We start from the raw sequence: 112,423 nt of genomic DNA, 5'->3' as shown, positions 1-112,423 counted from the left end.
GATTGAAACCAACTGCTCACGAGACAGAGGCATGGCTCACCTGGATAGCCGGCCGAAGTGTCAGGATGAGCCGGGGCGAAGGGGTGACAGCAGGCCCGCGTGGGCCAGACGCTCGGAGACCTCGCGGGCGAGTTCCACGTGGGTGGGGTTGGCGAGGGTAAAGCGCTCGGGGGTGAGGAGGACCAGGGTGCCGAGATCTTCCACGGACTCGAGTTGAACGGAGGGTGGCAGCGCAGGCAGGGCGCCCCGGCGGTGGGAGAAGTAGGTGAGCCAACCCACGAAGGTGCCCGCCTCGCCGGACTCCGTCACTGAGTCGCGATGCTCGTGGGAGGTGGCGATGCCCCACTCGGGCTCCCAGGCCAGGACCATGGCGCGGAGGATGGAGGCGAGTGGGTGGGCGCGCAGCAATCTCTCGGCCACGGGGGGTTCTTCTGGTGGATACAGCAGGCAGGAGTTGGGAAGTCGGGGAGAGGCGTCACCGCAATGAATGGAGAGTCCACTCGCGGTCCCGTCAGGTTGTCCATTCCAGAGATGGGCGGTCCACCCACTCGTCTCCCGCCGCCCGTCCTCCTGGCTCTGTTGATTGAAGAAGGTGGCGATACCGCCCGCATCGCTTGCGAAGCGATGTTCGAGTGCCGCCTCACGAGTCCTGCCTTTCTTGAACCATTGAGAGAACGTCGGATCGCAGTGGGAGAGCAGTCCGAGAAATCGCTCGAACCGCGGAGCACAGGCACTCGCGGACTCCTTCCGTGCCAGCCAGTAGGCCCCTACGTAGTATGTCTCCTCCATTGGAATGATCTCTCAGCGACTCGGGGGGGTAGCTACCTCGCGTTCCGCGAAGTGCCATTGGAGAGGAACACCGCTGGCCGCCTCGAATTGTCTCTTGGCCTGGGCGACCATCTCATCGAGTCCGTCGAACCATTTCTTGCCATACATCTTCTGGAAGAGCTCCTGGTAACCAGGACCCTTGACTTCCAGGAGCACGCCGTCGCGAAAGCCATCGAAGTCCACGAAGTCCTTGGGGCCTGAGCCGGTGCGTACGCGGTACACCCAGCCATCAGGCGCGCCCGTTACCTGTGACTGATATTGCTGGGCCTCGGTCGACATGCTCTCGGATTTTTGTATCCATTGTCCGGGCCCACCCGTGGGAGGCGTCCACGCAACGCCGCCCCCCGGAGGCATTCCCTGGGCCATGAAGACGAGGGTGGCGGAAGTGGCTCCCGTGCCCAAGGCCGAGGTGAGGACGCCAGATGGCACGGACACCACACGCACCATCAGCTCGCCTTGGGACGAGAGCGTGAGCACCGGCAGGCGCGCGGCAGCCGACAGCCGAGCGCCTTGCGAGACGAGGCCTCCCTGGAGCGTCAACACGTGGGTGGCCAGCCGCGAGGCCTCACGCACCTGGTCGTCCAGGTTCATGGCGCCGTAACGGGCGAAGTACTCGGGAGAGGAGGAGATGAGTCCCGCGAGGGCCGAGGGCAACTGGCGCAGGCTGTCCAGCGAGCGCACCGGTTGGGTCAACAGCGCCGCGAGAGCATGGGCCATCTGTTCCAAGGCATCCTGGGCGCCCAGGAGGGTGGCGGTGGCGGGGTCGCGTCCCAAGGGCAACTCTCCGAGTGGCAATCCTTGGGGTCGCAGTGCATCGTCCACGGCGAAGAAGACACCGGCCCGGTCGAAGTAGAAGGCGCCCACGCGCAGGCGCTGCACGTGGAGTTGGTCTTCGTACAGGGAGGGCCGTCCAAGCGACGCCAGGGGCGCGCCCGTGAGCGCGACGGTGGCGTAGCCATCCGGACGCACCACCACCAGGGGGCGAAAGCGCTCGGCGGTGACGAGCAGCGAGACATAGGACACGGTGCTCCCCGTGGTGAGGACGTCTCTGAGCAAGTGGGCGAGCACGGTGCGGGGGGCGAAGGAGCGCGCCGTGGGCGTGCTGTCGAGCAGGCCGCGCCAGAGCATTTGGGCCCGCTCCGGGGTGAGTGACATTCCCGGCGTCAGGTGCACGCGCGCGGACAGGCCCGAGTGCTCTAGCACTCGTTGCACATCGTCCGCGGGGGCGGCCAACGCCCCTGACGCAACGAGCAGGAACACGAGCGCCAGTCGTGCCGTGCGAAGTGGAAGTCTCACGTCACTCGCCTAGGTGATTCACCTGAGGGTGTCAAAGTGTGCCATGAGTTCGCGGCGCGAAGAGTTGCGGACGGCGGAATGGATGGGGGGGGACGACTCCGAGCAGCCGCCTCAGCGGCGGGCCTCCACGGGTGTGTTGGGTCTTGGAGGTGGCCGGTGGCCGATCCGCACCGTCGCGGTCCTCCCGGCGACCAACTTGCGGCCCAGGGCCTGCCATGAGAGTGGGAGGGTCCGCACCGCTCGGAGCCCTGCTTGGAGGACCAAGGGGGCGGGCTGAAAATCTCCAGCGGAACCAGATCCGGGGAAGCGGAGCGGGGCCGGTGGGGAATGGCCGCTCGGGCGGGCTCAACTTCAAGAGCGCGGAAGGGGGCCGAGGCGTAGATAGTGGCGCAAGAAAGGATTCCCCATGACTTCCCTCGACGAGCTCTTTCCCTCCGAAGAACAGATTCCCGCCAGCGTGCGGCTGCCCGCGTATCTGGAGCAGCGCGAGTACCTCATCGGGGGCGAGCTGCGCATGTGGGGGGGAGAGCTCAACCCGGTGCGCAGCCCGGTCTTCGTGAAGACGGCCAAGGGCGTGGAGCAGAAGGTGATTGGCGCCACGCCGCTGCTCACCTCCCAGGAGTCGCTCGAGGCGCTGCGGGCGGCGGTGAAGGCCTATGACCATGGCCGGGGCGCGTGGCCGACCATGCGCGTGGCCGAGCGCATCGAGCACGTCGAGCGCTTCCTCGTGGCCATGCGCGCCCAGCGCACCGCGGTGGTGAACCTCCTGATGTGGGAGATCGGCAAGACGCAGGGCGACTCGGAGAAGGAGTTCGACCGGACGATCGATCTCATCGTCGAGACGATCCGCGCGCTCAAGGAGTTGGATCGGACCTCGTCGCGCTTCGTGCAGGAGCAGGGCATCATGGCGCAGATCCGCCGGGCGCCCATTGGCGTGGCGCTGTGCATGGGGCCGTACAACTACCCGCTGAACGAGACCTTCAGCACGCTGTTTCCCGCGCTGCTGATGGGCAACGCGGTCATCTTCAAGCCGGCGAAGTTCGGCGTGCTGCTGGTGCGTCCGCTGCTCGAGGCGTTCCGCGACTGCTTCCCGCCGGGCGTCATCAACATCATCTACGGCCGGGGCCGCGAGACGGTGGGCGCGCTGATGGAGAGCGGGCAGGTGGACCTGTTCGCCTTCATCGGGACGAACAAGGGCGCCAGCGAGCTCAAGCGCATGCACCCGCGGCCGCACCGCCTCAAGTCGGTGCTCGGACTGGACGCGAAGAACCCGGCGATCATCCTCGACGACGCGGACCTCGACAACACGGTGAAGGAGTGCATCACGGGCACGCTGTCCTTCAACGGGCAGCGGTGCACGGCGCTCAAGGTGCTGCTGGTGCAGCGCAAGGTGATCAAACCCTTCCTCGAGCGCTTCAGCGCGGCGGTGGACAAGCTCAAGCCGGGAATGCCGTGGACGCCGGGGGTGGCGCTCACGCCGCTGCCCGAGCCGGGGAAGACGGACTACCTGCGCGGTCTGGTGGACGACGCGGTGGGCAAGGGGGCGAAGGTGGTGAACGAGCGGGGGGGGCAGGTGAACCAGTCCTTCTTCTTCCCGGCGGTGGTGTACCCGGTGACGCGCGACATGCGGCTGGCGACGGAGGAGCAGTTCGGCCCGGTGATTCCGGTGATGGTGTTCGACGAGGACGAGGAGGCGGTGCGCTACGTGGTCGAGTCGCAGTTCGGCCAGCAGTTGAGCCTGTTCGGACAGGACTCGGCGCGGATCGGGCGGTTCATCGACGCGTTCGCCAACCAGGTGGGCCGCATCAACCTCAACTGCCAGTGCCAGCGCGGGCCGGACACGTTCCCCTTCAACGGGCGCAAGGACTCGGCGGAAGGGACGCTGTCGGTGGCGGACGCGCTGCGCGTGTTCTCCATCCGCACGCTCGTGGCGGCGAAGACGACGAAGGAGAACACCACGCTCGTGCAGTCCATCCTCACGCGGCGCGAGTCGGACTTCCTCACCACCGACTTCCTCTTCTAGGCGCGGCCTTCGCGAAGCGCCCCGCCTCCCGTGCTCGACAAGCCGGGAGGCGCGGGGTGGACGTGCAGGAGTGTGGAAGGGGGCACGGGTCCTGGCGCTTGAAGCGCAGATGACCTCCATGGTAGGGCCGAGGCCATGACCACGGTCCCGTCCCCGGTGCTCGAGTTCCCCGCGATGCTCCATGGCACTATTGGCGCCGTCCGCCGCCAGGTGAGCATCGAGGGCCGCAGGTGGGCCCGGGAGTACCTCGAGACGGGTGGCTTCAACCCGCCCCGGCGGATGCTCCAGGTTCCGCCCGGCGAGCTTCTGGAGGTGCACTCGGGAGCCGTGTTCGACGTCACCTCCCGCCCACGCTGGCGGATTCACATGTTCGTCGACGTCTTCATGCACCTGAACGAAGGCGTGCCGGAAGAGGTGTACCCGCGCACGCGGGAGGCCTTCGAGTCCTTCTGCCTGCGCACGCCGTGGGGCGCGCTCTACCATGCCGTGTCTCCTCCCCCGCCGCGCAGCGCTCAGCGCATGGCCGAGCGGTTCGCGGCGCTGTTGCGCTTCTGGGACGTGCTCCAGGGCCCGCGCTACGCGTCTAGGGCGCCCGACACCCACCACACGCTCGATGAGCTCATCGCGTACATCTACGGGGTGACGCTGGAGGCGTGGTGCCCCGGAGGCCCTGCCTCGGTGCGCGAGCACCTGACGCTGACGGTGGAGCGCATGGCGCGCGCCACCCGGGAGGAGTGCACGGAGGCTGTGCTCCGGGTGATTCCCAGCGTGGTGCGGATGGACATCGACCTCCAGCACCGCGAGGAGTTCAACGACCCGGACTTCCTGCGCGAGCGCCTCGGCGCGCTCCGCCCAGAGGAGTTCGAGTCTCTTTCCAGTGCCTACCGCTACTCGGTGAATGGACAGCTGTTCGCGTGGGACCGGGCGCTGAGGCGGCACTGAGCGCCGCCGCGCCCGGTGTCATTGTCCTCGGGATGTCAGCCCTTTCTGGTTCCCTCCGAATGCAGACACCAAGACGGGAGATGTGGGGTGGACAAGAAGGAGCATGGAAGCAGGCGTCGGTATGGCTGGAGTCTGGCGGGTTTGCTCCTGGTGCTCCTGGTCGCCCTCGGCGCCCAGGCGGAGCCTCCTTCCTTCAAACTCCCGGGCCGCAAGCCAGACTCCCGGGAGCCCTGGGACGCTTTTCTTGGCAAGGCCGCGCACCTTGCTATTGGCAAGCAGTACCTCGTGCAGTACCCCTCCAGAACCGTCTTCCTCGACCCCAACAATCTCTCCACCATTGTGGAGCACGGAGAGTTGGGCAATCCCAAGCGTCTCTCGAAGTTCGTCAGGCTCCTGCGCCCGGACATCACCGATACGAGCGCCCTCGTACTCTTCGAGATAAAGCCAGACAATGAGGAAGGGCGCGAGGAAGGCAGAGAACAGGCGGGGCGCTACCTGGCGGCTCTGAACGAGGCCGTCAAACCCGACAAGAAACTCAAGGGAGGCACTGGCTTCGACGGCTCACTCTTCCTCGAATTCGAGAACGGAGGAGCACTCTGGCAGTTGTCCTGGCGCACGCCCGAGCCCGGAGTGACGCTGTATCGCTGGAGCTATCGGCGCGAGAAACCCCAGGCTTCCTGGAAGGAGCGGGCGGCCCAGAAGGAAGAAGCGTTGCCCAGGGAAGAGGCGGAGAAGCGCGGCGAGATGGCCGAGCAGGCGATCCGGGCTGCTTATGAAAAGGGCGAATGGCCCAGCGGCTTCCATGGCCAGGTCTACCTGCCCGTGGACTGCCACTGAGCGGGCGGCGTCTGGCCCCCTCGAAGCGAGCGCGGGTCCTGGTGCTTGAGGCTCACGTGACCGCTATGGTAGGGCCGGGACCATGACCGTGTCTCAGTCCCCGGTGCTCGAGTTTCCCGCGATGCTCCACGGCCTTACCGGCGACATCCTCCGCAAGGTGAGCACCAAGGGTAAGGAGTGGGCTCGGGAGTACCTAAAGACCGGTGCCTTTACCCAGCCCCGGAGGATGCGCCAGGTGCCGCCCGGCGAGGTGCTGATCGTGGACTCAGGGGGCGACTCCAACATCATCCCCCACCCCCGCTGGCGGGTGCACCTGTTCTCCGATGTCTTCATGCACTTGAATGACGGCGTCCCGAAAAAGGAACGCCAGCGAATGGAGGAGGCCTTCGAGTCCTTCTGCCTGAGCACCCCGTGGGGCGCTCTCTTCCAGGCCGTGTCTCCCTACCCGCTGCGCAGCTCGCGGCGCATGGCCGAGCGACTCGCCGCGCTGCTGCACTTCTGGGACGTGCTCCGGGGTCCGCGCTACGCGTTCTGGTTCGATCGCGAGTACACGCTGGAGGAACTGGTGGAGGACATCTACGGCATGACGCTGGAGGCATGGTGTCCCGGAAGCCCCGCCTCGACGCGCGAGCGCCTGGTGCTGACGGTGGAGCGCATGGCCCGCGCGACCCGGGAGGAGTGCATGGAGGCCGTGCTCCGGGTGCTTCCCGTCCTGGTGCGCGCCAACGCCGATCTCCAACACCGCGAGCAGCTCAGCGACCCGGACTTCCTGCGCGAGCGCCTCGACGCGCTCCGCCCGGATGACTGGGAGGACATCTCCAGTGCCTACCGCTTCACGGTGAACGGGGTGCTGTACGCGTGGGACCGGGAGCTGGGGCGGCAGTGAGCGCCGTGGCCCACGCCCTCAGTCGGCCACGGGCAGGGTGAAGAAGAAGGTGCTGCCCGCGCCGAGCTGCGACTCGACCCAGACCGTTCCGCCGTGCGCCTCCACCAGCGTCTTCACGATGTTCAACCCCAGCCCCGTCCCCCGCTCGGACGCGCTGGCCGAGCGCCAGAAGCGCTCGAAGAGGTGCGGCACGTCCGCGGGGGAAATGCCCGGCCCGTTGTCCTTCACCGAGAAGCGCACCAGCCCGTCCACCGGCTTGGCCCTCAAGGTGATGGTTCCCCCCGGGGGCGTGAACTTCAGCGCGTTGCCCACCAGGTTGGTGAGCACCTGGTGCACGCGCTCCCGGTCTGCCTTCACCGGCCTCACCTCGGGGCTCACCGCCACCCGCAGCTTCAGCGCCCGGCTCACCGCGAGCGGCTGGAGCACCGGGAGCACCTGCTCGATGAGCTCCTTCACCGGCAGCGGCTCGAGCGCGAGCGGCAGCGGCCCTCCCTGCAGCCGCGAGCGATCCAACAGCCCCGCGATCAAATCCCTCATGTGGTCCGCCGAGTGGAGGATGGACTCCATCAGCCGCTCCTGGCGCGGGTGCGGCGTGGCCTCGTGGGCGGCCTTGAGGAGGATCTCCGCGTTGAGCTTCACCACGAGCAGCGGCGTCTTGATGTCGTGGGAGACGACGGCGAGCAGCTCGTCGCGCCAGCGCACCGCCTCCTGGGCCTGCTCGTAGAGGTGCGCGGTGTCCACCGCCGCCGCGATGCGCTGCACGAGCGCCTCGAAGAGCGCGACGTCGGCGGCGTCATGGCGCCCGGGCCTGGCGGCGATGAGGCTCACCACCCCGAGCGTGCGGCCGCGCACCTGGATGCGCAGGCGCAGGTTGGAGGGAAACCCGGCCCACTCGGCCCGCTCCACCGCCGAGCTCTGCTCCGTCAGGCGCTCGGGGCTGGGCTGCAAGGCCACCCAGGGGTGGTCCGTGAAGGCCCGGGTGACGAAGGACGTGCCCGCCGGGGCCGGCCCGGGCGGCTCGGTGACCACCAGGGCGACGCGCTCGGTGCCGCACGAGTCCTTGGTGTCACAGGAGAACAGGTCGATGACGCAGCAGTCGGCCCACGTGGGCACCAGCAGGCGCGCCACCGCGGACAGCGACGCGCGGTAGTCGAGGGATTGGGTCAGCAGCGCGCCCGCCTCGGCGAGGAAGCTCTGGCGCCGGTGGGCCTTCTCCAGCTCCCGGCGCGCCTGCTGCTCGCGCTCCAGCAGTTCGCGCTGGGCGCGCTCGCTCGCCTCCGCCCGCTCGCGCAGGCACACCTCGCGGCGCAGCGCGTGGGCGCGGTCCAGGGCCGTGGCGAGCTGGTTGGTCACCGCGTCGATGAACGCGAGCCCCTCCTCGGCCAGCACCCCCGTCACCTCCATCTGGAGCGTGCCGAAAGCGCGGCCCTTGGCCACCAGCGGAAGGCTGACGAGCGTCGGGGTCGCGCCGCGGGGCGCGAGCGCCAGGACGTCCCCGGCCCCCGGTGCCCCCGCCGTGACGACCTGGGGCCGCACCCCGGTGGCTCCCACCAGGTAGGAATAGCTGGTGGTGGCCTGCTCCATGGCGCGGATCCACTGCGCGTCCGGCACATCGGCCGCCCGCCAGGCCGTCAACCGGGGGCGCTCCAGGCAGGCCTCCCCATGGGCATCCACGCCCTCGAACAGCAGGGCGGTGCGCACGGGCAGCACCTGGGTGGCCAGCGCCATCAACCGGGGGAGCGTGTGCTCCACGGTGTCGAAGCCGCTGAGCAGCTTGCTGATTTCGTAGAGGTAGCCCAGGTGCCGCCAGGCGTGCTCCAGCTCGCGGAAGAGCGCGGGCGTGCCGGGCCGGGGTGCCCTCCAGGCCGTCTCGGGGGAGTCGCCAGATGAAAGCGGGGGGGGTGGGCTCGATTCCACCATGGGGTGACTCCTGCCAGGGCTGCTGGCGTGCGGACCCTACTTGGGGCGTCTCCACTTGATGCCCAGGTGACGCTTCCTCTTCTGCTGCCCTGAAAATGGCAGCGGCACCTCGATCTGGCCACCCAGCTTGAAGCCGCCCGGCCCGATGAGGATGCGGTGGCTGGCGCGGACATGGGCACTGCCCCGGGTCTTCACCACCGTGAGCACCGGCACCAGCCCTCCCTCCTCCTGGAGGTAGCGCAGCATGAAGATGTTGTCGGCCAGCGGCGACAGGCCGCGCTCGCTGATGGTGTCGGCGATGAAGAGCGAGCGGGCCTCCACGGTGAAGAGGCACGTCACCCCGAGCGTGCGCAGGCGCAGCACGAGCCCGTAGAGCAGCCGCCGCAATTCCTCGGAGATGAACCCGAGCACCTCGATGTCGCTCGCGCTGTCGAGCACCAGCCGGGTGGGCCGCAGGTCATGGATTCTCTGCTCCACCATGCTCAGGAAGCGCGAGGCGTGCAGGTGCTCGCGCGGCAGGTAGAGGATGTCCACCTTCCCGGAGGTGACGGCCTCGCGCAGGGGCAGCCCCAGGGACTCGGCGCCCAGGACGAGCTGATGGGGGCCTTCCTCGAGGGTGATGTAGAGCGCGCGCTCCTGGCTGCGCGCCGCCTCGAGCACGAACTGGATGCCGAGGGTGCTCTTGCCGGTGCCGGGGCTGCCCGACAAGAGGGTGACGCTGCCGTCCAGCAGCCCGCCGCCGAGCAGCGCGTCGAGCTGCGGCACCCCCGTGGACACGCGATCCTTGCGTGGCGAGAAGGGCACGGGGGGCGCCATGCGGGGCACCTCGTCCAGGCGCGGGAAGACCTGGATGCCCCCGGGGCCGATGGTGATGGAGTGCCGGCCGGAGGCGTGCGCGGTGTTGCGCAGCTTGTTCACCTCCAGGTAGCGATGGCGCTCGAGCCCCTGGGCCTCCGACCACAGGAGGACGAGCCCGTCCATCACCGTCTCCTCCACCCCGAAGCGGCTGTGCTGCTGCGTGCCCGCGGGCAGATCGTTGGCGAAGAGGCCCACCGCGTCCTGGTTCTGGATGATGTTGGTCAGCCAGAACACCTTGTCCCGGATGAGGCTGCGGTGCTCGAGCTTGTGGAGGAAGACGGACATGGAGTCGACCACCACGCGCTGGGCGCCGAACGTCTCCACGCGCCGCTGCAGCTCCAGCAGGTCCCGGTCCACGAGGATGTCGGGCTGGGGGATGAAGACGATCTGCAGCATGCCCCGGTCGATCTCCCGCTCCAGCTCCCAGCCCAGCCCCCGGGCGGTGTCGTGCAGGCGCGCCGCGGTCTCCTCGAAGGAGAAGAAGAGGCCCTTCTGGTTGAACTCCCGGGCGCCCCGGTAGAGGAACTCCAGCCCCAGCACCGTCTTGCCGGTGCCCGACACGCCCGACACGATGATGCTCGAGCCCAGCGGAATGCCCTCGCCCAGGAGCGCATCGAGCTTGGAGATGCCCGTCTTCATCCGCTGGACGCCCGCCACGCCCGACGCGGCCTTGTTCGCGCGCCGCAGGGTGATGCTCGGCGCGTACACCTCGACACCCGCCGAGGTGATGACGAAGGGGTGCTCCTCGTGGCTGTGCGAGGTGCCGCGCATCTTGACGATCTGCAGCAGCCGCTGCCGCTCGCCCGAGCGCTGCTCCTGCTTCACGGTGATGATGCCGTCGATGGCGGAGTAGGCCGGGTGCTCGAAGTGCTCGGAGCTGTACTCGCCGAGCAGGAAGGTGGTGCACTCCCAGGCCATCAGCCGCACGGTGAGCTCGTAGGTGAACTTGCGCAGCTCCTCGGACGAGCGGGCCAGGTCATCGAAGACCTTGAAGCTGTCGATGACCACCATGGTGGGCTTGAACAGCTTGAGCTGTTCGATGAGCAGGTTGGTCGTGAGCTCCAGCCCCTTGGTGCGCAGGCTCAGGCCGAGGTCGATGAAGCGGATGCGCTCGTCGAGCAGCTTGGGGTTGAAGAAGGTGAAGGGCCGCAGGTAGAGCAGCGTCTTGGCGGTGGGCTCGGAGAGGGTGTTGAAGTAGAGGACGCGGCCGCCCTGGGCGGCGTGGTGGAAGCACATCTGCTGGACGAGGGTCGTCTTGCCCGAGCCCGGGGGACCGGCGATGACGGAGATGACGCCCCTGGGCATGCCGCCGTGGAAGATGGCATCCAGGTTGGGAATGCCCGTCTCCAGCCGGAGTAGCGAAAAGGGTTCTGCGGGCCCGCTCATGGCTTTCCTCCCTGCGACGCCACCGACGACACCCGTACCTTGTGCAACTCCGCGTGGAGGCCCGGTGTGAGGATCTCCCCCGTGAGCGAGCCGAACACCCGCAGCAGCTCGTACACCAGGAACACGAGCGACTCCTCGAGCAGCACGCGATCGAGCTCCTGGACGGAATGTCGCAGCTCGCCGAAGTGCACGCCGCTCGTCTCGACCTTGAGCTGCGCGAGGTGGGGGTACTGCTCGCCGCCCTGGTGGATCACCCGATCCACGATGGCCATCAGGGTCATCTCGCCCAAGCTCATGTGCGCGCGGTGCCAGAGCGCATCCAGGGCGCGCTCGAAGAGGTCCAATAACGCGGGTTGCGCCAGGGTCCCCGTCCAGCCCGCGCGCCATGCCGTGACGGCTTCTTGGTGGATGTTCCGCTCGGGCATGGGGCTCAGGGCAGGGGGCTGACGCAACCGCACCTCTGGCTTACCTGGGGGGGCGAGGCGATGTCCACCTCGGGGAACAGCTCGTGTCGCATATCCTGGTGGGTGGGGCCGGGAGGCGCCCGGGTCCCAGGGCGCGGACGGGGGCCGGGCCATGATAGACCTCCGGCTCATGCTCATTTCGTCCTGGCGAGGCCTGGCACACGCGGGTGTGTCGATGGGCCTGTCCATCCTGTGTTGCGCGGCCGCTCCCTCCGAACCTTCCCCCGAGACCCCGGCCCGGCGGGTGAGTCCCTCGGGAGGACGCTTCAGCATCGAGTTCCCCTCCGAGCCCACGTGCGACACGAACGCCGAGCAGCCCGACTGCCGCTATGAGGACCCCACGGACGAGTGGATCCTGCGCGTGTCGTACGGGAAGGCGGACGTGGAGGGCACGCCCTCCGCGTACCTCCAAGGCTATCTGGGCCGGAACGCGGAGGAGGGGGGCTTCGAGATCAAGCGCCAGGAGCCGCTGCTCGTGGGGTCCTTCCCCGCGCTCGACTACCGGTTCGAGTCCATTGATGGCTCGGCCTATCAATCCGCGGGGCGGCTGGTGCTCGTCGGCGCGCAGCTCGTGGACGTCGAGGCGGGCGGCGAGAAGCTTCCCCCCGAGGCGGTGATCCAGCGCTTCGTGAACTCCTTGCGCGTGGATGAGCCGTCCGCGCCGCCCGTGGCGCCTCCGCCCGCCGTGGCCACGAGCCCCGCTGTCGCGAGCCCCGCCGCGAGCCCCTCCGCCGCGAGCCCCTCCCAGTCCGTGCCCTCGCTCGCCACGCTGCTCCAGGCGTCGCTGCTCAAGCCGGGAGCGCTCCAGTACCAGAGTGTCCAGCAGAAGCCGTTCGGAGGAGGGGGGCCCTGGAGCTTCACGGTGGGCACCACCCAGCGCAAGACCCTGCGCAAGCGCGACAAGAAGCGCGACGCGTTCGTCATCACCGACACGGGCCGCACCCCGGCGGGCAAGGTGGAGAACAGCTACTGGGTGGACGCGAAGACGCTGCTGCCCTACCGGTGGACGGGCCGCTCTCCCGGCGGGGGCTCGATGCGCCTGGAGCTCGTGGACGGAGCGCTGCGCGGCGAGCGCAAGGGCGTCTCCCCGGTGAAGTTCGAGCAGCTCGTGGGCGACAAGCCGCTGCTGTTTCCGGGTGCTCCGCTGGAGCTCGCCCTGGCCACGCTGCCCCTGGGGCAGGGGTTCACCGGAAGCCTCGAGGTGCTCGAGCCGGAGGGACTGGCCTCGGGCAGGCCGTTCTCCACCTGGCAGCTTTCGGTCCCCTTCGCGGGCCCGGTCGCGGGTCTGGGCGCCCTGAAGAAGGAGGTTCCCTGCTTCAAGGTCGAGCTGACCGAGCGCACCGAGGGCAAGGCGCCGCGGAAGATCAACCTGTGGATCGAGAACGCCAAGGTGCGCCGCGTGCTGCAGATGGAAGTGCTGGCCGCGGTGGAGCAGGGCGAGGACAGGACCGTTCAAATGATCCAGGCCCGGCGTTGAGCCGCGGGGCCGCGTGAATCGGGCCCGTGGGGGCGGGCCCGAGTGTCAGACGTGCTCTGTATGTTTCGTCTTGCCGCCGCTGACCTCTCCTTCCAGAGACGCGAGATGAAACCCCGAATGATCCGCCGCCTGTCGTGGTGTGCCGCTGGTGTGTCCTGCCTGGGAGTCCTCGGACTGGGACTCCTTGGCGCGGGGGGCATGCGCCGGGCGGTGTCCGCTCCGGGCGCCGAGCACCCCGCCGAGGTGAGCATCATCTGGCCGGAGGACGGGGCGGTGCTCGGGGGGAACGTGCATGTGTTCGTCCCCGCCCGCGACGAGCGCCGCATCGCCCGGGTGGACGTGCTGCTCGATGACACGCGGATCATCGGCTCGCTGCCCGGGGGGGTCTATTCGCTCACCTGGAACACCCGGGACATCGCCCGGGGCGCGCACACGCTGACGGCCCGGGCGTATGACACCTCGGGACGCACGAGCACCTCGGCGCCGGTGAAGGTGACCGTGGGCGAGCCGCTCGCGGTGAGCGTGTCCTCGTCCGGGGTGGGCTCCCCGCTGTCGGCGACGCTGTCGCTCTCGGCCACCGTCGAGCACGCGCGGGGAGGCGCCTGGGTGCAGTTCCTCACCGAGGAGCGCTACCTGTGCGACGCGCACGAGCCCCCCTACACCTGTGACGTGTCCACGGCGTCGCTCCCGGACGGCCCCCTGGAGGTGCGCGCCGAGGTCTATGACGACGTGGGCAACCACGCCCTCTCCGAGTGGGTGCGCATTCCCCTGGACGACGCGCGCGCCGCGTCCACCGTGAGCCTCACCCTGCCCACAGGGCGCGTCCCGGTGCGCTGAGCGCGGCGGGCCCGCTGGCCGCCGCTGCCCATTCGAGCAGTGGTGCACTTTTGCCCTCCGCGCGGACGGGTGGCGTGCCATGCCTCGCGCTATGTTGAGCTCCATGCATCCTGGCTCGCGCGTCTGGCGGCTCGTGCTTCCCCTGTCCCTGTCCCTCGTCGGGTGCCGCAGCCCGGTGGAGCGGGAGATCGACAATGGGGACGAGGCGAGGCTCGCCCAGGCGCTCGCGTCCCCGGAGGTCCAGGAGAAGCTGGCCACGCGGGGGGATCAGTGGTTGCTGCGCGCGGTGCAGGCGGGGCAGGCCGAGTCCGTGGAGGCCCTGCTGAGCGCCGGAGTCGCGCGGGGCGAGGCGGATCTGGATGGGCGCGCGCTGCTGTCCCAGGCGATGACCATCGAGGATGCCCGGGCCGCCGCCGCGGTCATCCGCGTGCTGGTGCGGCACGGCGCGCGGCCCACGAGCCGGGATGCCCAGGGCCGCACCGCCCTGCACGAGGCCCTGGAGCTGCGCCGCCCGCGCCTGGTGGCCGAGCTGCTGGAGCTGGCGCCGGATCTCGAGGACTTCGACGTGTTGCCGGAGCGGCTGCTCGTGAGGGCCGCCCAGTTGGGGGACGCCGAGAGCGTCCAGGTGCTCGTGCGCGCGGGGGTGCCGCTGGAGGATCCGGCCCTGCTGTCCTCCCCGCTGCCCCCGGAGATCCTCCGGTCGTTGCGCGCGGCCCACCTGCATTTCCTCCTGGAGCGTGCCGCCGAGAAGGGGGACCGGGCGGCGCTCGAGGAGCTGGTTTCCGGCACCACTCCCGAGGTGTGGGCCGCGCTGCGCATCAGCCCCGCCCACCTGGCGGTGCTCACCAATGATCGCAAGCGGCTCGCGGCGGTGCTCAAGGAGGATCCGGGGCTGAGGGACGCGGTGGATGACCGGGGCCTGGGGCTCTTGCACTACGCCGCCCTCTCCGCCGAGCCCCGGATGGCCACCGCGCTCGTCAAGGCGGGGGTGGATCTGGAGGCCCGCACGCCGATGAGCCGCACCGCGCTCATGCTGGCCGCCCAGAAGGGCCGCGTGGAGATGGTGCGGGAGTTGATCAGCCAGGGCGCGGAGGTGAACACCGAGGGCGCGGCGGGCCACTGCGCGCTCTCGCTCGCGGCGCGCGGAGGGCATGCCGCCACGGTCGACGCGCTCGTGTCCTCGGGCGCGCTGCTCGTGCGCGAGCGCTTCATCGCGCGCACCACCTCCGAGCCCATGAAGGAGGCCCTGACACGGGCGCACGCGCGCTTCCTCTTGCGGTGGGCCGCGGAGACGGGGCAGCGCGCGGAGGAGGTCCGCCTGCGGCGCGAAGGGGTGTCCTTCTCCCAGTGGGAGGGGGCGTTCGACCATACCCCCTACGTGCGCGCCCTCCTGACGGAGGATCTCCCCGAGCTCGAGGCTCTGGCGGCGCGCAACCCGTCGGACTTCAAGTCCCTGCTCGGCCAGCGTGAGGCCCGCACGCTGCTGCACTGGGCGGCGCTCGGGGGCGCGGAGAAGAGCGCGGCGTGGTTGCTGGAGCGGGGGGCGGTGCTGGAGGCGGAGGAACCGGCGCGCGGGCCGTCCCGGGGCGGCACCCCGCTGCGGATGGCGCTCGAGGAGGGCCACCTCGGCGTGGCCGCGTTGTTCATCGAGCGCGGCGCGGTGTGGGGACGGGGCGAGCCGGGGGGAGTGGCCTCGCCGGAGCGGGAGGGGCTCATCGCCCGGGCCCGGAAGAATGGCGAGCTGCGCGCCGCGCTGAGGGAGGGACGGCTCGAGGCGCTGCCGGCGTTGCTGGAGGCGGGCGCGAGCGTGGACGCCGCGGCGGAGCTGCTCGCTCCCACGGCGCTCGCGTGGCGCGTCTTGAGGGGAGAGGGGCTCGAGGCCCTCTCCCGGCGGGAGCTGAACGCGCGGCCGGCGGACGCGGCGGGCCGCTCGGCGCTGCATTACGCCGCGGCGGCGGGCAACGTCGCGGCGGTGGAGAAGCTGCTGTCGCTCGGGCTCGCGGTGAGCGCGAAGGACAGGACGGGCATCACTCCGCTGGGCTACGCGGCGCGGCGCGGAGACGTGCCCACGCTGCGCCGGCTCCTGGAGGCGAGGGCCTCCGCGCTGGAGCCCGCGCGGCCGGGTGTGCCCGCGCTCGACTTCGTCCTGTGCGAGCCCCATCCGGAGGCGGCCTTGTTGCTGCTGGAGCGGGCGGGGGCGCCCCCCTCGAGCGCCGCGTGCTGGCCGAAGGCGCTGCGGCACGTGCTCGCGCGGGGCGAGGAGCGGGAGGCGCTCGCCCTGCTGGGTCACTGGAAGCCCACCGGGGAGGATTTTCCCTCCGAGTTGGCGCTGGCGGCGGCCGCGGAGGGCCGTACCGAGGTGGTGCGCTGGTTGTTCGAGAACCTGGAGCCGCTCGCCCAGGGCTGGCGGCAGGCCCTGCTGTGGAAGGCGGCCGAGGCGGGGGCTCGGGACACGGTGGCGCTGCTGATCGACCGGAGCCCGCCGGGCGAGGCGCGGGCGTTGCTGCAGGAGAGCGCGCGCATCGCCCTCGTCGCGGGGCGGCCCGCGGTGGCGATGCTCGCGGTGGACCGGGGCGCGGAGCCGTTGACGTTGTCGGCGGAGAAGGATCCCCGGAGGCTCGTGGGAGCGACGCCGGAGCACCCCCGGGCGGTGTCGCTCGTGGGCCTGGCGCTGGCGCTGGGCGAGCGGACGTTCCTCGAGCACCTGGAGCGTCAGCGGCCCGAGGTGTGGAAGCAGCTCCAGGAGGATCTGGACTACTTCCCGCTGGCGGTACGGGGAGGGCAGCTCGCGCTCGTGCGGCGCTATGTGGAGACGGGGGCGAACCTGCTGGGTGAGGACGTCACGGGCGCGCCGCTGTTGGGGACGGCGGGCAGCGTGGAGGTGGCGGCCTGGCTCTTCGAGCACGGCGCCATCCTGGAGCCGCCACCGCCGCTCGGGGAGCCCGCCGAGCCGCGGGTGGAGCCGGATCCGCCCTTCACCGTGGCCGTCTCCCGGGGGCACTTCGACGTGGCCCGGTTCTTCCTGTCGCGTGGCGCCACGGCGCGGGTGGCCCCGGTGCTCGGGTTCCTCGAGGGACGCCCGCGGGCCGGCGAGCCCCTGGAGGCGCTGGGCGCCAACACGCTCCACGCCCTGGGGGAGCTGCTGCGGCAGCCGGCGTGGACGGTGGCGCAGCGGGTGGAGGTGGTGGAGCAGCTCGCCCGGCGCTTCTGTGGCACGCCCGCGCTGCTGGAGTCCGCGCTGTCCGGGCTGTCCACCGGGGAGGTGGCGGAGCGGACCGGGCCCGTGCTCGTGCAGCTCACGCGGTGCGCGGATCCCCGGACGCTCGAGGTGCTGGTGCGGCGGGGTGCCAACCCGCACGCGGTGGATGGCGAGGGGCTGGACGTGCTCGCGCATGCGATTCGAGCGGGCAACGCCCCGGCGGCGCGGATGCTGCTGTCGCTCGGGGTGAAGCCCCTGGCGTCGGTGGGAGAGCCGTTCGCCCCGGTGCGGCTGGCCGTGGACATGAAGCTGGACGGGCTGGCGCGGGAGCTGCTCGAGCAGGGCTTGAGGGAGCGCGAGCTGGAGGGGCCGCCGCTGGACGAGGCCCTGGTGTTGGCGCTGCGGACCCACGCCTGGACGTTGGCGGCGCGGCTGTTGTCCCAAGGGGCAAGCGTCCGCGTGGAGAGCGGGGAGGGGCCCACGGCGCTCACCCTGGCGTTGAGCGAGGGCGGGCCCTGGATGGTGGAGCTGTTCCTGGCGATGGGGGCGACGGATCCCTCGGGTGAGGCGCTGGCGGTGTTGCTGGGCCGGGGACAGGGGGAGGAGGCCCGGCGGCTGCTGCATGAGGGGCGCGTGCCACCGGACATCGCGTTCGAGCGGCTGTCCACGGCGCTCGCCGCGGGGGCGGAGGCGGGGACGTCCACGCTCCTGCATGACTGGGCAATGCGCAAGTGGAGCACGCTCTCGCGGGAGAACCTCGAGTGGCTGCTGCGGCTCGCGGTGAGCCAGGATGACGAGGAGTTGGCCACGCTCTTGTTGGAGCAGGGGCGGTTGGACGTGCGGCTCGCGGATGGCGAGGGGAGGACGCTGTTGCATCGCGCGGCGGCGGGGGCGGGAGCGCGGCTGGTGGAGTACCTCGTGGGGCATGGAGCGCCACTGGACGCGGAGACGCGGGAGTGCGTGCGACCGTTGGACGTGGCGCGGGGGCGCGAGGATCGCGAGGGGCGCAAGGTGGCGAGACTGCTCGAGGAGCGGGGCGCGACGCCCGGCGGGTGCCAGGGCCCGGGTTAGCGGGGGCCTCTGAAGCGGAGCGAGAAATCGTTAGAGAGAGGCCTTCGGCTCGAATTTGGCTTAGCTCTTTGTAGAAATCGTTAGAAACAGGCCCTGTTTCCCCAAAACCGTTACGGTTCAGTGGCCGCGCGAGATGCACGCGGCGGTGCGCACGCCGCCGAGCGCCGTGGCCAGCGTGCTCTGCCCCGGGAACACCGAGTCCCCCACGAGCCACAGCCCGTCCATCACCGGCTTGGGGCCGAGCGTGCGGTAGTGGTGCAGTCCGGCGCGGCGTGGCACTCCGCCCACGGCACCGCCCTCGCGTTGGGTGAAGCGCTCGAAGGTGCGCGGCGAGGCTGGCAGCTCGTGACGCACGTGCTCCATCCACTCGGGCGCCAGCTCCCCGAGCCCCCGCCGCATCCGCTCCTGGATGGAGGCCACGAGGTGGGCCTGTTCCCCGGCGGGCCGATCCGCCAGCGAGCGCAGCGCGACGTGCGTGGACACCGTGAGGGTGCGGTGGCCCTCGGGCGCGCGGCCCGTGTCGGCCTCGCCACTGAGCGAGGCGAAGAGGTGGTTGCCCTCGATGAACGGAGCCTGTTCGTCCCGTACCAGCTCCAGGTGGTGGGGGTCCGGAGGGGCGGCCTCGGGGGCTCGCACCACGAGGTACAGCATCACCGCGCCCCAGCCCCCGGCCACGCGCCCGGCGAGCTCCCGCAGCCGCGAGGGGAGCTGCTCGGCAGGACGTCCGAGCAGGCGCATCAGCCCCTGGGGCAGCACGTTGGCCACCACGTGGCGCGCGAGTAGCTCGCCCCGGCGCGTCGACACCCGCCAGCCTCCCGGCACGGGCTCGAGCGCCTTCACCCGGTTGGCGTACAGCACCTCGCCACCCCCGGAGGAGACGGCCCCCGCGAGCGCTCGGGCGAGCTGGCCGATGCCACCGCGCACGTGTCCGGTGCCGCGCCAGTAGTAGTCCATGGCCGCGAGCGCGAAGGGCGCCTCGGCCTCGGTGGCGGGGCACTGCACGGTGATCTGACAGAGCGCGTCCACGTAGGTGCGCAGGGGCGTGAAGCGCAGCAGGCCGTGGTGCTCCAGCACGGCGCCGAGCGGCCGTCCCATCCAGCGCAACAGGGGCGTGTACCTCAGGGCCCGCGAGGCATGGTGCAGCAGGGCGCGCACGTCGAGCGGGGGCAGCAGGGTGGGGTCATCGAAGAGGGGCCACAGGGCATCGGCCACGTGGCGTTGCAGGGTGAAGAAGTCGCGCAGCGCGCGGGAGGGAGCGTCCGGGAAGGCGCACAACCGCGCGAGCAGGCGCTCGCGGTCGCGGAACACGTCCAGGCGCATGCCCGGGGTGCGCAGCTCCACGAGGGGATCCATCCAGTCCACCGTCACGTCCAGCCCGAGCTGGCGCACCCAGCGGCCGAAGAGCTGCTGCTCGCCGAGCCCAGAGAAGAGGGTGGCGCCGGCCTCGAAGGCGTAGCCGTCCCGGTGGAAGGTGCTGGCGCAGCCGCCCGGGTAGTTGAGGGTCTCGCAGAGCGCGACGCGGGCGCCCCGTTGGGTGAGCTCGAGCGCCGTGGCCAGCCCGCCGAAGCCCGCGCCCACCACCACCGCGTCGTACCAGTTCATGAGGGCTGCTTTAACATCGGGGGGGTCGCGTTGAATAAAAGGCAGCCAGGCGAGTCAGGGGACACAGGCCGTTCGCCGCCCCGAGGAAACCATGATTCGCCGCCTCCCGTTCCTGTCCGCCGCCGTGCTCACCGGAATGCTGCTCGCCGCTCCCCAGGCGGAGGCCCGCTTCGGCAAGCGCTCGTCGACGACGGAGTCCCAGGACGACTCTCGCGACACGCGGGACTCGCGCGACTCGGACTCGAGGACGCACGACGCCTCTCCGGTGAACGCTCCCGCGCCTTCTCCTTCGCCCTCGCATGGCTCCGACTCCGGGCGCGACGACCGTCCGCGCGGGCGGCCCCGCTACGAGCCCAGGCCGCGCTATTACACGCCGCCGCCTCCCGTCGTGTACGTCGAGCCGGCCCCCACCTATTACGTCGAGCCGCCCGCCTATCACTACGTGGAGCCCGCGCCGCCCGCCTCCGTGACCGCGGCGATGGACGAGTACCTGTCGCACCGCTACAAGAACTTCCTGTTCGGGCTCGATGCCTTGATCCTCCGGAAGGGTGCCGGGATGGCGCTGCACCTGGGCTTCGAGGGGGAGCGGCTCGGTCTGATGCTGCGCGCGGGCGCACTGAGCCTGCGGGCGGATGATGGCAGTGGTGACACGGACTCGCTCGGCCTGCTGTCGGGGCACCTGTCGTGGGCGGTGCTCAAGGGGGACAGCGGCCGGTTGCGGCTGGAGGGTGGGTTGTCCATGGCCCAGGCGCCCGACATCACCTTCGTGGGCCCGAGCGTGGGCGTCTCGGCCGAGTACTACCTGTCGGACTTCTTCGCCCTGGAGGGGCGGGTGCACCTGACCCCCGTGCCCTACCGTCAGCTCGACGCGGCGGGCGGGGTGGTCGTGTACTTCGGCTACAAGCTGTTCGCCTTCCGGGCCGGCATGCGGATGCTGGTGTTGAACGATGCCGGCCTGGTGGATGGTGTCGTGCACCAGGACGTCCTCCCGGGCCCGTACCTCTCGATCGGCCTGACCATCTGACGCCGGGCGCGCGTGGGTTCCTGGGGTAGCGTGAGCGCCCTGGAGACGAGGGGCACCATGCGAGCTTCGTGGAAGGCGTGCCGTGGCTGGATGTGGGTGGCGGGGCTGTGCGCCTCGTTCGAGGCGCTGGCGTTCTCGCCCTGGCTGATCCCGGCCTCATTCCCCCAGCCCGGGGATATCTACCTCAGCGGGGGGTTCCTCTTCAGCGGGACGGGGCGCCCCGGGGGAGCGGCGATAGGGCTCGGCGCGGAACTCAGCCTGCATGCCTTCTTCAAGGCGGAGCCCATCGCGGGGGTGGGGATCTTCGGCCAATGGCAGTCCATCAACGGCGAGCATCACCGCCTGTGCGCCGGTGTGCAGGCCACCACCCTCTTCTTGGGCGCCGAGCTGGGCGTGGCCCATGATCGCGCCGGAGCCGAGGGCGCGGCGACGACGAGCCTGCATCTGCAACCCTTCCTCAGCCTGGGCTTGCTGTCGGTCGGCCTGCGCATCGGGATTCCGGTGGCGACCGCGCCCGGTGACAAACCCGGTTATGGAAGCGACATCGGACTCGTCCTGTCGCTCAAGCTGCCGGTGCCGTTGAGGAAGAGTTTCGACGAAGAGGGCTGAGGGCCTCAGCGGCCCTCGTGGATGCGCTGGGCACAGTCGATGAAGCGCAGGAGGGCCCGGGAGGTGAAGCCCTCGCGCCGGCGGATGAAGACGGTGGTGACGCGCGAGCGCGAGGCGGGCAGGGCATGCACGGCGACCGAGCCCGCGTGCCAGGCCGCCTCCACCACGGCGCGCGGCAGCAGCGTGAGGCCCATGCCCGCGCTCACGCAGCCGAGGATGCCATCCAGCGTGCCGAACTCGAACGTGCGCAGCGCCTTGAGCCCGCGCGAGGCCAGGAAGTGCTCCAGGTGCTGGCGGTAGGCGCAGCCGGTGCGGAAGACGAGCACCTTGGGGCCTCCGCTCAGGCTCGGGAGATCCTCGAGGCGCACGCCGGGCGCCGTCACGAGCACCAGCTCCTCGGTGATCATGGGCTCCTCGATGAGCTCGCGGTGGCGCACCGGCCCCGCCACGAAGGCGCCTTCCAGCCGGTGCTCCAGCACGTCCGAGATGAGCCCCTGGGTGGTGCCGGTGCGCAGCGAGACATCCACCTGGGGGCACTCCCGGGTGTACGCGACGAGGATGGGCGTGAGGCGCCGGGCGGCGGTCGTCTCCAGCGAGCCCAGGCTCAACGTGCCATGCGGCTCGGGGCCGTCCGCCACGACCTGGCGGGCCTCGGCCATGAGCCGCTCGGCCTGGGTGGCGTAGGGCAGCAGCCGCTCCCCCGCGCTGGTGAGCTTCACGCCGCGGCTGTGCCGGTCGAACAGCGGCACGCCCAGCTCCTCCTCCAACCGGCGGATGCGCGCGGTGACGTTGGACTGCACCGTGTGCAGCTCCTGCGCCGCCCGGCCGATTCCCCCCGTGCGGGCCACGGCCTCGAAGACCTTGAGTTCGGCTGCGTCCATGTCGGCACCTCGCGAGGGAGCGCGGCGCGGAGGGCTCGGGGGAGCCATCGCTTCGGGCGATGACTCGCATCTGAACGATTCGCTACCGCGGATGGGCTTCCCGGCACATTGTAGAGTCGGAGTTCCCCAGGAGGAAGCATGACCCGGTCCACCCCTTGGAGTCGGCTCGCCGCGTTGCTGGGTGTCGAGCACCCCATCATCCAGGCCCCCATGTCGGGGGGCGCCACCACCCCGGAGCTGGTCGCCGCCGCGTCGAACGCGGGCGGGCTGGGCTCGTCGGCGGTCGCCTACCTCAAGCCCGAGGACATCGTGAAGCACTCGCGGCGGGTGCGCGAGCTCACCGACCGCCCCTTCGCCATCAACCTTTTCGCGCCCCTGCCGCCGCCCGCCGAGGCCGCTCCGGACCGGATGCTGGCGGTGCTCGCGGGCTACCATGCCCAACTCGGGCTCGCCCCGCCCCAGCCGCCTACCTACCCCTTGCCCCCCTTCGAGGAGCAGGTGGACGCCGTCGCGGAGAGCGGCGCGCGCGTCTTCAGCTTCACCTTCGGGGTGCCGCCCGCGGGAGTGCTCGCGCGGCTGAAGGCGAGGGGCATGGTGCTCGCCGGGACGGCCACCACCGTGCGGGAGGCGAAGCTGCTGGAGGCCGCGGGCGTGGACGCCATCATCGCTCAGGGCAGCGAGGCCGGGGGACACCGGGGCACGTTCGCGGGGCCCGTGGAGAAGGCGCTGGTGGGCACGATGGCGCTGGTGCCGCAAGTGGCCGATGCCGTGGGGCTGCCGGTGATCGCGAGCGGAGGACTCATGGATGGGCGGGGCATCCGCGCCGCGCGGGTGCTCGGGGCGGCGGGCGTGCAACTGGGCACGGCGTTCCTCACCTGCCCGGAGTCGGGCATCGCTCCCGCCTACAAGGCCGCGCTCCGGGAGGCGAAGGACGACGCGACCGTGGTGACGCGCGCCTTCACCGGCCGTCCGGCCCGGGGGCTCGCCAATGACTTCATCGAGGCCCTGGGCGATTCGCCGGACATCCTGCCCTTCCCCCTCCAGCACGCGGCCACGGTGCCGCTGCGCGCGGCCTCGGCGGCGCGAGGAGACTCCCGTTTCATCGCGCTGTGGGCGGGACAAGCCGCCGCGCTGTCGCGGGGTCTGCCCGCGGCGGAGCTGATGCGCGCGCTCATCGAGGAGTCCGAGCGCGAGCCCTGAGCGCACGGAGCTGTCGGCGAATCCCCAGTCCAGCCCCGGGCCCGGGCCGCGCTCTGTTGGCTGCGGCACGCGCGGCCCCGCCTCGCCTGGAGGGCCGGGTTCGCGCGCGCTCGGCCCCACGCTAGGAAGCGCGGACATGAACCTTCGCTCCATCTTCCTCGTGGGGGCACTCGCCCTGGGTCCAGGCTGCGCGCGGGACCTCGAGCCGTTCCTGGGCACCTATACCGGGACGGGTGAGGTGACCTTCTCCTTCGCCGGGCAGAGCAACACCCAGCCGCGCTCGGACACCGTGCGCGTCACCGAGGGCGACACCTCCGACCTCGTCCTCACGAGTGAAGGCGGGTGCGCGCTGCCCGCCGAGGTCGAGGACGCGGTGGCCACGCTCGTGCCGAACACGTCCTGCACGGAGAACGTGACGCTCCCGGACGGCACGGTGCTGGCGGCGTCCCTGGTCGTGACGAGCGGCACCGCGACGCTCGTGGACGAGGTCATCACCCTGAACTACGTGGGCACCGCGAGCGTCGTCTACGCGGGAGCGCCCTACACCGCCGGCTTCTCGAGCGCGATGACGCTGAGCCGGGCCACCGCCGCGCGAGCGATCGCCAGGCCGGAAGCTCTCCGGGCGCGCTGACGGACCACCGCAGGCCCTCCCTCCGAGGCGGAATAGGACCGTGATGAGCGTCCTTCTCTACCGGGTTCATTCGAGCCCTCCCCGTGCGGGAGCTGGGGGCGAGGAGGCAGCGGGTTGGTGACACGGCAGGTCGGCAAGTATCAGCTCATCCGCAAGCTCGCCACGGGAGACACCGCCGAGGTGTTCCTCGCCAAGGCCGCCGGGCCCGGGGGCTTCGAGAAGACGTTGGTGGTGAAGTGCCTCCTGCCGCACCTGGTCCGGGAGCCCTCCTTCGTGGAGCTGTTCCTCTCCGAGGCCCGCCTGGCCGCCCGGCTCACCCACCCGAACATCGTGCAGATCTTCGACTTCGGCGAGGCCGAGGGCTCCTCCTTCGTGGCCATGGAGTACGTCGATGGGCCGAGTCTGCGCACGCTCCTGCGGCGCGCCTCGGCCCGGCGCCTGTCCCTGCCTCCCGTGGTGTGTGCCCGGCTCATCTCCCAGGCCTGTGAGGCGCTGGCCTTCGCCCATGACTTCGTGGATCCGGACACGGGCGAGCCCCTGGGCCTCATCCACCGGGACGTGAGCCCGGATCACCTCCTGCTGTCGCTTCAGGGCACGGTGAAGGTGGTGGACTTCGGCATCGCCCGGGCGTCCGGCCGGAGCCATCGGACCCGCGGCGGCCTCGGTCCGGGAAGGCGCGCGTACATGGCGCCCGAGCAACTGCGCGCCCGGCACCTGGACCGGCGCGTGGATGTGTATGCGCTCGGGGTGGTGCTCCATGAGCTGCTCACGTTCCACAAGCCCTCCAGCGTGGCGTTGGACGCGGCGCCGACGAGCCCGGAGGTGCCCGAGGCCCTCCAACGCATCCTCGATCGGGCGCTCGCCCGGGAGCGCCACCAGCGCTACCCGGATTGTCATGCGCTCCAGGCGGAGCTGGAGGACTTCATCCTCGCGGAGGGCAGGGCCGTGACGGCGCAGCAGGTGGCCCAGCTCATCCACCGGGCCACCTCGGGCACGGGCCTGCCCGCGCAGCGGCTCTCCCGGGCCGTCGCGCCCCGCCCCGCGCGGCTCGCGCCCATCGCCCCACCCCGGGAGGTCGCGGCGGCGCGCGTCCAGGACTCGACTCCCGAGTGGCGCCCCCTCCCAGGTGGGTGGGCCGAGCCGGGATCGCTCACGGCCCTCCCCGTGGACCCTCCCATGTCCGCCCTGGCGGAGACGCTCGCGCGCACCCGCCCGCCGCTCGAGGTCTGGTCGTGGACGCGGCAGGTGCTCGTCGGAGGCCTGTTGCTCGTGGCGGGCGGGGGCGGGATGCAGTGGAAGCGGAGCACGGCCGGGGAGCACGTCGAGTCCTCGACCGTGGCGTTCGCCGGGGTCTCCTCCGTGACTCCTTCCGCCGAGCCCTTCCCGCGAGCGCTGGAGCAGGTGCCTCGGGAGCTGGCCCCGGGAGTGGAGGAAGCGGCGGCCCTCGCGGAGCCCGCTCCGCCTCCGCCCGCCCGTGAGCGCACCGCGCGCTCCGTCAAATCCAGACGTCCCTTCCCCGCCCTGGGCCGCCTGGATGTGCACGCGCACCCCCATGCCGTCCATGCCGTCGTCTCCGTGGATGGACAGCCGAGCGGAATGACACCCCTGGACAAGGCGCTGGAGCTGCCCGTGGGCACCTATACCGTGACGCTCACCAGTCCCACCCTGGCGAAGACGGTGACGCGGCGGGTGGAGGTGAAGCCCGGCATGACGACGCCCCTCACCGTCTCCTTCCTCCAGGAGGAGTGAGGGCCTGGCGGGGGCTCCACGCTCGTGGAGCGCGGGGGCGCGGGCCGCTAGTCGACATGGATGGCAGTTGATTTCCGCGGCTGCTCCACGGTCCGTTGTATTGCCATTTGAAACAGCCTTGCCCGCCAGACCGCGGCCCCAGAAGCGGAGGGCGAGAGGCAGCGCGAGCCAGTGATGAGGAGGTTTCTGCATCGGCGGCCTTCCCTCATCATTGAAATATCGGAATCTGGATTCAGTGATAATGCGGTTTCCGCATCGGCGGCCTTCCCTCATCATTGGAATATTGGAATCTGGAGTTCTGGAAACACAATCACCGCAACAACAAGCAGCGGCCCAGGTGCTATAGTTAGAGCGCGTCCCTTCGCTCTTCGACGAGGCACCTCGGCATGCGAATCAAATACACGTGGCCATTGAGTCCCTGGCGTCCATGGGTTGCAGCCCTCTGCGGTCTCTTCCTGACACAGCCTGGGGTGGCCCTCGCCGGGATGGAGTTGGTGTCCGCCGCGCGTCTGACCCGTGCTCTGTCCACCGCGGCCCTGCCAGGGCCCGCACGCGTCGTCGAAGTCTCCAGGGCGGAATCCCAGAACGCTTACAACAAGGGGGACCTGGCCCCGGACGCCCGAGGCCGGTACGCACTGGTGACGGGAGCGGGGCTGACCATTCATCGCACCGAACATCCCATCCAGGGGTTGCGCACGGTGGACCTTCCCAGCTCCTCGCTTCAGCTCTACACGTGGCAGGAGGAGCGAGCGGCGCGGCGTCCCGAGTCCTTCTATGCGTACAGCAAGCAGGGACTGACTCCCGTCGGACGTGTCCGCTCCACCACCTACCAGATTCGCCTCCAGGACAGGCAATTCGACCCACTGGTTGACTCCGCTCCGAACCAGACGCGCCTGCTGTCCGCCGATGGGGACAATCGGTTGCACCTCGTCCAGTTCCTCGCGACGCCGCTGCCTGAGTTCCGTCAAGCCATCGAGGAGTTGGGGGGCAGGGTGCTGCGCTTCCTGTCCGATCACACCTATCTGGTGGAGATGGACGCGGAGGTTCGCTCGCGTGTCTCCCGGCTGCCCTATGTGCGGTGGATGGGCGACTACCATCCCGAGTATCGGCTGGAGCCCTCGTTGAGGGACGGCCTGTTGGGTGTGGCGCCGTCCCTGCCAGACAGGCAGCGCTATTCCATCATGCTCGGCGAGCGCGGGCCCGCGCGGCAGTCCCGGTTGAGTGAGCTGATCCTCGAGCTGGGGGGGCAGGTGGACCTGGTGGAGCCCGGAGGACTGCGTCTGGAGGCCACCCTGACCCGGGAGCAGCTCTTCCAGGTCGTGCGCTCCAATGAGGTGCAGTTCATTGACCGGTGGGGCGGCCCTGGCGAGGTGGACATGGACATCGTTCGCCAGACAGGGGGCGCCAACTATCTCGAGAGACTCAAGAACTGGACCGGGCAGGGCGTGCGCGGAGAAGTCTTCGACACCGAGCTGCTCACCTCCCATCAGGAATGGGCGCTCCCCCCGCTGATTCACAGCACGGAGACCTCGAGCACGACAATGCATGGCACCAGTAGCTACAGCCACAACTTCGCCCGTGGCGTGGACCCCGCGGCGCGGGGCCTGCTGCCGAGCGGACAGGGAATCTTCTTCCTCTACAGTGAGTCGACCCAGTTCGGAGGCACCCGGTCCCGCTACACCCTCAACCAGGAGCTGACGGACCCGAAGGGGCCCTACCGCGCCGTCTTCCAGACCTCCAGCGTGGGCAGCGTGCAGACGACCTCGTACACCACCGTCTCCGCCGAGGTGGACGACTACCTCTTCACGCACCCCATCCTCAGCATCCAGTCGCAGAGCAACACCGGCCTCCGGTATTCGCGTCCGCAGGCGTGGGCGAAGAACATCGTCTCGGTGGGCGGCATGTACCATCGCAACACGCTTGCTCGCGAGGATGATTCGTGGAGCGCTGGTTCGTTCGGCGTGAGTGCCGCCAGCATCGGCCCGGCGGAGGATGGGCGCATCAAGCCAGACCTGGCCTATTACTATGACCTCGTCAGGGCGGCCTCGGGGGAGGGGGACACCCTCTACACCGAGTTCGCTGGGACCAGTTCGGCCACGCCCCAGACCGCCGGGCACTTTGGCCTTCTCTTCCAGATGTGGCACGAGGGCGTGTGGACCGGCCACGGCCGCAAGGCGGATGTCTTCGCGAGCCGGCCTCGAATGGCCACCGCCAAGGCGCTGATGATCAACAACGCCTGGCGCTACAACTGGCTGGCGGGCGGCTCCAACTCGGACCTGGACCGCAACAAGCAAGGCTGGGGGACGGCGAACCTCGAGCGTCTCCTCAAGCGCGCTCCCCGGACGAGCATCATCGACGAGACGGATGCCCTCTTCCCCATGGGGGTCAGGACGTACGACGCCCGTGTCGCCCCGGGCGAAACGGAGCTGAACGTGACAATGGTCTACACGGATCCCATGGGGACCGTGGGCGCGGCCCAGGCGCGCGTCAACGATCTGTCGCTGCGGGTGACCTCTCCGGCCGGAGAGGTGTACTGGGGCAACCATGGCCTCACCGCGAGCAACTTCTCCACGCCTGGAGGCACGTCCAACACCGTGGACACGGTGGAGAACGTCTTCATCCAGAACCCCACGCCTGGAACCTGGAGGGTGGAGGTGCTGGGCGACGAGATCGTCCAGGATGCCCACCCGGAAACCGAGGCGGTGGACGCGGTCTACGCCCTGGTGGTGAGCGGTGGGGTCTTCCCCACCCTCGCGGACCCGTGCGCGGGCGCCCGTGTGGGGACACCCTAGCGTCAGCCCTTCCTGGTGCCTGACGCGAAGGCGGCCTCGGTGGCGTTGAGCAGGGTGCGCAGCCGGGGCTGGTGCTGGAAGTCCCGGTGATAGCCCACCCAGATGTCCCGGCCGGGAGGCGGCTCGCCGAGGTCCACCCTCTCGAGGCCCGGCAGGGAATCTCCGAGCTGGCGGGGCAGCACCGCGATGCCCCCTCCCGCGGCGCACATCCTCGCCTGCACGTCGCGGCTGTTGCTGCGCCCCGAGATGCGCGCCTGGGGCAGCCGCCCCGTGAGCCAGCCCACGTCCGCCAGGTGGTTGAACGCCTGGTCCATGGTGATGAGCCCATGGCCCGCGCCGCCCGTGGACGGATGGGGGCGCCCCCGCCGCTCCAGGTAGTCGCGCGAGGCATAGGCCTCGTAGGTGATGTGCGTGAGCCGCTTCTGCACGACGTGCGCTTCCTCGAAGCGGCGGAAGCGGAAGACGAGGTCGGCCTCGCGCCGGTCGAGGTTCAACAGCCGCGTCTCCGTGATGAGCTCCACCTCCAGCCGGGGATGCTGGAGCTGGAGGCGGGCGAAGATGGGGGCCAGGACGTGGCTGGCGAACCACTCCGAGCTGGAGACGCGCATCGTCCCCTCCAGCTCGCTGTCCCGCCCCGCGAGGCGCCGCGCGAAGGCCACGGCCTCCTCCTCCATGCGCTCGGCGTGGGCGAGCACCGCCGTGCCCTCGTCGGTCGGGACGAAGCCGTCGGCGGTGCGCCGCAGCAGCTTGCAGCCCACGGCCTTCTCCAGCGCCTGGAGCCGGCGTCCCATCGTGGGTTGCGTCTGGCCGATGGCTTTCGCCGCGCCCACCAGGGAGCCCGCCCTCGCGATGGCGAGAAACACCTTGAGGTCGTCCCACTGAAGAGCGCCTACGTCCTGCACCTGCTTCGATGGCATGCGCGAACGCATACCGCGAATTCAGAACTGTCGATTTCGGAACGGGGGCGCTTCGAACACTTTCCCGCTCGCGACGGTGCTTGTGCCGTCCCTTCAAGGAGCCTTCTCCCGTGAGAACCTTTCCGCTCGTCTCGAGCCTGTTGCTGAGTGCATGTGCCCTGCCCGCTGTCTCCTCCGCGACGACCCCTTCGCTCGTCGTCGCCGCCGAGAGCGACGGGATGATCTGGAACGGCGTGGCCCTGTCCGACGAGGGCCAGGTGTTCGTCGCGGGTCCGCGCTGGACGGGTTCCACGGGGCCGGCGCTCGGGGTGCTGGACGCGCGGGGCCAGCCCCACGCCTACCCGGATGAGCGCTGGAACGCGTGGCAGCCCGGGCAGGACGCGAGCCAGGCCTTCGTGAACATCAACGCCATCCACAAGGGACCGGAGGACTCGCTGTGGGTCATCGACACGGGCTCGCCCGACTTCGGCGGGTCGCCCCTGCCGGGTGGGGCGAAGGTGGTGCGCATCAACTTGAAGAACGGCCAGGTGGCGCGGGTGTACCCGCTGGGCTCCGACATCGCGACGCCCACGAGCTATGTCGATGACATCCGCCTGAAGGGCAACCGGGGCTACCTGACGGACGCGGGCCGTCCAGGGCTCATCGTGCTCGACCTGGACACGGGCGCGGCGCGGCGGGTGCTGGACAACACCGCGCCCGTCACGGCGCCCGCGGACAGGCCCATCGTGCTGGAGGGCAAGGTGCTCGATGGGCCGGATGGCGCGCCGCTCCGGGTGCACGCGGATCCGCTGGAGCTGAGCGCGGATGGACGGTGGCTGTACTTCGCGTCCCTGCATGGGCCGTGGTCGCGCATCGAGACGCGTTGGCTGGATGATGCGAGCCTCTCGCCCGAGGCCGTGCTGTCCCACGTGGAGCCCTGGGCCGACCTGCCGCCCACGGGAGGCACGACGCTGGACGCGCATGGCAACCTGTACTTCAGCGACCTCGCCGAGGACGCGATCAAGAAGCGCACGGCGGACGGACGCATCGAGACGCTGGTCGCGGATCCCCGGCTGCACTGGGTGGACGCGCCCTTCCTCGCCGCGGACGGGTGGCTGTGGCTGCCGGTGCCGCAGATGGACCGGGTGCCCCTGTTCAACGGGGGCGTGTCGCGCACCGTGCGGCCCGTCCAGTTGCTGCGCCTGCGGGTGCGGTGAGCCTGTTCCACGGCTCGGGGGGGTTCTCCCGAGCGTGTCCCTTGCTGGCGGGCGCGGGTTCCGGAAGCTCGCCTGCCCTGGAGCAGGAGCTTCTCCAACTCCGTGATGTCCATGCGGACAGGATGGCCCGGCAGCTCTCGGGGGACGCCTCGGCCCGCCCGGTACCACTGGGTGAAGGACGGATCACACCGCGCCAGAGAGGTGCTGTATTTGATCATTTTGGTCGGCGGCAATACTTGGCGTGGTTCGTAGAAGAGAGAGTCGATGAGCTACCCACGAGTCCGAATTCCTGGATCCATCCCGTACACCTCGTCGGCCTCAGGGTCAGGTGTTGTCGAGCACTCATGGGATCGACTCGTCGTGCGGGATCTCGTGCGCATCGTCTTCTTCGTGCCCCACGACCACTTCGACATCGCAGCCGGAGTGTCTCATGCCCTCGACAGCTACCTGCGTGTCGTGGAGGGCCATCCGAGCGCGTTGTTCGAATACACCTGCGGCTACTGGGAGCCGTCCAGGCTCGGCGATAGGGGCTGGGAACTCATCCGGGACACCCTGAACCCGAAAGAGCGCAGGTATTTCGACGACTACGATGAGGACGCGGCCTTCCATCCAGAGAAGGCGGAGGCGGAGCCCTACTTCGGCATCTACGGCGAGCAGGACAGTGGTTTTTCCTTCACCTACCACGCTCGCCTTCCATGGCGTGAGACACCGCCTGGCTCTGTCAGTGTCCTCCGCGCGACCCTTCCAACGGAGTACCTCGAGGAGCGGGGGGCGGATCTCGTGCGCGAACTCGCCGTCGACATGGCTTCGCGGCTTCCCTTCGCCTCCGGGCACGTGGGGCTCGCGCTCGACATCGCGTTTTCCTGTCTGGAGCGGCTCGACGCCCTGCGCTCGCTGATCTTCCGTCACCCTGGTTTCGATATTCGTGAGGCCGGTGTTCGCGACAACCTGGGTGCTCGGGTGGACGGTGTGCACTGGATGAACTTCATCGGTCCGCCCGTGCTTGGTGAGCTGGGCGGCACCGCTGGCCTTCGCGCGAAGCTCCAGTCGCCCACCACCACCGTGCGAGAGTTGGACGGTGAGCGTGTTCTGGTGTCCCTGGGGCCAGAGCCTGAAGCGGGAGACCTGGCGCATGGTCAGCCTCTTCCCGCGTACCGCGAACTGGCGAGGGCACTGGATCCATGGCTGGAGCCCTTCCCGTGGGGCTTTCTCCGTCGTCAGGGCCATGAGCGCGATGAGGGGGAGCTGCGCCGTTGGTGGAGACGCTTCCTCGACTGACCTCACGGCCCGTAGCTTCGGTGGCTGAGGGTGCGGTGAGCCTTTCCTATGGCCCTGGGGGAGCCTCCCGCTCGTTTCACTCGTCGGCGGGCTCGGGCTCCGGAAGCTGGATGAGGCCCGCCCGGTCGAGCAGCTCGCGCACGCGGTTGGTGAAAGCCACATGCTCCGGGTTGCTCGCACTCATGGGCTCGGGAGAGAGGTGGAGGAGCCAGCCCAGCGCCCCCACCGGCTCGATGCGCACAGGCGCGGGAAGGGGCGGCAGCCTGCCCAGCCGGCGCGACAGGTAGGTCAACCAGCCCACGCGCACCTCCCATTTTCGCTTCTGGACGAGGCGGACCATCTCGGTCGAGCTGACCATGGCGAAGTCCGGGTCCCACGCGGTGGCCATGCTGGTGAGCACTTCGGCGAGCACGGGAGCGCGCAGTAGCCGCTCCCGGAGGGGGCTCTCCCGGGTCGGGTAGAGCAGGCACGAGTTGGGTCTTCCCGAGGGGGCGCAGTAGCTACCGCAAGCAAGGTGGATTTCGGTGGCCTCCTTCTTCGCGTTCCACATCATCTGGCGGAAGCCCATGTCCTCCATGACCTTCTTGCCCGCGCGGATCCTGCCCTGGAGCAGGAGCTTCTCCAACTCCGTGATGTCCGCGCGGACAGGATGGCCCGGCAGCTCTCGAGGGACGCCTCGGCCCGCCCGGTACCACTGGGTGAAGGACGGATCACACCGCGCCAGCATGTGGAGGAAGAGTTCCGCGCGCCGGGCACACTCCTGCGCGGTCTCCTGGCGAGGGCCCCAGTACGCCCCCACGTAGTACTTGTCCTGCATGCGTGCTCCTTCTCTACCACTCGGGCCGAGTATGCCGGACGGTGATGTTGTTCCACCCTTCATCCTCGAACATCTCGCGAAGGAACTTCGCGACGTTGGCATCGGCGACATGCCAGACCAGCGGTAGCCCCCAGTCTTTGGCAACCTGCGATTGCGCCTCGGCTTGCTTCATCATCTCGTTGAACTTGCCGGATTGCCTGTACCAGTACTTGGGCGTGCCATCCGCGTTGAAGAAGGAGCAATAGCCGGGGCCCTTGGCCTCCAATAATTCCTTGGCCTTGATGCCGTCGAACTCCACTTCCCCAATCTTGTACACCCACCAAGCGGGCCGTCCCGTCACCTGCTCCTGGTAGTCCAGGGCGTCCTTGGATTTGGTGGTGGGCTTCTTGTACGTCCACTTGCCGGGTCCCTTCGCCGAAGCCGTCTTGGAGGATGTCCCCGCCTTGCCGCTCGCGCCGCTGGGCTTCCCCGGGCCTCTGCCCGCCATGTGGAGGATGGAGAGGGCCTCGAGGTTCACGCCCACGGCGGTCGCGGCGCCTCCTGTCACGATGGCTCCGCCCAATACCCACTCACCCCTGGCCGTGAGTGAAAATGTCGGCAGTCCGGCCCCTAATCCACTCATTCGTCCCAGGGTGGCCTCCGCACCTCCGAGCATCATCAGGATGTGCGTGGACAGGCGCGCTGCCTCGCGAATCTGGTCTTCCCGGGACATGGCGCCATAGCGTGCGAAGTACTCGGGCGAGGAGACGATGAGGTGGGCCACCGTGGTGGGCAGTTGCGCGAGATCCTCCACGGTACGGATGGGGTGGAGGATGGAATGCGCGAGCGCCATCGCCATCTCTCCCAGCGCATCCTGGGCCCCATCCAGCGCGGCGTTGAGTGGATCTCTCCCCAATCCCAACTCGGTCAGGGGCGGACCGTTCGCCCGCCTCAGTGCTTCGGTGACCGGGTAGAAGACACCCCCGCGCGAGAAGTAGAAGTCGCCCACCACGAGGCGCCCCACCCACCACTGGCCTTCCACGAGTCGGAGCGGCCCCATGCGCTGGAGGGGCGTGCCAGTGAGCGCGGCCACGAGGTAGCCGTCCGGGCGCACCAACACCAGGAACCAGAATCGCTCGGCACGCCACTTCAAATCGGCGTACTCCACACGCTCGCCGCCCGCGAGCACCTCGCGCAGCAGCCAATACAGCACCCGGCTCGGGGCGAAGTTCTTCTGCGTTACCGGCATCTTCGCCAACCGGTTCAGAAGCTGGCGCGCCTGCTCCTGGTAGAGCGCCGCGCCCGCCGGATGCCGGGCCTCTTCTCCAAGGCCGCTGGCCTCCTGCACCACCTGGAACGCGTCCGCCATGTCTTCGGAGAGTTCGCCGGAGCCTCCCGCCGCCTCTCCGGGAGAGGGATTGGCAGCGGGCTGCCGCGGTCCAGGGTCATGGCGGAGCGAGGTGGTCCGAGAGCGGAGACCTGCACCGCTTGTCAGGCTCCCGCGCGGAGCGCCCGTGGCACACCCTTCGGATAGCACGGCCACGGCCAGGGCCATGAAGACCGCGCCGAATTGACGGTTCGGGAAACGAAGTGCCGTCGTCGCGTGAGGTCTCGCATCGGGTGCATGGCGTGTACTCCTCGCGTGTGCTGCCGGGGTCATCTCGCCCATTTGGTGCATGTCCAACTCCATTCCTCGACTGACGTCACGGCCCGTGGCTCCGGTGTCCCTGTCTTGCCGGTGACACTCAGCACACAGACGCATGGGTCGGCGGTACAGGGGCGCGGCGGATTGCATCACTCCCGCCGCTCAATTCCAGACGCTTGCGGCCCATTCGCGCGGTCTGCGACCCGAGCGTGATTGTCGCCCCTGTCGAGTCTCTCTAGGGTCCACGGCTCGTCCTTATGGCCTGGATCTTCACGCCTCGAGCGAATACCGTGGCCCGAGTAGCGGCGCTGGGCCTGTTGGCCACGCCGGTACTCGGAGTCGGCACGCTGTGGCTCTATGCCCGGAGCCCGCTCGCGCAGAACATGCGCCAGCCCGTGCCACAGCCGGTCCAGTTCGATCACCGCCACCACGCGGGCGACGAGGCCATCGACTGTCGTTATTGCCACAACACCGTCGAAGCTTCTCCGAGCGCCGGCTATCCCTCGGTGTCCACCTGTCTCAACTGCCACGCGCAGGTCTGGAACCAGAGCCCGCTCCTGGAGCCCGTGCGTCAGGCCTTCTTCGCCGACCGCCCCATTCCCTGGCGCCGGGTGCATGACCTGCCGGACTTCGTCTACTTCAACCACTCCATCCACGTGCGCAAGGGCGTGGGCTGTGTCACCTGCCACGGCCGCGTGGACTTAATGCCCTCCATCACCCAGGCCCATCCGCTCTCCATGGGCTGGTGTCTGGAGTGCCATCGCGACCCCGCCCCCCACCTGCGCCCGCTGTCGGCCCTCACCTCGATGCGCTGGGAGCGCCGCCCAGAGGACCCCTCCCCCGAGGAACTGGTGCGCCGCCTCGACGTCCACCCCCGAACGGACTGCACGACATGCCATCGCTGATCGACCGCTACGCGCTGCCCGTCCTCCAGGACTCGCCCCGGCCCCGCGCCTGGCGCAGTCTGGAAGAGCTGCACCGCTCGCCCGAGGGGGAGCGCGCCGCCTCTCGGGAGTTCCCCCCGGGCGCGACCGAGCCCCCCCAGGGACTCGAGCGGCGCCGCTTCCTCCAACTCGCGGGGACGGTGGCGGCGCTCGCGGGGCTGGCGGCGTGCAAGCGGCCGGCGGAGAAGGTGATGCCGTACACCGTGCAGCCCCCGGACGTGACGCCCGGCGTGCCCAACGCCTACGCCACCGCCTGGGCCCCCGAGGGCTACGCCGCGGGCCTCGTGGTGACGAGCTGGGAGGGCCGGCCCACCAAGGTGGAGGGCAACCCGGACCACCCGGCGAGCCTCGGCGCCACCCACCCCCACGCCCAGGCGCTGCTCGTGGACCTCTATGACCCGTCTCGCACGCGGGGCGTGACGCACCGGGGCGCGCCGAGCTCCTTCAAGGCCTACCAGGACGCGCAGACGGAGCACGCGCGCCGCCTGGAGGCGGTGGGCGGTGAGGGGCTGTGGCTGTTGCTCGAGCCCTCGGCCTCGCCCACGCGGCGCGAGCTGGTGGAGCGCATCCGCCAGCGCTTTCCCAAGGCGCGCGTGGAGACGTACCACGCGCTCTCACGGGACAACGTGTACGAGGGGGCGCGGCTGGCCTTCGGCCGCCCGGTGGAGACGCTCGTGCGCCACGACGAGGCGCGGGTGGTGTTGTCGCTGGACGCGGACTTCCTCGTGCAGGGCCCGGCGAGCCTGCGCGAGGCGCGGGAGTACGCCCGCTCGCGCACCCCCGAGCGCGGGAGCATGGGCCGGCTGTACGTGGCGGAGAGCCACTTCAGCGTGACGGGGATGAACGCGGACCACCGGCTGCGCATGAAGCCCTCGGAGGTGGAGCGCTTCGCCGTGGCGGTGCTGGGGGCGCTGGCCCAACGGCTGCCGAGGCTCGAGCGCTTCCGGGAAGGCCTCGCCCCCTGGCCGGAGCGGGCGCGCGAGGTGCGCGCGGTGGCGGAGGACCTCGTGCGAGCGGGAGAGCGCGCGGCGGTGGTGGTGGGCCCGAGGCAGCCGCCGCGGGTGCATGCGCTGGCCCACCTGCTCAACGCGCGCCTGGGCAGCGCGGGGCGGCTCGTCACCTACCAGGAGCCCGGGGTGGAGCCGGGCCCGAGTGGGCTGGATGTGCCGCGCGTGCTCACGGAAGCGGCGCTCGCGGGCCGGGTGGACACGCTGGTGGTGACGGCGTTCGACCCCGTGTCCACGGCGCCGGTGGGGGTGACGCTGGGGGCGGCGCTCGAGAAGGTGCCGAACGCGGTGGCGTGGGCGTACCGCGCGGACGCCACGGCGAAGCGGTGCGCGTGGGTGCTCCCGGCGGCGCACGTGCTGGAGTCCTGGGGTGATGCGCGGGCGGTGGATGGCACGGTGAGCATCATCCAGCCGCTCATCCAGCCGCTCTTCCAGGGGCTCACGGAGCTGGATGTGCTCGCGCCCTTCGCGGGAGTGGCGGAGCGGACGGCGTACCAGCTCGTGCGGGGCCACTGGGAGCGGGAGCGGGGAGGGCCGGGGGGGGCCTTCGACGAGGCGTGGGATCAGGCGCTGGCGGTGGGCACGGTGCCGGACACGGCGCGGCCCGCGCTCGGGGTGACGGTGGACGCGGGCGCGGTGGAGACGGCCGTACGGGCCTTCGCGGGCGCGCCGTCCGAGGGACTCGAGCTGAACCTGGTGCCGGGCTACAAGGTCCAGGACGGGCGCTTCTTCGCCAACCCCTGGCTGCAGGAGATGCCGGATCCGCTGACGATGCTGGCGTGGGGCAACGCGGCGCTGGTGAGCCCGGCCACGGCCGAGCGCCTGAAGCTTCCGCCGAGAGGCACGGTGCGGCTGGTGCTGCGAGGCCGCCAGCTGGAGGCGCCGGTGTTCGTGCTGCCGGGGCACGCGGACGACACGGTGACGCTGGAGCTGGGCTGGGGCCGCGAGGGCCCGGCGCCGGAGCACGAGGTGCTGGAAGTGGATGCCTCGCTGCTGCGGCACGTGGACGCGCCGTGGTTCACGGGGGGGCTCCAGGTGGAGCCAGGAGAGGGCGAGGGCGGGTGCGTGACGGTGCAGGAGCACTGGTCCATGGAGGGCCGGGAGGTGGCGCTCCAGGACACGCTCGGCACCTTCGAGAAGAAGAAGCCCGAGTACCTCAAGCACCTCAAGGGAGACGTGGCGAAGCTGTACGACCCGTTCAAGTACACCGAGCCCTACCAGTGGGCGATGGCGGTGGACCTGAACCGGTGCATCGGCTGTGGGGCGTGCGTGGTGGCGTGCCAGGCGGAGAACAACATCCCGGTGGTGGGGCGCGAGCAGGTGGCGCGGGGGCGGGAGATGCACTGGCTGCGGGTGGATCGCTACTTCGAGGGCTCGCCCGCCTCTCCGCGCGCCCTGCCGCAGCCGATGATGTGCCAGCACTGCGAGGCGGCGCCGTGCGAGTACGTGTGCCCGGTGAACGCCACCGTGCACTCGGACGAGGGCCTCAACCAGATGGTCTACAACCGCTGCGTCGGCACGCGGTACTGCTCCAACAACTGCCCATACAAGGTCCGCCGCTTCAACTACCTGGAGTACCGCCCGAAGGTGACGGAGGTGGAGAAGCTGGGGCTCAACCCGGACGTCACGGTGCGCTCGCGCGGCGTCATGGAGAAGTGCACGTACTGCGTGCAACGGATTGAGCGGGCCCGCATCGAGGCGCGCAAGGTGCAGAAGCCCATCGACACCCAGGCGCTCCAGTCCGCGTGCGCGCAGGTGTGCCCCACCGAGGCCATCGTCTTCGGCTCGCTGCACGAGCGGGAGTCGGAGGTGGCGCGGCGGCACCGGGACGCGCGGCACTACGCGGTGCTGCACGAGCTGGGCACCCGCCCACGCACCGCCTACCTGGCGCGCATCACCAACCCCAACCCGGAGCTGGAGCATGGCTGAGCCACCCGCCACGCCCCCGCGCGAGGTGCTCGCCCCCGCGCCGCTCATCCAGGGGAGCCAGAGCCCCGAGCGCCTCACCGAGTCCCTCCTGCGGCCCACGTATGGCACGGCGGGACGGGGCTGGTGGATGCTGCTTGGCCTAACGGGGGGAGGCACGGCGCTGTTCCTCGCGGCGATTACCGTGACGCTGGTGCAAGGGATTGGGGCGTGGGGCAACAACATCCCGGTGGCGTGGGCCTTCGGCATCATCGACTTCGTGTGGTGGATTGGCTTTGGCCACGCGGGCACGCTCATCTCCGCCATCCTGTTGCTCTTCCAGCAGAAGTGGCGCGCGTCGGTGAATCGCTTCGCCGAGGCGATGACGCTCTTCGCCGTGGTGCAGGCGGGGCTCTTCCCCCTGCTGCACCTGGGGCGGCCCTGGGTGGCCTACTGGCTCATCCCCTATCCGAGCACCATGCGCCTCTGGCCGCAGTTCAAGAGCTCGCTGCCGTGGGACGTGGTGGCCATCACCACGTACCTCACCGTGTCGGTGCTCTTCTGGTTCCTGGGCCTCCTGCCGGACCTCGCGACGGCGCGCGACCGGGCGACCACGCCGCGCCAGCAGTTCTGGTACGGGCTGTTGTCCCTCGGGTGGACGGGCTCGGCGAGGCACTGGCACCACTGGCGCACGGCGTACCTGCTGCTCGCGGGGCTGGCCACGCCGCTGGTGCTCAGCGTGCACACCATCGTCAGCTTCGACTTCGCCATCGCCCAGGTGCCCGGCTGGCACTCCACCATCTTCCCGCCCTACTTCGTGGCGGGCGCCATCTTCTCCGGACTCGCGCTGGTGCTCACGCTGCTGCTGCCCACGCGTGGCCCGCTGGGGCTCGGCCACGTCATCACCGAGCGCCACGTGGACATCCTGTGCAAGCTGCTCCTGGCCACGGGGATGATGGTGTCCTACGGCTACCTCCAGGAGAACTTCTTCGCCTGGTACAGCGGCGACGAGAAGGAGATGGCCGCCGCCGCCTTCAAGCGCTCGGGGACGTGGGCGGGCCTGTTCTGGTTCCAGATGTTCGCCAACGTGGTGCTGCCCCACGTCTTCTGGTTCCCCCGGCTGCGCCGCAACCTCGCGGTGGTGTGGCTCGTCTCGCTGGCCGTCGACGCGGGCATGTGGCTCGAGCGCTTCACCATCATCGTGCCCTCGCTCTCGCGCGACTTCCTGCCGGGCAGTTGGCACACGTACTCGCCCACGTGGGTGGACCTGTCACTGCTGGGCGGCTCCATGTGCTTCTTCGGCTTCCTCTTCCTGCTCTTCCTCAAGTTCATCCCGCCCGTGTCCATCAGCGAGGTGAAGGAGCTGCACCACGAGCTGACGGCGGAGAAGGGGGCCTGAGCCATGCGCTACTGGGTGGTGGGCGAGTTCGGCTCGGGGGCGGAGGCGAAGCGGGCCCTCACGGCGCTGCGCGAGCGCGGGTGCGCGGCGGACTCGCTGGATGCCTTCTCTCCCTACCCGGTGGAGGGATTGGACGAGGTGCTCGGGTTGAAGCCCTCGCCCCTGCGCGCCTTCGCCCTGCTGGCGGGCCTGTCCGGGGCGGTGCTGGCCTATGGGGTGCAGTGGTGGACCAACGCGGTGGACTGGCCCCTCAACGTGGGCAACCGGCCTCCGCACTCGTGGCCGGCCTTCATTCCCATCACCTTCGAGACGACGGTGCTCTTCGCCTCGCTCACGCTCTTCTTCGGGCTGATGGTGCTCTTCCGCTTTCCCCGGCCGCACCACCCGCTCTTCGAGCTGGAGTCCTTCCGCAGCGCGTCCACCGGTGGCTTCTGGGTGAGCGTCACCACGCGCGAGCATGCCCAGACAGAGGTGCTGCTCGGCCACCTGCGCGAGCTGTCGGCGCGCACCACGGCGGTGGTGGAGGAGGCGGCATGAGGCGGGCGCTCGGAGGGCTCTTGCTGGCCGGGGTGCTCGGGGGGTGCTCGGTGGACTTCCAGGGGTGGGCGGGGATGAAGGATCAGCCCAAGGGCCTGCCGTTCCGGGAGAACGCCTTCTTCGCGGACGGACGGACGATGCGTGAGCCGCCTCCGGACACGGTGCCGAGGAGCCGGCGCGGCGTCTCCCGGCGCTTCCTCACCGGCCGCGAGGCCCCGGACGCGGGCTACGTGGAGGAGATACCGCTCGCGCTCACGCGGGAGTTCGTCGAGGGCGGACAGGGCTCCTACGAGATTTACTGCGCGGCCTGCCACGGGGTGCTCGGGGACGGGGTGAGCCAGGTGGCGCGGAACATGGGGCTGCGCGAGCCGCCCTCGCTGGTGGACTTGCCCGAGTACGCGGATGGCTACGTGTACGCCGTGATCAGCGAGGGGTATGGGCTGATGCCGGGCTACGCGGAGAAGCTGACGCCCGTGCAGCGCTGGGCGGTGGTGGCCTACATGCGGGCGCTGCGCGAGAGCCAGCGGGCGAGGCTCGGGGACGTGCCGCCCGAGGCGCGGGAGCGGCTGCTCCAGGAGGGCGCGCCATGAAGGTGATGGAGCGCTTCACGGGTGGGCGAGTGCCCATGCTGGCCGCGGCGGCGGTGGGCGGGGTGGGGCTCGGGGTGACGGGTGTGGGGTGGGCGGTGGACACCCGGCGCGCGCTCTTCGCGTACCTGTTCGCCTTCGCGTACTGGGCGGGACTGGCGGTGGCCTCGCTGGTGCTGCTGGGCGCGTGGCACGCGTCGCGAGCGCGTTGGCCGGTGGTGCTGCGCCGCATGCTGGAGACGATGGCGGCCTCGCTGCCGCTCTTCGCGCTGCTCTTCGTGCCCGTGCTCGCCGGGGCGCACCTGCTCTACCCGTGGCTCGGGCCGCCGCCCGCGCTGTCCGAGGAGGACTTGAAGAAGCTCGAGCACAAGCGCCCGTGGCTCAACCTGCCCTTCTGGGGGGCGCGCGCGGTGCTGTACTTCGCGGTGTGGAGCACGGTGAGCGAGCTGCTGTTGCGCTGGTCGCGCCGGCAGGACGAGACGGGCGAGCCCCGGCTCACGCGATGGCAGTGGTGGCTGGGCGCGGGGGCGCTGCCGGGGGTGGCGCTGGCCATGTCCTTCGCGTCGCTGGACTGGCTCATGTCCCTGGAGCCGCTCTTCGTGTCCACGGTGTATGGCTTGTATTGGTTCTCCGGGGCCTTCGTGGGGGCGCTGGCGATGCTGACGCTGGCGACGGTGCTGGCGCGGGGGCCGCAGTTGTATGGCGAGCTCGTCAATGACTCGCACCGGGCGAGCCTGGGCAAGTTCCTCCTCGCCTTCAGCATCTTCTGGGCCTACATGGCCTACAGCCAGTTCTTCCTCATCTGGATCGCCGACCTGCCGCACGAGGTGCCCTGGTACGTGCTGCGCGCGACGGGGGCGTGGGAGCCGGTGGCGCTCGCGGTGGTGGGCTCGCGCTTCGTGCTGCCCTTCTTCGTGCTCCTGTCGCGGCCCTTCAAACAACACGGCCGGGCGCTGGCGGGGCTGGCGGTGTGGCTGTTGTGCGCGCACGCGGTGGACACGTGGTGGCTGGTGATTCCGGTGGTGAGCCCCGAGGGGCCGCGGCTGCACTGGGCGGACGTGTCGGCGTGGCTGGGCGTGGGAGGCGCGGCGGTGGCCTTCACCCTGTGGCGGCTGCGGGGGCACGCCACGATGCCGGTGGGGGACCCTCACCTGCTCGAGTCCCTGGGGTACGACGAATGAGCGGCGAGTCCCGGCGGGAGTGGAAGACGTCCGAGCGCGATCAGGACGCGACGAAGGGCTGGCAGGTGGGCGCGGTGCTGCTGGTGACGCTGCTCATCTTCACGGCCTTCGTGTGGGTGACGTGGAAGCAGCTCCAGGGGCGCGAGGGGCACCTCAACCCCGAGGGCCCGTCCGAGCCCGCGGCGTTGAAGCAGCCGGAGATCAACCTGGTGAACACGGCGCCGTTTCCGCTCGACACGCGGGCCTACGAGGAGACGAACGCGCAGCAGGAGCGGCTGCACGGGTATGGCTGGGTGGATCGGGACGCGGGGGTGGTGCGCATGCCCATCGAGTGGGGCATCGAGCGCGTGGTGGGCGGCGCGCGGCGCGACGGAGGCAGCCCATGATGCCGGGGGGCGAGGACGTGGGGGGCGTGGTGGACGCGGGCAACGGCGGAACGTTGAACGAGTTCTTCCGTCAGGTGCTCTTCCTGCCGGAGCAGGCGTCCACGTTCGCCCGGGACGTGGATCACCTGCACTACGTCATCCTGAGCACGGCGATGTTCATGGCCACGCTCATCTTCGGGGTGGCGGGGATCTTCCTCATCCGCTACCGGCGGCGCTCGGAGTCGCAGGCGACGCGCAAGGTGCAGACGTCGCTCTTCTGGGAGGTGCTCTTCGTGGGCGCGCCGCTCACGGTGTTCCTCGCGTGGTTCTTCATCGGCTACCACGACTTCGTGCGCATGCAGACACCGCCGCCCGAGGCGATGGACGTCTACGTGGTGGCCAAGCAGTGGATGTGGAAGTTCACCTATCCCGAGGGCCCCAACTCCATTGGGGTGCTGCGGGTGCCGGTGGGCCGGCCGGTGCGGCTGCTGCTCACCAGCCGGGACGTCATCCATTCCTTCTACGTGCCGGCGTTCCGGGTGAAGCAGGACGCGCTGCCCGGGGCCTATACCCAGACCTGGTTCGAGGTGACGCGGCCGGGCCGCTACCGGGTGATGTGCGCGGAGTACTGCGGACTGAAGCACTCGGAGATGTGGGCCGAGGTCGTGGCGCTCTCGCCGGAGGACTACGCGGCGTGGCTGCGCGAGCAGAGCGGGGGCCCGGTGGCGCGGCGGGACGCGACGCCTGGGGCGCCCGAGCGCGAGGAGCCGCTCGTCCCCGCGCGGCTGGCGATGGAGTACTCGGCGGAGGCGCCGCATGGGGAGTTGATGACGGCGGAGCGGGGCACGCTGGCGGAGCGGGGCGAGCGGGTGGCGGCCGAGAAGGGGTGTTTGAGGTGCCACACGGTGGATGGCACGCCGCACATCGGGCCGACGTGGTGGGGGTTGTACCGGCGCGAGGAGCGGCTGGAGGGGGGCGGGACGGTGGTGGCGGACGAGGCGTACCTCACCGAGTCGATGATGAAGCCGCAGGTGAAGCAGGTGGAGGGCTACGCGCTGGTGATGCCGTCGTACCAGGGGCAGTTGGAGGCGGCGGAGGTGGCGGCGCTCATCGAGTACATCCGGACGCTGCGCGGGGCGCGGCGGGACGGCATCGGGACGGGAGGGCCCGTGTATGAACCCATCGACGGCAGGTAGCCTGGCCGAGCCCGATTATCTCAACCACGAGACGACGGTGCGCTCGTGGCTGCTCACGCGCGATCACAAGCGGATTGGCGTGATGTTCCTGGTGCTGGTCCTCTTCGCGCTGCTGCTCGGCGGCGTGTTCGCGATGCTGCTGCGGATTGAGCTGCTCACGCCCGGGCCGACGATCATGGGCCCGATGACCTACAACCGGGTGTTCACCCTGCACGGGGTGACGATGGTGTGGCTGTTCATGATTCCGGCGATTCCCTCGGCGTTCGGCAACTTCGTGCTGCCGCTGATGCTGGGGGCCAAGGAGGTGGCGTTTCCGAGGCTCAACCTGGCGTCGGTGTACATCTACGCGGCGGGGGCGGCGCTGACGCTGTTCGGCATGGTGTGGAGCGGGGCGGACACGGGGTGGACGTTCTACACGCCCTACAGCACGACGTCGCCCACGGCGGTGACACCCATCCTGCTGGGCGTGTTCATCATCGGCTTCTCCACCATCATCACCGGGCTGAACTTCATCACCACGACGCACACGCTGAGGGCGCCGGGGATGCACTGGTCGCGCATTCCGCTCTTCGTGTGGGCCATCTACGGCACGTCGGTCATCCAGGTGGTGGCGACGCCGGTGCTCGCGATGGTGCTGGTGCTGGTGGCGCTCGAGCGGGTGGCGGGCGTGGGCATCTTCGATCCCTCGCGCGGGGGAGATCCGGTGCTCTTCCAGCACATGTTCTGGTTCTACTCGCACCCGGCGGTCTACATCATGGTGCTGCCGGCCATGGGCGTCATCACCGAAGTGGTGTGTGCCTTCAGCCGCAAGAACATCTTCGGTTACCGGATGATCGCCGCGTCCACGTTTGGGATTGCCTTCGTGGGATTCTTCTCGTGGGGGCACCACATGTTCGTGTCGGGCCAGTCCACGTTCGGCTCGGGCATCTTCGGGGTGTTGAGCATGCTGGTGGCCATCTTCACGGCCATCAAGATCTTCAACTGGGTGGCGACGATGTATGGGGGGGCGATCGACTTGAAGGTGCCGCTGCTCTACGTGCTGGGCTTCATCTTCCTGCTCACGTTCGGGGGGATGACGGGGGTGGCGGTGGCGACCACGTCGCTGGACGTGCACTGGCACGACACGTACTTCATCGTGGCGCATTTCCATTACATCATGGTGGGCTCGGTGCTGATGGCCTTCCTGGCGGCGCTGCACTACTGGTGGCCGAAGATGTTCGGACGGCTCTACCCCGAGCGCTGGGCGTCCGTGGCCGCGTGCACCATCATCTTCGGCTTCATCGTGACGTTCCTGCCGCAGTTCCTGCTGGGGAACATGGGGATGCCGCGGCGCTACTACCAATACCCGAGCGAGATGCAGTGGCTGAACGTGCTGAGCACGGCGGGCGCGTCGCTGCTGGCGTTCGGCTTCGGGCTGATTGGCATCTATTTGTTGTGGTCGCTGCGCTACGGGAAGGAGAGTCCGGCGAATCCCTGGGGCTCGCGGGGGTACGAGTGGTTCAGTGCCTCGCCGCCCGGGCCGCACAACTTCCGCGAGCCGCCGCGCTTCGAGCGCGAGGTCCACGACTACACCGTGTCCGAGGCCCCGCATGTCTTCTGAGACGACACCCTGGCGGGAGTACTTCGGGAGCCGGGAGAACCAGAGCCAGGCGGCGCAGCTGGGGATGTGGATCTTCCTGGGCTCGGAGGTGCTGCTCTTCGCGAACCTGTTCGTCGGGTACGCGGTGTATCGCTATTACTACCCGGAGGTCTTCATCGAGGCGAGCCACCACCTGGCGACGGGGTGGGCCACGGTGCAGACGCTGCTGCTGGTGACGAGCAGTCTGTGCGTGGCGTTGGCGGTGCACTTCATCCGGAACGGGAAGGCGTTCTGGATGGGAGTGGCGCTGCTGGCGGCGATGGGCCTGGGACTGGGGTTCCTCGTCATCAAGGGCTGGGAGTACTGGAAGCACTGGACGGAGGGCGCGCTGCCCGGGGAGTACTACCGGCTGACGGAGCTGCCGGAGCGGGGAGGGAGCCTGTTCTTCACGCTGTATTTCCTGCTCACGGGGCTGCACGCGCTGCACATGCTGGTGGGGTTGAGCGTGTTGGGGTGGCTGGTGTGGGGGGCGCTGGTGGGGAGGTACACGGCCGAGTACCACGTGCCGGTGGAGGTGGGCGGGTTGTACTGGCACCTCGTGGATGTGTTCTGGCTGTTCATCTATCCGCTGCTGTACCTGGTGGAGTGAGGGGAGGGCACCATGGCGGAGCACGGGAGGAAGAGCGTCTGGGGTTACGTGGGGATATGGGGCGTGCTGGTGGTGCTGACGGTGGCGACGTGGCTGTTGGGGACGCGGGGGCACCTGGGGCACTGGTCGCTGCCGGTGGCGCTGGGGATCGCCCTGGGGAAGACGGCGCTGGTGGCGATGTTCTTCATGCACCTGGTGGAGCAGCCGGGGGCGAGGCGGGTGGTGTTTCCGGTGTCGGCGCTGTTCCTGGCGCTGCTGCTCGGGCTGTCGCTGGTGGAGGCGATGACGCGGGTGCGCATGGCGCGGCCGGATGGCCCCAAGGCACTGGAACCCGCGCGTCCGGCCTCGACGCGCACGGCCCCACCGGGCTCACCCACGCGGTGGATGGGGCATTGAGCTGTTGGTTCCGCGAGAGTGGGAAGCGGCTCGATTCATAGCGGGGCGTTGATTGGAAGCAGCCAATCCGCCGAGCCCTTGGCGTGATTGGCAGCCCCCATTCGGACTCCCTAGCCTCGTGGAATGAAATACTTGGCTTGCATCCGGTTTCCCAAGGGGATTGTGCTCTGGGGCGTGCTCGCTTTGGGGTGCTCGGCAGGGTCCGTTGCCATGAGCCCGAGCGACTGCCGACCCGGAGACCAGACAATGACCTGTTGTATCAAGAAGCACCCATACGACCCCGTGGGTGCCTGCGGCGCCACGGCCTCGGACATAGAGGAGGCGATACGTTCGGGGGCGAAGGTTGATGAGTACCCGCCAATTCTCATGGCGACGGAGGACGACTTCGCCAACAACGAAGAGCTTCCGGAGTGGAAGCAACGGTGCATCAAGACTTACGTCATCTGTCAGAACGCGGGATGGATTGGCAAATGTGACGACTGCTTCCGGTATTGTGAGGGGCAGCACGAATGGCCCATTCGCAAGTGTAGGCCCCGCAGGTGAAGGGAGATGCTGGCATGGAGACGCTAGGTGAGGGTGAAGGTGACTGGCACGAGATACGGGTGCTCGACAACCGCGTTCGACGGGGGGAGGTGCTGGAGTTGACCGATGCCTTACGCGACCTGCTCAAACGCACCGCACCAACGGTAGCTATCTCCGAGGCAGATGCAGACGCTGCCCTCTCCTGCGTGGAGAACGGCACGGCTCTGCTCCACGAGATCCGGCGTCGCATCACGGAGGGCTCGAATCGATTGGTGGATGCACTCCACCGGATGTACCAGCTTCGAGACAGAGGGGACCTGGATGGGGCTCGCGACCAGATGCGCGGCGTGCTCGCCGTGGAAGTCGTACCGTTGTACCGAGAGGTCGCCGAGGGCGAGATCGAGAAGCTCGACAACCTCTCGTAGCGTACGCCCTGGCGAGAGGTCACGCCTGCATCTGCGACTGCAACTCCTCGGGCTCCTCGCCCAGCCACTGGGGGTTGGTCGCCGTGCCATCGTAGATGGACGACGTCTTGAACGGTTCGAACTCTGGTTCCTCTGGTTATCCGTGCAGCGCCCGGGCCGCATCATCGAAGACCTTGGCCAGGGTGGGGTCGGCTGGCCGGTGCGCTTCGAGGAGCGCCGCATCCTCCGGGTGGCCCAGGTGCTTGAGCAGGACAGCTGCCTGAAGGGAGCACTTGAGAGAGGACGTCGCCGCGACCCATTTCCGGGCCATGTCACGCAACCTGTTGAGGGCAACCTCCGGGAGCATGGGGAAGAGATGCTCCGGCTTCAGGAGGAGCAGGGAGAACAACTCCACGCAGTAGGCCGAGGCGGGGCCTTTGTGTTTCACGGCCGTGTCCATCAGGGACTCGGCCGAGGAGATGAACGCGGGCAGGGTGGAGACGAGCGTCTCGGGTAGCTCCTCAGTGAGGAGCGTGAGCACCTCGCCCTTCAGTTCGATAGGGACGGTGTTATCTGCGGCCCAGTGACGAAGTTCTGTTGGAGGCTTCTCCAACAGCACGAGCAGACCGTGCAGGGCGGTGGGAGCTGGATGCGCGAGCTTCTCCAGGCTCTGTCGGACGATGGGAATCAGCTCTGGGTGCCGTTTGCGCCACAGGGCACAGGCCACATCGTTCAAGTCAGCGGGCTCTGGCCTGTCCGAGGCGATCAACCGCTCCAGCCTGCGTGCGAGGCTCGCTCGTGCGCTCGCTCCTTGGATGCGTCCCAGCGCCTGGGTGATCGCCTCCGCGACGGCGGCCCCATCATGATTTCCCCGTGCTTCCTCCAGGGCTAGCTGGTGCTCGAGGAGCTTGACGCTGGCGGCGCCGCCCAGTTCGCTGAGACCGAATGCCGCGGCCTGTCGCACGGCTGCATCCGGATTCTCCAACATGGCCTCCAGCACGGGCTTGGCTTTGCGTGCGCCGAACTGAGTTACCTGGGCTCGTGCCCGGGCCTCGTCGCCCGCGTGGAATGCCTCGATGAGCGCCTTCTGCCACTGCGTGGCCTCTTCCCTCTGTGCCATACCTCGTCCTGGTCTTCTTTCTAGGGAACGCCGATACCGGCGGGGACGTACCTGCTCACCAGCGTTCCGTCGAGCATATACAATTCGTGAATGGCCTCTGGAGCCGCCCGCTTCATGGCGTCGAAGGCCTCCAACTCACGCTTCAGGTCCCGAGGGTTGGAGATATAGTTGGTGTTGTGCCGCACGCCATCCGGCCGCACCGAGGAGGCATCCGGTCTCCGGAAACGAACCTCCCCCACGGGGGCATCATCGTAGACGCGCTTGCCCGCCGCGTTTCTCTGAACGCGATCCTTCCTCAGACTCGTATGTCCGGCGGCCTCCCGGGAGGCCAATTCCCGTTCGATGGCTTCGTTGTGGGTCGGGTTCTCTCGGGTGTGAGGTTTGCCGTAGCGCGTGGAGGGCTTGGGCGCGTCGCTGAGGATGGAGTAGGTGGCGGTGCCTGCGGCCACACCGGAGACGATGAGGGTGCCATTCGACGCTGCCTGCGCGGTGGCAGCGGATTGCTCCAGGAGGACGAGCCCTTCGGGTGTCACTGGGGGCAGTTGTCGCCAGATTCCGCTCTCGGGCACCTGGGGAATGAGCCTGGACACTCCGAGGGTCGCCACCGTCACCAGCACCCGCAGGGATGTGCCGCCCATGGACTTGCCGAAGCGTGCGGAGGCCGCCTCCAATTGCTGGGGCGAGGACGCGGCTTGTGCTTCCTGGTACAGGCGAAGGCTGGCCAGAGCGACATGGCCCTCTTCTGCCAGACCCACTGCCAGGGAGAGGCGCAGGGTCATGGTCGCGGCGAATGCCTTGGAGAACAACGGCTCGGGAGCCAACCAGGCGGCGAAGTACACCGCGATGGAGAGGCAGACGCTGAGGACGAACGCGGGAGAGGTGAAGAGCGCGATGGCGGCCTCGCGGATCCCTTCGCCCATGTAGCGGGTGGAGAGTTGGAGGGCGAGGAAGAGGCGGCTGGACGTCAGGGATTCGGGTAGGGGAATCAGCGAGGGGCCGACGCGGGAGAAGAATTCCTCGCGCAGCTTCGACTCCCACGGGGACGCCGCGCCCTGGCCCATCTTGCTCGCTCCGGGCCACTCCAACAGATGCAGCCGAGGGCGAGGCCCCAGTGCCGCGAAAATGGTGAGGAAGGGGCGCACCTCCTCCAGGCTCAGCAACTCCAGAGCGGCATTGGGCGGGCGAGCAGGGAAGAGCAACAGCCAGCGACCCTCGGACAACTCACGCATGCCCACTGGCAGGATCCGCGCCTGTAGCGACTCCTGGAGCACCTGTTGCTTGATGCCAGGTTGCTGGAGCTGTCGAGGAACGCTGGCGGATTCATTCCCACGTTGATGGACATGGGAGGTGTCGGGTCCCTGCCGGGCTCCTCCTTGATCGATGGGCGCCCGCGAGGTGGCGCACGCGGCGAACAGGAGCGTGAAGCTCAAGGCCAGGGTCAGGCGTGGCGGGGTGGGGACTCTGCTCATTCCCTTGGAGCATGTCCCAACCCGCGCCTCGGTGCTTCCTCACGCCTGCATCTGTGACTGCAACTCCTCGGGCTCCTCGCCGAGCCACTGGGGGTTGGTCGCCGTGCCATCGTAGATGGACGACGTCTTGAACGGCTCGAACTCGCCCCGCATCGCCGCCGTGCGCGTCCTGGCCAGGAGCGCCTGCAACGCTTCGTCGCTCAAGGGCTTGAAGGTGCGCACCGCCTCGAAGGCCTGCTCCAGAATCTCCATGCGGTCCACGCCCGTGATGACCACGGAGGTGGGCAGGTTCAGCGCGTAGTGCAGGCACTCGATGGGCGTCACCGTCTTGGAGCGCAGGATGGCGCCGTTGGCCAGCGTCTTCATCGCGAGCACGCCGATGCCGTCCTTCACCAGCTCCGGTACCACGAGCCGGGCGAAGCTGCGGAAGTGCGCGTCCATGAGGTTGAGCGGCAGCTGCACCGCGTCGAACGTGAAGCCGCGCTCGCGCGCCAGCTCCAGCATGGCCAGGTGGATGCGTGGATCCTTGTGCCCCGTGAAGCCGATGTAGCGCAGCTTGCCGGCCTGTTTCGCCTCGAGCAGCGCCTCCTGCGCGCCGCCCTCGCGGAAGATGCGATCCGGATCCTCGAAGCGCAGGATTTCATGGTGCTGCACCAGGTCGATGCAGTCCGTCTGCAGCCGCTCCAGCGAGTGCTCCAACTGCCGCGCGGCCTCCTTCTTCGTGCGGCCGTCGATCTTCGTCATCAGGAAGACCTTGTGCCGGTAGCCCTCCTGGAGCGCCTTGCCCATGCGCAGCTCGCTCAGGCCCTCGTTGTAGTCCCAGCAGTTGTCCATGAAGTTGATGCCGCGGTCGATCGCCGTGCGCACGATGCGCAGCGCCAGCTTCTCGTCCACCTGGGGCAGCCCGAGGTGCCAGCCCCCGATGCCGATCGCCGACACCCTCTCCCCGGTGCGCCCCAGGGTCCGGTACGTCATCTCCGCCTGCGTGTCCGAGTTCGCCATGGGTCTCTCCCCCCCACACCCTGGGGATGATCGCCGCCGGGAGGAAGTCGTCCGGGGCACTCCACCCAGACTCCGCCCGTGGCGCCCCGCCTGCTTCCCGCCCCGGCGGCCCGCTCCAAGGGTGGGAGGTACACCCCTCTCCACCCCTCCTCGGGTTTTCCCATCTTGCGGGATCGTGTCAGCACGACGTGGGCGTCCTGTTTCACTGACAGTGGAGGACATGGCCGACGCGTTGGCTGGGGTTGATACGTGTCAGGCTAATGGGTCGGGATGAACGGTTTTACCTGGACGTTCAGGTGTGACAGGATTTGTCGGTCAATGACTGAGCGGGGTCCGTCGTCACCAGTCAAGGAGCGGTCTGGCTGGAGGACGGCCTGGGGAGGGTCCACGCGATGAGCGGTCTCGGAGCTGAGGCGTACAGGGTTCAGACCGGAGCGGAGCTGGGACACCTGCTCACGTGGCTGGGGCCCGAGGACACCCTGCGGGGCATGTTCTTTCGCAGCCTGCAGGACGCGATGCTGACGCTCCTGGGCGAGGCGGCGATGGAGGCGTGCCTGGAGGAGGTCTCCGGCGAGCGCGACTTCGTGGACTTCTTCGCCTACCCGGCGGTGGACTTCCTGCGGATGGTGCGGCGGGCGGCGTGGCTGATGGAGGAGCGGGGGTGTGAGGGGCAGGAGACGCTGCGGATGCTGGGGCATCTGGGCACGGCGGCGTTCCTGAAGAGTCCGGCGGGCAAGGCGATGGACGTGCTCGCCTCGGGCACGCCGCGGCGGGTGCTCGAGAACCTGCCCATGGCCTACCAGATGCTCTCGCCCAAGGGCGGCCCGCTGTCGGTGACGGCGCTGGGGCCCACGCGCGCCCGGGTGAACTTCTCGCGCGACGTGCTGCCGTGCGCCTACCTCGAGGGGCTGCTCGAGGCGTTGCTCAAGAAGGCCGGCGCGCGCGGCGTGCGCATCGAGGGCCGGCGCGTGAACTCCTTCTCCTGCGAGTTCCTCCTGTCCTGGACCGAGGGCGACTGAAGGCCCGGCGCGCGCGCGTGGGCTTCAGAACGCGTAGCGCACGCGGCAGTAGGGCAGGCGCCGCTCGAGCAGCTCGCGCAACTCGCGCACCAGTGCGCCCTTGAGCCCGGTGCGGTAGCGCACGTTGGCGCCTCCTCCCTGAGACACCTTGGCCTCCTGCAGCTCCGGCCGCCACAGCACCTCCTCGGCCTTGGGGTGCCAGCCCAGGTTCACCTCGTGCAGCCGCTCGTTGTGGGTGAGGAAGATGATTTCGCACGCCAGCTGGGCGCGGGCCTTGTCGCCGAGGGCCGCGTCCACCTGTTGGAAGAGCGCGTCATAGGCCTCCTGCCAGCCCTCGGTGATGACCACGGGGGAGAAGTTCAGGTGCACCTCGTAGCCGGCGGCCACGAACTCGTCGATGGCGGCGATGCGCTCGGCGATGGGGCTGGTGCGCACGTCGAGCAGCTTCGCCTGGGCGTGGGGCATGAGGCTGAAGCGGATGCGCGTCTTGCCCCGGGGCGCGTAGCCGAGCAGCTCGCGGTTGACGAGCTTGGTGGCGAAGGAGCCCATGGCGTTGGGCAGCGTGGTGAACAGCCGCACCAGGTCCTTCACGTTGTCGCTCAGGGCCGCATCGGCCGAGCAGTCGCTGTTGCACCCGATGTCGTAGACCCAGTAGCGCGGGTCCACGGGGTTGGGCTCGCGCTTGGGCCCGAGCCGCTGCGCGTGGCGGCGGATGGCGGCTTGAATCTGGTCGATGTTGACGAAGACGGTGACGGGGTTGGCGTAGCCCTTGTGCCGCGGCACGTAGCAGTACGCGCACGCCATGACGCAGCCGTTGGCGGCCGAGGGGGGCAGATAGTCCGCGCTGCGCCCGTTCTCCTCGAAGCGCATCGTCTTCTTGAGCCCCAGCACGAGCGTGCTGCCCTTGATGCGGTTCCACGCCTCGACATTGCCCGCGTTGCCGTACAGGCCGGGGATGTTCCAGTGCGAGCGCACCGGCACGCGCTCGGCGTCGGGAAAGCGGGCGAGGATGTCGCGGCCGCGGGGGTGCTCCTCGACCTCGGGCTCCAGGTAGATGCGGCTCACCTCGAGCAGCCGCTCGAGGGGGCGGGTGGCGGGGGGCCGAGGGGGGAAGAGGTCCAGGTTCATCGTCACGTTGTTCAAGATGTGGCGGATGCGGAGCGCGGCCCACTGGAAAAGAGTGGCCCGTCTGTCGGCACCCCTCCGGTCCTGGGCTACACTTGCCGTATGTCCTCTCGCCCCCCCGGAAAGCTCATCGTGCTTCCCTCGGCGCGGCTGCACTGGCAGCGCGAGCGGATGCGCCGGCGGAGGATGAAGCTGGTGGTGGCGGGGGTGAGTCTTCTGGGACTCCTGGTGGCCCTGCTGGACGTGGCCCTGGAGACGACGGAGGTGCCCCCTGGCGAGGGCGAGGACTCCGCCTGGGAGAGCGGACCCCATCCGAGCTCGGGCAAGGGGGCGTCCGGCCGGGGGGACTCGGGACGGGAATGGTTCAGCACCACGAGTGAGCCGTAGCGCCCACCGGGAGGGGGGGCCCGTGGGCCTGGGGAGCCCCCTGGCGGGTGCTCTTCCCGTGGGTGGGCGGACGGGCGAGCGAATGGCGCCGACGGGAGGCGGTCCACGTCTGATACGGTGGGGTTTCCGGATGCGCGGCTGACGCGGTCCGGGGCAGCTCCTATGGACACCCTCCCCCGCCCTGAACCGATGCAGGAGACCTACGAGGACTTCCTGCTGACGCGTGGCCCGGCCCGACTGCGGCAGCTGTCGGTCATCGCCGTGGCGGCGACGGCCGTGTTGTTTTCCCTCGATGTGCTGCACGCCTGGGCGGGCCTGGGCGGTGGGCGGCCCCTGTCGATGCTGGCCCTGGCGCGCCTGCCCTGGGCGCTGGTGCCGCTGGTGATGTGGTCGGTGCGCGGGCTGCTCAGCCGCGAGGCGCTGCCGCCCGCCATCTTCTGGGCCACGGCGCTCTTCGCCATCGGCAACGAGTGGACCTTCTACCGCATCGGCACGGCGGGCTCGCTCTACCACGGGGTGATGGTGCTCTTGAACGTGCTCACCGGGCCGTCGGTGCTGCCGGTGGGCCGCGGGGGGCGCTACGGCTACTACGCGCTCCTGGCCGCGGGGCACCTGTTGCTCGACGCCATGGGCTCGTCGATGTCCTTTGGCGCCTCGCTCGTGTTGGACCTGACGCTCCTGGCGGGCGCGCTCGGCGTGGTGCTGCTGCTCGAGGCGCTGCACCGCGGGCAGATCCGCCAGTTCTACCTGCGGCGGGACATGAAGCGCGCGCTGGCGGAGCTGGAGGAGTCGCGCGGCAGGGTGTTCCAGACGGGGCGCACGCTGGCGGGCTCGGCGCAGACGCTGTCCACGACGCTCGCGGAGATGAGCAACCAGGCGGCGCTGGTGCGCACCGCGGCGCTGCGCATCTCCGCGGCGAGCGAGCAGATGGCGAGCGCGGCCGGGGCGCTCTTCCGCCACTCGCGCGTGAGCGCCACCCAGGCCGAGGAGGCCCAGCGCTACACGGGCGAGGTGGACGTGCTGGTGAGCGGCATGGAGACGAGCCTGTCGGCCATTGGCCAGGCGGTGGGCCGCAGCGCGCTGAGCGTGCAGAAGCTGGAGGAGAGCGCGGACCGCATCAACGGCTTCGTGGAGACCATCCAGGAGATGGCGGCGGCGACGAACATGCTGGCGCTCAACGCGGGGATTGAAGCGGCGCGCGCGGGCGAGCATGGCCGGGGCTTCGCGGTGGTGGCGCGCGAGGTGGGCAAGCTCGCGGCCGAGTCGGGCCGCAGCTCGCAGCGCATTGGCGAGGTGGTGGGGGGCGTCACGCGGCAGATGTCCGAGACGCTGCACGCGGTGGGGCACATCCGCGAGACGGCCGGGCGCTTCACGCCGGTGCTCGAGTCGGCGCGCACCACGCTGCGCTCCATCCGCGAGACGGTGCTGCAGAACCAGAAGTTGATGGAGAAGAGCTCCAGCGAGGCGGACCGTCAGGCGGAGCAGACGACGCACATCTCCCAGGGGTGCGCGTCGCTCTTGGAGCTGGTGGACACGTACGTGCGCATGGGCTCGGACGTGTCGGCCACGGCGATGCAGCTGGGCATGATGGCGGACGAGCTGAGCCGGCTCATGCCGGAGCCGGAGCCGGTGGCGCCCCCGCCGCCGCCGCGCGAGCCGGGCGGCTTCTGAGGAGGCTCTGAAGAGGCGTCAGTTGTCCTGGGCCCAGTAGGAGATGGCGGCCTCGTCATCCACGAGGCGCGAGTTGAAGTGGCCCCAGATGTCCGAGATGGCGATGGCGTGGCCGCTGGACAGCCGGGGCGTGAGGTAGAGCGCGTGGTAGACGGCGCCGCTGCCATCGTCCACGGCGCCCAGCCGCTCCAGGGGGCGCCGGGTGACGGGGCACAAGAGGGTGCAGCGGGTGCCGTCGGTGATGCTGGTGAAGCCCTGGCGGCGCGTGTCGCCGTGGATGGGGGACAGGTGCACGAGTCCCTCGCGGCCCTCGGGCGTGCGCACGAGCACGGTGATGGCCGGGTAGCCGTTGAAGCGCACGTCGGAGAACCCCACCAGGTTGTCGCCCCCCGGGCCGAAGGCCTGGGTGACCACGAGCGTCACCCCGTCGGAGAAGGGCGGAAGGCGCTGCGACTCGGTGGAAGCCCGGTCCGGGTGGGACGCGGCGGCGAGAGAGTCATTGTGCATGCGGAAGTGTCCTCCGGCTCGGTGACGAGGCGCCGCAAGATAGGTGCGGGGCCCTCAACTGGACACCCCCCCTCGTTCACCCGGTGTCCGGTGGGCTCGCACCCACAAGGCCCTACAGAGGTGTGCCGGGAGGGCCTGCTGGGAGGAGGGGAGGCGGGGCGATGACCTCCGGGGTCGGGTCGGCGTGCGGGCGGGCGGGGCGGCACCATACCTCGGAAGGGGGAGAGGGTTGGGTCAACTCCGGAAATGGGTAGAGCGCATTGACAGGATGTAACAAGTCAGTAAGGTGAGAGGGTTCCCGTCGCCCTGTCCGCTCCCGCGCGAGGAGGCCGTCTCGTCATGCCCAGGCTCCCGGTTCGAGTTGAACGTCCCTTGGTGAGGGCCCTCGGTGCGCGGTTGCATGCCGTGAGGGTGCGCGCGGCGCTGACCCAGGCGCAGGTGGCGCGCCGGGTGGGGCTGGCGCCCGCGGAGTACGGCCGCATCGAGCGGGGCGAGCGTCTGCCGAGCATCCTCGCGCTGCGGCGGTTGTGCCTGGAGTTGGGAATCGACTCGGACGAGCTGTTGGGGCTGGGGGCGTCCTCGCCGGCGCTGCGCCGGCTGGTGCACGCGGTGCGCGGGCTGAGCGCCTCGCAGTTGAGGATGCTGCACCTGCTGGCCGAGTCGCTCCAGCCGGCCGCGCGCGCCCAGGCGCTGTCCACCAGCGCACGCGCGTCCGGAGATGTGCCGCTCGCGAGGCGCCCGGGCGCCTAACCTCGGGGCCCTCCTTCTTCCGGGCCCGAGATGACCGTCGTCCTTCCGTTGTTGCTCGTCCTGCCGGGCGTGGCCCTGGTGCTCGCGGTGGGCGCGTGGCGCCCGTCCTGGGCGGGGCCGGTGGGCGCGCTCTGCTCGGCGGCGGCCCTGGGCGCCTTGCTCCGGGCGCGCGCGGCGGGCTTCGCCGGGGTGTCGTTCGCGTGGATTCCCACGTGGAACGTGCACCTGTCGCTCGCGCTGGATGGGCTGTCCTTCCTCTATGGCACGTTGGTGCTGGGCGTGGGCCTGCTCGTGCTCGTCTACGCGTGCGCCTACCTGCCGCACTACCTCGAGGAGCGCCACCGGCCGCGCCGCGACGAGGTGCGCCTGTACGCGTGGGTGCTCGCCTTCATGGGGGCCATGCTGCTCCTGGTCATGGCGCGGGACGCGCTGCTGCTCGTCATCGCGTTGGACCTGACGACGGTGGCCAGCTACTTCCTCATCGGCTACGACCGGGAGCGCACCGGCTCGCGCTCGGCGGCGCTCATGGCGCTCGTCGTCACCGGGGGCACCTCGGTGGTGCTGCTGGCGGGGGTGGTGTCGCTGGGGCTCGCGTGCGGCACCTTCGAGCTGTCCGGGCTCGCCGCGCGCGCTCCCGGAGGCTCCCGCCTCACCGTGGCGCTGGGCTGCGTGGCGGTGGGGGCCCTGGCCAAGAGCGCCCAGGTGCCCCTGCACTTCTGGCTGCCGCGCGCCATGGCGGCCCCCACGCCCGTGTCCGCCTACTTGCACTCGGCGGCGATGGTGGCCGCGGGCGTCTTCGTCCTCCAGCGCTTCCTGCCCGTCTTCGCCCTCGCGCCCGCGCTGCTCCAGGGGCTCGCGGGGGTGGGGCTCGTCTCCATGCTCGTGGGCAGCCTCTTCTCGCTGTGCGCGTGGCGCTTCAAGCGCGTGTTGGCGTACTCCACCATCGCCCAGTACGGCTACGTGCTCGTGCTGGTGGGGCTGGGCGGCGCGGGCGCTCCGCTCTACGTGCTGGCCCATGGCCTGTGCAAGGCGGCGCTCTTCCTCACCGTGGGCGCCGTCACCCACGCCACCGGCGAGGAGTCGCTCGACAAGGTGGGGGGCCTGTGGCGAGCGCTGCCGGGGCTCGCGGGCGCGAGCGCCGTGGCGGCCGCGGGGCTCGCCGGGCTGCCGCTCACGCTGGGCTTCTTCAAGGACGAGCTCTTCTTCCGCGCGCTCGTGGAGCGGGGCGGGGCGTGGTGCGCGGCGGGGGTGCTCGGCGCGGCGCTGACGCTCGCGTACACCGGGCGGCTGTGGACGGGCCTCTTCCTGGGCGCGCCGCGCGGGGCCGGGGGCCATGCCTCGTGGGGGCTCGTGGCGCCGGTGGGGGTGCTGGGGGCGGGGGTGCTGCTGGGCGGCGTGTGGCTCGGGCCGCTCAACGCGCTGGCGGACGCGGCGGAGGGGGAGATGCTCGGGCACCCGGCGCCGCTCGCGCTCGCCTACCACCTGGATGCGCGGGCGGAGAACCTGCTCGCGCTGGGCGCGTGGGTGCTGGGGGCGGGGGTGCTCGTCACGCGCCGGCGGTGGGAGGCCCCGCTGGAGGCGCTCACGCGCGCGGCGTCCCAGGTGGGCGTGGAGCGGGCCTATGGCGCGCTGCTCGCGGGCGCGGACGCGCTGTCGGACGGGCTGCGGCGGTTGGAGGTGCGCGACTTGAGGGACCGGGTGGCGGCGGTGCTGGTGCCCGCGGGGCTGCTCGGCGCGGCGGCGCTGGTGTTCACGCCGGGCCAAGGGCCGCTCTTCTCGTGGGGGCCGGGGGTGGGGCTCGCGGACGCGCCGCTGGTGCTCGGGCTGCTCATCGCCGCGGGCGCGGCCGTGGCGACGCTGCGCGCGGCCAACCACCTGCACCTGGTGATGTTGCTGTCGTGCGTGGGCTTCAGCCTCGCGGCGGTGTTCGCCTTCGCGGCGGCGCCGGACGTGGCCTTCACCGCGGTGCTGGTGGAGACGACCTTCACGCTGCTCTTCCTCGCGCTGCTCTCGCGGCTGCCGCGCCACAGCCAGGAGCGCGCGCAGGTGGAGGCCACGCGCACGCGCTGGCGCGACTGGGTGTTCGCGGGCGTGGCGGGGGCGAGCGCCATGGCGACGTCGTGGAACGCGCTGACGCACCTGCGCGAGACGCGCGTGGTGGGCGCGCACGTGGCGTGGACGGAGGCGGCGCACGCCCGGGACGTGGTGTCGGCCATCATCACCGACTTCCGGGGGCTGGACACGGTGGGTGAGACGTCGGTGATGGTGGTGGTGCTCCTGGGCATCATCCACCTGCTCACCGGGGAGCGCGCGGAATGAAATCCTTCATCCCCACCACGTCCCGGGTGGTGTTGCTGCCCGCGCTGGTGGTGGCGGTGGCGGTGTGGCTCAAGGGCTATGTGGAGGCCGGGGACAGCTTCGGCGCGGGCGTGCTGGGGGCGCTCGCGGTGCTGTTGCAGTACGTGGCGAGCGGGAGGCAAGAGGCGCGGCGTCTGCCCGGCGTGCGCTACGCGCCCCAGGTGGCCGGCGTGGGCCTGCTGCTGCTGTTGGGCGTGGCCTTCGGGCCGCTCCTGTGGGGGGCCGCGCCGGTGACGCACTACCCGCGCCCGGGTGGCGCCGTGACGCACTTCGGCACGCTGGAATTCCACACCTCCGTCCTCTTCGACGCGGGCATCTTCCTGGTGGTCATGGGCTTCATCGTGACGGCCATCGATGGGTTGGTGGCGCAATCCCACCGAAGGGGCTAGCGCGAGGGGTGAATATTCAATTAATCCTTTCGTTCGGAGGGCCCGTGCGCGATTGCGCCGCACGTCTACTCCCGAGGGGGAACACACGATGTCGAAGCGTCTTGGAACCGTGGTCGCCGTGGTCGCCGTGATGACGAGCCAGGTGGGCTGCTACACCACGAAGGTCGTCAGTCAGGCCCGTCCCGAGGGGCCCGCGTACACGGATCGCCAGTGGTTCACGATTGGTGGCCTCGTGCCGCTCTCCGGCCCCGCGGGGCGCGAGTGCGAGAGCCTGTCCATGGTGGAGAGCAGGATGAGTGGCACGGACTGGCTCATCAACGCGGGCCTGGGGGTGGCGGGCGGCATCGTGGGCGGACTGGCGTGCGGGGGCTCCTCCAATGATCCCGCCGTGAATACGCTCGCCAGCGCCTCCTGTGCGGCGGCGTTCTCCACGCTGGTGCCCTTCCTGATCAGCTCGCGCACGGTGGAGTACTCCTGCGCCGAGGGCTACGGCGGCGACAACCGGGGCACCGGGCGTCTGGACTACATGCCGCCGCGCCAGGGCTACCGGGTGGCTCCTCAGCAGGAGGGCGCGCCCGCCGAGGCTCCTCCCGCGCAGACGCCTTGAGCCCGAGCTGACGGTCGTTCCCCGAGGGGGTTGGAGCCACACGCGCTCCAGCCCCCTCGGTGCGTTCAGGCATCCGTTCACTCCTCGGGGCGGGAGGTGGCGAGCACATCGGGCCGGCCGCGCCACAGCCGGCGGGTCTTCCACAGCCAGACGGCGCCGTAGAGCAGGGACACTCCGGCGAGTCCCCAGGCGGCGCGGGTGAGGCCCACGGCCTCGGCGGCGACGCTGGCGGTGAGCGCGGACACGCCGATGCCCAGGGTGGCGAGGCCGAAGTCCAGGCCCATGATGCGCCCGCGCAGCCGATCCGGCGTGGACACCTGGAGGCCGTAGGTGGAGAGCGTCCACTGCGCGCCGCCGCCCAGGTGCGCGAGCAGCACGCACCCCGCGGCGAGCAGGATCGAGGGCGCGGCGGGCAGCAGGAGATAGGCGAGCCCGTAGGTGATCATCGAGACGCCGCACGCGAGGAACAGGCGGCGATCATCCCCGCGCACCCAGCGCTGGCCGAGGAAGGGGCCGATGAGCGCGCCGAGGCCCCGCGCGGACAGCAGCAGCCCCACGCCCTCGTCCCCGGAGCCGAAGTTGCGCGCGGCGAACGCGGGCAAGAGCCCCACGAGTCCATTGCCCAGGCCCACGCCCACCTTGGTGGTGAGCAGGGAGAGGGAGATGGGGTGGCGGCGGGCGAACGTCCAGGCCTCGTGGAGCTGGCGCCAGGTGCCGGTGTCGGCGGCGGGGGAGTCGGAGGAGGGAGGACGCTGGAAGGAGCGGCGGATGCCGCGCACGAGCCAGGCGGAGAGCAGGAAGGTGGCGGCGTTGAGGACGATGCTCACCTCGCGGCCGAAGGCGAGCGTGGCGAGGCCGCCGAGCGCGGCGCCGACGAAGAGCATGCTGCCCCAGACGCTGCCGAGCGCGGCCTGGGCGACGGGGAGCTCCTCGGGGGAGACGACGTTGGGGACGGAGGCCTCGGCGACGGGGTCGAAGAAGGCGGAGAGCGCGGCGAGCAGGGCGACGCACACGAGCGCGAGCAGGGGCGCGCGCCAGAGGAGGGCGGCGAGCATGCCGAGCGCGGGAAGTACGCGCACCAGGTCCACGGTGACCATGAGGCGCTGGCGGTCCATGCGGTCCGCGAGCAGGCCGGCGAAGGGGGACAGGAGGCTCGCCGGCAGGACGCTGGCGGCGTAGACGGCGGCCGAGGCGCTCAGGTGGCCGGTGGTCTCGGTGACGAAGCCGCTGATGGCCACGAAGGCGAACCAATCGCCGAGCATCGACACGACGGTGGCGAGGAAGAGGCGGCGGTAGTCGGCATTGCGCCGCAGCAGCGCGAGCACGCTGCGCAGGGAGGCAGAAGCGGAGTCCATGAAGGTGCGGCGCAGCCTACCCGGGGAGGCCGGGCGACGCGGATTCCCATCGTGTAACGCGCTCTGTCACGGAGTCCCGGTCAGACACCGAGCAGTTGCTTGAGTCTGGCGGCGGAGACGGGCAGGCCATTGTCGTGGAGTCGCTCCAGGATGTCGGCGGGGGTTTTCGGGGGCGCGTTCAAGATCGCGGCTTGTGTCCGGATGATCTGGACGACCGTGGCCTCATCCAAGCCGATGAGATTGCGGACGAAGTCGTCGGGATGTTGCGCCTCCATGCCGTAACGGTCGAGGACGGGAGCGGGGAAGTCCTTGAGGTTGGAGGTGACGATGACTTGAGCACCACACCGGATAGCCGCAGCGACGACATGGCGGTCGTCCACATCGGGCAGACCGTGAATGCTTTCGATGAGATCCTCGTACCCCTCCACATGGACATCCAGAATAGCGGTTTCCAACCGCTGTCGGCTCCGCGCGAGTTGCTGGGGTTTCAGGTCAGGACGCTGCCTCGCGATGCCATGAAAGCATTCGTCCAGGATCCGTCGTGTCCACTTGGCTTGGCAAAGACCGGACAGTCCCAGCCGGACGAGAAGATCCCGGAGCGGTGCTGGGTAGAGCACACACGCGTCATAGACAACGATGAACGGCATGTCGATGAACCTTCGGCGTAGTCAAGGCGCAGATGACTTGCCAAGTTACCCAGTGATTGAATGGGTGTCTAGCGCTGGTCTATGGCTGCCCGCTCGTTCCCTGAGCTTCACTTCCCGAGCTTCGCCCGGATTCCTAGCACAAGGCCGTTGCGTTTGCTTCGAATAATGCGGATATATATGTAAGGTGCACCTTGAGGTGCATCTCAAGGTGACCTCAAGGTGCACCTTGATGTCCGCAGTGCGATTGACGGACCCCAAGGAGGGGTACTCGCCAATATGAAGGGAGTGGAGAGATGGGAACCGCGCTGGATTTGATGGATGTGGTGCCTCCCAGTGAGGCCGAGGCCCAGGAGGCCGCGCAGGCGGCCCGGCTCCTGTCCCCCTTGCTCAAGGCGTCCAAGCGGGGCGCTTCCCACGTGACGCTACGGCCCGAGGATCCCCGGGTGAAGGAAGCCGTGACCGTTCCTCGGGGCGCGCTCGTGTTGCTCGTCCGGGTGCTGGAGCAGATGGCGCGGGGGAACGCGGTGACCCTCGTTCCGATTCACGCGGAGCTCACGACCCAGGAGGCCGCCAACCTGCTGAACGTGTCGCGGCCGTACCTCATCGGACTGCTCGACCAGGGGAAGATCCCCTTCCACAAGACGGGCACCCACCGCCGCATCCGCTTCGAGGACCTGCTCGCCTTCAAACGCGAGGAAGAGCGGCGTCAGGAGCAGGTCCTGAAGGAACTGGCCGCCGAGGCGCAGGAGCTCGATCTCGGCTACTGAGGCGATTACGCCCCCGGTGCGAGCGGCGCGAAGAACGCCTCCACGTCCTCGTCCCGCACCTCGGCGAGCGTGGGCGGGTTCCACCGGGGCTTCTGATCCTTGTCCACGAGCACCGCGCGGATGCCCTCGCGGAAGTCCGGCACCGTCATGAAGCGCTGGCTCAGCCGGTACTCCATCGCCGCCACCTCGTCGTAGGACATGAACCGGCCGAGCCTCAGCTGGCGCAGCGTCACCTTGAGGCTCGTGGGCGACATGCGCCCGAGCGTGGCGCGCGTCTCCTCCGCCCACGGCGTGCCCTCGGCCGCGAGCGCCTCGAGGATCTCCTCCACCCGGGTGCTCGCGAAGCACCGGTCGATCTCCCGCGCGTGGGCCGCGAGCGGCGAGGGCCCCGGCTCCGAGGTGAAGTCCGCCAGCACCCGGTCCACCACCGCGCGCGCCGGCCCGCCGCCCCAGTCCGCCGCCGCGAGCGCCTCCACCACGGCGTCCAGCCGCTCATGCTTCACGCGACAGGTCGCGTACCCGAGCCACAGCGCGTCCGCCGCGCCGCACCGGTTGCCCGTCAGTCCCAGGTACGTGCCCGACTCGCCCGGAAAGCGCGGCAGGAACCAGCCCCCGCCCACGTCGGGAAACAGGCCAATGCCCGTCTCCGGCATGGCCAGGAGCAGCCGCTCGGTGACGACGCGGTGCGAGCCATGCCGGCTCAGCCCGAGTCCCCCGCCCATGCAGATGCCATCCACCAGCGCCACGTAGGGCTTGGGGTAGTGGTGGATGAGCTGGTTGAGCCGGTACTCCTCGCGGAAGAAGGCGCGCGAGAGCGGCTCCTGCTCCCCGGGCACGGGCGTGTCCAGCGTGCCGGCCACGGCCCGCACGTCCCCACCCGCGCAGAACGCCCGGCCCCCCGCGCCGCGCACCACCACCGCCTTCACCTCGGGGCGCCCCGCCCACTCCTCGAGCGCCGGGTGCAGCGCGCGGATCATCCCCAGGTCGAGCGCGTTGTGCGCCTTGGGGCGGTTGAGGGTCACCAGGGCCAGGGGCCCGCGCGTCTCCAGCAGCACGTCCGGGTTCATGCTCCGGGGATAGCACGCCCCGGGGCGCTCCGGCGTCCTACCCGATGACCGTCATCCACCCGTGCCGGTCCGGCTGCGTGCCGTACTGGATGCCCGTGAGCGCGTGGTACAGCCGCTGGGACACCTCGCCCACCCGGCCCTGGCCGATCTTCAGCTCGCCCTCCTCGAAGCCCAGTCCGCCCACCGGCGAAATCACCGCCGCCGTCCCCGTGCCGAACACCTCGTGCAGCGCCCCCTCGCCGTGCGCCTCGCGCAGCTCGTCGATGGACAGCTTGCGCTCGCTCACCTTCATGCCCCAGTCGCGCAAGAGCGTCAGCGCGCTCTCCCGCGTGATGCCCGGCAGGAACGTCCCATCCAGGGGCGGGGTGATGATCTCCTCCCCGATGCGCACGAAGAGGTTCATCGTTCCCACCTCCTCGATGTAGCGGTGCTCCAGCGCGTCCAGCCACAGCACCTGCGCATACCCGCGCTTCTTGGCCTCCACCGACGCCTGGAGGCTCGCCGCGTAGTTGGCCGCCGCCTTCGCCCCGCCCAGGCCCCCGGGCGCCGCGCGCGTGTGCCGCTGCTCCACCCAGATGCGCACCGGCTCCGCCCCGTTGCTGAAGTAGTTGCCCACCGGGCTGAGGATGGCGAAGAAGATGTACTTGTCCGCCGGCCTCACCCCGAGGAACGCCTCCGAGGCGATCACCACCGGCCGCACGTACAACGACGTGCCCGGCGCGCTCGGCACCCACGCGGCCTCCTCCTTCACCAGCGCCTCGATGCACGTGCGCGCCAGCTCCGGCGGCACCACCGCCATGCTCAGCCGCTCGGCGCTCGCCGCCAGGCGCGCGCAATGATCCTTCAGCCGGAACGCGCGCAGCTGGCCATCCCGGCCCCGGAACACCTTCGCCCCGTCGAACACCGACTGCGCGTAGTGCAGCGCCGCCGCGCCCGGATCCAACCCCAGCGGCCCGTACGGCACGATGCGCGCCTGGTGCCACCCCTGCCCCGGCGCGTAGTCCATCCGGAACATGTGGTCGGTGAAGTGCTTGCCGAAGCCCAGCACGTCCGTGGCGGCGGGCTTGGGCTTCAGGGCGGCGGCGCGCTGGACCTCGATGGGCATCATGCTGCGGCTCCTCTAGAGCTGAAGGGGGGCGGGACGGTTTCGACGCAATTTCGTGACAAGTCGCGCCGGAATCGAGACAATCGATTACGTGGGACTCCAACCGTCGTCAAGTGTATCGATTGTCACCGAGACAAGCTGGACGCCGAGGCTCGAGGGCCGCCGGGGGCCGCTGTACCGGGTGATCGCGGACGCGCTGGCCGAGGATCGCGAGGCCGGGCGGCTGTTGCCGGGCACGCGCCTGCCCACGCACCGGGAGCTGGCCGAGCGGCTGAATGTCACCGTGGGTACGGTGACACGCGCCTATGGCGAGGCGGAGAAGCGGGGCCTCGTGCGGGGGGAGGTGGGCCGGGGCACCTACGTGCGGGACAAGGCCTCGCCCACACACATGCCCACGCCGACCGAGGCCCGCGAAGCGGACGAGGACTCGCTGGTGGACCTGAGCATCAACGCGCCCGCGACCCCCGAGGGCGACCCGGCGAGCCAGGCGCTGCGCGCGTCGCTGGAGGAGCTGGGCCGCTCGCCCCGGCTGGCGGAGCTGCTCACCTACCAGCCCGCGGCGGGGGCGCTGAGGCACCGCGAGGCGGGCGCGGCGTGGGCGGGGCGCTTCGGGCTGTCGATCCGCCCCGAGCAGGTGGTGGTGTGCGCCGGAGGCCAGCACGCCATGGAGGTGGCGCTGGCGGCGCTCACCCAGCCGGGCGACGTGCTCGCCACCGAGGCGCTCACCTACCCGGGCATCAAGGTGCTCGCGCGGCGCTTCCAGCTGAGGATGCAGGGGCTGGCGATGGACGCGGAGGGACTCCTGCCGGACGCGCTGGAGGCGGCGTGCCGCGCGGGCCCGGTGCGCCTGCTCTACCTCCAGCCCACGTGTCACAACCCCACGGGCGCGGTGATGTCCGAGGCGCGGCGGCGCGAGGTGGCCGAGGTGGCGCGCCGCCATGGGGTGCTGGTGCTGGAGGACGACTCGTATGGGCTCTTGCCCTCGGTGCGCCCGCCGCCGCTCGCGTGCTTCCTGCCCGAGTCGAGCTACTTCATCGCCGGGGTGAGCAAGCTGCTCACGCCGGGCTTGCGCATCGGCTACCTGGTGGGGCCGGCGCGGGCGCGCTGCGAGCGGCTCGCCGAGGAGGTGGGCCTGGCCTCGCTGATGACGACGCCGCTCATGGCCGAGGTGCTCTCGCACTGGGTGGAGGACGGCACGGCGGACGCGCTCGTGGTGGCCCAGCGGCGCGAGGCGGGCGAGCGCCAGGCGCTGGCGCGCGCGGTGCTCGGCGCGGGGGTGCGCTGCCAGGAGTCCGTTCCGCTCTACCACCTGTGGCTCGGGCTGCCCGAGGGGCGGCGCAGCGAGGCGTTCACGGCGCAGGCGCGGCGGCACGGGGTGTCGGTGACGAGCGCGGACCTGTTCGGCGTGGGGCCGGGACTGGTGCCCGCGGCGGTGCGGGTGTGCATCGGCACGCCGCGCACGCGTGTGCTGCTCGAGCGGGGCCTGCGGCGCCTGCGCGAGGTGCTGGACGCCGGGAACGAGCCGCTCGCCGTGGTGTGAGCCCGCCCGCTGCCGCGGCGCCTGGTGGGCTCGCACCTCGCGCGTCACCTCGGGTGCTTCAGGGCTCCTGGTATTCGTAGCCCAGCTCGCGCACGTCGAGCATGTCGCCCACGGTGTTGCCGTACTTCCTCACCCGCGGGTCGTCCGGGTGCTTGTCGAAGGGGTACAAGGAGTCAGGCGGGTTCCAGCCCTCCCTGCCATCGCCGGGGACATAGGAGATGCCGTGGCTCCGCTGCCACTGCGCCCAGATACGATCCACGTTGGCGTGGTGGAGGAAGAAGGCCGGGTCATTGGGAGACGTATCGAACGCCGCCATGCTGCCGACGATGGTCTTCCCGTCCTTGGAGAGCATGCCGCCCACCCAGACGTGCGCGCCATTGTGCATTCGAGGCTCCGGCACGGAGGCGTCCGGCACGGAGGCGTCCGGCGCGCAATCCTCCGACAGGTGGGCGTCCGACGAGTGGGCGTGCGAAGTGCCCGCATGGCTCCAGCCCTCCAGGCAGTTGCGGAAGCTGTAGGTGCCGGCGTCGGTGCCGGCGTCGGTGCCAACATCGGTGCCAGCGGTCTTGTCCCAGGGCGGCGCGTCGTAGGTGTGCAGCGCCAGGCACGCGCTGATGTCCTCGTCCGTGGGGAGCTGGCTCCGGTCCTCGAGGGTCGCGCGGACCAGATAGGTCGTGGTCCCATCCTTCGGGAGCACGTGGAGCGTCCAGGTGTCCATGCGGAAGGGGCCACGGAGCACCGCGTAGTCCTGCTCCTCGACACCTCCGAGACCCATGAAGTCCTCGGAGAAGACAGCCTGGGTGCTGGCCTCGTCGGTCCAATCCCAATAGGGCAGGGTGATGTCCTTGCCACTCACTTCGCGCAATGCCTGCTCATACATGAGCAGGAACTTGCGGTGCCAGGGAAGGAAGGTGGGGCTCTCGTGGCCTATCTGGTACTCCTGGCCCCTGGGCCGGAAATAGTAGACCTGTCTGTGGAATTCGACGAACTGGTCGTACCAGCTCAGGTGGATGTCATAGGGGGAGGGCGTGGACTTCAGCTTGAGCACCGCGTCGACGTAGTCCCGCCTTTCCCGGGCGGTGAGCTCCTTGACGTTCTTGCGCTGCCGGGGAGCCTCCGAGCAGCCCGTCGGGGCGCTCGCCATGAGCAGCATGCCGAGCAGCAGCAGGGCCCGGCGGGCAGCGGACGCCAGGCGCGTGGGGGGGAAGGTGCTGGAGTTGTCCATGCGGGGTAGCCCTCGTCTTGCCAGGAGTGGCGAGCCAGGACGTGAGCAACCCACATGCCAGCGTGGGCTCGAAGGGGCCCGCCTCCAGGGAAGGCCGTGGCCGCGTCACCCGGTGACGAAACCTCGTGTGGGCGTGACGCGGCCGGGTGCTCGGGGCTCAGGGGGCTCGCGTCAGCTCGGCCTCGGTGCGCGCCAGATCGACGGCCGCCTCGAGCCGTTGGAAGAGTTCCCTGGCGCGCCAGAGGTGGGCCTCGCGCTCCGGGGACTCCAGGGGCAGGTGCCGCCCCAGCTCGAGCCGGGCCCTCGCTTCCTCGTAGGGCATCGCCAGGTCCACGGCGCGCTGGATGCCGCTCTGCCAGAGCCGCAGCGCCGCCTCGCTTCGCCCCGAGAGCCAGGCCTCCTGCCCGGTGCAGAGCAGCGAGAAGGGCTCTCCGACGGCGAAGGTCCGGGCGAAGGTCCTCTGGAACGCGCAGGCCCACCTCGCCGCCCGTTCCAGCTCCCGTGCATCCGCGCCCGGACTGCCCGCCACCCGCTCCCACTCCGCCAGATACACCTCGGTGACCATGCCCACCCCGCCGAACATGAGGCCGTTCACCGGTCGCATGGCCCTCAGCAGCGTCAGCCCCCGGGCCGCCACCTCGAGCGCGCGCTCCCGCTGCCCGTGATGCAGCAGTGCCAGGGACAGCGCGCCGTGGAGCAGGAGTTGCTCCACGGCGCTCGCATGGGATTCGTACCAGGGCCGCACCTGCTCCAGCTCGTGGAGGGCCTCCCCGGTGTGGCCCAGGCGAACGAGGCAGCGTGCCCGCAGCATCGGTCCCCAGTACAAGCTCTGCAGGGCCTCGCGCTTTCGCGCGGAGTGCTCGAGTTCATACGAGACGTCGACACCCCGGCGGAAGCCGCCCTGGTAGTAGAGCGAATTCAACAGCATGCTGCAGCCCTGCTCGAACTGGCGGAAATCCCTGGCGGTGCTGGCGAGCCCCCGGGCCTGCTCCACCCAGACCGCCACCTCGCTCCACCGGGCCTGGCCGATGCCACACACCGCACGGCGCACCAGCACGTAGATCAAGCTGTCCGTGCTCCCCACGCGCTCGGCCGTGCTCACGGCCCGCTCGCACCAACCGTCCACCCTCGACCTCGTGGCGGGCAGGGCATTGAGGAGCGTCGCCAGGATGACGTAGGCGCGTGCCAGGTCCGCGGAGGGTCCCGCGGGCTCCAGCAGGTTGACCAGCCGCAGCGTCGACCAGAGCACGCGCGGGGCCTCCTGCCGGAAGACGTAGCGCTCGCTGAGCCGTGTCATCAGGTGCCCGGCCGAGATGCGCGCCTGGCGGGGCTCGGGTGAGCGCTCCGCGAAGGCCCCGGGCAGGGCGGTCTGCGCGAGCCGCACGAGCAGCTCACGCGCGAGCCCCAGGCGCCAGCCCAGGGCGCTCGCGGGCAGCGGCCAGCCCAGGTTCTCCAGGGCCCGTGCGGCATGGGTGGCGCAGGCGTCCATGTCGCCCATGAGGTAGAAGGCCTCCGCCAGCTGTCCCTCGAGCTGGCCGAGCTGCCGCCCCCGCGCCGCCTTCGTCCGGGCGAGCTCCAGGGCACGCTGGAAGAAGGGGATGGCCGTGTGGCAGGCATGGACGGACATGGCCTGCTCTCCCGCCCGCTGCGCGTAATGGGCCTCCCGCTCCGGGTCGTTCGCCTGGCCCCAGTGATGGGCGAGCGCCGCCAGCCACTCGGGAGCGCCGGGGTGCGCCGCCTCGATGGAGCGCGCGGCCAGCAGGTGCAGCTGCCGCGCCTGCTCCCGCGGCAGGCTCGCCAGGAGGCCCTCGCGCAGCTTGTCGTGGGCGAAGCGCCACCGGCCGTCCGCGAAGTCCAGCACCGCGGCGCCCGCGCACTCCTCCAGCCAGCGCGTCAGGTCCACCCCGGGCGCGCTGGCCCCCAGCACCTCCAGGTCCAGGTGGCGGCCCACCACCGCCGCGAGCCGCAGCAGCTCGCACGCCGAGGCCGGCACCTTGTCCAGCCGCCGCTGGATGAGCTGCCGCACGCCTCCGGCGAAGACCCGCTCCGGCAGGGGGACGGCTCCGATGCGATCCAACCGGCCCGCCTCCTCCGCCAGCGCGCGGACCACCTCCACGAGGAAGAAGGGGTTGCCCTCCGTCTCCCGCCGCAGCAGCTCCAGCACCTGGGGGGCGCGGCCGGCCTCGCCGATCATCGACTCGCTCAGGCGCGCCATCTCCTCCGCCCCGAGCCGTGGCACGTCCATCACCCGCATGGTGGGCAGCTCCCGGGGCAGCTCGGGCCGCTCGTCGTCGCGGTACGTGGCCACCACCAGCAGCGGCAGCGCTGCCGCGCGCGCGGACAGCCGCGCCAGCAGCCGCGTGGACTCGGCCCGCACCCAGTGCAGATCCTCGAGGAGCAACAGGGTGGGCTGGCCGAGCCGCTCGAAGAGCGCCTCCACCACGCCCATCAGGCGCTCCTGGGCGATGTCGCCGGAGATCTCCAGCGCTTGCGGCACGGGCCGCCGCAGCAGGGACTCCAGGTCGGGCACCAGCGACTTGAGCACGCTGGCCTCGGCGTCGCTCGGCTCGGTCAGCAGCGCCAGCCAGGGCAGCACCCGCCGGAACTCCTCGTACGGGCTGCCTCCGCCGCTGAGCGCCTGGCCCCGCAGCACCACCGCTCCCCGCACCATGGCCAGCGTGCGCAGCTCCTCCACCAGCCGCGACTTGCCCACGCCGCTCTCCCCGCCCACCAGCCACGCCCCCCCCTGGCCAGCCAAGGCCCGCTCCAGCGCCTGCTCCAACTGCTCGCGCTCGCGCTCCCGGCCCACGAAGCGCGCCGCCCGCAGGTAGCTCTCGCGCGTGGCCGAGGTCTCCAGCCGCACCTGCTGGCCGCCCACCTCCCGCAGATCCCCCAGCACCTCCTCGGCGCGCTGGTAGCGCTCGCGCCGGTCCGCCGCCAGCAGCCGTCGGAGGATCTCCGCCAGGCGCGGCTCCGGCCCCTGGGCTCCCGCCACCATGCGCCGCGCCATCACCCCCACGCTGTACAGGTCCGAACTCTCCGAGGCCGGCGCTCCCTCGAAGAGCTCGGGCGCCATGTACCCCGGCGTGCCCGCCGGCATGCGTGGCTCGTCCCGCTCGCGCGCCAGGGCCATGCCGAAGTCCAGCACCTTCACCTGCCCGTCCACCACCAGCACGTTGGCGGGCTTCAGGTCCCGGTGGATGAAGCCCCGGCGGTGCATGTACGCGAGCGCCTGCAGCAGCTGCACCAGCAGCTCGAGCTGCACCGCGAGGGGCTGCTCCCGCCCCGCCTCCACCAGCGTCTTGGCCCCCGCCAGCAGCTCCATGGTGAGGTAGGGCCGCAGCTCGCCGTCGAACCCGTAGTCGAGCACCTGCACGACGTGCGGGTGGCGCAGCGAGGTGAGCGCCTTGAACTCCGCGGCCAGGTCCCGGGCCAGCTCGCGCGAGACGGTCACCGTGGGGGAGTCCAGCACGTCCTCGGGCACCACGTCCCCCAGCGAGCGGTGCAGCCGCTTGAGCGCGATGGGCCCGCCCAGCCGATCCCGGGCGCGGTACACGATGCCCATGCCTCCGCGGCCGACGATGTCCAGGAGCTCGTAGCGGCGGCCCACCAGTGCGTCCCGCGCCCCGCCCGCCGTGGCCTCCGCCCTGTCCGTCCCCGAGTGACTCATGCGTCTCCCACGTCAGGCGCCCGGCCCCGGGTCTTCCCATCCCGGGGGCCGTTGTTAGGATACGGACACCACTCTACCGGCACGCTTGCCGGAGCGTCTCCGCTCGCTCCCCCGTGCTTCCTGCTCCCCGCTCGCGGCGAGTCCATCTCCCAGGAGGAGTCCCATGCAGGACCCGGCCGTCCGGCTCATGGCCATGCTCATGGACGCCGGCAGTTTCGAGGAGGCCGCCCGCGCCACGCTGCGCCTGGTGCTCGAGCTGGCGGAGCAGACGCTCGCCGCCAGCCGCTACGCGGCGCGGGGCCGCATCATCCGGGGGATGATCCACCTGCGGCCGGAGGAGGGCTACCGGGGCCTGGCGGTGCTGGAGGCGGACGCGGCGCGGCGGCCCCCGGAGGCGGCGGGCCGGGCGGACGCGGTGGCGGGCATGGTGACACCGCTGCTGGCCTCGGCCACGGCGTGGCAACTGATGGTGGAGCGCCGCTGTGCCATCTTCATCGACGTGAACCTGGGCGTGCTGACGCCGCACCAGGAGGGCGCGTTGCCGCTGGGGGAGTCGGAGCTGGGGCCCGCGGGCCGCGCCTTCAACAGCATCGAGAGCCAGCAGCGCTTCGCGGGTCGGCACGTCACGCACGTGGACGTGTTGCCACTGCTGGGGCCGGGCCGGGTGCTGCATGGAATGATTTCGCTGGAGGCGGAGTGCCCCGCGGCCGTGGGCCAGGACTTCATCTGGCGCGAGTGCGGCGAGCGGCTCCAGCTCCTGGCCCACCTGGCCACGCCCCACCTCACCGCGCTGCCGCCGCGCCCGAGCGAGCAGGTGGGGGATGGCTACCTGCCCGTGGTGGGCGCTGCGCTGGCCAGCCTGCTGCCCGCGCTCAAGGTCTTCGCCCGGCAGGAGGAGACGCTGCTCATCTCGGGGCCCACGGGCGTGGGCAAGTCGCGGCTGGCCCGCTGGTGCCATGAGCAGTCCTCGCGCCGGCGCGAGCCCTTCGAGGTGTTGGAGCTCATGACGGTTCCCGAGGAACTGCAGATGGCCGAGCTGTTCGGCTGGAAGAAGGGCGCCTTCAGCGGCGCGGTGGGGGACAACCCCGGGGCGGTGGCCCGCGCCGGGGGTGGCACGCTCTTCATCGATGAGATCGACAAGCTCTCGCTCAAGGCGCAGGCGGGGCTGCTGCACGTGCTGGAGGAGCGCGCCTACCGCAGGCTGGGAGACAGCGGCGCGGAGCGGCGGGCGGACGTGCGCTTCATCATCGGCACCAACGCCAACCTCCAGGCTGGCGTGAGGGCGGGCCGCTTCCGGGAGGACCTCTACTACCGCATCAAGGTCCTGCCCATCTCGCTCCCCCCGCTCGAGGCGCGGCGGGACGAGATCGCGCGCTGGGCGCGGTACATGGCCGACCGCCGCCACCGCGAGCGCTTCCCGGAGGGACAGGTGCGGTTGACGGGCGAGGCGGAGCGGCTGCTCATCACCCAGTCCTGGCCGGGCAACCTGCGTCAGCTCGACAACATCGTGCGCCGCGCCTACGCGCTCGCCCTGGTGGACCGTGGAGAGGACGCCCAGGCGCTCACCCTGGAGGTCCACCACTTCGAGCGGTCCCTGCGCTACGAGTCGGAGCCGGTGTCCCAGCCGCTCACCGAGCTGTTGAGCACGGCGGCGGGTGCCTTCGTCAGCGCGGCTCAAGCACGTGGGCCCGGTGCGCTCGACCTGGACCTGGCCGACGGCTTCCGCGGGCTCGTCCTCGCGGTGGCCACGCGGCGGCTCGGCCGGGACGAGGCCTTGCGCCTCTTCGGACGCGAGGGCCTCGTCAAGAGCCGCAATCACCACCGCGCACTCCGCCGGGAACTCGAGAAGCTCGAGGCCCTCTCCAAGGCCCTGGGCCTCGAGGGCTCCCCGTTCTCGGAGCTGCTGGAGGAGGGCTCCGAGCCGGTGGGCTGAGCGCCGCCCGGGGGCCCCGCTGTTACTGATTTCCGGCGGAGTGGGACTTCGCCCCTCCCCTTCGCTTGACGGACCCGGTGCCCGGTGTTCTTTAGAAATCCGTGGGTACTCCAATGGACACGGCGCCGAGCGGGCGACTGGCCGCGCTCGAGGCGGAGAACGCGCGGCTGCGCGAGGCACTGGCGTGGGCGGAGGCCAATGGGACGTGGGTGGGGCCTCCCGGGGAGGGCATCGACCCGTCCGCCCTGGTGCGGCTCGCGCCGAGGATCTCCTGGACGGCGGACCCCGAGGGCCGCATCACCGGTCTGCCCGAGAGCTGGGTGGAGCTGACGGGCATGGAGCGCGAGGCGGCGCTCGGAGATGGGTGGCTGCGCCTGGTGCACCCGGACGATCGCGCGTCGGTGTCCGCGGCGTGGGCGCGGGCCATCTCCTCCACGGGCTCCTTCGAGGCCGAGTACCGCATGCGCATCCTGCGGGGGGACTACCGGTGGATGCACACGCGCGCCCTGCCCCTGCGCGGCCCGAAGGGGGACGTCCTGCGCTGGTACGGCATGACGGAGGACGTGCACGAGCGGCGCGCCGCCGAGGACTCGCTGCGCGTGCTCAACGAGACCCTGGAGACGCGCGTGGCCGAGCGCACGCACGAGCTCGCCGCCGCCAACGCCCGGCTCCAGTCGGAGATCGCCGAGCGCGGACGCGCCGAGGAGGCCCTGCGCCACGCCCAGAAGATGGAGGCGGTGGGCCAGCTCACCGGCGGCATCGCGCACGACTTCAACAACCTGCTGTCCGGCATCCTCGGCTCGCTGTCCATCCTCCAGAAGCGGCTGGAGCTGGGGCAGGTGGAGCAGGCCCCGCGCTACATCAACTCGGCCATGGCCTCGGTCAACCGCGCCGCGGCGCTCACCCACCGGCTGCTCGCCTTCTCGCGGCGTCAGCCGCTCGAGCCCCGGCCCGTGGAGGCGCATGCGCTCATCGTGTCGCTGGAGGAGCTGATGCGCCGGACGATCGGCCCCTCCATCCAGCTCGAGGTGCGCCCGGCCGAGGGGCTCTGGCACACGCTGTGCGATCCGCACCAGCTGGAGAACGCGCTGCTCAACCTCGTCATCAACGCGCGCGATGCCATGCCATCCGGGGGGCGGCTGACGTTGGAGACGGAGAACACCCGGCTGGAGGCGGGCGACCCCACGGCGACGAGGGATCTGGCGCCGGGCGCGTACGTGCGCATCCGCGTGACGGACACGGGCAGTGGCATGCCGCCGGATGTCATCGCCCGGGCGTTCGAGCCCTTCTTCACCACCAAGCCGCTGGGGCAGGGCACGGGCCTGGGGCTGTCGATGATCTACGGCTTCGCCAAGCAGTCCGAGGGCCACGTGCGCATCGACAGCGAGGTGGGGAAGGGCACGAGCGTGACGCTCTTCCTGCCGCGCTTTCTGGGCGAGGCGCCCGAGGAGGGGGCGGTGGCGGGGGCGCCGGTGGCGGCGCGGGCCGAGGGCGAGACGGTGCTCGTCGTGGAGGACGAGCCGCTCCTGCGCGAGCTGGTGTTGGAGATCCTCGGGGAGCTGGGCTACCGGACGATCGAGGCGGCGGATGGGCCCGAGGGGCTCAAGGTGGTGCAGTCGAAGAAGCGCATTGACCTGCTCGTGACGGACATCGGGTTGCCGGGGCTCAATGGGCGGCAACTGGCGGACGCCGCGCGCGAGCTGCGCCCGGGGCTCAAGGTGCTCTTCATGACGGGCTACGCGGAGAACGCGGTGTTCGGCACGGGCTACCTGGACTCGGGCATGCAGATGATCACCAAGCCCTTCGATCCGGACGCGCTCGCCACGCGCGTGCGGGAGATGTTCGAGGGCTGAGGCCCGGCCCACCCGACCTCGGATGTCGGACGGCCGGGTAGACTGGAGGAGTGGGGAAGAACAGGGTCCCACGGGTGTTGAATCCTCCAGGAGGCGCGGGGCATGGGACAGGGGTTGAAGATGGGGCGGGGCAAGAAGCCGGCGACGTACGAGGACATCGAGGCCCTGCCTGACGGGTGGGTGGGCGAGTTGCTGGAGGACGAGCTGCTGGCCTCACCCCGGCCCGCGGTGGGCCATGGTCACTGCGCCTTCTTGCTGGGTGTCGAGCTGGGAGGCCCGTTCTTCCTCGGGCGTGGAGGGCCGGGAGGCTGGTGGTTCCTGGATGAGCCCGAGTTGCACCTGGGGCGGGATGTGCTCGTGCCGGACCTGGCGGGCTGGCGCCGCGAGCGCATGCCCCAGCCGCCTTCCGCGCGGGAGCCCTTCGTCCCGCTCGCGCCTGACTGGGTGTGCGAGGTGTTGTCACCCTCCACGGCGCGGGTGGATCGGCACCGGAAGCTCCCCGTGTACTTCCGCGAGGGCGTGGGTCATGCGTGGCTCATCGATCCACTCGCGCGCACGCTGGAGGTCTTCCGGCGGGACGCGGGGGTCTGGGCCCGGACGACGACCCACGCGGGAGACGTGCGGGTGCGCGCCGAGCCCTTCGAGGCGGTGGAACTCGGGCTGGGCGCGCTCTGGCTCGCGCCCTGATGGGTGCTTGCTCTGCGGAACGTTCCCTAACGGACGCGCCCGCGACCTCCCTCGCTCGTGCCGGGGCACCTGGAGCGCCTCCCCCTGTATGACGGGAGGACTCCCCGGAACGTAGGAGGCTCCTACCTCCAGGGTCCCTTCCTCAATCCGGGAACCGACCGATGTGCCGGCCTTTCTTTCCGCTCGTGACCTGGAGCCCTGCGTGAATGCCGCCGTGGCCCTCACGGTGGGGCTGCTCTTCGGCGTGGGCGTGCTGCTCACGCTCAAGCGAGACCTGGTGCGCATGGCCGCGGGGGGGCTCTTGCTCACCAACTCGGCCATCCTCTTCATCCTCTCCACGGGCTTTCCCGAGCGCGGCGAGCCCCTGCACGGCGAGGGCGCCACTCCGGTGATGACGGATCCGCTCGCCCAGTCCCTGGCGCTCACCGCCATCGTCATCGGCTTCGCCACCTCGGCGCTGCTGCTGGCGTTCGTCTACCGCATGCACGAGCAGCACGGCTCGTTGGACTTGCGCGACGTGGTGCACGCCGAGCTGGAGGAGGAGCAGTCACACACCCGGGAGCCGCCCGAGCCGGAGGAGCGCTGATGCCGCTCGTGCTGCCCCTGGTGGGCGCGTGGGGGCTCGCCGCCGTGCTGTCCTTCCTGGACGGGCGCAAGAAGGCCGTGGCGGGCCTGGCGGTGGTGGGGATGGTGGGGGTGCTCGGAGCGAGCCTCGCCCTGCTGCCCGCGGCCCTGCACGGCCCCGTGCCCGAGGTGGTCGCCGGAGGGTGGCCGGTGGGCATGGGCATCCGCCTGCGCGCGGATGCGCTGTCGGTGCTCTTCTGCGTGGTGACCAACGCGGTGCTCGCCGGGGCGCTGCTGTGCGAGCTGCTCGAGGGCATCGGCACGCGCAGCTTCCCGGCGCTGGTGCTCTTCCTGGCCGCGGGGCTCAACGGGGCGTTCCTCACCGCGGACGCGTTCAACTTCTACGTCTTCTTCGAGCTGTCCATGGGCGCGGCCTTCGCCCTGGCGAGCTACGGCCGGGGCGCCCCGGCGCTGCGCGCGGGCTTCACCTTCGTGGTGGTGAACCTCATGGGCTCGGTGCTCTTCCTCACCGCGGTGGTGATGCTCTACCAGGCCACGGGGACGCTGGACATGGGAGGCATCGCCGAGTGGGTGGCCAGCCCCCACACGCGCCGGCTCGAGGTGCCGGGGGCGCTGCTGCTCAGCGCCTTCGGGGTGAAGCTGGGACTCTTCCCGTTCCACTTCTGGGCACCCGCGGTGTACCGGGGCGTGAGCACGTCCATCGCCGCCATCTTCGCCGGGGCGCTGGTGAACATCGGCAGCTATGCGCTGGTGCGCCTGGGCCCGGGGGTGCTCGGCGACACCCTCGCGCATGGCGCCGAGGTGCTGGCGGTGCTGGGCGGAGCGAGCCTCGTGTACGGCTCGCTCCTGGCGCTCGCGCGGCAGGTGCCCGCGGAGACGCTGGCGTACGCGTCCATCGCCCAGGCGGGCTACCTCTTCGCGGCGCTGGGGCTCGGGCCGGGGCCGGGCGTGGCGGCGGCGGTGCTGCTCGCGCTGTCGGGCTCGCTGGACAAGGCGGTGCTGTTCCTCGCCATGGGGTTGCCGGGGACTCGCTCGCGCGCGGCCTTCGCGGCGGCGGCCTTCAGCTCCGCGGGCTTGCCCTTGTCGCTGGGCTTCCTCGCCAAGACGGAGCTCTTGCGCGCGGCGCTGCTCGGCGAGCGCTGGTGGCTGGCGGGCTTCGTCGTGCTCTCGAGCGTGCTGTCGCTGGTGGCGCTCGCGCGCACCTTCCAGCGCCTGTACTGGGTGGAGGCCCGGGCGCGCGAGGCGCATGACGGGGCGGCGAGCGGGGTGGTGCTGGCGCTGGCGTTGGTGGGGGTGGGGGTGGGGGTGTGGCCCGAGCCTCTGCTCGCGGTGAGTGCCCGGGTGGCCGGGGCGCTCGCGGGGGGCGGGGGGCCATGAGGGGCTGGGTCGTGCCCTGGGTGCTGCTCACCGGGGTGTTCGTGTTGATGGTGGGCCACGTGTCGGTGGCGGAGCTGGCGCTGGGGGCGGTGGTGTCCGCGGGACTGCTCGCGTGGAGCGGGCGCTGGCTGCTGGACGGGCGCGCGCCGGGGGCGGTGGGGCCGAGGCGGCTGTGGGCCTTCGGGGTGTTGGTGGGCGCGGTGCTGGTGGACGTGGTGCGAGGCACCTGGAGCATGGGGCGGCTGATGCTCGGGCCCCGGCCGGGGGAGCGGCAGGGGGAGGTGGAGGTGGCGTTGGGGGAGCGCACGGACGGAGGGGCGCGGGTGTCGGCGCTGCTGGCGAGCATGTCGCCGGGCTCGGTGCTCTTGGGAATCGACTGGGAGCGGCGGGTGATGCGCTTCCACCTGGCGGATGCGTCGCGGGCGGAGGAGTTCCGCGCGGGGCTGGAGCGGTTCTACCGGGAGCGCCAGCGGGCGGTGTTCCCCTGAAGCGGGAGGTGGCGAGCGCATGCACGACGTCGTCTTCTACGTGGCGCTGGTGTGGCTGATGGGGCTGCTCGGCGTGTTGGTGGTGGTGTCGGCGCGGGCGCGCTCGACGCTGGACGTGGTGCTGGCGCTGGACACGCTGGCGCTGGTGTTCGTGGCGGTGCTGGGGCTGTTCGGCGCGTGGCGCGGGGTGACGGGCTACCTGGACGCGGCGCTGGTGCTGGCGCTCGTGTCCTACGTGCAGACGGTGGCGGCCACGCGGCACCACGCGGTGCACAAGGAGGAGCCGCGATGATGTCCGAGGCGCTCAAGTGGGTGGCGGACGCGCTGGTGCTCTTGGGGCTGGTGGCGGTGACGGTGTCGGTGGTGGGCATCATCCGCCTGCCGGGCATCCTCATGAGGGTGCACGCGGCGGGGCAGGCGGTGTTCGTGGGCGTCGTCATCATCCTGATGGGGGCGGTGGGCTCGGGGCAGTGGCCGCTGATGGGCCGGGCGCTGCTGGTGGCGGTGTTCCTGATGCTCACCGCGCCCATGTCCGCGCACGCGATTGCCCGCGCGGCGGCGCGCGAGCAGGGGGAGCCCGCGGCGGAGGAAGTGGACGCGGGGGAGTGAGCGGCGCGGCCGCTCCCTGCCGTGCCCCACCACGCCTGAGCCCCGCTGCTGGTGCTCTCCCACGCCGAGCCGCCTCGCTCTGGCACCCGCGAGTCTCCTCGACGTCAGAACCCATTGGGGTAACCGTTCACCGACTCAGGCAGCGAGCGCGAGCTGGGATTCGGCGCTCCACGAGCTTGTGTTCGGGCTGGCCTCCAGCACGGCGGCCCATGGGCTTCTTCGGATGGCGCCTCGTCCCGGGTCCATCCGTGGACGGCGGCCTCGAGGAGTTGCTCGAATCCTGGCGCAGGCGCCTCCAACCCATCCCTCAGCCTCAACAGGGTCCCCCACCTCGCTTATACGCCGTGATAGCCTGTGCTCGTCTTGAAGAGCGCATCCGAGCGTCCGATCGCTGGAGTACCCGTCCCATGACGAGCCCTCCACCCAAAGGTGCCCAACCCTCCTTCACGCGCGATCCACTCAGTCCGGACACATTCGCTACCCTTCTGCGCGAACTTGACCGCATCGGCAAAGGCCACTCGGGGGGGACCCTCCAGCTCAATGGGAAAGGTCATTCCCTCACGCACCAACAGGTTCTCGCGCTCCGCAACACAGCGGCGAGAGAGTTGACGCAGGCAGCATCACGCGTACGGATTTCAGCCGAGACGGCGCTCGAGAGTTATCGGTATCAGCAGCAGACCAACCGGGAGCATTGGGTTGTCTCCCCCGTAGTCCATCTGTTCGGCCGTGTTCAGGACCCAGGTCCAGAGCTGAACGCGCGTGTGACCGAGGTGCGGCAAGCCACGGATACGGTGCGGGCCAGACTCGCGGCGTCGCACCTGTCAGGCGCGCTGACGTACTTACTGCGCGCGGAGCGTGCGTCGGAGGCGGCACGCGACCTGTGGCGGCGGTACCAAGAAGGCATCATCAACGGCAGCGATACGGCGGTGACCGCCCTCGAGTTCACGCGCAACGCCTCATTCATCACGCTCGGGGTGCTCGCCACGATCGGGACCGGTGGCTTGGGGTTCACTGCCACTACGACGGCCTTCGGCATCGAGATGGGAGCCACGACCGCACTGACAACGGTCAACACCCTGACGGTCGCCGCACCCGTCGTGGCACAGCTCGCGCAGGCTGGGGTGCGCACGGCGCTGGGAGATCGCGTCGACTGGGTCCGGGTGGGCGTGGATGCCGCAGTGGATGTCATCACGGCACGGGCCGGCGGGAATCTCAGCCAAAAATTGTTCCAGCGGCTGGGAGGCAACCCCGCGGTTCAGCGGCTCGGCGCCAACTTGTTCAGCCGCATCGTTTCAAGTGTGGTTGTCTTTGAAGGCACAACGGTATTCCGTGAGGTTGTTGACGCCGTGTATCGCAGCCTGCGCGGGCAACCCATCATGTGGCATCAGTTCGAGGACCGTCTTGTCTCGCGATTGCTGGATCCGAAGGGCCTGTTCTTCGCCAGCTTGATGGGAGCCGTTCAAACTCATGTGGACCGGAGGTACGGCTCGCCACGCGACTTCGTGGTGGTCGACCGGAACGGACGCCCAGTCGGCAACCCCGACGAGATGCGGGGCGGCGTGTTGTACGAGGACAAGAGCGCGGCCGGGTTGAACTTCATCCCCCCAGGAAAGACCGCTCCTCAGCAGACACCCCAGAAATGGGCCGAACGTCAAATCCATGACGCCACCGTCAACCGGCTGCAACGCATTCCGGCCGAGGGCGTCGGGACCCAGATGGGCGCGACTCCCGAAGCGACCCGGAGCGTACCCGCGTTGTCCGATGTCCTCCCCACCCGGAAGTATGTGTTTCGTATTGAAGGGGATGGGTCCGCGCTTCGGAGCGCGGTGAATGCGCAACTGGCGCGCCTGCGGGTTGCTTTCCCGGGCTGGACCTTCTCCGCTGAGTTCGGATACAGGCCGCGAAAGCGATGAGCCTCAACGTTTTTGCCTACCGGCGCGAGCATCCGGAAAGTCCGCCCACCTTCCTCGATGAGGAGATTGCTCCGCCGTTCAATGAGCTTGCTGGACCCGAAACAGCCCGCCAGCTCTTCTGGGGCTCGCTGGCACTCGAGCGCCGTGGTCTTCGCATGTTGCCGCTCCTCCACCACGGAGAGGTATGGGCCGAGGGAGCGGCAGAACTCGACGTGTTGGAGTCGGAAGCCAGGCGAATCCTCGCCGACCTCGATGCCATCTGCCGCGAGACGAAAAGCCGCCCGGGGGTGGCGTTCTGGATTCAAAATATCCTCGAGGCAATCCGGGTCGCGCGTCGAGTGACGAATGGAGTTGGAGGCGTCTACATCGGTTGAATGTCCATCCGCATGCCACCCTCGCGGGAAAGGTGTCGCGGGAAAGGTGTCCGCGGGAAAGGTGTCCGACGATTTGTAGTCGGCGGGATGTCGGAACGAGTTCTTTGACACCTTCCCCGGCTGGGCTTCCTCGCCAAGACGGAGCTCCTGCGCGCGGCGCTGCTCGGCGAGCGCTGGTGGCTGGCGGGCTTCGTCGTGCTCTCGAGCGTGCTGTCGCTGGTGGCGCTCGCGCGCACCTTCCAGCGGCTGTACTGGGTGGAGGCCCGGGCGCGCGAGGCGCATGACGGGGCGGCGAGCGGGGTGGTGCTGGCGCTGGCGTTGGTGGGGGTAGGCGTGGGCGTGTGGCCCGAGCCGCTGCTCGCGGTGAGTGCCCGGGTGACCGGGGCGCTCGCGGGGGGCGGGGGGCCATGAGGGGCTGGGTGATGCCCTGGGTGCTGCTCACCGGGGTGTTCGTGTTGATGGTGGGCCACGTGTCGGTGGCGGAGCTGGCGCTGGGAGCGTGGTGTCGGCGGGGCTGCTCGCGTGGAGCGGGCGCTGGCTGCTGGACGGGCGGACGCCGGGGGCGGTGGGGCCGAGGCGGCTGTGGGCCTTCGGGGTGCTGGTGGGCGCGGTGCTGGTGGACGTGGTGCGAGGCACCTGGAGCATGGGGCGGCTGATTCTCGGGCCCTGGCCGGGGGAGCGGCAGGGGGAACAAGGCGGGGCCGCGATGAGGGCCGAGGCGCTCAAGTGGGTGGCGGACGCGCTGGTGCTCCTGGGGCTGGTGGCGGTGACGGTGACGGTGGTGGGCATCATCCGCCTGCCGGGCATCCTCATGAGGGTGCACGCGGCGGGGCAGGCGGTGTTCGTGGGCGTCGTCATCATCCTGATGGGGGCGGTGGGCTCGGGGCAGTGGCCGCTGATGGGCCGGGCGCTGCTGGTGGCGGTGTTCCTGATGCTCACCGCGCCCATGTCCGCGCACGCCATCGCCCGCGCGGCGGCGCGCGAGCAGGGGGAGCCCGCGGCGGAGGAAGTGGACGCGGGGGAGTGAGCGGCGTGCCGCTCTGGTTGGAGGACGTCGCCATGCGTTTCCGAGCGTGCATCGCACTTCTGCTCTATGTTCTTCCGCGCACGCCAGCAGGGCGCCTGGGCGGGACCCGGGTGCCTGCGCTGGGGGCGCTTCGTGCGCTCAGGTCGCGGGGTCGAGCCGGAGCCTCAAGGCCTGTGGCGCATAGCCGGGTGAGCAGCAATTGCACGCCGTCTGCTCTTCCTGGGGCACATTCACTTCCAGGTGGACTGGATGGAAGCCTTCCGCCTGGATGTCGAGGACATACTGGCCCGGCCCCGTGCCGATGAAGCAGGAGATTTCATCCGGCCCGAAGCGGGCGCACGAAGGGTTCTCCACTCCCGTCACGGTGATATCAGGGAGTGATCGTCCAGCGGGTGACCTCACGACGAGCGACACGGGCGGGGTGTAGACGGCCGGACAGGGTTGTTCCCGGCAGACCTCGTCGACGGGGTTCTCGACACAGGCGGACAGCATCAACGAGGTAAGGAGGCCAAGGCTTCTCGATGTCATGTCCAGCGGGAATGCAGAATGTGTACCCGCCCGTCCGAGGGCCTTCGGGCAGGGCTCTGCACGAGGTCCCGGCGCGCGGAGGAAGGTCGGTGAGTCGCCTCGGAAATCAACGAGGGTGTCAAAATCTCGAGGACTGAAGGCCGCGCGGGTCACGGCAACCGAAGCCTCTGGCGCCGTGAGAAGCGCATAAGAGGAATGGGGGCAATGTGGAGGGCAGCGGGGGGGAGCAGAGGGGCAGAGGAAGGTTGCTGATGGGAGCCCACGAACTGTGAGCCATGCCGGTGCACTGTGGGTGGAGACCCCCTGGGCCCGGGCTCGTGTCGCCACGTGAACCAACTCCCAGGGGCCTACCGGCGCGCCCGCGGCGCGGTGCGCCCGAGGATCCGCTCGGCGGCCGACAGCAGGTACTGGTTGAGTTCCGTGTCCGGGAACGAGGGGAACCAGGCCGCCGCGTTGCGCAACCCACCGAGCGCCACCGCCAGGTACACCTGGTCCTCGGGCGTCATCGACTCCTCCCCGAAGAGCAGCCGGATGCGCTCGGCGAAGCGCTCCATCTTCTCGCTGACCACCGGGCTCGCCGCCGCGATCGGATCCTGTTCCAACAGGGTCAGCAGCCCTCGATGCTTGACCAGCAGCGACACATAGCCCCGCACCGCCATGCGCCAGCGCGCCGCCCTCCCCGGCTCGGCCTCCGCCTCGTCCAGGAACCGTTGCAGATCCGTGAACGCCGGTTCCGCCACGGCCGCCAGCAAATCCTCCTTCGTGCGGAAATGGTAGGACACCGCCGCCTTGGACAACCCCATGGCCGTGGCGATCATCTGGATGGACGCGCCCTCGTAGCCATGTTCCGTGAACAGCTCGAGCGCCGTGCGGATCATCCGGTCCCGCGTCTGCTCCGATTCCGCCCTCATCCTTCCTCCTCTCCGGCCACTGTATGGACTGGACGAGCGTCCAGCAACCCACTGGCCGATCGTCCAGCATTCACTTGACGATCGTCCAGCTCCTGGTGATACAAGGACTGGACGATCGGCCAGCAACCCCGTTGGCCGAGGCTCGGCGGTGAACCAGGACAAGGGAGAGCATCATGAGCGCGACGGAGCAGGACAGCGGGTTGCCCGGCAGGTGGGTGCATCACGAGGCCGCGCGGGCCCGGTATGGCCAGAGGGCGGACCTCATGGCACGGATGGTGTCGGTGGGAGATCCCCTCGCGGACGCGGTGATCGGCGAGCTGGACGTGCTGGGCAAGGCCGGCAGGGAGCAGCTCGACGCCGGCCTCGTCAACGGCCTGGACAGCTTGAAGGATCCACCGCCGGCCATCGCCGCGCTGCTGCGTCAGCTCGAGACCGTGCCCGAGTGGGTCGACCGCGAGGCGCTGCTCCAGGGCGACGTCGTGTCCCAGTCCATTCCACCGTTCTGGCACGACCTCGCCTTCTCCGCCGGCTCGCTGGTGCACACCTACCGTGCGCCCGCCATCGCCCGGCTGCTCACGCGCACCGGCCAGCTCGCCACCCAGGCGTCGAGGCGGCTGTTGGAGACAGGCATCTGGAACATGCACAGCATGCTGCCCGGAGGGCTGGTGCGCGGTGCGCCCGGCTACATCCACACCGCCCAGGTCCGGCTGCTGCACGCCCGGGTGCGCGCCACCGCGCTCCAACACGGCTGGGAGCGCCAGCAGTGGGGCGTCCCCATCAACCAGACCGACGTCGCGCGCACCTGGCTGGACTTCACCGTGGTGCCCTGCCGCGCCCTGGACGCGCTCGGCTTCTTCCTCTCCGAGCCGCAGCAGGAGACCCTCTACCGGCACTGGTGGTACGTCGGCTACCTGTTGGGCCTGGACGAGAGCCTCTTCCTGCCCGTGCGCAACCATGCCCAGGCCGGGGAGTTGCTGGACCTGGTCGACTCCACCCTCACGCCGCCGGACGAGCACACACGCGCCCTGACCGCGGCCCTGCTGGACTCCACCGCGCAGGTGCTCTGCTCGGTGAAGGGCTCGCCCTTCACCATCCCCATGGCCCGGCAGATGCTCGACACCCTGACGCGTACGTTCCAGGGCGATGCGGCCGCCGACGCCCTGGGCATTCCGCCCGCGTCGGGCACCGCGCTGCTTCCGCTGATCGCGCTGGGCAATGCCGAGCTGTGGCGCTGGCAGCACCGCTCACCCGAGGCCGCGGCACAAGCGCGCGAGGAACACCTCGCCGCCTACCGCGCGCGGACGACCCTGGCGCCCGATGGAACGGAGTACCAGAAGCACGTGAAGGCCGTGGGCTGAGACAGCACTCCTGGCCCATTCACTGACGGCTCGCGGACGACCCGCGGGCCCGGGCTCCTGTCGTCACGTGAACGAACGGAGCCGCCGGGGCCTGCTCCGCGCGAGAGAGCAAGATCACCGCGGCACCGGCGGCAACTCCGGCGCGCTCAAGCCCGCGAACGGATCCGCCCACGCCGGCAGCGCCATCAGCCGTTGGTGCCACCGGTCCACGGCTGGGTAGTCCGCGAGCGGCAGGCGCGCCACGTCGTTGAACGGCAGGAACACCGCCATGCGGAAGTCCGCATAACTGAGCCCGCTCGGCAGCAGCCAGTCGCGGTCGCGTAGCTGGTCCTCGAGGATCGTGGCGCTCGCATGGAAATGCGACAGCCCTTCGTCCAGCGCGGCCTGGTCGAACGGTCCGAGGCCGTAGCGCGGTTTCGTACCCCGTTCGAAGTGCACCATGTCGCAGGCGCGCATGAAGTGGTCGCGCGCCCAGCTGACCCACCGGATCATGCCGGGCAGGTCGTGGCCGGTGCGCCAGAAGTCCGACCCCACCAGCTGCGACAGCCGGCAGGCGATCGCATCCGCCTCCCACAGCGACCCGCCTTCCTCGGCCAGGATGGGCAGGCGCAGCGACGGGTTCAGGTGCCGGTACCGCTCGGCCTGGCCTGGCGCCAGCGGCTCCGCGAACTGGAAGCTGACGGGCGCCGCCAGATGCCGGGCCACGGCCACCGCGAGTCGCGGGTTGGGGTTGCGGGAGAAGTAGAGGGTCGTCGTCATGCGGGCGATGAAACCGATACCATGGACGCCGGGCAGTATGCGACCGGGGCACCGAAGCTCACCTTGGCAGGCGTCCTCCGTGCGTGGTCATCGCGCAGCTTCTCGCATTCGCCTTCTGTAGTGCCCTGGTGGTTCGCCAGCCCAGACGCGGAACGCCTTGCTGAACGTCACCTCCGTCTCGTAGCCGACTTGCTCCGCGATCTGCGCAAGCCCGTCGTTGCTGGTGCACAGCAGTCCCGCCGCGAGGTGCATCCGGCGGTGGGTGACGTAGGCCATGATTGAGATCGCGCCGCCCATCGTCGCGACCGGACTCGACAAGAGGAGTCAGGCTCGGCGTCCCGCGGAGGGAGCTGGATCGCCCGTCCTCTCCGCCGAGACCTTCGCGAGCGAGGCGGTGCAGCGCTTCGAACAAGGTGAAGCCGAGATCGTCACATGCTCACTCCCACTCGAGCCGGGAAGCCACGTCACGCGGCCCGAGCGCCCTCGCGGCGCGCGCTGTAGAAGCTTCGCATCCCCTCCATCATCCAGCCACGAGGCGTGAGCGCGAGGAAGGAATCGCGAACCGCCACCACCGCCCGGTTCCGTCCAAGAATCATCGACCCCATCCACCGGGCCTTGCGCTGGAGCCGCTCGGCGATGGGTTGCACGCGGGCCGAGTAGGTAGCGAGCGCGGCCTGGGCGTCGGAGGTGGTGCTCAGCGCCTCGGTCAACACGGCGGCGCTCTGGAGCGCGAAGGCACTCCCCATCCCCGACAGGAACGTGGGGCACGCGGCGGCGTCACCCAGCAGGCCGACCCTCCCGCGCACGATGGAGTCGAGGCGGATCATCTTGATGTCGTCGACGAACACGAAGCTCTGGTCGTCGATCCTCGCGAAGGCGGTGCGCACCTCCGGTGCGAAGGCGTTGTACTCACGGGCGAAGAACGCTCGCGTGGCGGTGGCCCCCCGGAGCTTCGGCCGGAGGAGCTCCCCGCCGTGGTACACGATCACCGAGAGGCGCCCCGGTGCGCTCGGGACCATCGCCACCATCTTGCCGCGGCCGAGATACGCCGAGATCTCCCCGAGCTCGAGCCCATGCGCCACATCGATGTCGATGGCGACGTAGCTGCCTCCGAGCAGAAGCTCTCCGCTCTCGCCGAAGAGCCGCTTGCGCACCTTCGAGTGGACTCCATCGGCGCCAATCAGCATGTCTCCCCACTCCTCGCGGCCATCGGAGAGCACCACGGTCACGCGCCCGGCCTCCTCGCGGAAATCGGTGACCTCGGTCCCAAAGCGGACGTCGACGTCGTCCCGCACGCGCCGGTGGAGCACATCGTGGAGATCGGCCCGCCGGATCGGGAGGAACCCCCCCAATCCCGCGTTCAATGCGGCCAGGTGCTCGGCACGCAGGAGCTGCCCTCCCTGTGTGCGGAACCGCACCCGGCCCGAGAGCGGAAGCGCACGGGCCTCGCACTCCTCGCGCACCCCAAGCCGGTCGAGCATGGTCACGCCCTCGGCCTTCAGCGCAACGAAGTGGCCCTGCGGGCGGAATTCGCGCGCCCGCTCGATCACCAGGCAGTCATGGCCCGCGTCGCGGAGAAGCCGCGCGAGGGCGAAGCCGCCAATTCCACCTCCCGAGATGATCACCTTCATGTTCATTCCTCCTTCGGTTCGAGTGCGCGGTTTCGGCGCACACACTGCACTCAAGGGCGCAGCAGGCGCTGATACGTGTCGAACACCACCCGCGCGTGCTTGCGCACGACGGCCTCGCTCAACGTCTTGCGGCCGGCGACGAGCGCCTCGTCGAGCGCGGAGTCGCTCACCACCATCAGCGAGACCAGCAGCTCGACCGGGAGATCCGTGCGCACGCAACCGAGCTTGCGGCCCAACTGGATGACCGAGCGGAACTGCTCCTCCTGCCGACGACGCAGCATTGGGGCCAACCTCGGGCTCGCGCGCAATTGCTGGCCGAGCTGACGGAACGCGCCGAGCAACTCGGGGAATTTGCAAGCCGCCAACAGCCAGGCCGAGAAGGTCTGCTCCAGGCTCGGCCAGAATTCCTCGGCACTCACCGGCTGCTGGGGCAGAAGCGGCGGAAGCTGCGCCTCCAGGCGGTCGTACAGGTCCTCCGCGACGGCCGTGAAGAGGTCCTCCTTGTCCACGAAGTAATAGTAGTAGGCCCCCTTGCTCAGGCCCGCCTTCGCGAGGATCGCATTGAGCGAGGCCCCCTCGATTCCCTTCTCCGTGAACTCATGGAGCGCGATGCGCAGCAGCTCGGCGCGTCGGGCCTCGGGAAGTTTGTAGAACCGCTCGAGTGGCATGGACCAATGGTATAGACCACTGGTCTAAAACGCAATGCATTCTCGCCCATCTCGCCTGCTCTGGGACGCGGCCAACGGCGTGCGCGTCTTCTCGCCTCCAGCCAGTGGACGGCGCCCTCGTTCGCAAGGACACTGGAGCGGGGACCCGAGGTGGGTGTCCCCGAGGTTGGCCAGAGGCCGGCACTACCTCGAACGTGATATGCAGGAGTTCCGCCTTCGGTGCCGCCGCCATGCCCCAGACCGTCATCCCGCAGCTGCGCATGCGTCACGCTGATACCACCCTGCCGTTCTACGTGCGGGGTCTGGGCTTCGTCATCGACTGGCAACACCGCTTCGAGCCCGGCTTGCCGCTGTTCGCCCAACTCACCCGCGATGGCCAGACGATCTTCCTCACCGAGCACAGCGGCGACTGCGAGGTCGGCGGCGCGGTGTACTTCATCGTCGAGGACGTCGACGCCCTGCATCGCGCCTTCAGCGCCGCGGGGGTGCCGATCGAGCAGCCGCCGCACGATACGGAATGGGAAACCCGCGAAATGCTGCTGGTCGACCCGGACGGCAACCGCCTGCGCTTCGCCACCGACGCGGGCTGAACCGTCCGGGCTGCGTAGAGGCGGAACGAGTTCTTTGACACCTTCCCCGGGCCCGTCCTGGTATGGACTTCCCCACTCGAGGAGGAGCGCGATGAAGGCAGCGGTCTACGACGTGGCGGGCGGCCCGGAGGTCTTGCGGTACGCGGAGATCGAGGACCCGGTCTGCGCCGACGATGGCGTGGTGATCGAGGTGGAGGCGATCTCGATCGAGGGAGGCGACCTCATCCACCGCGCGATGATGCCGCCGCCCCACCCCGCCTATGTGGTCGGCTACGCGGCGGCGGGAAGGATCGTCGCGGTCGGCGGAGCGGTGCGCCATCGCCGCGTGGGCCAGCGGGTGACGAGCTTCGACATGGCCGGCTCCCACGCCGCCCTGCGCGCCGTGCCGGCCGCCCAGACCTGGCTCGTGCCCGAGGGGCTCGACGCCGCGGCGGCCGCCGCGCTGCCCATCTCGTTCGGCACGGCCCACCATTGCCTGTTCGCCCGGGGCGCGCTGCGCTCGGGCCAGACGGTGTTGGTCCAGGCCGGTGCGGGAGGCGTCGGACTCGCGGCGATCCAACTCGCCCACCAGGCCGGGGCCCGGGTGCTGGCGACGGTGTCGGGCGAGGCACGGGCAGCGCGCCTGCGGGAGCTCGGCCTCGCGCACGCCATCGATCATCGCAAGGAGGACGTGGCCGCGGAGGTCAAACGCCTGACGGACGGACTGGGAGCGGACCTGGTCGTCGATCCGGTGGGCAGTACCCTGGCCGTGTCCCTGGCCGCCTTGAAGCCCGAGGGGCGATTGGTGTTCGTTGGCAATGCCGGAGGCTCCGCGCTGACGCTCGATCTCTGGCCGGCGCTGCAAGCCAACCAGTCCCTGTTTGGTGTGTTCATGGGACCCCTGCTCACGCGGCCCGAGGTCTACCAGACGGTGGACATGCTCCTGCACGAGGCCGCCTCCGGCCGGCTCCCGGTGGAGATCGCCCGGCGTTTTCCCCTGGCCGAGGCGGTGGGGGCGCATCGCCATGCCCGGGAAGGCCAGGTGGTCGGCCGCGTGGTGATGATTCCCTGAGGTCCCGGGGTGGAGCGCACCCGGCACGCCCGAAAAGGTGTCAGACGATTTGTAGTCGGCGGGATGTCGGAACGAGTTCTTTGACACCTTCCCCGCGCCGGGGAAGGAACGGGTCTGGGGTTGTCCATCAGCCACGACATCATCGTGGGCTCCCACCAGGGTGACCTCCGCCTGGAGTCCGTGGAAGGGGAGTTCTCCGAGATGATCACCGAGTTGCCCAAGCACGCGCCCCGGGCGTGAGGGCTCGTCATCGTGTCACTCGTAATGTCCCACCTGATCAACCTAATCACAGACTTGCATTCTATCTCCCGTAGCATGCTGCGTGTGCTGGCATGGTGAGACATCCCCCAGAGGATGTGCGACGTGTGAGCAGGGGACGCCATCTCCACCAGGATGGCATGGACCTACCGTGTACCCGTACTGACAACCATGTGGGCATGGGAGCATGTCCACGGCGTGAAGGGCATGCATGCACGGGGATCCATCTCCCTGTGGATGGGCTGGGTGCTGACAGGCTCTCGTCACCGTCCGGCACACTGGACCCGAGGTCAGTTCCACGTCGCCGTCATCACCGAGCTTCGTTACGTCGATCTGAACGAGGAGCATGGTGGAAAACCATTCGGGAGCGCTGAGCACACGCCGCCCTCCATTCGTCGGCCACGGATCCCGAACCGTGGCCTGGATGACCTGGCCCGCGCCTGAAGGGACCACATCGTACGTGAGTGCCGTCAGCACCATCGCATGACCCAGCGTCCCAATGATCAGGGGTCGGCCCTTCGCGAGTTCCGCCGCCGCCTGGGGAGGCGTGGCGTTCAGGGTCGAGGTGCGCACGCGCCACATTGCACCGCGCGAGTCTCTCCAATCGCGATTCAAGCTCTGGGCGATGGCTCCTGGGGACCCTGGCATGTTCATGATCGAACCGTACGCTTGGGAAACGATATCCTGCTGTGGGATAGAGAGCCCATAGTGGGAGAAGACCATCGAAATCGAGGCTGCCCAGCACCACTGACTCATCTGCTGAAACTGATGAGCAGAGATAGTCTCCGCACGAAATGACGAAAGACCTGACTGGCAGCGCTGTGCTCCACCAGAGCCGATGGGTTCACATGAAAGATCCGCCTGCCCCGCGACAGGCAGCAAAATCATGAAACAACTCCCAAGGAGAGACATGCTGCGGGCGATCATATGGCACTCCCATCATCGAAAAGGACTGCGCCGCGAAGAAGTTTCAAGGACAGTAGCAGGTCCGTCCCCAGGGAATGGTCGAACCATAGGGATCGCAAAAGCCGAGGCCATAGCATGGCTGCACGATGTTCTGGCCGGATGCACAGAGGTTGGTCGAACTCACCTGTCCTGGACCCGCCGGGCCCCAACACCCGCACTGGAGTGTTATATCGCCACACTGCTTCTTGGACGTGGTGGGCGTCGAAGAAGGGGACTCCACCTCGCCCTGACATTCTCCGTACTCACAAACCCGATTCCCTTTACAGTCCGTGTCCTTGGTACAATCCGGACATCCCGATAGAATCAAGGAAAGATTGCACACTGCCAACAGTGAAATAATACGCATCCGACGGTCCCCCCAACTGATTGTTGCTCAAAAGCGACCAGAAAACAGGCAAACTGCTTGAGTTTCCAGCCTCCATTGCTCTGAAGCGATCGTTCTTGGCTTCAAATACTATTCTTGAGTCTGCCAGAAAGCCCCACCAGAAGGCTATTATACGCTATTCCACAGGCCACCTCAAGCGCCAGAAAACGCCCACCCCACATTGATGTGACAGTGATGTTAAATCAAGACAAAGCTTTTATCCAAGATTTCATGGGGAAATTTAGCTTCCGCGAAGATTCTAGGGTTTAATTCCTGAATAACCGACCTTTCTAAATCCGCCTGCTCTCCTTGAATTTCATTTCCATGACCGCGCTCACGGGAGAGTCCGCGCAGAAGGATCGCACCGTGAAGTGGGTAGATACCTTCGCCGACAAAGCCAAGAACATGCAGGTCAATAACAATATTATCCTACCTTCTTCCGTGGCTTCGCCGCCGCACTCAAAGGGGATGCCTCGGCAGTGTTCAAACAGGCCAGCCCCATTATTAGTGCCATGGACAGTCAAGCCAAAGGTGACGGATTGGTGCCCAAGGAACTCAAGCGCAACCAATTCCTACACCACGACATCCACGCGCTCCAGCCGGTGACGGCCATGGCAGAAGTGGCATGCTCGGCCTGGGCGGTTATCTACAACATGCCCGCATCCCAAAAGCTGGGCAGGAGCTTGGTACTACCCGATCACTTCCCCAAGCTCTCTGCGCTTTTCGAGGGAAATTTTTCTCGGAGAGTGCGTGAAGTAACCAAGTGGTATTGGCACAAAGGTGTGGCGGAGCAGGCCGCTCACTTCTTCAGGTTCCGACTCTGCACTAGAGCAGAAATGGCCGGAGTTTCGCGCCCAGGGCGAAGACACCGTTGAACTTAGTGAAGCAGGCGGCAGAGGAGGGCCTCGGCCCGGATCAAGCCGCCTGCCTTCATCGCCTCCAGTATCGCCGCGACATGCCTTCTCCATGGCCACAGCAGGCCCGCGCTGGAGCGCTCTCAACGCACCTCGGCGATGGGCCCCGAAAAGGTGTCAGACGATTTGTAGTCGGCGGGATGTCGGAACGAGTTCTTTGACACCATCCCCCGCTCCCTTCCTTCAGGTACGCCAAGACTCGCCGCCTGCCTCCACATCTCACGCAGGCGAACACGTCGAAGTCGAACGTCTTCCTCAGCAGTTGCGCCCAGTCCACTCGCGGCGTCCTCTCCTTCTGCGGCTCCTTGCTGGCCGCTGCCTCGAGCGCCACGCTCCGCCTCCCCCGCTCCTGCTGCTTGGGGGAACTCTCGGCCTCCGCGCTCTCACCGAACACTGAGGACAGCCGCCTCCGGACGTAGACCACGCCGAGCCCTGCTCTCTTTGCATCGCCCATCGTTCGCTCCCGTGGTGCTGTCCCGCGTGCCGGGCATAGGAAGGCCAGGTGGCTACCGTCGCGGACGACGCGGACCGCCGGACTCGTCCAGAAGCACCTCCGAGCATAGAATGAATGGAAGCCCACATTGCGCTCCGGCATTTCTGCTCTGCAGCCGCAGAGTGCCCGGGGTGCGTACTGGGACGCGCGCGCCTGGACCAGCCCGAGCCCGGCCTGGCTCTGGCGCACGCACCGCGCCCCTCGGGCCCGCCTCCAGGGCGTCCCTCCTCTCTCCCCGCCCCTCGCACGCGCTCCCGCGCCGCGCCCTGTCCTCACCCACGTCGGGCGGCCCCTGCGCGGGCGCCAGCGGCGGTGCACGCGTGGGCAGCGCCAGGTGAGCAGGCGCTCGCTCCACCAGCCGAAGGACTCTCTGTGCATGGGCGCGGCTCATAGCACTGGCGCTCTCCAAGCGCGCAGCAGAGGCGGACGTCGCGAAGCTCGCTGCTTCGGCGCGCAAGACAATCCTGGCGGAATGCGAGGCGACATTGGGCCTGCGCGAGGCCGTGAGGGGCTGAACGTGCAGTTCGACAGCGCCGCCGGTTCGTCATCACCCGGTGACGAAGCGTCCCGTCGTCTGCGTGTCAGAGCCGGAGTGGGACTGCGTTCGCGTCGAAGAAATCGGAGTACCGGCCGTTGCCGGTATCGATTACGACCAGGTTCTGGCGGGCCCGGGTGATGGCAGTGTAGAGGAGCTCGTCTGTTGTCCACGCCTCCTCGTGGCGCTCCGCGTTCTCACCCAAGACGACGACGACGGTGTGGCCCTCCCAGCCCTTGAAGGAGTGGATGGTGGAGAGCTTCACGGTTCCGGCCTTCATCTCGAATTGGCGCTTGCGGCCGCGACGGATGTCATTCACCTCTCGGTCGAACGCCTGCGAGTCCTCTCCGTGCCGGCCGGCGAGTAGCTTTCTCTCCTCGTTGGTCTCGAACGTTCGCGTGGTCTTCTCGCCCGCGACCCTGCGGAAGTAGTCGTCGAGGTCGCGAAGGACGTCGATGAGGGGAGAGACGATCGTGAGGTCGTTGGGGTGGATGCCGAGCCTCTCGGCGAGGCCCTGGATGAGTTCGAACAGCTTTGCCGCGGTCATGCCGGGGCGGTGGCCGTAGGTGATGAGCGGAGGCGCGTGGAAGAGGTCCGACTGGACGAGGCTGATTTCATCGTCGAAGACGTACTTGTCTCCGTAGACCGACCGCTGAAAGGCCTGAGCCAGGCCGACGAGCCCAGCGTTCAGACGGAACGAGTCGGTGAGCTCGTTCCATCGTCCGGGGATGGTGGTGTTGGGCCTGCGCTCCTCGTCGAGCTTTTGGCCGTAGACGTTCTGCTTCTCGTCGCCGAAGACGACGAACTCTCCGTCGGGCGTGAGGAAGTACCGCTTTAGAGTGCGGAGCCAGGCGGTCTCGTAGTCTTGGACCTCGTCGACGAAGATGGCGGGGTAGCGGGGCGTCAGGTGCTCGGCGGGCGCGAAGAAGTCTTCGTCGGAGCAGGCCTCAAAGAACGCCTCCGGCATGGCGAGGCAGAGATTGGTCGCCGTGGACTTGAAGAACTCGTGGTAGTTGCTGATGTAGAACGCGTCCCACTTGAAGCGAAGGCGAACCTCGCTGATCCGGTCGCGGATGTAGTTCCGGAGTGTGAGGTTGAAGGTCAATACGAGGACGGTGCTGTTCGTCCGGGCGTGCGCGCGGACGGCCCGGCCGGCGAGAACGTGGGTCTTTCCGCAGCCGGCGACGCCGCGAATCTTCTGCTGGACGCCCGCGCGGCTCTCCACGAGCTGCTTCTGCTTCCCCCGGTAGACGATAGGCTTCCCCTCCTCCTCGGTGTGGCTCGGCGGGACGAGGTAACGGCGCAGGGCGCGGTAGAGTTCGTCGTCCCAGTACTGCGAACGCCGGTGGAGCCAACAGTCACGGAGCAGGCGCACCCACCTCTCCCGCGTGAGGGAGTCTCCTCCCAGGACATGGGTATTCGGTGGCTTCTCACACTTCTTCCGCGCGTCGGCCTCTGAAGCATGGTGGAAGTAGACGGCGGTGGAGACGAGCTTCGCGCTCTTCGAGTTCTCGATCTTCTTCTCGAGGAGCTGACCGACGTGGAGGTTGAAGAGGTTCCACTTGTACTTCTCGACCTGTTCGACCGGCGAGAGGATGGGCACTCCGTCCGTCACGAGCCTCCAGGTCTTTTTGTCCTCGTAGGCGTAGCCGGAGAGGTCCCAGTCCTTCACCTCGATGATGAGGGCTCCGGCGTCGCGGCGGACGAGGACGATGTCCGGGCGGTCGCCGTTGAAGAAGGGCTGGACGAAGATCTCGTACTCGTCGTCCAGCGTTTCGCTGAGGAACGCAACCAGGTGCGCTTCGCCTGGCTCGAGGGGCACCTTGAGCGAGGCGAGCTTTTCCAGGGCAGGGTAGCAGTCGGCCATGCGGATTCTCACCAGGGCAAGGGGCTCACTGCCTCCAGCAGACGGTGACGACAGTATAGTGCTCGAAGCGCTTGGCGTCGCGTCCCCTGTCCGTGGCGAACCGGCGCCAGCTCCGCTTCGAGAAGGCGTACGAGGAAGCACCGGATCCCGCGTCGCTGCGGTCGGCCCAGTCGATCAGTACGTCGATGACGAACCGCGGGATGCAGCGCTGCTGGCTCCGGACGGCGGCGTGCCGTGAGAGGGGCGAGGCAAGGCAGTCCGCTCTCCTGGATGTCGCTCCGCATCACGGCTCTTCCCCAATGACGGAAGGAGCCTTCTCGACCGGACCGAGGCCGAGGGCGGCCAGCTGGGCTGCAAAGTCGGCCTGCTCGGCGTGCTCGGCTTCTTCGCGCTCGGCCTTCGCGGCAGCCACTCGCGCACGGAGTCACTGCAGACGCTGCTCAGCCATGTCGCTGCCGCGAAGCTCCGCAGGCACTTCGTGGACGCCCACCCATCCCTCCTGCAGTGCGGTTGCCAGGTCCTCATCGCCGCCGGCGAAGTCCAGTGCTGCCTCATGGCAAACGGAGTAGAGGGGTCCACACTCCCATTCGCGGATTCCGCCCACCTCGCCGCTCCGCTCGAACCACTCCCTGACGTGGAGCTCGAACGGGTTCCACTGGCCGACCGGGTCGACGCCCCTGGGGAGCTGCGGGGGCTGAATGTCCGGGTCGTTCAGCTGAAGGCAGAAGATGTCCCTGGCGCGAATCGACCTGGCCTCGTCCTCCTCGAACCGCTCAGCCGCGTCGGTGTAGGTGCTCGGCTGCGTCCCGCTTCGAGGCGCGCGGCATGGAGGGCAGACAGCCGCTCGGCCCTCTTGCGCAGGCTGTCCTCGGCGACCATCACGAATAGCAGCAGCAGCACCGAAAAGGTGTCAGACGATTTGTAGTCGGCGGGATGTCGGAACGAGTTCTTTGACACCTTCCCCGGGGCAGTTGCGCCCAGTCCACTCGCGGCGTCCTCTCCTTCTGCGGCTCCTTGCTGGCCGCTGCCTCGAGCGCCACGCTCGCCTCCCCCGCTCCTGCTGCTTGGGGGAGCCGTCAAGGGGGGGATGAGTTGTTTCTCGTCCCGCGCAGGCGCCGCCCCCCCCTGTATAGTTGGCCGTCCCGCATCCTATCCTCTGGGGCTGCTACACCTGGGGGCCAATGTTCATGGCGGAGCAGCACCGAAGTCCTGAGGCGGGGGAGGGCAGCGGTACGCAGGTCGAAGCTCGGCGGCGGGGCCCGCCACCGTGGGCGTCGGCCGGGGCCCTCTGGCTCATTGTCCTGATTTTCCATGCGGCCTGCTCGTCGCAGGGGCCCGCGTCAAGCAGGGCAGCCAGCGACGTCCGGGCAAGAGACGAGGCCGCGGAGAGCGAGGCGCAAGCGGCGCCAAGGGAACTGCAGCCGGTGCTGGTTGTGTACGCAGCCGAGGTGGAGGCGCACGGCAGGACGCGGGTGGTGGTTGTCACGCGGGAGGAGTACCAGCGCGCGGTGGCACAGCTCCTCCAGCACCGCCAGGTGCACGGGACGCCCCAGGAGGTCGCTCAGGGGCTGCTCCAGGCCATGCCCGAGGAGGAGCTGCTGGCCGAGGTGTACCGGGACAAGGTCCTCACCCTGGTGCCCCTCAACGACAAGGGTTCGCTCGTCCCCGAGGCCGAGGCGGCGCTCAAGGCGAAGTACCTGCGGTGGTGTCAGCCACGCGGCGGCGGGGACTGCCTGGGACTCTTCACGGACGGGCCCTACCTGCGCACGGATGACAGGCGCACCCTGGCGCTCGCGCTGGCCTTCGGCGGCGTGCTCGACGAGACGCGAGCGGCCCTCGGACGCGAGCTCAGCCCGCAGGCGCTGCTCTCCTCCCTGGTGTGGGCTGTCGGCCTGTACCTGGCGCTTTGGCTGCTACCCGAGCCGAGCACGAAGGCGGCCGCCGCCGCGCTCTCTGTGGTACTCCTGGCCTGGTTGGGCGTGGACGCCCTGTGGGGCCTCATGGACGGGTGGGCCCGCATGGCGCACGCGGCGCACGAGGCCACTACGTTCGAGGAACTGCGCGACGCCGGCGAGGCCTTCGGCAAGCGGATAGGAACGGACGCGGCCCGGGCCCTTATTCTCGCGGTAGCCACCCTCACCGGGCGGACGTTGGGCGAGGTGGCCACGCACGTGCGTTCGCTGCCCAAGTTCAACCAAGTGCAGGCGCAGTGGGCGGCCCAGGGCATGGAAGGCTCGGTGGCGGTGGCCATGGAGGAGGCCGCCGCGGTGGAGGTGGTGGTGGAGCAGAGCCGCGCTCTCGTCGTTCTCACCTCCCCGCAGGCGCCGGTTGCCATCAACGTCCTGACGAGGAGTGGCAGCTCGGGAGCAGCTGGAGGGCACTCAGGCACCATCGCCATCCAGCACCGTGGTGGCAATAAGCAGGTCATCCTCAGCAGCGGCGAGCGGTGGCACCTCCCGCGAGGCAAGAGCTACAGGGACATTCCGGCGAAGGACCGGTTGGGCGACGAACTGCAGGCGGCCGTGAGGGAGGAGGCGGCGAAGTGGTCTCGGGCTATGCTGTCGGAAGACGAAGTTGCGGCAATCGACAGAATGCGGCGCCGCAGCCTGGAGCATCGTGCGAGTCTCCTGGAGCGACAGGCTCGAGGGCGGTGGGTCGAGGCGCAGGTGAAGGACCGATTCCCGGGCTTGTCCTGGAACAGCCGCGGTGTAGACATCACCGGCCCGGGCGGTCAGAGCTACCATTACGAGATTTTGTCGGGCACTGAGTCCAACTTCGCGCTTCACGGGCGACGGATGGCGAGCACCTTCTTCCGCATGATCTTCTTCTGAGGTCCGTGTGACTCCGAACATCCACTACGAGAAGCGAGAGATCGTTGGCGAGCGGCTGGAGCTGCGCAAGGGCCCGTTCTACTGGCTCGGCCCCGATCTGACGCTGCGCGACTGCACGGTCATCATCAGTGCCGCGCGGCGCGCACTGAGCTTGGTATCAGGGCAGCTCGTCAACTGCACCATTCAGGCGAAGGGCCAGCTCAAGGGCCTGCCGTGGGCCACGATGAAGCTGAAGGGGTGCCGGTTCAAGGGTAGCTACACCGGCAATGACTTCGGCTTCCGCGAGGACGTGGACGAGAGGTGGAGGGCGGGTGGGATCGACGACTGCGACTTCTCCGAGGCGCAACTGGAGGGGTGCCGCTTCTTCAATTGCGACATGGCTTCGATTCGGCTGCCGCGCTGGCCGTGCTTCACCTTCCTGGACGCACGCCGGCATGCGGCGGAGCTGGCGCGGCGCGCGTGGCCTGGGTCCTTTGACTCCGTCATCAGGACGGTATGCGATCCGCCAAAGGGCACGGTCGCGTCGGCGTGGCACGCGCCCACCATTGCGAAGAAGAGCGACACAACTGTCGAGGAACTGCGCGCGGCCCTCGAGGGGGCGCCTGGGATCTTCATGTAGGGCCCGGGTCTCGCCGGCGCAGGTACGAAAGAAAAACCCCGGCCCGAGGAGACCTCGGAGCCGGGGCGCGCATAAGAGGAATGGGGGAAATGTCGAGGGTAGCGGGGGGAGCAGAGGGGCAGAGGAAGGCCGCGGATGGGAGCCCACGAACTGTGAGCCATGCCGGTGCACTGTGGGTGGAGACCCCTTGGGGTACACGCCTGCCTGGTCCGCCCTCCTTGGAGGGGCGACAGGGGTGTCTTGAGCCTCAACACCACGCGGCCTGGGGTGGCCCTCGCGCTGGGGCCAGGCGCGCACCTGCAGGAGCGCGTCTCCCGCCTGGAGCGCGATGCCATCGCCGATGCCCTGCGCACCGCCGGGGGAAAGAAGATCGTCGCCGCGAAGCTGCTCGGCATCAGCCGCCCCACTCTGGACAAGAAGAGCGAGGACTACGGCCTCACCGTGTCGCGACGGCGCGTATAAGGGTTTCGGCCTTTCCTTTCCCGAGCCGCAAGGAGGTACAGACCATGCCGCAGATCTCCGCCGAGCAGGCGAAGCAGGAACTCATCCCCCTCTTACACGCGTGGACCCGGGCCGTCGGCGCCAAGGAGCATGCCTGGTTCGAGCGCCATGTCGATCCGAGCTGGAGCTACACCGATTACACGGGCGCGCAGCGGGGGATCGCGGACTACCTGCAGCTCATCCAGAACGTGAACTGGTACACCGAGGACTTCCAGCGGTTCGATGTCCGCATCGTCTCCGGCTCCGTCGCGCTCATCAACGGCGTCTACTTCGCGCGCGTGGACTTCCAGGGCTCGGGCCTGCTCGAGATAACCCTCGCCTTCAGCGCCGTCTGGGAGCAGCGCGGCGGCGTGTGGAAGGCGCTCCTGCACCACACGTCGAAGTTGGAATGAACAGGCGGGTTCACGCCGGAAATGACGAGCAGCGCGCCCAATGCCTGCATCCACGTGGGCCGCTCGCCTCGCACGAGCCACGCGGTGAGCGCCGCCACTACCGGGCGCATCAGAGGAATGGGGGCAAGGATGGACGTTCACGCGCTGGCGTGGTTGATCATCGCCGCCCAGAAGCACCTGCTCGACAAAAGCTTCGTGAGTGATGTCAACGCATTGAGCCATCACCTCCGGGAGTTCAACGCGCTGAACTCCCGTCTCAAGACCCTACCCCCCCCCGATGCCTGGCGCGCCTGACCCGCGGTGCGGAGAATGAACGTCCAAGGCCCGGCCGTTGCCACTCGAGAAACGTTCCGAGCCGAGAAGCGCTCAGCGTTTCTGCTGCCAGAGTGCGAGCTGTCCTTCTCGAATCGTACTGTTCTCCAGGAGACCGACCCTCTTGAAGATCTTTCGGAGCAACGCGACGTTGTCGTTCACCGCGCTTGGATACGCACTGGCGAACGTCGGCTTGTTGCGTGGAAGGTTGGCACGCTGCTCCAGATCGGTTCGGGTATTGTTGAACTGGCGCGCGTCGGTGAACTCATGAGCCCATTTTCCTGTCTGCATGCTTTTGTTGAACGTCCTGGGCCAGTGCGCCTGCTCGCTGTCGGAGACCTTCTTGAGCGATCTGTACGTGAGTTCGACCGTCGCGCACCAAGGGCAGGTCTCCTTGGGCTTGAGGCCAAGGGTGCCCGGGTCGTCCGCTCCTTCGTAGGGGCAGCAGAGGTGGACATCCTGGCCATCCACGAAGAAGGAGCTGATCCACGCCAGCGCCGCCGGCTCCGCGCAGTTGAAGCTGTGCCAGCGGGTGACGCCCGGTGTGGGTTCGGACCGGGTCCCCTTCGTCTCAACGTGCTTGTTCGTCATGAGGGCGAAGCTCAAGCCCAGGTAGGAGAGCATGGCCTGGCGGCTGGGGAGCCGCAAGGACAAGAGCTCTCTCACACGGTAGTTGAGCGCGAGGTTGTTCGCGCGCACCATGATGTCGTCATAATACTGATTGAAGCGCTCATCATTCGATTGATTCTTGGGCTGATCGAATGGCTTTTCGCCGAAAGGCTGAAAGCCGAGCACCAGCTCCTTCGTTATGTTGTCTTCGAGAGTCTTTTCCACGTACTTGTAGACCCTGTAGGGAGGCAGCGCGCACGCGCTGAGCATCGCATCTACGAATCTGTCCTCCTTTCCATTGGGTGCGCCTCCTGACATTCCCACGACAGGAACGATTACACGCTTGTTATTGGTGGCGCACCTGGCGATCACCCAGGAAATGCATACACATCCGCTGATGTCCGATGCGCCCTCGCTTTTGTAGCGCATGCCGGAGTAGGACGTCCCCAGGATCTGATATTTCATCATCAGCGCATCCGCCGCGGACGCCAGTTCCTCCGGGGTCTTGCTCGCACCGCTTTCGAGCGAGATCCAATCTTCACGGGGAAACACGGCAGCGGGCGGAATGTAACTTGGTGCAACGATGAACCCAGCCCCGCGCAAGTACCGCCGCAGTCCCTCGAAATAGTCGTTACCGCAAAGCTTCTTTATTTCCGCCTTCAGATTGACAGCCTTGTTTCGTAGCTCGACACCGTCCTTGATCTTGGTGTCGAGCCTGTTCAGGTTCGTCCACTTCGCCCGCGACGGTTTCCAGGTCTCCTGGATGAGCGTCCGCTGATTCTCGAGGCGCTCGATGTTGTGCTGGGCGGGGGGGAAGGTCGTTCTCAGCGTCTCAAGGTGCGTGAACACCTTCTGGTTGTCGGCAAGATGTGCCTCGGCGGATTCATGTGCCTTGCAGACATTGCTCAACCAGCGTTTCTCCAGAGTGAGGATCTCCTCGATCATGGGACCGAGTTCCTTCTCCAGTCGGAGGCGATGCGCCTTGAGCTTCTCATCCTCCTGCTGCGACCCATTCGAGGTGAGGCCTTTGACAACCTCCTTCGTCGCGGAAGCAAACTGGAGGTGCACAGAGGACAAATGCTGTCTGTAGGCCGCGAGCCGGGTCACGAACTCCTTCGCGGCGCTCCCTTGCGCCTGCGCTGGCTCCCGCAGTTTGATCTTGTCGAGGTTGGCACTCGTCTTTTCATCATACAAATCATTGGGCTGCATCAGAATGACCTTTCCGGCCGGACTCCACGAAGGTGTCTCCACCTGCCTGCGGCGTCCGATGTCATCGGCCACGAGCCGGTAGAGCACTGAATGATTCGATCGTAGCCCGAAAGTACCGGAATTCAACAGTACCTGATGGGGTGTGCCCCTGCCGTGGCTTCCAGTGGAGCATCCCGGGTGTCAAAAGACCATTGAAGTTCTGTTGAATATCACCGCCGTTGTCGCATTGGAAGCTGGCGTCCGGCCGCTGCTTCTCGCGGTATGCGCGCCGCCGGTAGAAGCCATTTCCAACGGAAGAGCCGGATGGTGGAAACCTCCTTGTCCGGAGCGGGCGGGGGCCCCGGCTGGAAAACGGGCCGGGGCTACCCTACAACCTCGTGAGGTTCGCCCGAGGCGGCGCACAGCCGCCTCACCCCGGCGTGTAGATGACCAGCTTCAGCGCGGGATTGTCATTGGATTGAAAGCTCGCGTACTCGAAGCGCAGCGCGCCCTTCCGGGGATGGTTCAGCAGCTTCTGGCCGGCCGCGACCTGGCGGATGTCGTGTGCCTCCCACCAGAGCGCGAACTCGGGGCTCTTGCTCCGCAGACGCTCCAGCAGCTCGAGGAACGCGGGATCGTCGGCCCAGAGGTCATGCGTCGCCCGGAATTGGGCCACCATGCGCCTGGCCTCGTCGGCCCAGGACGCGCCGAAGATGCGCCGGGCGCCCGGATCGGTCAGCACGTAGACGAGGACGTTGCGATCCGCCTCGGCCAGCCGGCCGAAGTCCATGAAGAGGTCGGCCGCGGCGGCATTCCACGCCAGGACGTCCCACCGGCGGCCGGTGACGTAGGCGGGATGCTCGAGTCCCTGGATCATGCGGTGGATGACGTCGGGGACGGTCTCTCGGGAGAACGCGCGGTGGTCGGCGTTGCGCGCCAGCTCCCTCAAGTGGGCGTGCTCGGCCTTGTCGAGGCGCAACGCGCGGGCCAGCGCATCGATCGTGGCGACAGAGGGACTGACGGTCCGGCCCTGTTCCAGCCGGACGTACCAGTCGATGCCGATGCCCGCGAGCTGGGCGACTTCCTCCCGTTTCAAGCCCGGCGTGCGGCGCTTGCGCCCCCCGGGCAGACCCACGGTCTCGGGGTGCAATCGCTCTCGTCGCGATCGGAGGAAGTCGCCGAGTTCGCTTCGGCTCGAGCCCGCCATGGCCTTCGCTTTCCGTGAGGGAGGTACTCGCCAATCCTAGGATGGCGCCAGGCCTTCCCGCGAGCGCGAGGCCCTCGAATAGTAGAGGTCCACTCCCCGAGGAAGGACCCACCATGAAAGCCGCGATCCTGAAGTCCTTTGGAGCCCCGCTCGCCATCGAGACACTTCCCGAGCCCCTGCTGGGGACCGGAGAGGTGATCGTGGATGTCGTGGCGGCCCCGGTGCTGCCCTACGCGAACGAGGTCTTCAGTGGCGAGCGGCGGTATCTGCTGACGCCGCCGGTGGCGCCGGGGTGCGGGGCGGTGGGCCGCGTGCGCGCCGTCGGACCGGACGCGACCCGGCTCGCCCCCGGGGACTGGGTCTTCTGCGATCCCACCGTGCGGTCGCGTGACGGAGGGCTGTCTCCCGACATCACGCTGCAGGGCTGGAGCGCCCGGGGCGAGGGGGGCCAGCGCCTGCAGAAGCATTTCCACCATGGCTCCTTCGCCGAGCGCATCCGGGTCCCGACGGAGAACGCCCATCCCCTGGGCCCGCTGGACGACGCGGAGGCGGCGCGGTGGTGCGCCCTGGTCACGCTGCTCGTGCCGTATGGCGGTTTGCTCAAGGCGGAGCTCCGGGCGGGGGAGACGGTCCTCATCAGTGGCGCCACGGGGAACTTCGGCAGCGCGGCCGTCGCGGTCGCCCTGGCGATGGGCGCGGGCTGCGTCATCGCGCCGGGCCGCAAGGAGACAGTGCTCGAGGACTTGAAGCGCCGTTTCGGGCCCCGCGTCCGAACCGTGAAGCTCGGGGGCCAGGAGGAGGAGGACCGGGAGCGGATGCGGCGGGCGGCGCCCGGCCCGATCGACTGCGTGATGGATCTGCTGCCCCCCTCGGCCAGCACCCTCCCGGTGCGCGCCGCCCTCATGACGGTGCGGCCCTACGGACGGGCCGTGCTCATGGGGGGCGTGGGGATGCTGGGGGGGGCGGGCCTGGAGCTGCCCTACCCGTGGATCATGCGCAACTGCATCACCCTCCACGGGCAGTGGATGTGCCCACCCGAGGCCGTCCTCCGCATGGCCAGCCTCGTCCGCTCCGGGCTCCTCCGGCTGGAGGAGTTCGACGTCACGGCCTTCGCCCTGGACGACGCGAACGAGGCCGTCACGCACGCGGCCGCCCACGGTGGCCCCTTCAAGCTGACGGTGCTGCGGCCGTGAGCAGAACGGGAGCTGAAGGCATTGGTCGGTAACAGCGCGACCTGCTTGGGGTTTTGCTTCCGCCTCGCGGCGGCTTCGATCCCGCCGCCTCCACATTCAGAAGCTCAGCAGTCTCAAACACATTCCCCGACACTGCTGCTCGCTCTCATTGGCTTTCGAGAAGCAAACGGCACGTGTCGCGGGTTTTTCGATGTCTGGGCTTGCCCCGGTTACGCGGTGGACGTCTTGCGCAACGCGCACGCGGCATCATCGAACACCTTGCCAAGCACATCGTCCTGTAGACGGTACGCCTCCAGAAGTTTCGCGTCTTCCCGCTGTCCCACGTACTCAAGAGTGACAGCGGCGCCTATGCTACGGATGGCTTCCGGCGCTGCCACCATTCTCCGCGCTACGTCACGCAGCGCGGAACGTGCCTCGGGAGGAATCGCAGGAAACAGGCGCTCCCGGTGCAGGAGCAACAGGGTGAACAGGCGCTCGCAGAAATCGTTTTCCGCACCGGCCCGCGTCGCGGCCACGTCGATAATGGACCGGGCCATTGAGATGAACGAGGGAATCAGGCTTTCCAACTCGGTGGGCACCTCTTCGTCGAGAACCGTCAGTACCTCCGTCTTGTCCTCCAGGGGCACCCACCTGTCCTCGACCCACGCGCTCAACTCCTCGGGAGAACTCTCCAGCAGACGCAGAAGGGCATGCAGAGCCCTGGAGGTTGGTAAGGCAATTCGTTGAACGGCACCGCGAACGGCGGGTATCAGGTCCGGGTGACGCTTGTTCCAGAGTGCGTAGGCCAGATCATTCACATCGGTCTGGTCGGGCCCGCCTGTAGCTATGCGATTCAGCTTTCGCACGAGGGCCGCCCTTGCGCTGGCGCTCTTGATTTGTCCGAGCGCCTGGGTGATGACTTGCACCACTGACGAGCCGTCGTGGTCGCCCCGAGTCTCTTCTACAACGAGTTGCTGTTCCAGGCGTCTGGTGCTCGCCGGGCCTCCCAGTTCTCCCAGCGCGAAGACCGCAGCCTGACGTACCTTCCCATCGGGAGACTCAAGCATCTCTTCCAGAGTGGCCCTGGCTTCGCGAGACCATGCCTTGCCGAGCGTCGCCACCAAATGCCGTGCCCTCTCCTCATCCTCCCAGCGGAAGGCGTCGACCAGTTCTGACCGCCACTGCTCCTTTTCGAATTCCTGTGCCATGGTTCGCCACGGATTCCTTTCAAGGGGAGTTCACGCCGGGGGGAACGTATCTTCGGACCAGGGTTCCATCGAGCTTGTACAGCTCGTGAATGGCTCTGGGGTCCGCCCGGCGCATGGCTTCGAATGCCTCCAGCTCGCGGCTCATGTCGTTGGGATTGGAGACATAGTTGGTGTTGTGCCGTACACCGTCAGGACGTACCGAAGATGCGTCGGGTCTGCGGAAGCGGACTCCCTTCACTGGCTTGGGGTCGAAGACACGTCTGTTCGAGGCATTCGTCTGCGCCTTGTTCTTGTCGAGCCTGACGTGTCCAGCCCCCTGCCGCGCGGCGAGTTCATCCTCAATGGTCTCATTGTGGGGTGAATTGCTCCGGGTGTGCGGTGGCCCGTAGCGGGTCGACAGGGCGGTGGGGCTGCCAGGGGAACAGCTTGCCATGGTGCACAGCCCCATTCCGGAGCAGGCGGAGGAAACGGCGATGCCAGCCGATGTGCCGGTGACGACGAGTGTGCCGTCCGCCACCACCTGCGCCGTGGCGACCGCTTCCGCCGCGGGTCCGCTCTCCATCGCTGCGACCCAGGAGCGCGCTTGTCCGCTGATGCCCCCGTCGGACCCTGCTGGCAGTAGCCGCCCCAAGCCCATGGTGGCCACCAGGACCATCACTCGAAAACCCGTGCCTCCCAGCGCCTTTCCGAAGCGCGCCGAGGCCGCCTCCAGTTCATGAAGCGTCCTCGCCTCCTCAACCTCCCGGTACAGGGTCATGCACGCCTGTGCTACCCGGTTCAGTTCCACCAGCCCCACCCACAGCGCCAACCGTACCGTCAACGTCGCAGCGAACGCCTTGGAGAACAGCGGCTCGGGCATGAGCCACGCGGAAAAGTACAGCATGACCGAGAAGTACATGCTGTGAATGAAGAGGGGGGAGTTGAAGAGCTCTTCGGCGGCATGCCGGACACCATCGCCCATGAAGCGAGGGGACATTTTCAGTGCGGCCAGCAAGGGACCATCGCCCAGGCTATCGGGCAGGGGCAGCAGGCCAGGTCCGAATTCAGTCAGAAACTCCCCTCGTACTCGGAGTCCAACCTGCGCAGCGGTAGGACGTGCTGAGTGTCTCGGTCCAGGGGACTCCAGGAGGCGCAGGTGTGGCGCTGAGGGTACTCGAATCGCTGCCAGTGCCTCACTCAATGAGCGGGCTTCCTCAAGACTCATGACATCAAAGACCAGTGGGAGTGAGTGCGCAGGGAGAAACACCTTGACGCTCCCGTCCTCCAGTTCTCGCAAGCCCATGGGAAGGATGCGTGCCTGGGAGTCCGTGCCAGCGGGCACGCGCCTGATGGCAGGAGCCTCGCGCGGTGGCCTCGGGGTCCCTGTCGGCGGGGTATTGTCGTCTTGGCCGAAAGAAGCCTCAGCCCCCACTGAGTGCTCCGCCGCCGTGGAGGGCGGTTCCCTCGGGGTTGCGCAGGTGGCGAGCAGCAGGACCAGGGCTGGAGCCAGTCCCAAGCGGAAGAGACACAGGTGGTGGCTCATGTCCGGTGATTCTACCTCATCCACCTCGGTGGCGACGGGAGCGCGGTAGGTGTGGATGGTGAAGAGGATGGCGCCCGAGGCGGGCAGCACCGAGAGCGTCTGCCGCTCCAGCCGCCTACGAATCGTCTGACACCCTTCCAGCGTCTTTCGCCACACCGCGCACGGCATTCTCGGTCTGGTAGGGTTCACCTGTGTCAGAGCGAGCGTAGGGGGAGTGTCGGACACTCCGCCCCCTCCGAACAAGGGCGTGGGGGAGGGTTGCGCCGCCCGGAACACGCTAGGGCACGTAGACGGTGTTGATGCTCGGAGCCGCCGGGTCGTAGAGCACGACGATGACGTCGCGGCTGGGGAGGAAGTCGAACTCGAACGCGCTGTCCAGGGAGAGACGGCCCTCATACCGCTCGCCGCGCGCGATGAAGCTCCAGCGCAGCTCCGTGGGCGGAGGCCCCTTTTTGCTCACCGGCTTTCCGTCGCCGAAGTACGTCACCCGCGCGAGAATCGGGATGCCCACGCGGGCCGCACGCGACTCACGGTGGTTGGTCCACACGACGAGCAACAGGCCCACCGCGCCCGCGAGGGGAAACAACAGCACCAGCCCTCCCACGCGCCCCATGGGGATGAGGGTGGTGCCACGGATACGGGCCACCTGGCCTCCGCGCCGCTCGAGGACCACGCGCTGGCCCGGCTGAAAGCTACCGCCCCGCTCGCAACTGCGCCCCACCAGCGCGCCGTCCTCCGAGTGGAAGCGCGCGCAGTACACGGGCGTATGCCTGCGGCTGCGCATCCCCACCTCGACCGAGTCGACGACGCCGAGGACTTCGAAGGAGTGCAGGTCCAGCAGCAGGTCCCCCAAGGCGCGATGGGACTGGAAGAAGGCACAGGCGAGCCCACCGGCGAGAAGGAAGAAGAGGCTGCTGTAGAGCACGACGCGCTGGGGGCCCGCGAAGGCGAGCACCAGGCGCCGGGCCTCCTTCGAGGGCACGCGCGGCGCTCTCGGGACGCTCGCGAGCAGAGCACGCGCCCGCTCGAGGTCGTCGGACAGCACATCTGCGAAGGCTGCTCGGTTGCTCTCGGGAGGTGGGTCGGACAGTGGCCGCAAGGACATGGGAGGCCATTAGACCAGAGTCTGTACCGGGAGAGCTGAGTCTGCCCCAGTTCCGTGGCCACCCGAGATGTGATGAGGGGGTCCACGCGTGGCGGGGCCTGTGGGCTGTCTTGAGCCTCAACACCACGCGGCCTGGGGTGGCCCTCGTGCCGGGGCCAGGCTCGCACCTGCCGTGGGCAAGCCCAGGTGCTCCAGAATCGCCCGCACCCCGCAAGCCCCCTTCACGTACGCCACTCCACTCCGCCGGCCTCCACACCTCACGCAGGCGAACACGTCGAAGTCGAACGTCTTGCTCAGGAGTTGCGCCCAGTCCACTCGCGGCGTCCTCTCCTTCTGCGGCTCCTTGCGGCTCCTGCTTCGCGGCTGACTCAGGCGTCACGCTTGTCTCCTTCGCTCCAGCTTGGGGGCAAGTGGGTGGCGGACTCGCTGGTGCTCTTGGGGCTGGTGGCGGTGGCGGTGTCGGTGGTGGGCATCATCCGCCTGCCGGGCATTCTCATGCGCGTGCACGCGGCGGGGCAGGCGGTGCTCGTGGGCGTCGTCATCATCCTGATGGGAGCGGTGGGCTCGGGGCAGTGGCCACTCATGGGCCGGGCGCTCGCGGGCCCGCGCTCCGTACACCGCGGGCCCGAGGACGTGTCGCGCTTGCTCAAGCAGAGTCCGACGAATCGGCGGTCTTCGTCACTCAGCGTCATCCGACTGGCTTCGCGCTCCATCCTCCGCCTCCCTCGAGAGGTGGGCATCACCCGGAAGCCTGGCTCGAAACCGTCGCCTTGGTCGCGGGACGGTGAACGTCCCATGGCCTGGCGGGAGCGCGCGGCGATTACGGCCTGTACGTCAGAACGCCATTGATGTTCGCGATTCGCTCGTCGAGCTCCTTTCTCGTTTCCTTATAACTCCCGTCCTCCTTCTTGCAGCTGAAGACCAGTTCGCTGTCGGTGCGACCGAAGGCCACAAGACTGCACGTCTTGTGGAACTGGCCGCCGAGGCCCCACCAGACATCTCCATTGGAGTTCACCAGATACTCGCCGAGATCGATTTCACTGTAGACGTATTCGCCAGTGGCGCGAGCACAACTGGCCGAGAGGTAATGGTCGTTGAAGAACCAGATATTCGTGCAGCTCTGCGAGAAGTCGCCGCGCAAGGCCTGTTCCGTGTGGGCGAGGCCTTCGTTGTCTTGATCGGCGGGGCCGCCGCAGCCGGCTTGTGCGAGCGCCAGGACCATTCCCGTCAGGAGTCCAGCCACGGGGTTCATCCATCGAATCGAGCTCTTGTCGCTGTTGGGCAGGGTCATCATGTTTTTCCTTTTTCCTGGTGGGAGGTGCTTCGATGAAGACACGGGCAGGGACGCGTTCTCCCGTGGGGGGAAGAACGTGAGAGAGATTAGCATGTGCGGAGGCGGAATGTCGCGGAAGATAACCATGTGGGTGTATTCTCATTTATCGGGAAGTGATACTGGGTGTTTGCTTTTCGTGATTCAGCGAAATGATAAAACTCAAATGCAAGCAATGTGAGATTGAGCTGCATGGAGAGGAGGGGAGGCCTGGCCTCCAGGGCCGCCAGCCCGAGCAGACACGCGTCCAGGATTTCGTTCCGGGTGTCCCGACGTCCACGTGAGCGCGGGTCTCAGGCGAGGCATTCTCCGCGTCTCCGGGCCGGAGGCCGCACCCGCTCAGGCGCCAGGACTCGGCCAGAATGGCGTGGTCCCTGGCCGCCCAGGAAAGGTGTCAGGAAAGGTGTCTCAGGAAAGGTGTCTCAGGAAAGGTGTCAGACGATTTGTAGTCGGCTCGGAGCGAGTTCTTTGACACCCGGGATTGCGACAAGAGCGGGATCGCCTCGCGCCTGGCTTCATGGCGACCGGGAACCCTGGCGCGCCTGGCGGGCACGGCGCTGGGCGCGGAGAGCAGAGGAATGGGGGAAATGTCGAGGGCAGCGGGGGGCGCAGAGGGGAAGAGGAAGGCCGCGGATGGGAGCCCACGAGCTGTGAGCCACGCCGGTGCACTCTGGGTGGAGACCCCTTGGGGAACACGCCTGCCGGGTCCGCCCTCCTTGGAGGGGTGACAGGGGGTGTGGGCCTGAGGGCTGTGGCTGCTCGACACCCGCTGCGGTCGGAGCGGGGCCGCCTGTCATCTGGCGGGCGACCCCGGGCCTCGCGCCCTCGGCCGGTGGTGGAGAAGGCCGCGGGCGAGCCGGTTCACCGGGCCGCGAAGCAGCACGTACGGCACGAGCGCCAGGACCACGGCCACCAGCACCCCTTGTATCGGCCGCGGCCCCTTGAGCACGGTGAGTTGGTAGATCGTGTCCATCACCACGGCGAGGAAGAAGAGCCGGCTGACCGCGTGCCATCCCTCGCGCAACCGCTCGCGCCGGTGCGTTGGGTCCGTGAAGAGCGCCCAGAAGTAGGCGGGGCGACCCGCGTGTGCGTCCTTGATGCCGTCACGCACGGCGAACAACATCGCCATCAACGGCTGGAGATAGAAGCGAAAGGCCATCGGCCCATCGGGGCGCTCGGCGATCTCCCGCCACAACCATGTGAGTACGTCAGCCATTGCGAGCCTCCAGGGCCTGTCGTGGCCTGTCAGGTGCTTCTGGACGTGAACATGAGATGCTCCTTCGCCGGGGGCATCCGGGTGTGCGGGACCAGGGAGTCCAGGGGCGCTCTGCCCGTCTGTCATCGTCCGGGGAGCACCCAGGCGAGCCGCACCAGTAGCGGGTCTGTCCATCGGGTCGAGGGGTGCCCCTCGTCTTCTCGAAGGAGGAGCGGTGATGAGCCACGAGAGGCGCCTGTCCCCGGTCGAGCTGTTGCGGCAGCTCACCCTGTCGGTCGAGCGCCTCGCCGCCCAGGGGCTCGCCAGGGGCGCGGTGCGAGGGGCGGTGCCACCTGCCTCCACATCTCACGCAGGCGAACACGTCGATCATCAGGACGCAAACGACAAAAACGGCCGGAGAGGGGGACCGCATGCTCGATGGTGACGTCCTCCCCCAGCACGATGACCGGCTCGACGAGCAAGCGGACGAGGCGTTGGCGCCCGGCGAAGTCGAGCGCCTCCAAGCCGTCCCGGATGGCCGCGGCGAAGGCCTCGAGGTCGGCTCCCAGCCGCTCCAGGCGTGCGCTGGAAAGGTGTCAGACGATTTGTAGTCGGGGCTGCTTTCGGGGAGGAGGCCGCATGTCCACCTCAGTCCAGCGCAGTCGCTGCCGCGGGGAATGCGCCGGGTACGCCTGCAGCGCGTCCTCGGGCCCTTGCGCGGGCAGGGCCCCTCTTTTCTCCAGCAGCCGCAGCACCCGGTGCCGCACCACCTTCAGCAACCGCTCCACCTGGGCGAGCGCGGCCCGTCCTCCTCCGGGGTCCTATCGCGAGCCGCGGTGTCGCGGAGAACGGCCTCTCGATGCGGCAATCATGGCCTGTACGTCAGAACGCCATTGACGTTCGCGATCCGCTCATCGAGCTCCTTTCTCGTTTCCTTGTAACTTCCGTCCTCTTTCTTGCATCTGTAGACCACTTCGCTCTGGGTGCGACCGAAGGCCACGAAATCGCACGTCTTGTAGAACTGGCCGCCGAGGCCCCACCAGATATCTCCATTGGAGTTCACCAGATACTCGTTGAGGTCGATCTGGCTGTAGATCAATTTGCCATTGTTGTCGGCACAAGAGGCCGCGAGGTAATGGTAGTCGGGGAGATTGATCTCCCTGCAGCTCTTCGAGAAGTCGCCGCGCAAGGCCTGTTCCGTGTGGGCGAGGCCTTCGTTGTCTTGCTCGGCGGGACCGCCGCAGCCGGCTTGTGCGAGCGCCAGGACCATTCCCGTCAGGAGTCCAGCCACGGGGTTCATCCATCGAATCGAGCTCTTGTCGCTGTTGCGCAGGGTCGTCATGTTTCTCCTGTTTCCTGGTGGGAGGTGCTTCAAGGAAGACACGGGCAGGGATGCGTTCTTCAGTCGGGGGAAGAGCGTGAGAAAGACTAGCATATGCGGAGGCGAAATGTCGCGGAGGATGGATATACAGGTGTATTTCCATTTATCAGGAAGTGATATTGGAACTTTGGTTTTCGTGATTCATCAAATGATGAAAAATCGAATGCGAGCAATGTGAGACTGAGCTGCATGGAAGGATGAGAGGCCTGGCCTTCAGGGCCGCTATCCCGGGCAGACACGCGGTCTGGGGTCCGCCGGGTTGCAGGGGCGGGCCGGTGAGGCACTCGCCCTGTGTCCCTTGCTTGAAATCAGGAAGGCGTGGTCACTGGCCGCGAACACGTGGCGAGGAGCCGCTCGAGTGGCGTTGAGACGAAGGTGCCTATCGCGAGGAGTCGCTCCGGGCGTCCGGCTCGAGCCAGGCGAGGAGCTGGGGGAGGAAGGCGGTGAGGCCCTTGTAGTCGCGCGTCTCGGGCGGAAGGGTGCGCAGCACGCCCGCGAGCAGGCGGCGCCGCTCGGGGTCCTCCACCTCGGAGGCCACGGGGGCGCGGTAGGTGTGGATGGTGAAGAGGATGGCGCCCGAGGCGGGCAGCACCGAGAGCGTCTGCCGCTCCAGCCGCAGGTAGCACTTCTCCCCGGCGTTGAGCGCGGTGACTTCCTGGCGCAGGTGGCGCCACTCGGGCTGCGTCCAGGGCGCGAGATCCAACTGGGGGGTGACGCTGATGCCCCAGTTGACGCGGGTGACGGGGCGGCCGGACTTGAGTCCGCGCATGAGGCGCACGGTGGCGCCGCCGAGCTGCTCGCCGAAGCCGGGCACGGGCGCGTGGATGTCGAGCACCGGGTGGCCCAGCTTGTCGGCTCAGAAAGGTGTCAGACGATTTGTAGTCGGGGAAAACGGGTGGCGTGCCCTGGTCCCGAGTGGGGGCGGATCCACCCGTAGCGGCTTCGATCCCGCCGCCTCCACATTCAGAAGCTCAACAGTCTCAAACCCATGTCCTCAGCCGGAGACGGGCTTGCTCCGTCCCGCTCGAGCCCGCGACTGCTTGCGCTCTGCTGCGCTCTTGCGCGCGTGGGCGGCAATCTCCCGGTCGATCATGCGTTCCAGCTTACGCAGGAGCGCCTTGGGAAGAAACTCCGGGTATGTCCTGGGAAATCCCAGGTAGCCGTCATCGCTCCCCACCCACCGCAGGTCCTCTTCGTCCCCGTTCACCAGGTCCCCGGCGGCTCGGAGAGCGAGTTGCAGCGCCTGCATGGAGTCGATTCCCCAGAGTTCGAACAGCTCCCTCTTCCCCGCGTGCACCCACTCCACGCTGCACCTGT

The 112,423-nt window shown here is 69.0% G+C and carries 101 protein-coding genes and 3 pseudogenes (2 of these 104 running past the window's edge); 60 read left to right on the top strand and 44 right to left on the bottom strand.

Annotated features, from left to right (window positions below; all coding sequences use genetic code 11):
* The 3 genes in view from F0U63_RS48475 to F0U63_RS48465 are tightly spaced (at most 27 nt apart) and all read right to left on the bottom strand, a layout consistent with a single transcriptional unit that may run on beyond the window.
* Positions 1–33: the beginning of a hypothetical protein gene (locus F0U63_RS48475; RefSeq protein WP_395842278.1), read on the bottom strand. Its footprint begins 537 nt before the window's first position; only the first 33 of its 570 coding nucleotides appear in the window; its start codon is at positions 31–33; its stop codon lies beyond the left edge, outside the window.
* Positions 34–60: 27 nt separating this feature from the next.
* A complete protein-coding gene (locus F0U63_RS48470) occupies positions 61–789 on the bottom strand; it encodes an immunity 52 family protein (protein WP_395842276.1) in 729 nt (242 codons plus the stop codon).
* 12 nt (positions 790–801) lie between these two features.
* Positions 802–2,124: a Tox-REase-5 domain-containing protein gene (locus tag F0U63_RS48465; RefSeq protein WP_395842274.1), complete on the bottom strand. Its 1,323-nt coding sequence runs from the start codon at positions 2,122–2,124 to the stop codon at positions 802–804.
* A gap of 406 nt (positions 2,125–2,530) precedes the next feature.
* Between F0U63_RS48465 and F0U63_RS48460 the strand changes: the two genes are divergently transcribed.
* The 4 genes from F0U63_RS48460 to F0U63_RS48445 all read left to right on the top strand — a co-directional run bounded on the left by F0U63_RS48460 (position 2,531) and on the right by F0U63_RS48445 (position 6,812).
* Positions 2,531–4,147 carry an NADP-dependent glyceraldehyde-3-phosphate dehydrogenase gene (locus tag F0U63_RS48460; protein WP_395842272.1) on the top strand — a complete coding sequence of 539 codons (1,617 nt, stop codon included), beginning with the start codon at positions 2,531–2,533 and terminating at the stop codon, positions 4,145–4,147.
* Between the two features lie 135 nt (positions 4,148–4,282).
* Positions 4,283–5,089, top strand: coding sequence for a hypothetical protein (locus F0U63_RS48455; protein ID WP_395842269.1), 807 nt, complete (start codon positions 4,283–4,285; stop codon positions 5,087–5,089).
* A gap of 87 nt (positions 5,090–5,176) precedes the next feature.
* The gene (locus tag F0U63_RS48450; protein ID WP_395842267.1) at positions 5,177–5,926 is read left to right on the top strand and encodes a hypothetical protein; all 750 of its coding nucleotides are present in this window, start codon (positions 5,177–5,179) and stop codon (positions 5,924–5,926) included.
* An 82-nt stretch (positions 5,927–6,008) separates the two neighbouring features.
* Positions 6,009–6,812, top strand: coding sequence for a hypothetical protein (locus tag F0U63_RS48445; protein WP_395842264.1), 804 nt, complete (start codon positions 6,009–6,011; stop codon positions 6,810–6,812).
* A gap of 18 nt (positions 6,813–6,830) precedes the next feature.
* Here F0U63_RS48445 and F0U63_RS48440 read toward each other — a convergent pair whose 3' ends face one another.
* The 3 genes from F0U63_RS48440 to F0U63_RS48430 are packed head-to-tail and all read right to left on the bottom strand — an operon-like array spanning position 6,831 to position 11,428.
* Positions 6,831–8,732, bottom strand: coding sequence for an ATP-binding protein (locus F0U63_RS48440; RefSeq protein WP_395842261.1), 1,902 nt, complete (start codon positions 8,730–8,732; stop codon positions 6,831–6,833).
* Positions 8,733–8,768: 36 nt separating this feature from the next.
* Positions 8,769–10,976, bottom strand: a complete 2,208-nt coding sequence (locus tag F0U63_RS48435; protein ID WP_395842259.1) for an ATPase domain-containing protein — start codon at positions 10,974–10,976, stop codon at positions 8,769–8,771.
* Positions 10,973–11,428 (bottom strand): hypothetical protein, encoded by a 456-nt coding sequence (locus F0U63_RS48430; RefSeq protein WP_395842257.1) that lies wholly within the window; start codon positions 11,426–11,428, stop codon positions 10,973–10,975. The genes F0U63_RS48435 and F0U63_RS48430 overlap by 4 nt, the downstream gene beginning before the upstream one ends.
* Before the next feature lie 142 nt (positions 11,429–11,570).
* On the opposite strand from F0U63_RS48430, the gene F0U63_RS48425 reads away from it, so the two are divergent.
* From F0U63_RS48425 to F0U63_RS48415, 3 genes are all read left to right on the top strand, one after another.
* Positions 11,571–12,917: a hypothetical protein gene (locus F0U63_RS48425; protein WP_395842255.1), complete on the top strand. Its 1,347-nt coding sequence runs from the start codon at positions 11,571–11,573 to the stop codon at positions 12,915–12,917.
* Between the two features lie 105 nt (positions 12,918–13,022).
* Entirely contained in the window at positions 13,023–13,754 is a 732-nt protein-coding gene (locus tag F0U63_RS48420) for an Ig-like domain-containing protein (protein WP_395842252.1), read from the top strand.
* 103 nt (positions 13,755–13,857) lie between these two features.
* Positions 13,858–18,024, top strand: a complete 4,167-nt coding sequence (locus F0U63_RS48415; protein ID WP_395842250.1) for an ankyrin repeat domain-containing protein — start codon at positions 13,858–13,860, stop codon at positions 18,022–18,024.
* 117 nt (positions 18,025–18,141) lie between these two features.
* Here the strand turns inward: F0U63_RS48415 and F0U63_RS48410 are convergent, their stop codons facing one another.
* Entirely contained in the window at positions 18,142–19,626 is a 1,485-nt protein-coding gene (locus F0U63_RS48410) for a phytoene desaturase family protein (protein WP_395842248.1), read from the bottom strand.
* A 91-nt stretch (positions 19,627–19,717) separates the two neighbouring features.
* On the opposite strand from F0U63_RS48410, the gene F0U63_RS48405 reads away from it, so the two are divergent.
* Together F0U63_RS48405 and F0U63_RS48400 are read left to right on the top strand one after the other, a co-directional pair.
* Complete coding sequence (locus F0U63_RS48405) at positions 19,718–20,650, top strand: hypothetical protein (RefSeq protein ID WP_395842246.1); 933 nt, start codon at positions 19,718–19,720, stop codon at positions 20,648–20,650.
* A gap of 57 nt (positions 20,651–20,707) precedes the next feature.
* Positions 20,708–21,259, top strand: coding sequence for a hypothetical protein (locus F0U63_RS48400; protein WP_395842244.1), 552 nt, complete (start codon positions 20,708–20,710; stop codon positions 21,257–21,259).
* 5 nt (positions 21,260–21,264) lie between these two features.
* Here F0U63_RS48400 and F0U63_RS48395 read toward each other — a convergent pair whose 3' ends face one another.
* Entirely contained in the window at positions 21,265–22,140 is an 876-nt protein-coding gene (locus F0U63_RS48395; RefSeq protein WP_395842242.1) for a LysR substrate-binding domain-containing protein, read from the bottom strand.
* A gap of 138 nt (positions 22,141–22,278) precedes the next feature.
* On the opposite strand from F0U63_RS48395, the gene F0U63_RS48390 reads away from it, so the two are divergent.
* From F0U63_RS48390 to F0U63_RS48375, 4 genes are all read left to right on the top strand, one after another.
* Entirely contained in the window at positions 22,279–23,340 is a 1,062-nt protein-coding gene (locus F0U63_RS48390) for an NAD(P)H-dependent flavin oxidoreductase (protein WP_395842240.1), read from the top strand.
* Positions 23,341–23,476: 136 nt separating this feature from the next.
* On the top strand, positions 23,477–23,971 hold the full coding sequence (locus tag F0U63_RS48385) for a hypothetical protein (RefSeq protein ID WP_395842238.1): 495 nt from the start codon (positions 23,477–23,479) through the stop codon (positions 23,969–23,971).
* A gap of 117 nt (positions 23,972–24,088) precedes the next feature.
* Complete coding sequence (locus tag F0U63_RS48380; protein WP_395842236.1) at positions 24,089–25,720, top strand: protein kinase; 1,632 nt, start codon at positions 24,089–24,091, stop codon at positions 25,718–25,720.
* 485 nt (positions 25,721–26,205) lie between these two features.
* Positions 26,206–28,512 carry a S8 family serine peptidase gene (locus tag F0U63_RS48375; protein ID WP_395842234.1) on the top strand — a complete coding sequence of 769 codons (2,307 nt, stop codon included), beginning with the start codon at positions 26,206–26,208 and terminating at the stop codon, positions 28,510–28,512.
* A gap of 2 nt (positions 28,513–28,514) precedes the next feature.
* Here F0U63_RS48375 and F0U63_RS48370 read toward each other — a convergent pair whose 3' ends face one another.
* Positions 28,515–29,429 (bottom strand): LysR substrate-binding domain-containing protein, encoded by a 915-nt coding sequence (locus F0U63_RS48370; protein WP_395842232.1) that lies wholly within the window; start codon positions 29,427–29,429, stop codon positions 28,515–28,517.
* Positions 29,430–29,539: 110 nt separating this feature from the next.
* Here F0U63_RS48370 and F0U63_RS48365 point away from each other — a divergent pair, with 110 nt between their 5' ends.
* Both F0U63_RS48365 and F0U63_RS48360 read left to right on the top strand, forming a co-directional pair.
* Complete coding sequence (locus tag F0U63_RS48365) at positions 29,540–30,625, top strand: L-dopachrome tautomerase-related protein (protein ID WP_395842230.1); 1,086 nt, start codon at positions 29,540–29,542, stop codon at positions 30,623–30,625.
* A gap of 360 nt (positions 30,626–30,985) precedes the next feature.
* Positions 30,986–31,903 (top strand): type VI immunity family protein, encoded by a 918-nt coding sequence (locus F0U63_RS48360; RefSeq protein ID WP_395842227.1) that lies wholly within the window; start codon positions 30,986–30,988, stop codon positions 31,901–31,903.
* A 76-nt stretch (positions 31,904–31,979) separates the two neighbouring features.
* On the opposite strand, the gene F0U63_RS48355 is transcribed toward F0U63_RS48360, so the two are convergent.
* On the bottom strand, positions 31,980–32,720 hold the full coding sequence (locus tag F0U63_RS48355; RefSeq protein ID WP_395842225.1) for an Imm52 family immunity protein: 741 nt from the start codon (positions 32,718–32,720) through the stop codon (positions 31,980–31,982).
* Positions 32,721–32,733: 13 nt separating this feature from the next.
* Positions 32,734–34,068, bottom strand: a complete 1,335-nt coding sequence (locus F0U63_RS48350) for a Tox-REase-5 domain-containing protein (RefSeq protein ID WP_395842222.1) — start codon at positions 34,066–34,068, stop codon at positions 32,734–32,736.
* 533 nt (positions 34,069–34,601) lie between these two features.
* On the opposite strand from F0U63_RS48350, the gene F0U63_RS48345 reads away from it, so the two are divergent.
* The 12 genes from F0U63_RS48345 to F0U63_RS48290 all read left to right on the top strand — a co-directional run bounded on the left by F0U63_RS48345 (position 34,602) and on the right by F0U63_RS48290 (position 47,036).
* A complete protein-coding gene (locus F0U63_RS48345; protein WP_395842219.1) occupies positions 34,602–35,249 on the top strand; it encodes a cytochrome c3 family protein in 648 nt (215 codons plus the stop codon).
* Positions 35,237–38,224, top strand: a complete 2,988-nt coding sequence (locus F0U63_RS48340; RefSeq protein ID WP_395842216.1) for a TAT-variant-translocated molybdopterin oxidoreductase — start codon at positions 35,237–35,239, stop codon at positions 38,222–38,224. Before F0U63_RS48345 ends, F0U63_RS48340 begins: the two co-directional genes overlap by 13 nt.
* The gene (nrfD, locus tag F0U63_RS48335; RefSeq protein WP_395842214.1) at positions 38,217–39,599 is read left to right on the top strand and encodes an NrfD/PsrC family molybdoenzyme membrane anchor subunit; all 1,383 of its coding nucleotides are present in this window, start codon (positions 38,217–38,219) and stop codon (positions 39,597–39,599) included. The genes F0U63_RS48340 and nrfD overlap by 8 nt, the downstream gene beginning before the upstream one ends.
* A 3-nt stretch (positions 39,600–39,602) precedes the next feature.
* On the top strand, positions 39,603–40,136 hold the full coding sequence (locus F0U63_RS48330; protein WP_395842211.1) for a DUF3341 domain-containing protein: 534 nt from the start codon (positions 39,603–39,605) through the stop codon (positions 40,134–40,136).
* Positions 40,133–40,726 (top strand): c-type cytochrome, encoded by a 594-nt coding sequence (locus F0U63_RS48325; protein WP_395842209.1) that lies wholly within the window; start codon positions 40,133–40,135, stop codon positions 40,724–40,726. The genes F0U63_RS48330 and F0U63_RS48325 overlap by 4 nt, the downstream gene beginning before the upstream one ends.
* Complete coding sequence (locus F0U63_RS48320; protein ID WP_395842206.1) at positions 40,723–41,904, top strand: hypothetical protein; 1,182 nt, start codon at positions 40,723–40,725, stop codon at positions 41,902–41,904. Before F0U63_RS48325 ends, F0U63_RS48320 begins: the two co-directional genes overlap by 4 nt.
* Positions 41,901–42,290, top strand: coding sequence for a hypothetical protein (locus F0U63_RS48315; protein ID WP_395842204.1), 390 nt, complete (start codon positions 41,901–41,903; stop codon positions 42,288–42,290). Before F0U63_RS48320 ends, F0U63_RS48315 begins: the two co-directional genes overlap by 4 nt.
* Positions 42,291–42,343: 53 nt before the next feature.
* On the top strand, positions 42,344–43,465 hold the full coding sequence (gene coxB, locus F0U63_RS48310; protein WP_395848544.1) for a cytochrome c oxidase subunit II: 1,122 nt from the start codon (positions 42,344–42,346) through the stop codon (positions 43,463–43,465).
* Positions 43,443–45,065, top strand: coding sequence for a cbb3-type cytochrome c oxidase subunit I (locus tag F0U63_RS48305; protein WP_395842202.1), 1,623 nt, complete (start codon positions 43,443–43,445; stop codon positions 45,063–45,065). Before coxB ends, F0U63_RS48305 begins: the two co-directional genes overlap by 23 nt.
* Positions 45,055–45,693: a cytochrome c oxidase subunit 3 family protein gene (locus F0U63_RS48300; RefSeq protein WP_395842200.1), complete on the top strand. Its 639-nt coding sequence runs from the start codon at positions 45,055–45,057 to the stop codon at positions 45,691–45,693. The genes F0U63_RS48305 and F0U63_RS48300 overlap by 11 nt, the downstream gene beginning before the upstream one ends.
* Before the next feature lie 12 nt (positions 45,694–45,705).
* Positions 45,706–46,089: a cytochrome C oxidase subunit IV family protein gene (locus F0U63_RS48295; RefSeq protein WP_395842197.1), complete on the top strand. Its 384-nt coding sequence runs from the start codon at positions 45,706–45,708 to the stop codon at positions 46,087–46,089.
* Between the two features lie 557 nt (positions 46,090–46,646).
* On the top strand, positions 46,647–47,036 hold the full coding sequence (locus F0U63_RS48290) for a DUSAM domain-containing protein (protein WP_395842195.1): 390 nt from the start codon (positions 46,647–46,649) through the stop codon (positions 47,034–47,036).
* 136 nt (positions 47,037–47,172) lie between these two features.
* Here the strand turns inward: F0U63_RS48290 and F0U63_RS48285 are convergent, their stop codons facing one another.
* Genes F0U63_RS48285 through F0U63_RS48275 form a run of 3 tightly spaced genes read right to left on the bottom strand, consistent with a single transcriptional unit; the run spans position 47,173 to position 50,606 of the window.
* Positions 47,173–48,135, bottom strand: coding sequence for a HEAT repeat domain-containing protein (locus F0U63_RS48285; RefSeq protein WP_395842193.1), 963 nt, complete (start codon positions 48,133–48,135; stop codon positions 47,173–47,175).
* A gap of 20 nt (positions 48,136–48,155) precedes the next feature.
* Entirely contained in the window at positions 48,156–49,604 is a 1,449-nt protein-coding gene (locus F0U63_RS48280; protein ID WP_395842191.1) for a hypothetical protein, read from the bottom strand.
* 39 nt (positions 49,605–49,643) lie between these two features.
* Positions 49,644–50,606, bottom strand: a complete 963-nt coding sequence (locus tag F0U63_RS48275) for an aldo/keto reductase (RefSeq protein ID WP_395842189.1) — start codon at positions 50,604–50,606, stop codon at positions 49,644–49,646.
* Between the two features lie 392 nt (positions 50,607–50,998).
* Here F0U63_RS48275 and F0U63_RS48270 point away from each other — a divergent pair, with 392 nt between their 5' ends.
* On the top strand, positions 50,999–51,625 hold the full coding sequence (locus F0U63_RS48270) for a TIGR02265 family protein (protein ID WP_395842186.1): 627 nt from the start codon (positions 50,999–51,001) through the stop codon (positions 51,623–51,625).
* 24 nt (positions 51,626–51,649) lie between these two features.
* On the opposite strand, the gene F0U63_RS48265 is transcribed toward F0U63_RS48270, so the two are convergent.
* The gene (locus F0U63_RS48265) at positions 51,650–52,753 is read right to left on the bottom strand and encodes a spore photoproduct lyase family protein (RefSeq protein WP_395842183.1); all 1,104 of its coding nucleotides are present in this window, start codon (positions 52,751–52,753) and stop codon (positions 51,650–51,652) included.
* Between the two features lie 99 nt (positions 52,754–52,852).
* On the opposite strand from F0U63_RS48265, the gene F0U63_RS48260 reads away from it, so the two are divergent.
* Both F0U63_RS48260 and F0U63_RS48255 read left to right on the top strand, forming a co-directional pair.
* Entirely contained in the window at positions 52,853–53,137 is a 285-nt protein-coding gene (locus F0U63_RS48260; RefSeq protein ID WP_395842181.1) for a hypothetical protein, read from the top strand.
* Between the two features lie 162 nt (positions 53,138–53,299).
* On the top strand, positions 53,300–54,808 hold the full coding sequence (locus tag F0U63_RS48255) for a methyl-accepting chemotaxis protein (protein ID WP_395842178.1): 1,509 nt from the start codon (positions 53,300–53,302) through the stop codon (positions 54,806–54,808).
* Between the two features lie 18 nt (positions 54,809–54,826).
* Here the strand turns inward: F0U63_RS48255 and F0U63_RS48250 are convergent, their stop codons facing one another.
* Complete coding sequence (locus F0U63_RS48250; protein WP_395842176.1) at positions 54,827–55,315, bottom strand: hypothetical protein; 489 nt, start codon at positions 55,313–55,315, stop codon at positions 54,827–54,829.
* 375 nt (positions 55,316–55,690) lie between these two features.
* On the opposite strand from F0U63_RS48250, the gene F0U63_RS48245 reads away from it, so the two are divergent.
* From F0U63_RS48245 to F0U63_RS48230, 4 genes are all read left to right on the top strand, one after another.
* A complete protein-coding gene (locus F0U63_RS48245) occupies positions 55,691–56,065 on the top strand; it encodes a helix-turn-helix transcriptional regulator (protein WP_395848543.1) in 375 nt (124 codons plus the stop codon).
* A gap of 30 nt (positions 56,066–56,095) precedes the next feature.
* Positions 56,096–58,384 (top strand): NADH-quinone oxidoreductase subunit L, encoded by a 2,289-nt coding sequence (locus F0U63_RS48240; protein ID WP_395842173.1) that lies wholly within the window; start codon positions 56,096–56,098, stop codon positions 58,382–58,384.
* Entirely contained in the window at positions 58,381–58,812 is a 432-nt protein-coding gene (locus tag F0U63_RS48235; RefSeq protein ID WP_395842170.1) for an MnhB domain-containing protein, read from the top strand. The genes F0U63_RS48240 and F0U63_RS48235 overlap by 4 nt, the downstream gene beginning before the upstream one ends.
* An 88-nt stretch (positions 58,813–58,900) precedes the next feature.
* Complete coding sequence (locus tag F0U63_RS48230) at positions 58,901–59,419, top strand: hypothetical protein (RefSeq protein ID WP_395842168.1); 519 nt, start codon at positions 58,901–58,903, stop codon at positions 59,417–59,419.
* A gap of 77 nt (positions 59,420–59,496) precedes the next feature.
* On the opposite strand, the gene F0U63_RS48225 is transcribed toward F0U63_RS48230, so the two are convergent.
* Positions 59,497–60,774 (bottom strand): MFS transporter, encoded by a 1,278-nt coding sequence (locus tag F0U63_RS48225; RefSeq protein ID WP_395842165.1) that lies wholly within the window; start codon positions 60,772–60,774, stop codon positions 59,497–59,499.
* An 80-nt stretch (positions 60,775–60,854) separates the two neighbouring features.
* Positions 60,855–61,421 (bottom strand): PIN domain-containing protein, encoded by a 567-nt coding sequence (locus tag F0U63_RS48220; protein ID WP_395842163.1) that lies wholly within the window; start codon positions 61,419–61,421, stop codon positions 60,855–60,857.
* 293 nt (positions 61,422–61,714) lie between these two features.
* On the opposite strand from F0U63_RS48220, the gene F0U63_RS48215 reads away from it, so the two are divergent.
* Positions 61,715–62,188 carry a helix-turn-helix domain-containing protein gene (locus F0U63_RS48215; protein ID WP_395842160.1) on the top strand — a complete coding sequence of 158 codons (474 nt, stop codon included), beginning with the start codon at positions 61,715–61,717 and terminating at the stop codon, positions 62,186–62,188.
* Between the two features lie 5 nt (positions 62,189–62,193).
* Here the strand turns inward: F0U63_RS48215 and F0U63_RS48210 are convergent, their stop codons facing one another.
* On the bottom strand, positions 62,194–63,255 hold the full coding sequence (locus F0U63_RS48210) for an enoyl-CoA hydratase/isomerase family protein (protein ID WP_395842158.1): 1,062 nt from the start codon (positions 63,253–63,255) through the stop codon (positions 62,194–62,196).
* A 37-nt stretch (positions 63,256–63,292) separates the two neighbouring features.
* On the bottom strand, positions 63,293–64,363 hold the full coding sequence (locus F0U63_RS48205) for a branched-chain amino acid aminotransferase (protein ID WP_395842156.1): 1,071 nt from the start codon (positions 64,361–64,363) through the stop codon (positions 63,293–63,295).
* Positions 64,364–64,451: 88 nt separating this feature from the next.
* Here F0U63_RS48205 and F0U63_RS48200 point away from each other — a divergent pair, with 88 nt between their 5' ends.
* A complete protein-coding gene (locus tag F0U63_RS48200; RefSeq protein WP_395842154.1) occupies positions 64,452–65,900 on the top strand; it encodes a PLP-dependent aminotransferase family protein in 1,449 nt (482 codons plus the stop codon).
* Positions 65,901–65,958: 58 nt separating this feature from the next.
* Here F0U63_RS48200 and F0U63_RS48195 read toward each other — a convergent pair whose 3' ends face one another.
* Both F0U63_RS48195 and F0U63_RS48190 read right to left on the bottom strand, forming a co-directional pair.
* Positions 65,959–67,125 (bottom strand): tyrosinase family protein, encoded by a 1,167-nt coding sequence (locus F0U63_RS48195; protein ID WP_395842151.1) that lies wholly within the window; start codon positions 67,123–67,125, stop codon positions 65,959–65,961.
* Positions 67,126–67,282: 157 nt separating this feature from the next.
* On the bottom strand, positions 67,283–70,795 hold the full coding sequence (locus F0U63_RS48190) for an AAA family ATPase (protein ID WP_395842149.1): 3,513 nt from the start codon (positions 70,793–70,795) through the stop codon (positions 67,283–67,285).
* 163 nt (positions 70,796–70,958) lie between these two features.
* Between F0U63_RS48190 and F0U63_RS48185 the strand changes: the two genes are divergently transcribed.
* From F0U63_RS48185 to F0U63_RS48150, 8 genes are all read left to right on the top strand, one after another.
* A complete protein-coding gene (locus tag F0U63_RS48185) occupies positions 70,959–72,728 on the top strand; it encodes a sigma-54-dependent transcriptional regulator (RefSeq protein ID WP_395842146.1) in 1,770 nt (589 codons plus the stop codon).
* Between the two features lie 113 nt (positions 72,729–72,841).
* Positions 72,842–74,581, top strand: a complete 1,740-nt coding sequence (locus F0U63_RS48180; protein ID WP_395842144.1) for an ATP-binding protein — start codon at positions 72,842–72,844, stop codon at positions 74,579–74,581.
* Positions 74,582–74,683: 102 nt separating this feature from the next.
* The gene (locus tag F0U63_RS48175) at positions 74,684–75,268 is read left to right on the top strand and encodes a Uma2 family endonuclease (RefSeq protein WP_395842141.1); all 585 of its coding nucleotides are present in this window, start codon (positions 74,684–74,686) and stop codon (positions 75,266–75,268) included.
* Positions 75,269–75,470: 202 nt separating this feature from the next.
* On the top strand, positions 75,471–75,854 hold the full coding sequence (locus tag F0U63_RS48170) for a sodium:proton antiporter (protein ID WP_395842139.1): 384 nt from the start codon (positions 75,471–75,473) through the stop codon (positions 75,852–75,854).
* Positions 75,854–77,230: a complex I subunit 5 family protein gene (locus F0U63_RS48165; protein ID WP_395842137.1), complete on the top strand. Its 1,377-nt coding sequence runs from the start codon at positions 75,854–75,856 to the stop codon at positions 77,228–77,230. The genes F0U63_RS48170 and F0U63_RS48165 overlap by 1 nt, the downstream gene beginning before the upstream one ends.
* Positions 77,227–77,718 (top strand): Na+/H+ antiporter subunit E, encoded by a 492-nt coding sequence (locus tag F0U63_RS48160; RefSeq protein ID WP_395842135.1) that lies wholly within the window; start codon positions 77,227–77,229, stop codon positions 77,716–77,718. Before F0U63_RS48165 ends, F0U63_RS48160 begins: the two co-directional genes overlap by 4 nt.
* Positions 77,719–77,737: 19 nt before the next feature.
* Positions 77,738–78,010, top strand: a complete 273-nt coding sequence (locus tag F0U63_RS48155; RefSeq protein WP_071902390.1) for a monovalent cation/H+ antiporter complex subunit F — start codon at positions 77,738–77,740, stop codon at positions 78,008–78,010.
* A complete protein-coding gene (locus tag F0U63_RS48150) occupies positions 78,007–78,327 on the top strand; it encodes a cation:proton antiporter (protein ID WP_395842132.1) in 321 nt (106 codons plus the stop codon). Before F0U63_RS48155 ends, F0U63_RS48150 begins: the two co-directional genes overlap by 4 nt.
* Positions 78,328–78,484: 157 nt before the next feature.
* On the opposite strand, the pseudogene F0U63_RS48145 reads toward F0U63_RS48150, so the two are convergent.
* A pseudogene (locus tag F0U63_RS48145) lies at positions 78,485–78,622 on the bottom strand (DUF6444 domain-containing protein); the annotation flags it as partial.
* Positions 78,623–78,734: 112 nt separating this feature from the next.
* Between F0U63_RS48145 and F0U63_RS48140 the strand changes: the two are divergent.
* From F0U63_RS48140 to F0U63_RS48125, 4 genes are all read left to right on the top strand, one after another.
* Positions 78,735–80,240: a hypothetical protein gene (locus tag F0U63_RS48140; protein WP_395842130.1), complete on the top strand. Its 1,506-nt coding sequence runs from the start codon at positions 78,735–78,737 to the stop codon at positions 80,238–80,240.
* Positions 80,237–80,614 (top strand): hypothetical protein, encoded by a 378-nt coding sequence (locus F0U63_RS48135; RefSeq protein ID WP_395842128.1) that lies wholly within the window; start codon positions 80,237–80,239, stop codon positions 80,612–80,614. The genes F0U63_RS48140 and F0U63_RS48135 overlap by 4 nt, the downstream gene beginning before the upstream one ends.
* Positions 80,615–80,809: 195 nt before the next feature.
* The gene (locus F0U63_RS48130; RefSeq protein ID WP_395842125.1) at positions 80,810–81,025 is read left to right on the top strand and encodes a hypothetical protein; all 216 of its coding nucleotides are present in this window, start codon (positions 80,810–80,812) and stop codon (positions 81,023–81,025) included.
* A gap of 88 nt (positions 81,026–81,113) precedes the next feature.
* On the top strand, positions 81,114–81,641 hold the full coding sequence (locus F0U63_RS48125) for a cation:proton antiporter (protein WP_395842123.1): 528 nt from the start codon (positions 81,114–81,116) through the stop codon (positions 81,639–81,641).
* A gap of 138 nt (positions 81,642–81,779) precedes the next feature.
* Here F0U63_RS48125 and F0U63_RS48120 read toward each other — a convergent pair whose 3' ends face one another.
* Both F0U63_RS48120 and F0U63_RS48115 read right to left on the bottom strand, forming a co-directional pair.
* Positions 81,780–82,169, bottom strand: coding sequence for a hypothetical protein (locus F0U63_RS48120; protein ID WP_395842121.1), 390 nt, complete (start codon positions 82,167–82,169; stop codon positions 81,780–81,782).
* 347 nt (positions 82,170–82,516) lie between these two features.
* A complete protein-coding gene (locus F0U63_RS48115) occupies positions 82,517–83,080 on the bottom strand; it encodes a TetR/AcrR family transcriptional regulator (RefSeq protein ID WP_395842119.1) in 564 nt (187 codons plus the stop codon).
* Positions 83,081–83,253: 173 nt separating this feature from the next.
* Here F0U63_RS48115 and F0U63_RS48110 point away from each other — a divergent pair, with 173 nt between their 5' ends.
* Positions 83,254–84,438 (top strand): oxygenase MpaB family protein, encoded by a 1,185-nt coding sequence (locus F0U63_RS48110; RefSeq protein ID WP_395842117.1) that lies wholly within the window; start codon positions 83,254–83,256, stop codon positions 84,436–84,438.
* 114 nt (positions 84,439–84,552) lie between these two features.
* Here F0U63_RS48110 and F0U63_RS48105 read toward each other — a convergent pair whose 3' ends face one another.
* The 4 genes from F0U63_RS48105 to F0U63_RS48090 all read right to left on the bottom strand — a co-directional run bounded on the left by F0U63_RS48105 (position 84,553) and on the right by F0U63_RS48090 (position 87,496).
* Entirely contained in the window at positions 84,553–85,197 is a 645-nt protein-coding gene (locus F0U63_RS48105) for a glutathione S-transferase family protein (RefSeq protein WP_395842115.1), read from the bottom strand.
* 87 nt (positions 85,198–85,284) lie between these two features.
* The gene (locus F0U63_RS48100) at positions 85,285–85,473 is read right to left on the bottom strand and encodes a helix-turn-helix domain-containing protein (protein ID WP_395842113.1); all 189 of its coding nucleotides are present in this window, start codon (positions 85,471–85,473) and stop codon (positions 85,285–85,287) included.
* Positions 85,474–85,661: 188 nt separating this feature from the next.
* Entirely contained in the window at positions 85,662–86,828 is a 1,167-nt protein-coding gene (locus F0U63_RS48095; RefSeq protein WP_395842111.1) for an FAD-dependent oxidoreductase, read from the bottom strand.
* A gap of 50 nt (positions 86,829–86,878) precedes the next feature.
* Positions 86,879–87,496, bottom strand: coding sequence for a TetR/AcrR family transcriptional regulator (locus F0U63_RS48090; protein WP_395842109.1), 618 nt, complete (start codon positions 87,494–87,496; stop codon positions 86,879–86,881).
* On the opposite strand from F0U63_RS48090, the gene F0U63_RS48085 reads away from it, so the two are divergent.
* Together F0U63_RS48085 and F0U63_RS48080 are read left to right on the top strand one after the other, a co-directional pair.
* The gene (locus tag F0U63_RS48085) at positions 87,490–88,086 is read left to right on the top strand and encodes a bleomycin resistance protein (protein WP_395842107.1); all 597 of its coding nucleotides are present in this window, start codon (positions 87,490–87,492) and stop codon (positions 88,084–88,086) included. The two genes, F0U63_RS48090 and F0U63_RS48085, sit on opposite strands and share 7 nt — an antisense overlap.
* Positions 88,087–88,177: 91 nt before the next feature.
* Positions 88,178–89,137: a zinc-binding alcohol dehydrogenase family protein gene (locus F0U63_RS48080; RefSeq protein WP_395842105.1), complete on the top strand. Its 960-nt coding sequence runs from the start codon at positions 88,178–88,180 to the stop codon at positions 89,135–89,137.
* 282 nt (positions 89,138–89,419) lie between these two features.
* Here F0U63_RS48080 and F0U63_RS48075 read toward each other — a convergent pair whose 3' ends face one another.
* Positions 89,420–90,283: a papain-like cysteine protease family protein gene (locus F0U63_RS48075; protein ID WP_395842103.1), complete on the bottom strand. Its 864-nt coding sequence runs from the start codon at positions 90,281–90,283 to the stop codon at positions 89,420–89,422.
* Between the two features lie 921 nt (positions 90,284–91,204).
* Between F0U63_RS48075 and F0U63_RS48070 the strand changes: the two genes are divergently transcribed.
* Positions 91,205–91,600 carry an alginate lyase family protein gene (locus F0U63_RS48070; RefSeq protein WP_395842101.1) on the top strand — a complete coding sequence of 132 codons (396 nt, stop codon included), beginning with the start codon at positions 91,205–91,207 and terminating at the stop codon, positions 91,598–91,600.
* Between the two features lie 1,113 nt (positions 91,601–92,713).
* Here the strand turns inward: F0U63_RS48070 and F0U63_RS48065 are convergent.
* Both F0U63_RS48065 and F0U63_RS48060 read right to left on the bottom strand, forming a co-directional pair.
* Entirely contained in the window at positions 92,714–94,534 is a 1,821-nt protein-coding gene (locus F0U63_RS48065) for an NERD domain-containing protein (protein WP_395842099.1), read from the bottom strand.
* A gap of 283 nt (positions 94,535–94,817) precedes the next feature.
* A complete protein-coding gene (locus F0U63_RS48060; RefSeq protein WP_395842097.1) occupies positions 94,818–94,946 on the bottom strand; it encodes a hypothetical protein in 129 nt (42 codons plus the stop codon).
* A gap of 1,012 nt (positions 94,947–95,958) precedes the next feature.
* Between F0U63_RS48060 and F0U63_RS48055 the strand changes: the two genes are divergently transcribed.
* From F0U63_RS48055 to F0U63_RS48040, 4 genes are all read left to right on the top strand, one after another.
* A complete protein-coding gene (locus F0U63_RS48055) occupies positions 95,959–97,365 on the top strand; it encodes a hypothetical protein (protein ID WP_395842095.1) in 1,407 nt (468 codons plus the stop codon).
* 7 nt (positions 97,366–97,372) lie between these two features.
* Positions 97,373–97,984 carry a hypothetical protein gene (locus F0U63_RS48050; RefSeq protein ID WP_002631787.1) on the top strand — a complete coding sequence of 204 codons (612 nt, stop codon included), beginning with the start codon at positions 97,373–97,375 and terminating at the stop codon, positions 97,982–97,984.
* A 240-nt stretch (positions 97,985–98,224) separates the two neighbouring features.
* Positions 98,225–98,446 carry a helix-turn-helix domain-containing protein gene (locus F0U63_RS48045; protein WP_395842093.1) on the top strand — a complete coding sequence of 74 codons (222 nt, stop codon included), beginning with the start codon at positions 98,225–98,227 and terminating at the stop codon, positions 98,444–98,446.
* Between the two features lie 44 nt (positions 98,447–98,490).
* Positions 98,491–98,877 carry a nuclear transport factor 2 family protein gene (locus F0U63_RS48040; RefSeq protein WP_395842091.1) on the top strand — a complete coding sequence of 129 codons (387 nt, stop codon included), beginning with the start codon at positions 98,491–98,493 and terminating at the stop codon, positions 98,875–98,877.
* Between the two features lie 11 nt (positions 98,878–98,888).
* Here the strand turns inward: F0U63_RS48040 and F0U63_RS48035 are convergent.
* Positions 98,889–99,008, bottom strand: a pseudogene (locus F0U63_RS48035) (EamA family transporter); the annotation flags it as partial.
* On the opposite strand from F0U63_RS48035, the gene F0U63_RS48030 reads away from it, so the two are divergent.
* A complete protein-coding gene (locus F0U63_RS48030; RefSeq protein ID WP_395842089.1) occupies positions 99,007–99,171 on the top strand; it encodes a hypothetical protein in 165 nt (54 codons plus the stop codon). The pseudogene F0U63_RS48035 and the gene F0U63_RS48030 sit on opposite strands and share 2 nt — an antisense overlap.
* Positions 99,172–99,243: 72 nt before the next feature.
* Here F0U63_RS48030 and F0U63_RS48025 read toward each other — a convergent pair whose 3' ends face one another.
* Positions 99,244–101,094, bottom strand: coding sequence for a hypothetical protein (locus F0U63_RS48025; RefSeq protein ID WP_395842087.1), 1,851 nt, complete (start codon positions 101,092–101,094; stop codon positions 99,244–99,246).
* Between the two features lie 322 nt (positions 101,095–101,416).
* On the bottom strand, positions 101,417–102,193 hold the full coding sequence (locus F0U63_RS48020; protein ID WP_395842085.1) for a helix-turn-helix transcriptional regulator: 777 nt from the start codon (positions 102,191–102,193) through the stop codon (positions 101,417–101,419).
* Positions 102,194–102,306: 113 nt separating this feature from the next.
* Here F0U63_RS48020 and F0U63_RS48015 point away from each other — a divergent pair, with 113 nt between their 5' ends.
* Complete coding sequence (locus F0U63_RS48015) at positions 102,307–103,386, top strand: alcohol dehydrogenase catalytic domain-containing protein (RefSeq protein ID WP_395842083.1); 1,080 nt, start codon at positions 102,307–102,309, stop codon at positions 103,384–103,386.
* Between the two features lie 209 nt (positions 103,387–103,595).
* Here F0U63_RS48015 and F0U63_RS48010 read toward each other — a convergent pair whose 3' ends face one another.
* The 4 genes and pseudogenes from F0U63_RS48010 to F0U63_RS47995 form a co-directional block, all read right to left on the bottom strand.
* The gene (locus F0U63_RS48010) at positions 103,596–104,573 is read right to left on the bottom strand and encodes a HEAT repeat domain-containing protein (protein WP_395842081.1); all 978 of its coding nucleotides are present in this window, start codon (positions 104,571–104,573) and stop codon (positions 103,596–103,598) included.
* Positions 104,574–104,592: 19 nt separating this feature from the next.
* Complete coding sequence (locus F0U63_RS48005; protein ID WP_395848555.1) at positions 104,593–105,567, bottom strand: hypothetical protein; 975 nt, start codon at positions 105,565–105,567, stop codon at positions 104,593–104,595.
* Between the two features lie 570 nt (positions 105,568–106,137).
* Positions 106,138–106,263, bottom strand: a pseudogene (locus tag F0U63_RS48000) (heme-dependent oxidative N-demethylase subunit alpha family protein); the annotation flags it as partial.
* Positions 106,264–106,372: 109 nt separating this feature from the next.
* On the bottom strand, positions 106,373–107,077 hold the full coding sequence (locus F0U63_RS47995) for a hypothetical protein (protein WP_395842079.1): 705 nt from the start codon (positions 107,075–107,077) through the stop codon (positions 106,373–106,375).
* 504 nt (positions 107,078–107,581) lie between these two features.
* Here F0U63_RS47995 and F0U63_RS47990 point away from each other — a divergent pair.
* A complete protein-coding gene (locus F0U63_RS47990; RefSeq protein ID WP_395842077.1) occupies positions 107,582–108,049 on the top strand; it encodes a cation:proton antiporter in 468 nt (155 codons plus the stop codon).
* On the opposite strand, the gene F0U63_RS47985 is transcribed toward F0U63_RS47990, so the two are convergent.
* On the bottom strand, positions 108,021–108,494 hold the full coding sequence (locus F0U63_RS47985; RefSeq protein ID WP_395842075.1) for a CVNH domain-containing protein: 474 nt from the start codon (positions 108,492–108,494) through the stop codon (positions 108,021–108,023). The two genes, F0U63_RS47990 and F0U63_RS47985, sit on opposite strands and share 29 nt — an antisense overlap.
* A gap of 829 nt (positions 108,495–109,323) precedes the next feature.
* Entirely contained in the window at positions 109,324–109,746 is a 423-nt protein-coding gene (locus tag F0U63_RS47980; RefSeq protein ID WP_395842073.1) for a hypothetical protein, read from the bottom strand.
* Positions 109,747–110,156: 410 nt separating this feature from the next.
* On the opposite strand from F0U63_RS47980, the gene F0U63_RS47975 reads away from it, so the two are divergent.
* Entirely contained in the window at positions 110,157–110,336 is a 180-nt protein-coding gene (locus F0U63_RS47975; protein ID WP_395842071.1) for a hypothetical protein, read from the top strand.
* 257 nt (positions 110,337–110,593) lie between these two features.
* Here F0U63_RS47975 and F0U63_RS47970 read toward each other — a convergent pair whose 3' ends face one another.
* From F0U63_RS47970 to F0U63_RS47960, 3 genes are all read right to left on the bottom strand, one after another.
* Entirely contained in the window at positions 110,594–111,067 is a 474-nt protein-coding gene (locus tag F0U63_RS47970; protein WP_395842069.1) for a CVNH domain-containing protein, read from the bottom strand.
* Positions 111,068–111,485: 418 nt separating this feature from the next.
* Entirely contained in the window at positions 111,486–111,953 is a 468-nt protein-coding gene (locus F0U63_RS47965) for a heme-dependent oxidative N-demethylase subunit alpha family protein (RefSeq protein ID WP_395848542.1), read from the bottom strand.
* Positions 111,954–112,100: 147 nt separating this feature from the next.
* Positions 112,101–112,423, bottom strand: partial view of a DUF6968 family protein gene (locus F0U63_RS47960; RefSeq protein WP_395842067.1) — the 3' portion only. 139 nt of this gene lie beyond the right edge of the window; 323 of the gene's 462 nt are visible here — the last part of the coding sequence; its start codon lies off the right edge, out of view; the stop codon is at positions 112,101–112,103.

The organism is Cystobacter fuscus (assembly GCF_044360685.1).
Lineage (GTDB): Bacteria > Myxococcota > Myxococcia > Myxococcales > Myxococcaceae > Cystobacter > Cystobacter fuscus_C.
Note: the sequence above shows the minus strand (reverse complement) of the source record. Positions and strands in the feature narration are given on the sequence as shown.

What these genes read in the sequence shown, in the direction of transcription:
- F0U63_RS48435 (WP_395842259.1), bottom strand. Translation starts at nt 10,976, where the DNA reads ATGAGCGGGCCCGCAGAACCCTTTTCGCTACTCCGGCTGGAGACGGGC.
- F0U63_RS48065 (WP_395842099.1), bottom strand. Translation starts at nt 94,534, where the DNA reads ATGGCCGACTGCTACCCTGCCCTGGAAAAGCTCGCCTCGCTCAAGGTG.
- F0U63_RS48040 (WP_395842091.1), top strand. Translation starts at nt 98,491, where the DNA reads ATGCCGCAGATCTCCGCCGAGCAGGCGAAGCAGGAACTCATCCCCCTC.
- F0U63_RS48205 (WP_395842156.1), bottom strand. Translation starts at nt 64,363, where the DNA reads ATGATGCCCATCGAGGTCCAGCGCGCCGCCGCCCTGAAGCCCAAGCCC.
- F0U63_RS47975 (WP_395842071.1), top strand. Translation starts at nt 110,157, where the DNA reads ATGCTCGATGGTGACGTCCTCCCCCAGCACGATGACCGGCTCGACGAG.
- F0U63_RS48090 (WP_395842109.1), bottom strand. Translation starts at nt 87,496, where the DNA reads ATGCCACTCGAGCGGTTCTACAAACTTCCCGAGGCCCGACGCGCCGAG.
- F0U63_RS47985 (WP_395842075.1), bottom strand. Translation starts at nt 108,494, where the DNA reads ATGATGACCCTGCCCAACAGCGACAAGAGCTCGATTCGATGGATGAAC.
- F0U63_RS48355 (WP_395842225.1), bottom strand. Translation starts at nt 32,720, where the DNA reads ATGCAGGACAAGTACTACGTGGGGGCGTACTGGGGCCCTCGCCAGGAG.
- F0U63_RS48390 (WP_395842240.1), top strand. Translation starts at nt 22,279, where the DNA reads ATGACCCGGTCCACCCCTTGGAGTCGGCTCGCCGCGTTGCTGGGTGTC.
- F0U63_RS48135 (WP_395842128.1), top strand. Translation starts at nt 80,237, where the DNA reads ATGAGCCTCAACGTTTTTGCCTACCGGCGCGAGCATCCGGAAAGTCCG.
- F0U63_RS48305 (WP_395842202.1), top strand. Translation starts at nt 43,443, where the DNA reads ATGAACCCATCGACGGCAGGTAGCCTGGCCGAGCCCGATTATCTCAAC.
- F0U63_RS48155 (WP_071902390.1), top strand. Translation starts at nt 77,738, where the DNA reads ATGCACGACGTCGTCTTCTACGTGGCGCTGGTGTGGCTGATGGGGCTG.
- F0U63_RS48195 (WP_395842151.1), bottom strand. Translation starts at nt 67,125, where the DNA reads ATGGACAACTCCAGCACCTTCCCCCCCACGCGCCTGGCGTCCGCTGCC.
- F0U63_RS48120 (WP_395842121.1), bottom strand. Translation starts at nt 82,169, where the DNA reads ATGACATCGAGAAGCCTTGGCCTCCTTACCTCGTTGATGCTGTCCGCC.
- F0U63_RS48315 (WP_395842204.1), top strand. Translation starts at nt 41,901, where the DNA reads ATGAGCGGCGAGTCCCGGCGGGAGTGGAAGACGTCCGAGCGCGATCAG.
- F0U63_RS48445 (WP_395842264.1), top strand. Translation starts at nt 6,009, where the DNA reads ATGACCGTGTCTCAGTCCCCGGTGCTCGAGTTTCCCGCGATGCTCCAC.
- F0U63_RS48370 (WP_395842232.1), bottom strand. Translation starts at nt 29,429, where the DNA reads ATGCCATCGAAGCAGGTGCAGGACGTAGGCGCTCTTCAGTGGGACGAC.
- F0U63_RS48165 (WP_395842137.1), top strand. Translation starts at nt 75,854, where the DNA reads ATGCCGCTCGTGCTGCCCCTGGTGGGCGCGTGGGGGCTCGCCGCCGTG.
- F0U63_RS48015 (WP_395842083.1), top strand. Translation starts at nt 102,307, where the DNA reads ATGAAAGCCGCGATCCTGAAGTCCTTTGGAGCCCCGCTCGCCATCGAG.
- F0U63_RS48300 (WP_395842200.1), top strand. Translation starts at nt 45,055, where the DNA reads ATGTCTTCTGAGACGACACCCTGGCGGGAGTACTTCGGGAGCCGGGAG.
- F0U63_RS48440 (WP_395842261.1), bottom strand. Translation starts at nt 8,732, where the DNA reads ATGGTGGAATCGAGCCCACCCCCCCCGCTTTCATCTGGCGACTCCCCC.
- F0U63_RS48230 (WP_395842168.1), top strand. Translation starts at nt 58,901, where the DNA reads ATGTCGAAGCGTCTTGGAACCGTGGTCGCCGTGGTCGCCGTGATGACG.
- F0U63_RS48075 (WP_395842103.1), bottom strand. Translation starts at nt 90,283, where the DNA reads ATGATTTTGCTGCCTGTCGCGGGGCAGGCGGATCTTTCATGTGAACCC.
- F0U63_RS48260 (WP_395842181.1), top strand. Translation starts at nt 52,853, where the DNA reads ATGTCCTCTCGCCCCCCCGGAAAGCTCATCGTGCTTCCCTCGGCGCGG.
- F0U63_RS48410 (WP_395842248.1), bottom strand. Translation starts at nt 19,626, where the DNA reads ATGAACTGGTACGACGCGGTGGTGGTGGGCGCGGGCTTCGGCGGGCTG.
- F0U63_RS48385 (WP_395842238.1), top strand. Translation starts at nt 23,477, where the DNA reads ATGAACCTTCGCTCCATCTTCCTCGTGGGGGCACTCGCCCTGGGTCCA.
- F0U63_RS48115 (WP_395842119.1), bottom strand. Translation starts at nt 83,080, where the DNA reads ATGAGGGCGGAATCGGAGCAGACGCGGGACCGGATGATCCGCACGGCG.
- F0U63_RS48240 (WP_395842173.1), top strand. Translation starts at nt 56,096, where the DNA reads ATGACCGTCGTCCTTCCGTTGTTGCTCGTCCTGCCGGGCGTGGCCCTG.
- F0U63_RS48020 (WP_395842085.1), bottom strand. Translation starts at nt 102,193, where the DNA reads ATGGCGGGCTCGAGCCGAAGCGAACTCGGCGACTTCCTCCGATCGCGA.
- F0U63_RS48175 (WP_395842141.1), top strand. Translation starts at nt 74,684, where the DNA reads ATGGGACAGGGGTTGAAGATGGGGCGGGGCAAGAAGCCGGCGACGTAC.
- F0U63_RS48010 (WP_395842081.1), bottom strand. Translation starts at nt 104,573, where the DNA reads ATGGCACAGGAATTCGAAAAGGAGCAGTGGCGGTCAGAACTGGTCGAC.
- F0U63_RS48105 (WP_395842115.1), bottom strand. Translation starts at nt 85,197, where the DNA reads ATGACGACGACCCTCTACTTCTCCCGCAACCCCAACCCGCGACTCGCG.
- F0U63_RS48225 (WP_395842165.1), bottom strand. Translation starts at nt 60,774, where the DNA reads ATGGACTCCGCTTCTGCCTCCCTGCGCAGCGTGCTCGCGCTGCTGCGG.
- F0U63_RS48270 (WP_395842186.1), top strand. Translation starts at nt 50,999, where the DNA reads ATGAGCGGTCTCGGAGCTGAGGCGTACAGGGTTCAGACCGGAGCGGAG.
- F0U63_RS48350 (WP_395842222.1), bottom strand. Translation starts at nt 34,068, where the DNA reads ATGGCGGACGCGTTCCAGGTGGTGCAGGAGGCCAGCGGCCTTGGAGAA.
- F0U63_RS48265 (WP_395842183.1), bottom strand. Translation starts at nt 52,753, where the DNA reads ATGAACCTGGACCTCTTCCCCCCTCGGCCCCCCGCCACCCGCCCCCTC.
- F0U63_RS48330 (WP_395842211.1), top strand. Translation starts at nt 39,603, where the DNA reads ATGCGCTACTGGGTGGTGGGCGAGTTCGGCTCGGGGGCGGAGGCGAAG.
- F0U63_RS48320 (WP_395842206.1), top strand. Translation starts at nt 40,723, where the DNA reads ATGAAGGTGATGGAGCGCTTCACGGGTGGGCGAGTGCCCATGCTGGCC.
- F0U63_RS48150 (WP_395842132.1), top strand. Translation starts at nt 78,007, where the DNA reads ATGATGTCCGAGGCGCTCAAGTGGGTGGCGGACGCGCTGGTGCTCTTG.
- F0U63_RS48275 (WP_395842189.1), bottom strand. Translation starts at nt 50,606, where the DNA reads ATGGCGAACTCGGACACGCAGGCGGAGATGACGTACCGGACCCTGGGG.
- nrfD (WP_395842214.1), top strand. Translation starts at nt 38,217, where the DNA reads ATGGCTGAGCCACCCGCCACGCCCCCGCGCGAGGTGCTCGCCCCCGCG.
- F0U63_RS48095 (WP_395842111.1), bottom strand. Translation starts at nt 86,828, where the DNA reads ATGAAGGTGATCATCTCGGGAGGTGGAATTGGCGGCTTCGCCCTCGCG.
- F0U63_RS47970 (WP_395842069.1), bottom strand. Translation starts at nt 111,067, where the DNA reads ATGACGACCCTGCGCAACAGCGACAAGAGCTCGATTCGATGGATGAAC.
- F0U63_RS48280 (WP_395842191.1), bottom strand. Translation starts at nt 49,604, where the DNA reads ATGAGCAGAGTCCCCACCCCGCCACGCCTGACCCTGGCCTTGAGCTTC.
- F0U63_RS48080 (WP_395842105.1), top strand. Translation starts at nt 88,178, where the DNA reads ATGAAGGCAGCGGTCTACGACGTGGCGGGCGGCCCGGAGGTCTTGCGG.
- F0U63_RS47980 (WP_395842073.1), bottom strand. Translation starts at nt 109,746, where the DNA reads ATGGCTGACGTACTCACATGGTTGTGGCGGGAGATCGCCGAGCGCCCC.
- F0U63_RS48345 (WP_395842219.1), top strand. Translation starts at nt 34,602, where the DNA reads ATGGCCTGGATCTTCACGCCTCGAGCGAATACCGTGGCCCGAGTAGCG.
- F0U63_RS48405 (WP_395842246.1), top strand. Translation starts at nt 19,718, where the DNA reads ATGATTCGCCGCCTCCCGTTCCTGTCCGCCGCCGTGCTCACCGGAATG.
- F0U63_RS48340 (WP_395842216.1), top strand. Translation starts at nt 35,237, where the DNA reads ATGCCATCGCTGATCGACCGCTACGCGCTGCCCGTCCTCCAGGACTCG.
- F0U63_RS48470 (WP_395842276.1), bottom strand. Translation starts at nt 789, where the DNA reads ATGGAGGAGACATACTACGTAGGGGCCTACTGGCTGGCACGGAAGGAG.
- F0U63_RS48295 (WP_395842197.1), top strand. Translation starts at nt 45,706, where the DNA reads ATGGCGGAGCACGGGAGGAAGAGCGTCTGGGGTTACGTGGGGATATGG.
- F0U63_RS48375 (WP_395842234.1), top strand. Translation starts at nt 26,206, where the DNA reads ATGGAGTTGGTGTCCGCCGCGCGTCTGACCCGTGCTCTGTCCACCGCG.
- F0U63_RS48395 (WP_395842242.1), bottom strand. Translation starts at nt 22,140, where the DNA reads ATGGACGCAGCCGAACTCAAGGTCTTCGAGGCCGTGGCCCGCACGGGG.
- F0U63_RS48215 (WP_395842160.1), top strand. Translation starts at nt 61,715, where the DNA reads ATGGGAACCGCGCTGGATTTGATGGATGTGGTGCCTCCCAGTGAGGCC.
- F0U63_RS48455 (WP_395842269.1), top strand. Translation starts at nt 4,283, where the DNA reads ATGACCACGGTCCCGTCCCCGGTGCTCGAGTTCCCCGCGATGCTCCAT.
- F0U63_RS48030 (WP_395842089.1), top strand. Translation starts at nt 99,007, where the DNA reads ATGGACGTTCACGCGCTGGCGTGGTTGATCATCGCCGCCCAGAAGCAC.
- F0U63_RS48110 (WP_395842117.1), top strand. Translation starts at nt 83,254, where the DNA reads ATGAGCGCGACGGAGCAGGACAGCGGGTTGCCCGGCAGGTGGGTGCAT.
- F0U63_RS48180 (WP_395842144.1), top strand. Translation starts at nt 72,842, where the DNA reads ATGGACACGGCGCCGAGCGGGCGACTGGCCGCGCTCGAGGCGGAGAAC.
- F0U63_RS48185 (WP_395842146.1), top strand. Translation starts at nt 70,959, where the DNA reads ATGCAGGACCCGGCCGTCCGGCTCATGGCCATGCTCATGGACGCCGGC.
- F0U63_RS48235 (WP_395842170.1), top strand. Translation starts at nt 58,381, where the DNA reads ATGAAATCCTTCATCCCCACCACGTCCCGGGTGGTGTTGCTGCCCGCG.
- F0U63_RS48285 (WP_395842193.1), bottom strand. Translation starts at nt 48,135, where the DNA reads ATGGCACAGAGGGAAGAGGCCACGCAGTGGCAGAAGGCGCTCATCGAG.
- F0U63_RS48325 (WP_395842209.1), top strand. Translation starts at nt 40,133, where the DNA reads ATGAGGCGGGCGCTCGGAGGGCTCTTGCTGGCCGGGGTGCTCGGGGGG.
- F0U63_RS48460 (WP_395842272.1), top strand. Translation starts at nt 2,531, where the DNA reads ATGACTTCCCTCGACGAGCTCTTTCCCTCCGAAGAACAGATTCCCGCC.
- F0U63_RS48425 (WP_395842255.1), top strand. Translation starts at nt 11,571, where the DNA reads ATGCTCATTTCGTCCTGGCGAGGCCTGGCACACGCGGGTGTGTCGATG.
- F0U63_RS48190 (WP_395842149.1), bottom strand. Translation starts at nt 70,795, where the DNA reads ATGAGTCACTCGGGGACGGACAGGGCGGAGGCCACGGCGGGCGGGGCG.
- F0U63_RS48255 (WP_395842178.1), top strand. Translation starts at nt 53,300, where the DNA reads ATGGACACCCTCCCCCGCCCTGAACCGATGCAGGAGACCTACGAGGAC.
- F0U63_RS48250 (WP_395842176.1), bottom strand. Translation starts at nt 55,315, where the DNA reads ATGCACAATGACTCTCTCGCCGCCGCGTCCCACCCGGACCGGGCTTCC.
- F0U63_RS48290 (WP_395842195.1), top strand. Translation starts at nt 46,647, where the DNA reads ATGGAGACGCTAGGTGAGGGTGAAGGTGACTGGCACGAGATACGGGTG.
- F0U63_RS48140 (WP_395842130.1), top strand. Translation starts at nt 78,735, where the DNA reads ATGACGAGCCCTCCACCCAAAGGTGCCCAACCCTCCTTCACGCGCGAT.
- F0U63_RS48220 (WP_395842163.1), bottom strand. Translation starts at nt 61,421, where the DNA reads ATGCCGTTCATCGTTGTCTATGACGCGTGTGTGCTCTACCCAGCACCG.
- F0U63_RS48400 (WP_395842244.1), top strand. Translation starts at nt 20,708, where the DNA reads ATGCGAGCTTCGTGGAAGGCGTGCCGTGGCTGGATGTGGGTGGCGGGG.
- F0U63_RS48420 (WP_395842252.1), top strand. Translation starts at nt 13,023, where the DNA reads ATGAAACCCCGAATGATCCGCCGCCTGTCGTGGTGTGCCGCTGGTGTG.
- F0U63_RS48160 (WP_395842135.1), top strand. Translation starts at nt 77,227, where the DNA reads ATGAGGGGCTGGGTCGTGCCCTGGGTGCTGCTCACCGGGGTGTTCGTG.
- F0U63_RS48100 (WP_395842113.1), bottom strand. Translation starts at nt 85,473, where the DNA reads ATGGCCTACGTCACCCACCGCCGGATGCACCTCGCGGCGGGACTGCTG.
- F0U63_RS48415 (WP_395842250.1), top strand. Translation starts at nt 13,858, where the DNA reads ATGCATCCTGGCTCGCGCGTCTGGCGGCTCGTGCTTCCCCTGTCCCTG.
- F0U63_RS48210 (WP_395842158.1), bottom strand. Translation starts at nt 63,255, where the DNA reads ATGAACCCGGACGTGCTGCTGGAGACGCGCGGGCCCCTGGCCCTGGTG.